The 112015-nt window shown below is 67.0% G+C and carries 104 protein-coding genes and 1 tRNA gene (2 of these 105 cut by a window edge); 43 read left to right on the forward strand and 62 right to left on the reverse strand.

Going from position 1 to position 112015, the window contains the following annotated elements; all coding sequences use genetic code 11:
- Window positions 1-411, reverse strand: the beginning of a protein-coding gene (locus tag ABT392_RS21990; RefSeq protein ID WP_395384516.1) for a gluconolaconase. Its footprint begins 1728 nt before the window's first position; the window shows 411 of its 2139 coding nt (coding positions 1-411); its start codon is at window positions 409-411; the stop codon falls past the left edge of the window.
- A gap of 106 nt (window positions 412-517) precedes the next feature.
- On the opposite strand from ABT392_RS21990, the gene ABT392_RS21995 reads away from it, so the two are divergent.
- Genes ABT392_RS21995 through ABT392_RS22015 form a run of 5 tightly spaced genes read left to right on the forward strand, consistent with a single transcriptional unit; the run spans window position 518 to window position 5721 of the window.
- Window positions 518-2113 (forward strand): ABC transporter substrate-binding protein, encoded by a 1596-nt coding sequence (locus ABT392_RS21995; RefSeq protein ID WP_395384515.1) that lies wholly within the window; start codon window positions 518-520, stop codon window positions 2111-2113.
- Complete coding sequence (locus ABT392_RS22000) at window positions 2110-3126, forward strand: ABC transporter permease (protein ID WP_334277490.1); 1017 nt, start codon at window positions 2110-2112, stop codon at window positions 3124-3126. The genes ABT392_RS21995 and ABT392_RS22000 overlap by 4 nt, the downstream gene beginning before the upstream one ends.
- The gene (locus tag ABT392_RS22005) at window positions 3123-4031 is read left to right on the forward strand and encodes an ABC transporter permease (protein ID WP_334277489.1); all 909 of its coding nucleotides are present in this window, start codon (window positions 3123-3125) and stop codon (window positions 4029-4031) included. The genes ABT392_RS22000 and ABT392_RS22005 overlap by 4 nt, the downstream gene beginning before the upstream one ends.
- Window positions 4028-4948, forward strand: coding sequence for an ABC transporter ATP-binding protein (locus tag ABT392_RS22010; protein ID WP_464970866.1), 921 nt, complete (start codon window positions 4028-4030; stop codon window positions 4946-4948). The genes ABT392_RS22005 and ABT392_RS22010 overlap by 4 nt, the downstream gene beginning before the upstream one ends.
- Complete coding sequence (locus ABT392_RS22015; RefSeq protein ID WP_395384512.1) at window positions 4945-5721, forward strand: ABC transporter ATP-binding protein; 777 nt, start codon at window positions 4945-4947, stop codon at window positions 5719-5721. Before ABT392_RS22010 ends, ABT392_RS22015 begins: the two co-directional genes overlap by 4 nt.
- 14 nt (window positions 5722-5735) lie before the next feature.
- Here ABT392_RS22015 and ABT392_RS22020 read toward each other — a convergent pair whose 3' ends face one another.
- From ABT392_RS22020 to ABT392_RS22035, 4 genes are read right to left on the reverse strand one after another with little or no spacing between them, the layout of a single operon-like run.
- Entirely contained in the window at window positions 5736-5996 is a 261-nt protein-coding gene (locus ABT392_RS22020) for a hypothetical protein (protein WP_334277486.1), read from the reverse strand.
- A complete protein-coding gene (locus ABT392_RS22025; protein WP_395384511.1) occupies window positions 5996-6499 on the reverse strand; it encodes a GNAT family N-acetyltransferase in 504 nt (167 codons plus the stop codon). Before ABT392_RS22025 ends, ABT392_RS22020 begins: the two co-directional genes overlap by 1 nt.
- The gene (locus ABT392_RS22030) at window positions 6490-6723 is read right to left on the reverse strand and encodes a DUF2789 family protein (protein ID WP_334277484.1); all 234 of its coding nucleotides are present in this window, start codon (window positions 6721-6723) and stop codon (window positions 6490-6492) included. The genes ABT392_RS22025 and ABT392_RS22030 overlap by 10 nt, the downstream gene beginning before the upstream one ends.
- A gap of 40 nt (window positions 6724-6763) precedes the next feature.
- Window positions 6764-7906, reverse strand: a complete 1143-nt coding sequence (locus ABT392_RS22035) for a DSD1 family PLP-dependent enzyme (RefSeq protein WP_395384510.1) — start codon at window positions 7904-7906, stop codon at window positions 6764-6766.
- Between the two features lie 62 nt (window positions 7907-7968).
- Between ABT392_RS22035 and ABT392_RS22040 the strand changes: the two genes are divergently transcribed.
- A complete protein-coding gene (locus ABT392_RS22040; RefSeq protein ID WP_334277482.1) occupies window positions 7969-8367 on the forward strand; it encodes a methylglyoxal synthase in 399 nt (132 codons plus the stop codon).
- A 21-nt stretch (window positions 8368-8388) separates the two neighbouring features.
- Here ABT392_RS22040 and ABT392_RS22045 read toward each other — a convergent pair whose 3' ends face one another.
- Complete coding sequence (locus ABT392_RS22045; protein WP_395384508.1) at window positions 8389-8982, reverse strand: DUF4124 domain-containing protein; 594 nt, start codon at window positions 8980-8982, stop codon at window positions 8389-8391.
- Between the two features lie 148 nt (window positions 8983-9130).
- On the opposite strand from ABT392_RS22045, the gene ABT392_RS22050 reads away from it, so the two are divergent.
- Window positions 9131-10120: a N(4)-(beta-N-acetylglucosaminyl)-L-asparaginase gene (locus ABT392_RS22050; protein ID WP_334277480.1), complete on the forward strand. Its 990-nt coding sequence runs from the start codon at window positions 9131-9133 to the stop codon at window positions 10118-10120.
- Window positions 10121-10157: 37 nt separating this feature from the next.
- Here ABT392_RS22050 and ABT392_RS22055 read toward each other — a convergent pair whose 3' ends face one another.
- The 4 genes from ABT392_RS22055 to ABT392_RS22070 form a co-directional block, all read right to left on the reverse strand.
- Window positions 10158-11432 carry a DUF1501 domain-containing protein gene (locus ABT392_RS22055; protein WP_395384506.1) on the reverse strand — a complete coding sequence of 425 codons (1275 nt, stop codon included), beginning with the start codon at window positions 11430-11432 and terminating at the stop codon, window positions 10158-10160.
- A 14-nt stretch (window positions 11433-11446) separates the two neighbouring features.
- A complete protein-coding gene (locus ABT392_RS22060) occupies window positions 11447-13027 on the reverse strand; it encodes a DUF1800 domain-containing protein (protein ID WP_395384505.1) in 1581 nt (526 codons plus the stop codon).
- 116 nt (window positions 13028-13143) lie between these two features.
- Window positions 13144-14286 carry an ABC transporter substrate-binding protein gene (locus ABT392_RS22065; RefSeq protein WP_395384504.1) on the reverse strand — a complete coding sequence of 381 codons (1143 nt, stop codon included), beginning with the start codon at window positions 14284-14286 and terminating at the stop codon, window positions 13144-13146.
- A 53-nt stretch (window positions 14287-14339) separates the two neighbouring features.
- Window positions 14340-14798: a MarR family winged helix-turn-helix transcriptional regulator gene (locus tag ABT392_RS22070; protein WP_334277476.1), complete on the reverse strand. Its 459-nt coding sequence runs from the start codon at window positions 14796-14798 to the stop codon at window positions 14340-14342.
- A gap of 134 nt (window positions 14799-14932) precedes the next feature.
- On the opposite strand from ABT392_RS22070, the gene ABT392_RS22075 reads away from it, so the two are divergent.
- A complete protein-coding gene (locus ABT392_RS22075) occupies window positions 14933-16171 on the forward strand; it encodes a flavin-dependent oxidoreductase (RefSeq protein ID WP_395384503.1) in 1239 nt (412 codons plus the stop codon).
- A 38-nt stretch (window positions 16172-16209) separates the two neighbouring features.
- Here ABT392_RS22075 and ABT392_RS22080 read toward each other — a convergent pair whose 3' ends face one another.
- From ABT392_RS22080 to ABT392_RS22100, 5 genes are all read right to left on the reverse strand, one after another.
- Complete coding sequence (locus ABT392_RS22080; RefSeq protein WP_395384502.1) at window positions 16210-18117, reverse strand: B12-binding domain-containing radical SAM protein; 1908 nt, start codon at window positions 18115-18117, stop codon at window positions 16210-16212.
- Between the two features lie 55 nt (window positions 18118-18172).
- On the reverse strand, window positions 18173-19288 hold the full coding sequence (locus ABT392_RS22085) for a lactonase family protein (RefSeq protein ID WP_395384501.1): 1116 nt from the start codon (window positions 19286-19288) through the stop codon (window positions 18173-18175).
- A complete protein-coding gene (locus ABT392_RS22090; protein ID WP_334277472.1) occupies window positions 19288-20433 on the reverse strand; it encodes a DUF5009 domain-containing protein in 1146 nt (381 codons plus the stop codon). Before ABT392_RS22090 ends, ABT392_RS22085 begins: the two co-directional genes overlap by 1 nt.
- Before the next feature lie 89 nt (window positions 20434-20522).
- Window positions 20523-23189: a TonB-dependent receptor gene (locus ABT392_RS22095; protein ID WP_395384500.1), complete on the reverse strand. Its 2667-nt coding sequence runs from the start codon at window positions 23187-23189 to the stop codon at window positions 20523-20525.
- A gap of 26 nt (window positions 23190-23215) precedes the next feature.
- The gene (locus ABT392_RS22100; RefSeq protein WP_395384499.1) at window positions 23216-23944 is read right to left on the reverse strand and encodes a chitinase; all 729 of its coding nucleotides are present in this window, start codon (window positions 23942-23944) and stop codon (window positions 23216-23218) included.
- A 95-nt stretch (window positions 23945-24039) separates the two neighbouring features.
- Between ABT392_RS22100 and ABT392_RS22105 the strand changes: the two genes are divergently transcribed.
- Window positions 24040-24702 (forward strand): response regulator transcription factor, encoded by a 663-nt coding sequence (locus ABT392_RS22105; protein WP_334277469.1) that lies wholly within the window; start codon window positions 24040-24042, stop codon window positions 24700-24702.
- The gene (locus ABT392_RS22110) at window positions 24699-26081 is read left to right on the forward strand and encodes a sensor histidine kinase (RefSeq protein ID WP_395384498.1); all 1383 of its coding nucleotides are present in this window, start codon (window positions 24699-24701) and stop codon (window positions 26079-26081) included. The genes ABT392_RS22105 and ABT392_RS22110 overlap by 4 nt, the downstream gene beginning before the upstream one ends.
- Before the next feature lie 30 nt (window positions 26082-26111).
- Here ABT392_RS22110 and ABT392_RS22115 read toward each other — a convergent pair whose 3' ends face one another.
- The 6 genes from ABT392_RS22115 to ABT392_RS22140 all read right to left on the reverse strand — a co-directional run bounded on the left by ABT392_RS22115 (window position 26112) and on the right by ABT392_RS22140 (window position 32359).
- The gene (locus tag ABT392_RS22115; protein WP_334277467.1) at window positions 26112-26447 is read right to left on the reverse strand and encodes a PspC domain-containing protein; all 336 of its coding nucleotides are present in this window, start codon (window positions 26445-26447) and stop codon (window positions 26112-26114) included.
- Window positions 26448-26578: 131 nt separating this feature from the next.
- Window positions 26579-27013: a VOC family protein gene (locus ABT392_RS22120; protein WP_395384497.1), complete on the reverse strand. Its 435-nt coding sequence runs from the start codon at window positions 27011-27013 to the stop codon at window positions 26579-26581.
- 8 nt (window positions 27014-27021) lie between these two features.
- Window positions 27022-28212 carry an acyltransferase family protein gene (locus ABT392_RS22125; RefSeq protein WP_334277465.1) on the reverse strand — a complete coding sequence of 397 codons (1191 nt, stop codon included), beginning with the start codon at window positions 28210-28212 and terminating at the stop codon, window positions 27022-27024.
- 91 nt (window positions 28213-28303) lie between these two features.
- The gene (locus ABT392_RS22130) at window positions 28304-29041 is read right to left on the reverse strand and encodes a LytR/AlgR family response regulator transcription factor (RefSeq protein WP_334277464.1); all 738 of its coding nucleotides are present in this window, start codon (window positions 29039-29041) and stop codon (window positions 28304-28306) included.
- The gene (locus tag ABT392_RS22135; RefSeq protein WP_395384495.1) at window positions 29038-30105 is read right to left on the reverse strand and encodes a sensor histidine kinase; all 1068 of its coding nucleotides are present in this window, start codon (window positions 30103-30105) and stop codon (window positions 29038-29040) included. Before ABT392_RS22135 ends, ABT392_RS22130 begins: the two co-directional genes overlap by 4 nt.
- Before the next feature lie 94 nt (window positions 30106-30199).
- On the reverse strand, window positions 30200-32359 hold the full coding sequence (locus ABT392_RS22140) for a C1 family peptidase (protein WP_334277462.1): 2160 nt from the start codon (window positions 32357-32359) through the stop codon (window positions 30200-30202).
- Window positions 32360-32464: 105 nt separating this feature from the next.
- Here ABT392_RS22140 and ABT392_RS22145 point away from each other — a divergent pair, with 105 nt between their 5' ends.
- From ABT392_RS22145 to ABT392_RS22160, 4 genes are all read left to right on the forward strand, one after another.
- Window positions 32465-33463, forward strand: coding sequence for a 2-dehydropantoate 2-reductase (locus ABT392_RS22145; RefSeq protein WP_395384494.1), 999 nt, complete (start codon window positions 32465-32467; stop codon window positions 33461-33463).
- 81 nt (window positions 33464-33544) lie between these two features.
- Window positions 33545-34693, forward strand: coding sequence for a DJ-1/PfpI family protein (locus tag ABT392_RS22150; protein WP_334277460.1), 1149 nt, complete (start codon window positions 33545-33547; stop codon window positions 34691-34693).
- Window positions 34694-34702: 9 nt separating this feature from the next.
- The gene (locus tag ABT392_RS22155; protein WP_334277459.1) at window positions 34703-35398 is read left to right on the forward strand and encodes a response regulator transcription factor; all 696 of its coding nucleotides are present in this window, start codon (window positions 34703-34705) and stop codon (window positions 35396-35398) included.
- Window positions 35395-36588 (forward strand): sensor histidine kinase, encoded by a 1194-nt coding sequence (locus ABT392_RS22160; protein WP_334277458.1) that lies wholly within the window; start codon window positions 35395-35397, stop codon window positions 36586-36588. The genes ABT392_RS22155 and ABT392_RS22160 overlap by 4 nt, the downstream gene beginning before the upstream one ends.
- A 4-nt stretch (window positions 36589-36592) precedes the next feature.
- Here the strand turns inward: ABT392_RS22160 and ABT392_RS22165 are convergent, their stop codons facing one another.
- The 5 genes from ABT392_RS22165 to ABT392_RS22185 form a co-directional block, all read right to left on the reverse strand.
- Window positions 36593-38371 carry an ABC transporter ATP-binding protein gene (locus ABT392_RS22165; protein WP_395384493.1) on the reverse strand — a complete coding sequence of 593 codons (1779 nt, stop codon included), beginning with the start codon at window positions 38369-38371 and terminating at the stop codon, window positions 36593-36595.
- A gap of 56 nt (window positions 38372-38427) precedes the next feature.
- A complete protein-coding gene (locus ABT392_RS22170) occupies window positions 38428-39195 on the reverse strand; it encodes a substrate-binding periplasmic protein (protein ID WP_395384492.1) in 768 nt (255 codons plus the stop codon).
- 69 nt (window positions 39196-39264) lie between these two features.
- Window positions 39265-39840, reverse strand: a complete 576-nt coding sequence (locus tag ABT392_RS22175; protein ID WP_395384491.1) for an NnrU family protein — start codon at window positions 39838-39840, stop codon at window positions 39265-39267.
- A gap of 58 nt (window positions 39841-39898) precedes the next feature.
- Entirely contained in the window at window positions 39899-40045 is a 147-nt protein-coding gene (locus ABT392_RS22180; protein WP_334277453.1) for a hypothetical protein, read from the reverse strand.
- A 98-nt stretch (window positions 40046-40143) separates the two neighbouring features.
- Window positions 40144-40578: an Lrp/AsnC family transcriptional regulator gene (locus ABT392_RS22185; protein ID WP_395384490.1), complete on the reverse strand. Its 435-nt coding sequence runs from the start codon at window positions 40576-40578 to the stop codon at window positions 40144-40146.
- Window positions 40579-40740: 162 nt separating this feature from the next.
- On the opposite strand from ABT392_RS22185, the gene ABT392_RS22190 reads away from it, so the two are divergent.
- The 6 genes from ABT392_RS22190 (at window position 40741) to ABT392_RS22215 (ending at window position 48259) form a co-directional block, all read left to right on the forward strand.
- A complete protein-coding gene (locus tag ABT392_RS22190) occupies window positions 40741-41832 on the forward strand; it encodes a saccharopine dehydrogenase family protein (protein ID WP_334277972.1) in 1092 nt (363 codons plus the stop codon).
- A gap of 96 nt (window positions 41833-41928) precedes the next feature.
- Window positions 41929-43440 carry an L-piperidine-6-carboxylate dehydrogenase gene (gene amaB / locus ABT392_RS22195; protein ID WP_395384489.1) on the forward strand — a complete coding sequence of 504 codons (1512 nt, stop codon included), beginning with the start codon at window positions 41929-41931 and terminating at the stop codon, window positions 43438-43440.
- Window positions 43441-43500: 60 nt separating this feature from the next.
- Window positions 43501-44514, forward strand: a complete 1014-nt coding sequence (locus ABT392_RS22200) for a DUF1338 domain-containing protein (protein WP_334277451.1) — start codon at window positions 43501-43503, stop codon at window positions 44512-44514.
- Window positions 44508-45929, forward strand: a complete 1422-nt coding sequence (locus ABT392_RS22205; protein ID WP_395384488.1) for an FAD-binding oxidoreductase — start codon at window positions 44508-44510, stop codon at window positions 45927-45929. The genes ABT392_RS22200 and ABT392_RS22205 overlap by 7 nt, the downstream gene beginning before the upstream one ends.
- A 48-nt stretch (window positions 45930-45977) precedes the next feature.
- Window positions 45978-46062 (forward strand) — tRNA-Leu (locus ABT392_RS22210).
- A 328-nt stretch (window positions 46063-46390) separates the two neighbouring features.
- Window positions 46391-48259: a diguanylate cyclase domain-containing protein gene (locus tag ABT392_RS22215; protein ID WP_395384487.1), complete on the forward strand. Its 1869-nt coding sequence runs from the start codon at window positions 46391-46393 to the stop codon at window positions 48257-48259.
- Between the two features lie 40 nt (window positions 48260-48299).
- Here the strand turns inward: ABT392_RS22215 and ABT392_RS22220 are convergent, their stop codons facing one another.
- The 11 genes from ABT392_RS22220 to ABT392_RS22270 form a co-directional block, all read right to left on the reverse strand.
- Complete coding sequence (locus ABT392_RS22220; protein WP_334277448.1) at window positions 48300-49697, reverse strand: sensor histidine kinase; 1398 nt, start codon at window positions 49695-49697, stop codon at window positions 48300-48302.
- A 19-nt stretch (window positions 49698-49716) separates the two neighbouring features.
- The gene (locus ABT392_RS22225; protein ID WP_334277447.1) at window positions 49717-51054 is read right to left on the reverse strand and encodes a sigma-54-dependent transcriptional regulator; all 1338 of its coding nucleotides are present in this window, start codon (window positions 51052-51054) and stop codon (window positions 49717-49719) included.
- Between the two features lie 19 nt (window positions 51055-51073).
- The gene (locus ABT392_RS22230) at window positions 51074-52291 is read right to left on the reverse strand and encodes an ABC transporter permease (RefSeq protein ID WP_334277446.1); all 1218 of its coding nucleotides are present in this window, start codon (window positions 52289-52291) and stop codon (window positions 51074-51076) included.
- Between the two features lie 13 nt (window positions 52292-52304).
- Complete coding sequence (locus tag ABT392_RS22235; protein WP_334277445.1) at window positions 52305-53606, reverse strand: ABC transporter permease; 1302 nt, start codon at window positions 53604-53606, stop codon at window positions 52305-52307.
- A gap of 12 nt (window positions 53607-53618) precedes the next feature.
- Window positions 53619-54851 carry an ABC transporter permease gene (locus ABT392_RS22240; protein WP_334277444.1) on the reverse strand — a complete coding sequence of 411 codons (1233 nt, stop codon included), beginning with the start codon at window positions 54849-54851 and terminating at the stop codon, window positions 53619-53621.
- Window positions 54852-54861: 10 nt separating this feature from the next.
- Window positions 54862-56163, reverse strand: a complete 1302-nt coding sequence (locus tag ABT392_RS22245; RefSeq protein ID WP_334277443.1) for an ABC transporter permease — start codon at window positions 56161-56163, stop codon at window positions 54862-54864.
- Window positions 56160-57473 (reverse strand): TolC family outer membrane protein, encoded by a 1314-nt coding sequence (locus tag ABT392_RS22250; protein ID WP_395384486.1) that lies wholly within the window; start codon window positions 57471-57473, stop codon window positions 56160-56162. The genes ABT392_RS22245 and ABT392_RS22250 overlap by 4 nt, the downstream gene beginning before the upstream one ends.
- Window positions 57474-57497: 24 nt before the next feature.
- Entirely contained in the window at window positions 57498-58220 is a 723-nt protein-coding gene (locus ABT392_RS22255) for an ABC transporter ATP-binding protein (RefSeq protein ID WP_334277441.1), read from the reverse strand.
- A gap of 31 nt (window positions 58221-58251) precedes the next feature.
- A complete protein-coding gene (locus ABT392_RS22260) occupies window positions 58252-59526 on the reverse strand; it encodes an efflux RND transporter periplasmic adaptor subunit (protein WP_395384485.1) in 1275 nt (424 codons plus the stop codon).
- 166 nt (window positions 59527-59692) lie between these two features.
- A complete protein-coding gene (locus ABT392_RS22265; protein ID WP_334277439.1) occupies window positions 59693-60235 on the reverse strand; it encodes a DUF7482 domain-containing protein in 543 nt (180 codons plus the stop codon).
- Between the two features lie 264 nt (window positions 60236-60499).
- A complete protein-coding gene (locus tag ABT392_RS22270; protein ID WP_334277438.1) occupies window positions 60500-60808 on the reverse strand; it encodes an antibiotic biosynthesis monooxygenase family protein in 309 nt (102 codons plus the stop codon).
- 146 nt (window positions 60809-60954) lie between these two features.
- On the opposite strand from ABT392_RS22270, the gene ABT392_RS22275 reads away from it, so the two are divergent.
- The gene (locus ABT392_RS22275; RefSeq protein WP_334277437.1) at window positions 60955-61521 is read left to right on the forward strand and encodes a hypothetical protein; all 567 of its coding nucleotides are present in this window, start codon (window positions 60955-60957) and stop codon (window positions 61519-61521) included.
- 137 nt (window positions 61522-61658) lie between these two features.
- A complete protein-coding gene (locus ABT392_RS22280; RefSeq protein WP_395384484.1) occupies window positions 61659-63659 on the forward strand; it encodes an OPT family oligopeptide transporter in 2001 nt (666 codons plus the stop codon).
- Here ABT392_RS22280 and ABT392_RS22285 read toward each other — a convergent pair.
- Window positions 63635-64462, reverse strand: a complete 828-nt coding sequence (locus ABT392_RS22285) for an alpha/beta fold hydrolase (protein ID WP_395384483.1) — start codon at window positions 64460-64462, stop codon at window positions 63635-63637. The two genes, ABT392_RS22280 and ABT392_RS22285, sit on opposite strands and share 25 nt — an antisense overlap.
- Before the next feature lie 103 nt (window positions 64463-64565).
- Between ABT392_RS22285 and ABT392_RS22290 the strand changes: the two genes are divergently transcribed.
- A complete protein-coding gene (locus ABT392_RS22290; RefSeq protein ID WP_395384482.1) occupies window positions 64566-65711 on the forward strand; it encodes an NAD-dependent epimerase/dehydratase family protein in 1146 nt (381 codons plus the stop codon).
- Window positions 65712-65714: 3 nt separating this feature from the next.
- Window positions 65715-66767, forward strand: coding sequence for a serine hydrolase domain-containing protein (locus ABT392_RS22295; protein WP_334277433.1), 1053 nt, complete (start codon window positions 65715-65717; stop codon window positions 66765-66767).
- A 23-nt stretch (window positions 66768-66790) separates the two neighbouring features.
- Here the strand turns inward: ABT392_RS22295 and ABT392_RS22300 are convergent, their stop codons facing one another.
- From ABT392_RS22300 to ABT392_RS22335, 8 genes are read right to left on the reverse strand one after another with little or no spacing between them, the layout of a single operon-like run.
- Window positions 66791-67015: a formate dehydrogenase subunit delta gene (locus ABT392_RS22300; RefSeq protein WP_334277432.1), complete on the reverse strand. Its 225-nt coding sequence runs from the start codon at window positions 67013-67015 to the stop codon at window positions 66791-66793.
- The gene (gene fdhD, locus ABT392_RS22305) at window positions 67005-67871 is read right to left on the reverse strand and encodes a formate dehydrogenase accessory sulfurtransferase FdhD (RefSeq protein ID WP_395384481.1); all 867 of its coding nucleotides are present in this window, start codon (window positions 67869-67871) and stop codon (window positions 67005-67007) included. The genes ABT392_RS22300 and fdhD overlap by 11 nt, the downstream gene beginning before the upstream one ends.
- Before the next feature lie 4 nt (window positions 67872-67875).
- On the reverse strand, window positions 67876-70764 hold the full coding sequence (gene fdhF, locus ABT392_RS22310; RefSeq protein ID WP_395384480.1) for a formate dehydrogenase subunit alpha: 2889 nt from the start codon (window positions 70762-70764) through the stop codon (window positions 67876-67878).
- A gap of 20 nt (window positions 70765-70784) precedes the next feature.
- Window positions 70785-72341, reverse strand: coding sequence for a formate dehydrogenase beta subunit (locus tag ABT392_RS22315; protein WP_395384479.1), 1557 nt, complete (start codon window positions 72339-72341; stop codon window positions 70785-70787).
- The gene (locus tag ABT392_RS22320) at window positions 72338-72808 is read right to left on the reverse strand and encodes a formate dehydrogenase subunit gamma (protein ID WP_395384478.1); all 471 of its coding nucleotides are present in this window, start codon (window positions 72806-72808) and stop codon (window positions 72338-72340) included. The genes ABT392_RS22315 and ABT392_RS22320 overlap by 4 nt, the downstream gene beginning before the upstream one ends.
- A 25-nt stretch (window positions 72809-72833) precedes the next feature.
- Complete coding sequence (locus ABT392_RS22325) at window positions 72834-73625, reverse strand: alpha/beta fold hydrolase (protein ID WP_395384477.1); 792 nt, start codon at window positions 73623-73625, stop codon at window positions 72834-72836.
- A 5-nt stretch (window positions 73626-73630) separates the two neighbouring features.
- A complete protein-coding gene (locus ABT392_RS22330; RefSeq protein WP_395384476.1) occupies window positions 73631-74023 on the reverse strand; it encodes a VOC family protein in 393 nt (130 codons plus the stop codon).
- Window positions 74024-74034: 11 nt separating this feature from the next.
- On the reverse strand, window positions 74035-74988 hold the full coding sequence (locus ABT392_RS22335) for a TerB family tellurite resistance protein (protein ID WP_395384475.1): 954 nt from the start codon (window positions 74986-74988) through the stop codon (window positions 74035-74037).
- A gap of 100 nt (window positions 74989-75088) precedes the next feature.
- Here ABT392_RS22335 and ABT392_RS22340 point away from each other — a divergent pair, with 100 nt between their 5' ends.
- Together ABT392_RS22340 and ABT392_RS22345 are read left to right on the forward strand one after the other, a co-directional pair.
- The gene (locus ABT392_RS22340; RefSeq protein WP_334277424.1) at window positions 75089-75883 is read left to right on the forward strand and encodes an enoyl-CoA hydratase-related protein; all 795 of its coding nucleotides are present in this window, start codon (window positions 75089-75091) and stop codon (window positions 75881-75883) included.
- Entirely contained in the window at window positions 75880-77382 is a 1503-nt protein-coding gene (locus ABT392_RS22345) for a 3-hydroxyacyl-CoA dehydrogenase (RefSeq protein ID WP_395384474.1), read from the forward strand. The genes ABT392_RS22340 and ABT392_RS22345 overlap by 4 nt, the downstream gene beginning before the upstream one ends.
- Here ABT392_RS22345 and ABT392_RS22350 read toward each other — a convergent pair.
- The 6 genes from ABT392_RS22350 to ABT392_RS22375 all read right to left on the reverse strand — a co-directional run bounded on the left by ABT392_RS22350 (window position 77348) and on the right by ABT392_RS22375 (window position 83065).
- Complete coding sequence (locus ABT392_RS22350) at window positions 77348-78061, reverse strand: hypothetical protein (RefSeq protein ID WP_395384473.1); 714 nt, start codon at window positions 78059-78061, stop codon at window positions 77348-77350. The genes ABT392_RS22345 and ABT392_RS22350 overlap by 35 nt on opposite strands.
- Window positions 78054-79238 carry a 4-hydroxybenzoate 3-monooxygenase gene (pobA, locus tag ABT392_RS22355; RefSeq protein ID WP_395384472.1) on the reverse strand — a complete coding sequence of 395 codons (1185 nt, stop codon included), beginning with the start codon at window positions 79236-79238 and terminating at the stop codon, window positions 78054-78056. Before pobA ends, ABT392_RS22350 begins: the two co-directional genes overlap by 8 nt.
- A gap of 52 nt (window positions 79239-79290) precedes the next feature.
- On the reverse strand, window positions 79291-80124 hold the full coding sequence (locus ABT392_RS22360) for an IclR family transcriptional regulator domain-containing protein (protein WP_334277420.1): 834 nt from the start codon (window positions 80122-80124) through the stop codon (window positions 79291-79293).
- A 405-nt stretch (window positions 80125-80529) separates the two neighbouring features.
- Window positions 80530-81732 (reverse strand): 3-oxoadipyl-CoA thiolase, encoded by a 1203-nt coding sequence (gene pcaF / locus ABT392_RS22365; RefSeq protein ID WP_395384471.1) that lies wholly within the window; start codon window positions 81730-81732, stop codon window positions 80530-80532.
- A gap of 29 nt (window positions 81733-81761) precedes the next feature.
- Window positions 81762-82394: a 3-oxoacid CoA-transferase subunit B gene (locus ABT392_RS22370; protein WP_395384470.1), complete on the reverse strand. Its 633-nt coding sequence runs from the start codon at window positions 82392-82394 to the stop codon at window positions 81762-81764.
- A complete protein-coding gene (locus tag ABT392_RS22375; protein WP_464970867.1) occupies window positions 82391-83065 on the reverse strand; it encodes a 3-oxoacid CoA-transferase subunit A in 675 nt (224 codons plus the stop codon). Before ABT392_RS22375 ends, ABT392_RS22370 begins: the two co-directional genes overlap by 4 nt.
- A 221-nt stretch (window positions 83066-83286) precedes the next feature.
- On the opposite strand from ABT392_RS22375, the gene ABT392_RS22380 reads away from it, so the two are divergent.
- Together ABT392_RS22380 and ABT392_RS22385 are read left to right on the forward strand one after the other, a co-directional pair.
- A complete protein-coding gene (locus ABT392_RS22380) occupies window positions 83287-84564 on the forward strand; it encodes an HD-GYP domain-containing protein (RefSeq protein WP_395384469.1) in 1278 nt (425 codons plus the stop codon).
- Window positions 84561-86651 carry a putative bifunctional diguanylate cyclase/phosphodiesterase gene (locus ABT392_RS22385; RefSeq protein WP_334277414.1) on the forward strand — a complete coding sequence of 697 codons (2091 nt, stop codon included), beginning with the start codon at window positions 84561-84563 and terminating at the stop codon, window positions 86649-86651. Before ABT392_RS22380 ends, ABT392_RS22385 begins: the two co-directional genes overlap by 4 nt.
- Before the next feature lie 4 nt (window positions 86652-86655).
- Here the strand turns inward: ABT392_RS22385 and ABT392_RS22390 are convergent, their stop codons facing one another.
- Window positions 86656-87501 carry a fumarylacetoacetate hydrolase family protein gene (locus tag ABT392_RS22390; RefSeq protein WP_395384468.1) on the reverse strand — a complete coding sequence of 282 codons (846 nt, stop codon included), beginning with the start codon at window positions 87499-87501 and terminating at the stop codon, window positions 86656-86658.
- Between the two features lie 45 nt (window positions 87502-87546).
- On the opposite strand from ABT392_RS22390, the gene ABT392_RS22395 reads away from it, so the two are divergent.
- The 3 genes from ABT392_RS22395 to ABT392_RS22405 all read left to right on the forward strand — a co-directional run bounded on the left by ABT392_RS22395 (window position 87547) and on the right by ABT392_RS22405 (window position 89668).
- Complete coding sequence (locus tag ABT392_RS22395; protein ID WP_334277412.1) at window positions 87547-87873, forward strand: DUF1840 domain-containing protein; 327 nt, start codon at window positions 87547-87549, stop codon at window positions 87871-87873.
- A gap of 81 nt (window positions 87874-87954) precedes the next feature.
- Window positions 87955-88599 (forward strand): histidine phosphatase family protein, encoded by a 645-nt coding sequence (locus tag ABT392_RS22400; RefSeq protein ID WP_395384467.1) that lies wholly within the window; start codon window positions 87955-87957, stop codon window positions 88597-88599.
- Between the two features lie 10 nt (window positions 88600-88609).
- Window positions 88610-89668 carry a sterol desaturase family protein gene (locus tag ABT392_RS22405; RefSeq protein WP_395384466.1) on the forward strand — a complete coding sequence of 353 codons (1059 nt, stop codon included), beginning with the start codon at window positions 88610-88612 and terminating at the stop codon, window positions 89666-89668.
- Here ABT392_RS22405 and ruvB read toward each other — a convergent pair.
- Genes ruvB through ABT392_RS22425 form a run of 4 tightly spaced genes read right to left on the reverse strand, consistent with a single transcriptional unit; the run spans window position 89647 to window position 93384 of the window.
- Window positions 89647-90708, reverse strand: a complete 1062-nt coding sequence (gene ruvB / locus ABT392_RS22410) for a Holliday junction branch migration DNA helicase RuvB (protein ID WP_334277409.1) — start codon at window positions 90706-90708, stop codon at window positions 89647-89649. The two genes, ABT392_RS22405 and ruvB, sit on opposite strands and share 22 nt — an antisense overlap.
- Window positions 90709-90718: 10 nt before the next feature.
- Window positions 90719-91288: a Holliday junction branch migration protein RuvA gene (gene ruvA, locus ABT392_RS22415; protein ID WP_334277408.1), complete on the reverse strand. Its 570-nt coding sequence runs from the start codon at window positions 91286-91288 to the stop codon at window positions 90719-90721.
- A gap of 26 nt (window positions 91289-91314) precedes the next feature.
- A complete protein-coding gene (locus ABT392_RS22420) occupies window positions 91315-91968 on the reverse strand; it encodes a response regulator transcription factor (RefSeq protein WP_334277407.1) in 654 nt (217 codons plus the stop codon).
- 54 nt (window positions 91969-92022) lie between these two features.
- Window positions 92023-93384: a sensor histidine kinase gene (locus ABT392_RS22425; protein WP_334277406.1), complete on the reverse strand. Its 1362-nt coding sequence runs from the start codon at window positions 93382-93384 to the stop codon at window positions 92023-92025.
- Between the two features lie 95 nt (window positions 93385-93479).
- On the opposite strand from ABT392_RS22425, the gene ABT392_RS22430 reads away from it, so the two are divergent.
- Together ABT392_RS22430 and ybeY are read left to right on the forward strand one after the other, a co-directional pair.
- Complete coding sequence (locus ABT392_RS22430) at window positions 93480-94490, forward strand: PhoH family protein (RefSeq protein ID WP_395384464.1); 1011 nt, start codon at window positions 93480-93482, stop codon at window positions 94488-94490.
- Window positions 94487-94933: an rRNA maturation RNase YbeY gene (ybeY, locus tag ABT392_RS22435; protein ID WP_395384463.1), complete on the forward strand. Its 447-nt coding sequence runs from the start codon at window positions 94487-94489 to the stop codon at window positions 94931-94933. Before ABT392_RS22430 ends, ybeY begins: the two co-directional genes overlap by 4 nt.
- 13 nt (window positions 94934-94946) lie before the next feature.
- Here the strand turns inward: ybeY and ABT392_RS22440 are convergent, their stop codons facing one another.
- Together ABT392_RS22440 and hemB are read right to left on the reverse strand one after the other, a co-directional pair.
- On the reverse strand, window positions 94947-96056 hold the full coding sequence (locus ABT392_RS22440) for a magnesium transporter CorA family protein (protein WP_334277403.1): 1110 nt from the start codon (window positions 96054-96056) through the stop codon (window positions 94947-94949).
- 2 nt (window positions 96057-96058) lie between these two features.
- Window positions 96059-97075: a porphobilinogen synthase gene (gene hemB, locus ABT392_RS22445; RefSeq protein ID WP_334277402.1), complete on the reverse strand. Its 1017-nt coding sequence runs from the start codon at window positions 97073-97075 to the stop codon at window positions 96059-96061.
- A gap of 307 nt (window positions 97076-97382) precedes the next feature.
- Between hemB and ABT392_RS22450 the strand changes: the two genes are divergently transcribed.
- From ABT392_RS22450 to ABT392_RS22495, 10 genes are all read left to right on the forward strand, one after another.
- The gene (locus ABT392_RS22450) at window positions 97383-97814 is read left to right on the forward strand and encodes a CopD family protein (protein ID WP_334277401.1); all 432 of its coding nucleotides are present in this window, start codon (window positions 97383-97385) and stop codon (window positions 97812-97814) included.
- Window positions 97815-97816: 2 nt separating this feature from the next.
- Complete coding sequence (locus ABT392_RS22455) at window positions 97817-98926, forward strand: VanZ family protein (RefSeq protein WP_395384462.1); 1110 nt, start codon at window positions 97817-97819, stop codon at window positions 98924-98926.
- Window positions 98927-99037: 111 nt separating this feature from the next.
- Window positions 99038-99376: a (2Fe-2S) ferredoxin domain-containing protein gene (locus ABT392_RS22460; RefSeq protein WP_395384461.1), complete on the forward strand. Its 339-nt coding sequence runs from the start codon at window positions 99038-99040 to the stop codon at window positions 99374-99376.
- Window positions 99377-99388: 12 nt separating this feature from the next.
- Complete coding sequence (locus ABT392_RS22465; RefSeq protein ID WP_334277398.1) at window positions 99389-100018, forward strand: alpha/beta hydrolase; 630 nt, start codon at window positions 99389-99391, stop codon at window positions 100016-100018.
- 11 nt (window positions 100019-100029) lie between these two features.
- A complete protein-coding gene (locus ABT392_RS22470; protein ID WP_395384460.1) occupies window positions 100030-101178 on the forward strand; it encodes a D-alanyl-D-alanine carboxypeptidase family protein in 1149 nt (382 codons plus the stop codon).
- 44 nt (window positions 101179-101222) lie between these two features.
- Window positions 101223-102098, forward strand: a complete 876-nt coding sequence (locus ABT392_RS22475; RefSeq protein ID WP_334277396.1) for a D-amino acid aminotransferase — start codon at window positions 101223-101225, stop codon at window positions 102096-102098.
- Between the two features lie 2 nt (window positions 102099-102100).
- Entirely contained in the window at window positions 102101-102379 is a 279-nt protein-coding gene (locus ABT392_RS22480) for a DUF493 family protein (RefSeq protein ID WP_334277395.1), read from the forward strand.
- Window positions 102380-102381: 2 nt separating this feature from the next.
- A complete protein-coding gene (lipB, locus tag ABT392_RS22485; protein WP_334277394.1) occupies window positions 102382-103050 on the forward strand; it encodes a lipoyl(octanoyl) transferase LipB in 669 nt (222 codons plus the stop codon).
- Window positions 103051-103068: 18 nt separating this feature from the next.
- Window positions 103069-104058: a lipoyl synthase gene (gene lipA / locus ABT392_RS22490; protein ID WP_395384459.1), complete on the forward strand. Its 990-nt coding sequence runs from the start codon at window positions 103069-103071 to the stop codon at window positions 104056-104058.
- A gap of 151 nt (window positions 104059-104209) precedes the next feature.
- Entirely contained in the window at window positions 104210-104617 is a 408-nt protein-coding gene (locus tag ABT392_RS22495; protein WP_395384458.1) for a VOC family protein, read from the forward strand.
- A gap of 21 nt (window positions 104618-104638) precedes the next feature.
- Here the strand turns inward: ABT392_RS22495 and ABT392_RS22500 are convergent, their stop codons facing one another.
- The 3 genes in view from ABT392_RS22500 to ABT392_RS22510 are tightly spaced (at most 12 nt apart) and all read right to left on the reverse strand, a layout consistent with a single transcriptional unit that may run on beyond the window.
- The gene (locus ABT392_RS22500) at window positions 104639-106033 is read right to left on the reverse strand and encodes an efflux transporter outer membrane subunit (RefSeq protein ID WP_395384457.1); all 1395 of its coding nucleotides are present in this window, start codon (window positions 106031-106033) and stop codon (window positions 104639-104641) included.
- Window positions 106034-106045: 12 nt separating this feature from the next.
- Window positions 106046-109156 (reverse strand): multidrug efflux RND transporter permease subunit, encoded by a 3111-nt coding sequence (locus ABT392_RS22505; RefSeq protein ID WP_395384456.1) that lies wholly within the window; start codon window positions 109154-109156, stop codon window positions 106046-106048.
- A protein-coding gene (locus ABT392_RS22510; protein WP_395384455.1) for an efflux RND transporter permease subunit crosses the window boundary here: on the reverse strand, window positions 109153-112015 show its 3' portion. 338 nt of this gene lie beyond the right edge of the window; 2863 of the gene's 3201 nt are visible here — the last part of the coding sequence; its start codon lies beyond the right edge, outside the window; it ends in the stop codon at window positions 109153-109155. The genes ABT392_RS22505 and ABT392_RS22510 overlap by 4 nt, the downstream gene beginning before the upstream one ends.

Consider the following 112015-nt stretch of genomic DNA (forward strand, 5'->3'; position numbering starts at 1 on the left):
GAAGCGGGCTTGCGCGCCCGTTTCGTCAGTAAAGCCTTCCACGCCGCCGGCGAGCGTGCGCAGCTGGCCGTTGCGCTCCAGCACGCGGATGCGGTTGTTGTCACCACCATCGGCGATGAAGAGGCGGCCGTCGGGCGCAGCCACCAGGCCGTAGGGGTCGGAGAAGCGCGCCTGCGCGGTCGGGCCTTCCTGCGAGCCCGCCACGCCGTCTCCCGCGAGTACCGCGATGTGCGCCGGGCCGCCGATCAGGGTGGGTGCGGGCGGGGCCGGCGTGGCTGGCGCCGGGGCGGCCGCGCTGGCCGCAATTGAGGCCGCGGGCGTTGGCGCTGAAGGATGGTCGGGTGGCACCAGCAGCCAGGCCAGGCCGCCCGCGCCAGCCACCAGGCTCAGGAGAGCCAGCTGGCGGCGCATGGGGTCAGGGGAGCTTGCGTCATGGGTCGGGCATCGTAACCGCGCCCCTCGCACAGAGCAGCCGTCGCTTGGGCAACAATCCGGGGGCCCAACGGAGGAACCGACCTTGCCAGCTCTCAAGTCCCGCCTTCTGCTCATCCCCTTGCTGCTGGCCGCTGCGCTGGCGCCGCTGCAGGCCGCCACGCCCAAGGATTCCCTGATCCTGGCGATGGCCTTCGACGACATCATCTCGATGGACCCGGCCGAGGCCTTCGAGATTGCCGCCGGCGAGATCATCGGCAACACCTACGAACGCCTGGTCGAGTTCGATGTGGCTGACCCCACGAAGCTCAGTGGCGAGCTGGCCAAGGGCTGGACCGTCTCGGCCGACGGCAAGACCTTCACTTTCGAGCTCTTGCCGGGCCTGCGCTTCTCCTCCGGCAATGCCCTGACGGCTGAAGAGGTGGTCTGGTCTCTGCAGCGCGCGGTGCTGCTGGACAAGACGCCGGCCTTCATCCTCACGCAGCTGGGCCTGTCGAAAACCAATGTGGCCGAGAAGGTGCGCCAGACCGGCCCGCTGACCTTGACCATCGAGACCGACAAGTCCTATGCGCCCAGCTTTGTGCTGAACTGCCTGACGGCCAATGTGGCCTCGGTGCTGGACAAGAAGCTGCTGCTCGCCAAGGCGCAAGGCACGGACTTGGGCAGTGCCTGGCTGAAGCTCAACCATGCCGGCTCCGGCCCCTACAAGCTGCGCGAGTGGCGGGCCAACGAGCTGGTGGTGCTGGAGCGCAACGATCAGTTCCACGGCAAGAAGCCGCCGCTGCAACGCGCGATCTATCGCCATGTGAAGGAAGCCGCCACTCAGCGCCTGCTGCTGGAGAAGGGCGATATCGACATTGCCCGCAACCTCGCGCCGCAGGACATCGACGCGATGAAGGGCCGGCCCGATGTGCAGCTCACCTCCACGACCAAGGGCACGGTCTATTACCTGAGCCTGAACCAGAAGAACCCGAATCTGGCCAAGCCCGAGGTGCGCGAAGCCTTGAAGTGGCTGGTGGACTACGACGCCCTCGGCGCCACCCTGATCAAGAACATCGGCGTCCCGCACCAGAATCTTCTGCCTTCCGGCATGTTCGGCGCGAGCAGCGACAAGCCCTACAAGTACGACCCGGCAAAGGCGCAGGCCCTGCTGGCCAAGGCCGGGCTGCCGCAAGGCTTCAAGGTGACGATGGACACGCGCACGGTGCAGCCGGTGCAAGGCATTGCCGAAGCGGTGCAGGCCTCGGCCAAGCGCGGCGGCGTGCAGATCGAGATCATTCCCGGCGACGGCAAGCAGACGCTGACCAAGTACCGCGCCCGCAAGCACGACATCTATATCGGCGAATGGGGTTCCGACTACTGGGACCCGCACAGCAATGCCGATGCCTTTACCCGCAACGTCGACAACAGCGATGAGGCCAAGCTGAAGCCGCTGACCTGGCGCAATGCCTGGATCTCGCCCGAGCTGACGAAGAAGACCGATGCCGCGCTGCTGGAGCGTGACCCGGCCAAGCGCGCAAAGATGTACCAGGAGATCCAGGCCGACTTCCGCAAGCACAGCCCCTTCGTCATGCTCTTCCAGCAGACGCAGGTGGCAGCGGTGCGCAAGGGCGTCGAGGGCTTCCGCCTCGGCCCCACGTCGGACACGACCTACCTCTTCACGGTGAGCAAGAAGCCTTGAAGACGAAGTTCCTGCGCGCCGCGGCGGGCCTCTTGTCGACGCTGGCGCTGACCTATCTGGGCTTGCTGGCCGTCACCTTCTTCATCGGCCGCGTCGTGCCGGTGGACCCGGCGCTGGCCATCGCGGGCGACCGGGCAAGTGAGGAGCAGCTGCAAAGAGTGCGCGTCGAGCTGGGCCTGGACCGTCCGCTCCTGGAGCAGTTCGGCCTCTACCTGAAAAAGGTGGCGCAGGGCGACCTGGGCCAATCCATCCTGAGCAACAACCCGGTGGCCGAGGACATCGCCCGCGTCTTCCCGGCCACGCTGGAGCTGGCCACGGTGGGCATCACCATCGGCGTGCTCTTCGGTGTGCCGCTGGGCGTGTGGGCGGCGGTGAAGCGTGGGCGCATGGCCGATCAACTGCTGCGGCTGATCGGGCTGTTCGGCTACTCGATGCCGATCTTCTGGCTGGGCCTGATGGGCCTGCTGCTGTTCTACGCCAAGCTTGGCTGGGTCAGCGGGCCAGGGCGCATCGACATCGCGTTTGAATACAACGTGCCTGTCGTGACGGGCCTGATTCTTGTCGATGCCGCCATGGCCGGCGAATGGGAGGCCTTTCGCAGTGCGCTCTCGCACCTGGCCTTGCCAGGCGCCTTGCTGGGCTACTACTCGCTGGCCTACATCAGCCGCATGACGCGCAGCTTCATGCTCAAGGAGCTGGGCCAGGAATACGTGGTGGCGGCGCGGGCCAAGGGGCTCTCCGAGATGCGCATCATCTGGCGCCATGCCTTGCGCAATGCCGCCGTTCCTTTGCTCACCGTGATTGCGCTGAGCTTTGCCGGCCTGCTCGAAGGCTCGGTGCTGACCGAGACCGTGTTTGCCTGGCCGGGCCTGGGCCAGTACATCACCAACTCCCTGCAGAACGCCGACATGAACGCGGTGCTCGGCGGCACGCTGGTGGTGGGCACGATCTTCATCGCCTTGAACCTCGTGTCCGATCTGCTTTACCGATTGCTGGATCCGCGTACTCGATGACTGCATCGTCACTTCACCAATGGCTGACGAGCGAGCGGCCAGAGTCTCGCCGCCAGGCCGCGCTCGGGCGGCTCTATTCAGGCTGGCGCAGCTTTGCGCGCAACCGCCTGGCACTTCTCGGACTGATCCTCGTGCTCGGGCTGATGGGGATGGCCGCACTGGCGCCCTGGATCGCGCCCGCGGCGCCGGATGTGGGCGACCTGATGAACAGCCGCCTTCTGCCGCCCTCCGGCGCGCACTGGATGGGCACGGACGAGCAGGGCCGCGACATCTTCTCGCGCATCGTCTGGGGCTCGCGCATCACGCTCTTTGTCGTCACCGTCGTGGCCATCCTGGCCGCGCCCATCGGCCTGCTGGTCGGCACGCTGGCGGGCTATTTCGGTGGCTGGGTCGATGCGGTGCTGATGCGCATCACCGACATCTTCCTGGCCTTTCCCAAGCTGATCCTCGCGCTGGCCTTTGTGGCCGCGTTGGGCCCCGGCATCGAGAACGCGGTGCTGGCAATCGCGATCACGGCCTGGCCGGCCTATGCACGCATTGCCCGCGCCGAGACCCTGAGCCTGCGCGGCGCCGACTTCATTGCCGCCGTGCAATTGCAGGGCGCCTCACGCTGGCGCATCGTCCTGCGCCACATCATGCCGCTGTGCCTGCCATCGCTGATCGTGCGGGTGACGCTGGACATGGCCGGCATCATCCTGACCGCTGCCGGCCTGGGCTTCCTCGGCCTCGGCGCGCAGCCGCCCAGCCCGGAATGGGGCGCCATGATTGCCGGCGGCCGCGCCTTCGTGCTGGACCAGTGGTGGGTGGCCGCCGGGCCGGGGATCGCCATCTTCATCGTCAGCCTGGCTTTCAATCTGCTGGGGGACGGGCTGCGGGATGCGCTCGACCCAAAGGAGGCCGAGTGACAAAGCCTCTTCTTGAAGTCGAAGACCTGCGCGTCAGCTATCCGGCCCGCGATGGCGGCCGTATCGAGGCGGTGCGTGGCGTGTCTTTCACGCTCGGCCGCGAGCGCCTGGGTATCGTCGGCGAATCGGGCTCGGGCAAGTCGCAGACCGGCCGGGCCATCCTCGGCCTGTCGGCACCGGGCGCGCGTGTCGAGGCCAAGGCCTTGCGCTTTGATGGCATCGACCTGCTCAGCAGTTCTGCAGCCGAGCGGCGCGCGCTGCGCGGCCAGCGCATGGCCCTGGTGATGCAGGACCCGAAGTACTCACTGAACCCGGTCATGAAGATCGGCGCGCAGATCGTCGAGGCCTTGCGGGCGCATCGCAAGCTGGGCAGCGGCGATGCGCGCGAGCGCATGTTGAAGGCCTTGAGCGAAGTCGGCATCGAAGCGCCCGAGCGCGTGGCCGGCCTCTATCCGCACGAGGTGTCGGGCGGCATGGGCCAGCGCGTGATGATCGCGATGATGACCATCGCCGAGCCCGAAGTGCTGATCGCGGATGAACCCACATCGGCGCTCGACGTCAGCGTGCAGCTGCAGGTGCTGGCGGTCCTGGATCGCCTGGTGCGCGAGCGCAACCCTGTGCCCCCAGGGCACCGCGATGCGGTGCCCGCCCCCCGAGGGAGTGGAGAGAGCTTGGGGCGGCCCGGCGCTTCCTCCATGGGCCTGGTCTTCATCTCCCACGACCTGCGCCTGGTTGCAAGCTTCTGTGACCGCGTGCTGGTGATGTACGCCGGCCGGGTGGTTGAAGAGATTGAGGCCACGCGGCTGCACGAGGCGAAGCATGCCTACACCCGCGGCCTGCTCGATTGCCTGCCTCGGCTTGATGCGCCGCGTCATCCCTTGCCGACCTTGCAGCGCGAGGAGGCGTGGAAGTCATGACGGCGAATCAGGTAAATCGGGCTCTCGGCCTCGAGGTCAAGCATCTGCAAGTGCGCTTCGGCGAGTTCACGGCCCTGCACGACATGAGCTTCACGGTCGCGCCGGGCGAAAGCCTGGGCCTGGTCGGCGAATCCGGTTCGGGCAAGTCCACGGTCCTGCGTGCCATCTGCGGCCTGGTTCAGCGCAGCGCGGGCGAGGTGCAGTTGCTGGGTGAGTGCGAGCTGCCCAAGCCCGGCAGCAAGGAATTTCGCCGTCGGGTGCAGATGGTGTTCCAGGACCCCTACGGTTCCCTGCATCCGCGCCAGACCGTGGACCGCATGCTGGCCGAGCCCTTGGCCATCCATGGCATCGGTGATGCGGAGTCGCGCATCGAAGCGGCGCTGGAGGCGGTGGGTCTGGGTAAGGGCTATCGTTTCCGTTACGCGCATCAGTTGTCGGGCGGTCAGCGCCAGCGTGTCGCCATTGCGCGAGCCTTGATTCTCGAGCCGCAATTGCTGCTGCTCGATGAGCCGACCTCGGCACTCGATGCCTCGGTGCAGGCCGAGGTGCTGAATCTGCTGGAAGCGCTGCGCCGCGAGCGCGGCCTGAGCTTCCTGATGGTCAGCCACGACCTGGGCGTGGTGACGCACTTGTGCGAGCGCGTGATGTTGATGCAGCGGGGGCGCGAGGTCGAGACGCTGGAGGCTGCGGCGCTGGCGCAAGGCCGTGTGAGCCAGGACTACACGCGGGAGCTCATGGTGGCGGCCCAGGGCTTTGTCAGGCGCGCGGCCTGAGACCGATGCGTCTTTTAGTCGCTGACAAAGACCATGCCCAGCACGCCCACCGTGCGGAGCTTGTCGTTCACCGTGGTGTAGGAGGCCAGGCCCAGCGAGTGGTACTTGGAAGCGAAGGCAGTGATCTGGCCGACGCCCAGGGCGCCTTCCAGCTGGCTGCGCTCTGCCACGGCCTTCTTGATCTTGTCGCGGTGCTGGTCGGCCGAGGGGTTGGTGGCAAAGCCGGCAACCACGAGGGCGGCCAGCACCAGCAGGGAGATCAGGGATTTGCTCATCAGGAATCCTTCGGGCTCAGGGTCTTGAACATCACATGGGCATCGACATAGCCCAGGCACTGGTGCTTGAAGGCGCCGGGCAGGGTGCCCACGATCTCGAAGCCGAGTTGCTGCCACAGGCGCACCGCGCCGGTATTGGTCGAGACCACCAGGTTGAACTGCATGGCCCGGTAGCCGCGGCGCAGGGCTTCGGCCTGCGAGTGCTCGCACATCAGGGTGGCGAGGCCCTGGCCGCGTGCGGCAGGTGCCACCAGATAGCCGCAGTTGGCCACATGGCTGCCCTGGCCCGGCTGATTGGGTCGAAGCGCATAGCTGCCCAGCAGCTCTCCGTCTTCACCACAGGTCACGAACGTGGCCTCGGGGCCCTCGATCCAGGTCTTGTGGAGTTCGGCGTCGGAGCTTTGCGGCGCATAGGCATAGGTATCGCCGGTGGCGAAGACCTCTTGCAGCAAGGGCCGCAGCTGCGGCCAGTCACTCGCCTCGAAGGCGCGTATCAGCGGCACAGCAGGTCGGCCAGCGATTCGGCGGCGATGGCCCAGTCGGCATCTTCCGCAATCGCTTCGCTCAGGAAGGCGGCCTGGCTGGCCGACCAGACTGGTGCGTCCTGCACCGCGCAACCCAGGCATTGCTGGCGGTTGCTTTCGATGAAGACGCGGATCTGCGCCGGCTCATGCGGCAGGCCCAGTTGCTTGAATAGATCGACAAGGCTGTGGAACGGTGATTCCATCTTCAACTCCCGGAGCTTTGATTCAGTCTAGCGACTACTTTCAACGGCTCAAGCCGCGCGCGGCAATTGGCCAGACCGCCTCGACCCGGCCGGCGCGCACGGCGATCACTTCGTCGTGCAGGTTGAAGGTCGGGTCGCAATGGCCGGGCACCAGCCAGAGCTGCGTCCCCAGGGCCGGGCGTTCCGCCTCGGGACTGAGCAGCTGGACGATGCCGTGCTCGTCGCTGGCGGCGCTGTAGCTGAGCTGCTGGCTGACCTGGCCATGGCCCCACACCAGCGGCAGGCCCGAGTCCAGGGTCAATGACTTGAGGCCGGCGTCCACCACCGTGCGCTCGCCATTGCCCACGCTCATCACGCTGCTGGCCAGGAACAGCGCATGCTCGAAGTGCAGCGTGCCGGTGAAATCATTGCGACCGTAGTCGGCGTCCATGCCGATGTAGGAGCCCGGCTGCACCTCGGTGTAGACGCCGCTGGCCAGGTCGAACTCGACCGTGCCGCTGCCGCCGCCCGTGATCACCTCGCAGGCATGGCCGGCCTGCCTCAGCGCAGCCACCACGGCCGCCGTGCGCTCGGCAGCACCTGCTGCGGCGGCGCGCCGCTCTTCATGGCCGCGCACATGCTGGATGCTGCCCAGATAGGCCTGCAAACCCTTGAAGCGCAGTTGCGGATGGCGCTGGATCTGCTCGATCAAGGCCAGCACGGCGGGCGCGTCGGCCACGCCGCAGCGGTTCTGGCCGATATTGATTTCGACGAGGACGGCCATCTGGCTGCCGACCGCCTGGCTGGCAGCGGCGAGGTCGGCAATCTGGCTTTCATGGTCGACGCACACGGTCAGCTGGCAATGCCTTGCCAGCTCGGCCGCCAGCGCGGCCTTGGCCGGGCCCACGGTTTCGTTGCTGATCAGGATGTCCTGCACGCCGGCATTGGCGAAGGGAAAGGCCTCGCTGACCTTCTGGCAGCAGATGCCTACCGCGCCGCGCTGGATCTGCGCCAGCGAGATGGCCGGGCATTTGTGTGCCTTGGCATGCGGGCGCAAGGCCACGCCGGCGGCTGTTGCTGCGGCCTGCATGCGGTCCAGGTTGCGCTCGAAGGCATCGAGTTCCAGCAGCAGGGCGGGGGTGTCGATGCTTGAGAGCGCATCGCCAGGGCGCGCGGCAGGCGGCAGTTGCAGAGGAGATGTCATGCGATCACAAGGCTGAGCAGATTGATGCAACGCCGTAACCGGCGGCGGGCTAGCATGGTGCCATGAACAAGCCCTCCGCTCCGCGCCTGGCCCTGATCGCCCATGACCACAAGAAGGACAGCATGCTGGCGCTGGCCTCCGAGTTCCTGCCGCTGCTGCAGGCCTGCCGCCTGATGGCCACCGGCACGACCGGGCGGCGGCTGCGCAATGAATTGGGGCTGGAGGTCGAATGCATGCTCAGCGGCCCCCTGGGTGGCGACCTGCAGATCGGTGCGCGCCTGGCCGTGGGTGAGGTGGACGCGGTGGTCTTCCTGCGAGATCCGATGACGCCGCAGCCGCACGAGCCCGACATCAATGCCCTGGTGCGTGCCTGCGATGTTCATGACGTGCCTTGCGCCACCAATCTTTCCGGAGCACGCCTGCTCTTGCGGGCCTTGGTTGCCCTGCCGACGCAGGTGTGAGCACCGCAGCGAGGCGCGCCTTCAGCGGCAGGCCCGGGCGTCGAGCAGGCGCTTGTTCAGCTCCAGTTGCAGCGGCTTGTTGTCGCGATTGGCCAGCTTGCTGATGTCGATCTCGATGTCGCGGATCTCGCGCGCCGAAGGGCAGGGCTTGCCGGCCTGGGCTGCGCGCGCAGGCGGCGGGTCGACATCGTCGAAGGCCACGACCACGCCATTGCGCAGCGAGACGTAGAAGCCGCGGCCGCCGCGCTGGTAGTAGAGCTGATCGGTCGAGTCGGGCCCGACCTGGCCGCTGCTGCTGCGCAGCGGCGAGCCCATGGCCGAGTCGAGCTCGGCGCGGGTCATGGAGACCATGGGCCGGCCCGCCATGATGGCCTCGCGGACCTTGCGCTGGCGTTCCAGCTCGCTCAACTGGCGGCTGTAGTCCGCAGACGCCGCCGCAGCAGCGGGCTGGTCCACGCGCATGTCCAGCTTCTGCTGGCCATGGCCATCGGGGCAGGGGTTCTGCTGGAAGCTGAGGGAGCCGTCGGGCGCACGGCAGCGGTACTGGGCGGCGGCCGGCAGCGACACGCTGGCAAGCAGCAGGAGGATCAAGAGGGGCAGGGAGGGTGCATGCATGGTCGCAGCCTAACGCCGGCTCGGCGCAGCGAGTTGACCGCTTGGCGCTTTTCCGGCCCCGCCTTGTGGCACGACCTGGCACCTGCAGGCGCGGCGTCCCTGCAACGCGATGTCATACTGACCAGCCATCGAACATGGGAGTGAGGCGATGCTGACTCGTCGCAAGACACTGATCGGCGCTGCGGCCCTGGCCGCACCGGTCTGGGCCCTGGCCCAGCAGCGCGGCGCCGCGCGCGTCGTTTCGACATGGGACTTCGGCGTGGGTGCCAACCAGGCCGCCTGGAAAGTGCTGGGCAGCCGGGGCGCAGCGCTGGATGCGGTGGAACAAGGCGCACGCTGGGCCGAGGGTGAGTTGTGCAATGCCACGGTGGGCCGCTGTGGCTATCCGGATCGAGAGGGCTACCTGACACTCGACGCCAGCATCATGGATGGTGATGGCCGCTGCGGCTCCGTGGCAGCACTGGAAGACATCCGGCATCCGATTTCGGTAGCTCGCCGGGTGATGGAGAAGACACCCCATGTGATGCTGGTTGGCGCGGGGGCTCAGCAGTTCGCGCTGGAGCAGGGCTTTGCCCGCGAGGCCTTGCTGACCGACGCTGCCCGCAAGGCCTGGCGCGAGTGGAAGCTCGAGTCCAGGTACCAGCCGAAGATGAACGTGGAGCGTCTCTCGACCTCACGTCCCGGCGACAGCGCCAATCACGACACGCTGGGCCTGCTGGCCATCGACAGCCAGGGCCGTCTGGCAGGCGCCTGCACCACGAGTGGCATGGCCTGGAAGCTGCGCGGCCGCGTCGGTGACAGCCCCATCATCGGCGCAGGCCTGTATGTGGACAACGAGGCCGGTGCCGCCACGGCCTCGGGCGTGGGCGAGGAAATGATCCGCAATGCTGCGAGCTTCCTGGTCGTCGAGATGATGCGCCAGGGCAAGTCGCCGCAGGAAGCCTGCGTCGCGGCGCTGGAGCGCATCGTGCACAAGCGTGAGGCCGCGAGCAAGCAGCTACAGGTCTGCCTGCTGGCCATGAACAAGCACGGCGAGGTGGGGGCCTGCGCGCTGCACCACGGCTTCACGTATGCACTGTGCGATCACGACCAGGACCGGCGCCTGCTGGAGGCACCGTCGGTCTATCCGAAATCCTGACCTCGGCCAGGCGCCGCGCCAGCCCATGAGGGGTTCCTCAGGCCCGCAAGACCTGACCCTTAAGCGCCCCTCCACTGTAGCCCGGGAAGACCTGAGCCAGCGCCGCATCACTCACGCCGAGGTGACGTTGCAGGATCGGGCTCAGCACCGAGCGGAAGTCAGTTGTCACCGCCAGGTCGCGGCCGTCGGCCAGCGCCGAGGTCTCGAGGCCCGGCCAGTCGCCCAGCACCTGGCCGCCTGCCACCGGGCCGCCGAGCAGCCACATCACATTGCCGCGGCCATGGTCGGTGCCGCCGGTGCCGTTCTGGCGCACCGTGCGGCCGAACTCGCTCATCACGACGATGACGGTGTCCTTGAGGCTGTCGCCCAGGCCCTGGGCCAGGGCTTCCAGGCCTTCGCCGAGGCTCGCCAGCTTGTTGGCCAACTGCCCCTTGGCACCGCCCTGGTTGACGTGGGTGTCCCAGCCGCCCACCGAGGTGAACGCGAGCTGCGTGTGGGCGTCGGCCTGGATCAGCTGGCCCAGGCGCCGCGCATCGGCGGCAAAGCTGCGGGCCGAAGGCGCGCCGTTGTCGGCACTGGGGTCCATGCTGCGGCCGCCGGCCATGCCGCCACCCTGGGCGCGGCGGGCTTGGCCCGCTTCCATGCTGCGCTTCATCTCGCCGCGGCCTTCGGTGGTGTCCTTGTAGGTGCGGGCCATGGTGGCGTCCTGGCCGTACATCTTGTCGAGCGCGGCCTGCACCTTGGGGTCGTCGATGGCCTTGGGGTCGAGCGCGCGCGGGCCCACGCCCAGCGAAGCGACGCTGGCGGTGCCGGCAAAGATGCGCGGCGGCGTGGCGCCCATGCTCACGGCGCGGGTCGGCGCGGCCTCGCCGGGCATGCGGGCCACGAGGCGGTTCATCCAGCCGTCGGGCGTGCTCTTGCGGCCGGGCGTGCCGCTTTCCATGTAGTCCTGCGCGTCGAAGTGCGAACGCGTCGGATCGGGCGAGCCGCTGGCATGCACAAACCCTAAAGCGCCCTGGTCCCAGAAGGGCTTGAGCCGCCCCAGCGCCGGATTCAGGCCGAAGCGGCTGTCCAGTTTCAGCACGCCGTCTTCGGCGCCTGGTGCGGCGAGCGCGGTGCTGGTTCGCGACTTGGCATAGTCAGCTTCACCGTAGGGCACGACGACCGAGAGGCCGTCCACCGCACCGCGCAGCATCACGACGACCAGCTTGCGCTTGGCGAGTTCGGTGCTGGCAGCGGCCCGGGCTGCGCGTGACCAGAGGGTCCAGCCGGCGAGGGCGCCGGTCTGCAGGAGGAAATTTCGGCGTTGCATGATGTGTGCTTCCTTCAGCGGCGCATGAAGTCGGGGCTGCCCAATGCGAGCGTGAGCTGCATGGCAGCAGGCTCGGCGGCGATGCTCTTGCGGGTGCTGTCGCTGAGCAGGGGGCCCAGGGTGTTGATCAGCGCCTGGCTGTCCAGGTTGGCGTTGGTGCCGCGGCGCATGCGCCTCTCGGACAAGGTGGAGGCGAACTGCACGCGCTGGGCCAGCGCTTCCGGATTCATCCACGCGGCGGCCGTGTTCTTGTAGCCGTCGGGCGTCTGCGAGCCGTAAAGCGGCATGCCGGCCTGGGCCAGCAACTGCATCAGCGGCGCCACGTCGGCCGGCGTGCTCACGTCCAGCGCGCGCAGGCTGCTCAGGACGTACTGGTAGGGCGTCTTGAACTTCACGCCATAGGCCTCGCGGCTCCAGAACTCGTCCGAAGTGATCAGCGTTTGCGTGACAGCCTTCAGGTCACCCTGGGTGGCGAGGAATCGGTCGGCCAGGCGCTGCACCAGGGCCGGCGGCGGCTGGTCAGAGACAAAGGCCTGCGCCAGCTTGAAGGCCAGATGCCTGGCGGTGGCCGGATGGCTGGCCAGCACGTCCAGCGCCATTTCGCCTTCGCCCTGCGCATTGCCGGTCACCGTGCGACCCAGCCATTGCTTGGTGCCGCCGTCGTGGCGGCGCGGGTCGAATTCGAACAGCGCGCCCTTCGTGCCCCTCTGCGCCGCGCGGTAGTCGACGGTCCATCCGGTCAGCATGCGCGCCAGTTCGGTCACGTCGCGCTGGCTGTAGCCACCGTCCACGCCCAGCGTGTGCAACTCCATCAGCTCGCGGGCGTAGTTCTCGTTGAGGCCGGTCAGTCTCTGGGCATTCGGGTTGGCGCGCGCCTGGCGGCCCGGCGGCTGGTAGCCGGTCTTCACGCTCTGGACATTGTCCAGATAGATCAACATGGCCGGGTGCTTGGCCGTGGCGGCCAGCATGTCGCGGAAGCGGCCGAACACGAAGGGCCGGATCGCCTCGCGCTCGTAGGAGCCGACCAGCACCGACACCGGCCCCTTGCCGGCGAAGACATTGAAGTGGTTGAACCAGAATTCGACCAGCACTTCCTCCAGCTGGGCCGGGCTGTCGATGGCGCGCAACAGCCGCGCCTGGCCGGCCTGCGCCAGCACTGGCCGCACCAGCTCGCGGCGGGCATTGGCCTGCGCCTCCTGCACCTTGGCGTTGTCGGCCTTGCCGTCCATGGCAGCAGCTTCGCGCCTGGCCACGCGGTTGGCCTGCGTGGCCTCGCGGTAACGGCCGATCAATTCGCCCTGGCTGAGCCTTTGCGTATTGAGCGCGGCGAGCCGGGCTTTCAGCGCCTCGGGCGGGGCCAGCTTGGCAGGCTCCAGTTGCGCGGCAAGAAAGGACTGCAGCCAGCGCTCCGCTCCTTGCTGCCTGATCGCCTCGATGTCGCTGGGCCGCGGGCCGTAGCCCAGGCGGTTCAGCGCATGCAGGGCCTTCTCATCGGCGCTCAGGCGCGGAGCCTGGGCCCAGCTGATGCTGCCTGCCAATGGCAGGGCCGATGCCAACGAGATGCCCTGGAGGGCTTGTCTTCTTGTGAGTTTCATTTTGCGACTCCGTACTGCCAGGTCCGCAGAGTCGCAAGTGTCGATCAAGCCGGCATTGCCTGTGTGCAAAGCTTTGTTGCCAGGGGGCGCCGGCTCGCTAGTGGCTTACCCGCGGCTCAGTTCGCCAGCTTCCAGTCGCCCTTTTCGATGGTCAGCAGCACGCGGGCGTTGTCTTCCAGGCCCCAGTGGTCCTTGGCCGAGTAGCGGATCACGCCCTGGGTGATCGTCACGCCCTTGCTGTTCTCCAGCGCCTCCTTGAGCGCGGCGCGGAATTCGGGCGTGCCGGGCTTGGCCTTCTTGAGCGCCACCGGCACTGCCGCCTGCAGGAGCAGCTGCGCGTCGTAGCCATGGGCCGAGAACTGATTGCGCGTGCCCGCGCCGAACTGCTGCTCATAGCGCTCGACGAATTCGGTCGCCAGCTTCTTGGACGGATGCGCCGCCGGCAGCGATTCCGGCATCACTGCCAGGCCCGCCACCACGATGGCACCATCCACCTCCTTGCCGCCCAGGCGTATCAGGTCGCGCGAGGCGGCGCCGTGGGTCTGGTAGATCTTGCCCTTGTAGCCCCGCTCCACGATGGCCTTGTGCGGCATCGCCGAGCCACTGCCGGAGGCGCCGATCAGGATGGCGTCCGGCTGCGCCATGGTGACCTTCAGCGCTTGCGCCGTCACGCTGGTGTCAGACCGTGCGAAGCGTTCCGTGGCCAACGTTGCCAGCCCAGCCTTCGCCGCCAGCGCATCGAAGGACTTCAGCCAGGTTTCACCATAGGCGTCCGAGTAGCCGAGGTAGGCGTAGCTCTTGATGCCGCTCTTCTTCATGTGCTCGATCAGCGCGGAGGCCATCAGCGGCGTGGACTGTGCGACGCGGAACGTCCAGGCGTCCTTGCCTTCGGGCAGATCCACCGGCGAGGTCGAGATCTGCACCGTCTGGCCCTCGGCCGCCACGACGGACAGCGCGATGGAGGCCGGCGTGGCGGTGGAGCCGACGATCACGTCCACCTTGTCTTCGGTGATGAAGCGGCGACCGTTCTTGACCGACTGCGTCGCATCCGAGGCATCGTCCAGGATGATCAGCCGGACCTTCTCTCCGCCAATGGTGTCGGGCCACAGGGAGATACCGTTCCTGGTCGGAATGCCCAGACCCGAGGCCGGGCCGGTCAGCGGCAGGCTCACGCCGATGGTGATCTCGGCCTGCGCGGCGCCGAAGGCGAGTGTGCTCAGGACTGCCGCAACGAGCGGTCGGATGGACTTCTTCTTCATGATGTCTCCTGGGTGGGTTGAATCGGCTGCGGCTGGCGCGGCCTGCCTTCGGATCAGGGAGGACACAGCTTGCGCAGCAGTGCGCACAGCTGCTTCTTCTCGGCCTGGTTCAGCGCGGCCGAGATGCGCTCGTCATGCTCTTTCACGGCCTGCTTGTAGCGCTTGAGCTGGCGCGCGCCGGCCTTGGTGAGCAGCAGGCTGTAGGAGCGGCGGTCGCCGGAGGCCTGGCGCTCTATCAGGCCTTTCTCCTCGAAGCCATCGATGATCGCGACCACGCCGGAGCGCGCGATGCCCATCACCTCGGCCAGGCGCGTTTGTGAGATGCCGGGGTTGTTTTCAACAATCACAAGCGACGAGAAGCGCTGCGGCGTGATCTCTTCCCCGTCCATCGTCGCGGCGAAGTCTTCATAGATCGACAGCTGCGCGCGACGCACCGCGTAGCCGACCAGCTCGTCGAGCACGTCGTACTCCACGCCTTCTATACGGGCATTGAAATGGATGCGCTGGGTCAATCCGTCTCCTGGGTCTTGTCCATCTTTTGCCTGCTCGACGCTTGTGTTCGTCGAAGTAATTGTTATAGGCTATAACAATTAAGCGCGCATGTCATCTTGCGACGCAGCATCAGAATCAGGAAACGGAGAGCGGCGTGAAAGTCACGATTGCAGGGGCCGGTATCGGTGGGCTCAGCCTGGCGCTGATGCTGCATGAGCGCGGCATCGAGGTGGAGTTGTTCGAGTCCGTCGGTGAAATCAAGCCGCTCGGCGTCGGCATCAACTTGCTGCCACACGCCAGCCAGCAGCTGTGCCGGCTCGGGCTGGAAGACGCTCTGGCCGCCCACGCGATAGAAACCTCCACGCTCGCCTACTTCAACAAGTTCGGTCAGGAGATCTGGCGCGAAGCGCGGGGCCGCGCGGCCGGCTACGACTTCCCGCAGTTCTCGATCCACCGCGGCGATTTGCAGATGACTTTGCTGGCGACAGTGCAGGAGCGCATTGGCCGCGACAAGGTGCACGCCGGCCACGCTTTTGCCTCTTTCGAGCAAGGCACCGACAAGGTCGTCGCCTGCTTCATGCGTCGCGCAGACGGCATGACGGTGCAGTCCGAATGCGATGTGCTGGTCGGCGCCGACGGCATCCATTCCTCGCTGCGCAAGTTCCTCTACCCGAGTGGCGATCAGCCGCGTTTCTCGGGGCGCATGCTGTGGCGTGCGGTGACTGAAGCGGAGCCCTACATGGATGGCCGCAGCATGTTCATGGCCGGCCACCAGGACCAGAAGTTCGTCTGCTACCCGATCTCCGAACCCTTGCGTCGCGAGGGGCGTTCACTGATCAACTGGATCGCCGAGCTGCGCGTGCCGGGCGGCGAACTGCCCAGCACCGACTGGAACCGAAAGGTCGACAAGTCGGTCTTCGCGGCACCGTTCCAAGATTGGAAATGGAACTGGATCGACATTCCCGCCATCATTGACGGCGCGAAGGAAATCTACGAATTCCCGCTGGTCGATCGTGACCCCTTGCCGCGCTGGACCTTCGGCCGCGTCACGCTCCTGGGCGATGCCGCGCATCCGATGTACCCGATAGGCTCCAACGGCAGTGCGCAGGCCATTCTCGATGCGCGCTACTTGGCCGACTGCCTGGCCGACGACGCCGACACGCCCTACGCGCTGCGCGAGTACGAGGCCGAGCGCCTGCCCAGGACCACCGGCATCGTGCTGCGCAACCGCATGAACGGGCCCGAGCAGGTGATGCAGCTCGCCGAATCACGCGCGCCACAGGGCTTCAGCAGCATCGATGAAGTGATTCCCCGAGAGACGCTGGAAGCCATGTCCCTGCGCTACAAGCGATTGGCGGGATTCGACAAGGACAGCTTGAAGGCCAAGGCCTGATCAAGCCCGCCCACCGCTGTGGGCCGGGTCCGTTGCCGCTAGCCCAGCGCCCTGGCGATCTTGTGTCGCGCCACCGTGGGACGCGGCACCTTGAATGGGAACCAGCGCCGCACATCGTCTTCCAGGCCGATGCCGTGCATGAAGTTGTAGATTGCCTTCTTCAAAGCCACGCCCAGCTGGTCGTGGTCCACGCCCGTGGGGTCGATGAAGCCGACGTCGTTCTTCGCGAACGGGCTCTCAGGCAGCGGCAGCAGCTTCACACCGAAGTCTTCGGGTTTCTGGCCGACGGGCGAATGCACGGTGCAGGCAAAGCGGTGGAAGAAGCCGCTCTGGATGCAGCCGTTCTCGAACAGCTGCCGCACATATTCCAGCGCATCGACCGTGTCCTGCACCGTCTGCGTCGGGAAGCCGTACATCAGGTAGGCATGCACGAGGATGCCGGCGTCGCTGAAGGCCTTGGTGACACGAGCCACCTGCTCGACCGACACGCCTTTCTGCATCAGGTTCAGCAAGCGGTCCGAGGCGACTTCGAGGCCGCCGGAGATCGCGATGCAGCCGCTGTCCGCCAACTGCTGGCAGAGCTCGGGCGTGAAGGTCTTCTCGAAGCGCACATTGCCCCACCAGCTCACCGCCGTGCCGCGCTTCTGCAGTTCGGCGGCCAGGGCCTTCAATGATTTCGGCGGGGCTGCTTCGTCCACGAAATGGAATCCCGTCTGGCCGGTCTCGGCCACGATGGCCTCGATGCGGTCCACCAGCAGTTCGGCGGAAGCCGCGTCGTAGCGCGAGATGTAGTCCAGCGTGACGTCGCAGAAGCTGCACTTCTTCCAGTAGCAGCCATGGGCCACGGTCAGCTTGTTCCAGCGGCCGTCGCTCCACAACCGGTTCATCGGATTGAGCATGTCCAGCAGCGACAGGTAGCGCTCGAGCGGCAGTCCATCCCAGGTGGGCGTACCGACGTCCGCGAAAGGCACGTCGGGCTCGACAAAGTTCACGTACTTCACGTCGCCTGCTTCATCCCGGATGAAGGTGCGCACCAGGCGTTGCTGCGAGCGCTTGCCAGCAAGGTGCTCGATCAGCGCCAGCAGCGGCCGCTCGCCGGCATCCAGGGTCACGTAGTCAACGAAGTCGAACACGCGCGCCTCGCTCAGCTCGCGCAGCTCGGTGTTGACGAAGCCGCCGCCTAGCACGATCTTGATGGTGGGGTTCTGCGCCTTGACCGTCTGCGCGATTCGCAGGGCTGCATAGACCGCACCTGGGAAGGGGACGGAGAGCAACAGCAGCTCCGGCTTGTGTCGCTCCAGCGCCTCGATGGTCAGCGCCTGCAAGGTTTCATCCACCCAGTTCGGCGCTGCCAGCAAGGCCTGGTGCAGCGGATCAAAGCTCGGCTGGCTGGTGGCCAGTTGCTCGGCATAGCGGACGAACTCGAAGCGCGGGTCCACCGCTTCGCGCAGCACGTCAGCCAGGTCGTTCAGGTAGAGCGTGGCGAGGTGGCGGGCGCGGTCCTGCAGTCCCAGTGCTCCAAAGGCCCAGGAGAGCGGATCGCCGCTGCCATCGTCGGCATAGGCTTCCAGCGTCTCGAAGCGTGGGCCTTCCGGTAGAAAACCGCGCGTGTTGATGCGATGAGCCAGCGTGGCGTCGCGGCCCTGCAGGAAGGCCAGCACCGCATCGATGGTGGCGATGTAGCGCGCGCCCTGGGCGATGAAGCTGCGCAACTTGGCCGAGGGTCGCGCCACCGCTTCGCTCAGCTCCAGCAGCTTCTCCAGACCTGGGCGCGAGAGCAGCCGCAGCACCAGAGCCAACGCCAGGTCCTCCTGCGCCGCATCGGCGAAACCGCGCGAGCGCAGAAAGCCGGTCAGGTAGGCGGTGGACGGGTAGGGCGTGTTCAATTGCGTCATCGGCGGGATGACGCTGAGGATGCGCAGGGAGGTGGGGGCAGGAGACGACATCGGGGGGCAAGGGCGCGACAGCCCTCGATTGTCCGGCACCTTGGCCCTCAGGCGCTCAGCTCGCGCAAATACCCGCCGGGCTGGGCACCGGGACCTGCATGCCGCTGAAGCGGGGCTGCTCGGGGCGGCTCACATCGAAATGGCTCAACTGATCGCTGCGCTGGTTGCTGACCCACAGCGAACTGCCGACAACGCAGGCATTGCGCGGGTAGCTGCCGCGGGTCCAGTGGTGGTCGATCAGGCGCGGCTGCTCGGGCGTGTCGATGGCCAGCACCGCAATGCTGTCGTAGAGCCGGTTCAAGGCATAGAGATGCCGGCCGCCGGGCGCCAGCACGAGGTCGGACGCATAGCTGGTGCCCGCGAAGCCGGCCGGCAGCACCGAGCGCTCGTCCAGCAGTTGCGGGCCTTCGGGCAGCAGCCGCACAGTGGACAGGGTGCAGGACTCTTCCTGCAGCACATAGACCAGACTGCCGTCTTGCGGATGAAAGACAAAGTGGCGAGGGCCGGAGCCCGGGCTCAGCATCAGCTCGCTGGCCGGCGGTGGCGGCAGGTCCTTCACGAGCGGCCAGACCAGCAGCCGGTCGCGGCCGAGGTCGGTGCCCAGCAGCCAGCGGCCATCGGGGCTGGCCTGGATCATGTGGCCATGCGGCGCGTCATGCCCGCTGCGCGCCTGGCTGCCGCGCGGCGCACGCAGCGCCTGCTCGGGGCCGGGGCGACGGTCGGGGCCGCGGCAGCCGTCCCATGAAATCGCAGGGGCCAGGCTGCCATCGGCAAGCACCGACAAGCCGGCAAAGCGCGCATCACCATAGTGCGCCACCCAAAGTCGACCAGCGCCGAGGCTCAGGTGCACCGGCCCTTGTCCGCCGCTGGGCAGGCGCTGCTCGAAGGCCAGCCGGCCTTGGCTGTCTTGCTGATAGACCGAGATCGCGTTCCCGCTTTCTTCGGCCGCATAGAGGCGTTGCGATGCCGCGTCTGCCAGCAGCCAGCTCGGGCTCTGGGTGTTCTCGGTGATGCCGATGTCGCGCAAGCTGCCGTCAGCCTCGATGGCAAAGCTGTAGAGCCCGCGTCCCGCCGGGGCATGGCTGCCCACATGCAGGAAGCGGGCGGCGGACGTCTGAGGCAGGAGGAGGGCAGCCATGCTCAGCAAGACCTCGCGTCGAGTCGGGTTCATCAGAGACGCAGCCGCAGGCCGCGGCGCAAGAACAGATGCAGGAGCAGAAGCACCCACAGCAGGAAGACCCCGCCGCGCAAGAGACCCGCCCAGCCTTCGCTGAGCGCAGCCGGCCAGTCCCAGCCGATCAGCGAAGTCAAGGCGCCCAGCACAAAGGGAATCAGATAGGCCAGCAGCGGATGCTGGCCCGCCTCGCGCAGTCCGCCGGTCACTTTGCCGCTCGCTGGCCAACGCAGGAGCGCTTGCTGCAAGAGCAGGTAGAGCAGGGCACTGGCGCCCGCGCACAGCAGGCCCCAGGCAGGCGTGGCGTAGATCTTGGAGATGCCGCCCCAGGGCCGCAGCGCGAAGCCTGCGGCCAGCAGCGCCAGCGCCAAGGCCAGCGTCCAGCGCGCCGCATGCGATGGCGCTTGCGGGCCATGCATCAGCAAGGCGGTGATCACGCCGGACAAGACCAGCAGCAGATGCGTGGCGTGCCCGCCGCCACCGACGCTGGGGTTCAGCAGGTAGAACCAGGCCAGGCACAGCGGCAGCACGGCCGCTGCAACAACAAGGCGAGCCTGCGCCGGGCTCAGTAGAAAGATCAGGGCTGCCAGACCGTAGGCCCAGCCGATCAGGCCGAGGATGCCCCACCAGTGCGGCTGCAGGCCTGTCCATTGACCCTCGGCATGTGGATAGACCGAAGCCAGGGCCAGCAGCACGATCACGCCGGCAAGCCGCCAGGGCCAGGCCAGCGCCGGCCCGCCGCTCACGCTGCCCCACAAGACAAAGCAAGCCGCCAGCGCCGCGAGCAACCAGGCCGCTGAAGCGAAGCCTGCCGGCGCCATCTCGGCATTGACCATGAAGACGCCCAGCACCAGCAGGCCTGCTACACGCATGGCCGCCTGCCGCAGCGCGCCGCTCAATCCGGCCTTGGCCAGTTGCGCCTGCAGTGCGAAAGGCATCGACATGCCGACAATGAACAGGAAGGCCGGGAACACCATGTCGACAAAGCTCAGCGCATCGGCATCGGCCGGCATGTGCTTCATCCACGCCGGCAGGCCGGCCACGCCCGCCCATTGGTTGACCAGCACCATCACTGCCACCGTCAGGCCGCGCATCAGGTCGATGGCCGGCCAGCGCACGGCCTTGGCTTGCACAGCATTCATCCGTCGCTCCGCAAGTTAAAAAAGGGGCGGCCGCGAGGGCCGCCCAAGACAGGGGCAGGAGACAGCTGCCTCCGCTTCGAGGATCAAGCTCAGTAGTTGACCGTGGCACGCAGCCCGACCATGCGTGGCGGGTTGTAGCTGTTGAAGGTGTAGCCGCCGGTGTTGCCCTGGCCCATCCAGTTCTTGATGATGTTGTTCGTGAGGTTGGTGCCCCACAGTTCCAGGCTCCACTTGTCGTTGCTCGGCGCGAAGCGCACGGAGGCATTCCAGTTGGTGTAGGCCTTCTGGAAGTCGCCGATGTGATCGTTGTCGAGGTTGCGCACCGTGAAATACATGCGGCTCTGGTAGCGCATGCCCACGCTCGGCGACACCACATAGTCGCCCACCGGGATGTAGTGCGAGTAGTTGACGGCGTAGGAGATCTTGGGCGCATAGGGCAGGCGGTTGCCGGTCACGTCCTTGATGCGGCGGCCGCGCTTGTCGGCGTCTGCGCCCAGATAGATCGGCGCGCATTCCTCGGCCTTGAACATCGAGCGGTAGCCGCAGATCCAGTTGTCGTCATAGGTCGGGTAGGACTTGACCTTGGCGTCCAGGAAGGAGAGGTAGCCCGACAGCGTGCCGTTCTCCCAAGGCAGGACCTTGTACTCCAGCTCGACGCCACGGATGCGGGCCTTGCCGATGTTCTCGGTCTTCCAGGCGTTGACGATGTCGCAGGCCGGGTTCCAGTCCGGGCAGGTCTGGCCCGCCGCGAGCTTCTTCTGGCCGACTGCATTCATGCCCGTGGTGTGCATGTCGTTGTAGTCGGTGCTGAACAGCGTGACGGACAGGTCCAGCTTGTTGTCGAACAGCCGGCCCTTGTAGCCGAGCTCGAAATTGCGCGTGGTCTCGGGCTTGTACTCGAGGAAGCTGAACTTGTTGCTGCCGCCGTCCACGCAGGTGCCGCCGCCGCAGGTGTCGAACTGGTCGCCGAAGCCGCCCGGCCTGTAGCCGGTGGCCAGCGAGGCGAACAGCATCTGCTTCTTGTCGATGTCGTACTGCAGGCCCAGGCGGTAGGTGGCCTTCTTCCAGTTGGCCTCATGCTCGTTGTTGCTCGGCGGCGTGTAGGCCGAGGGGCCGGCGAACGGGCCCATGCCCATGGTCAGGTCGGTGCCGTTGTGCGGCGTGCACAGGCCCAGCTCGCAGGGCACGGTGTGCTGGCCGTTGTAGTACCAGGGCGTGCCGGCGTCCCAGTTGCCGTAGGAGCGGCCGCCCTTGTCGCTGCGGCGGTCCTTGCTGAAGCGGATGCCGGCGGTGCCGGTCCAGCCTTCGGCCAGCGCCATGTCGCCCTGCGCGAACAGGCCGCGCGATTCGACGCGGCGGTCCGGCTGGTCGTAGTACTGGCCATAGGCCATGGCCCAGGGCGCTTCCACCAGCATGTCCTGCGCGAACAGGATGGCGTTCTTCTCGTCCATCGTGAAGATGCCGGCCACGTAGCGCCAGTCCTTGGTCTGCTGGCGCAGCTGCAACTCGTTGACCAGGGACTTGTAGTTCGAGGCCACGGTGTAGGTGGCGCGGTCGAAGGCATGCTGGTTGCCCCAGTTGCCCCAAGGCTGCATGATTCCCACGTCCTCGTTCAGCCAGGCCTGGCCGCCGTCGTCGTCGTGGTCTTGCGAGCGCTTCTGCACCGCGTAGGCGGCCTTGTAGCCCAGCTCCATGCCGTTGCCGAGCTTCCAGGTGATGTTGCTGCGCGCGGTGTCGATCGACATGTCGATGCGGCCCGGCACATTGATCTTGGCAAACCACTGGCCCTCGGGCCCGCAAGCCCACTTGGTGCCGGCCGCCATCTCGCAGTCCTTCAGGCCGACTTCACCGGCACTGTTGTTCTGGTAGTGCTCGTAGCCGAACTGCCATTCGAGGTCCTTGCTGATGGCCCAGCGTGCGGTCACGCGGGCGGCGTACTGGTCGGAGTTTGTGTAGTAGTCAGACGGGTCGACCTTGCGGTTCAGGCGCTGGTCGACGTCGGGCTTGCCGTCCGGCGAGAACGTGCCGTCGGGCTTCTTGATGCCGCGGTCGCTCAGGTCGCGCACCTGCTGGATGTAGCCGTCGCGCTTGTCCATCATGAAGGCGCCGCGGATCGCGAAGTTGTCGGCCAGCGACACGTTCTGCACGATGCGCAACTGGCGGCCCTGGTAGCTGCTCGTCTGCAGCTGGGTCCAGCCGTAGTTGTTCTTGAAGTCCGGCGCGGCGGGGATGATGTTGACCACGCCGGCCGTGCTGTTGCGGCCGAACAGCGTGCCCTGCGCGCCACGCAGCACTTCAACCCGGTCCAGGTCGAACATCAGGGCGAGCGAGCCTTGCGGCCGCGGCGAGTAGATGCCGTCGATGTGGATGCCCACGGCCGGGTCGCCGATCTCGGTGAAGTTGGTCGAGGTCACGCCGCGGATCGAGGCCAGCACGCCGGAGTCGCCGCTGGACAGGCCCAGTTGCAGATTGGGCACGTAGCCGCTCAGGTTGATCAGTTCCTTGACGTTCTCGCGCACCAGGTCGTCGGCCTGCAGGGCGCTGACCGAGACGGGCGTCTTCAGGAGGTCGGTGGCGCTGCGGGTGGCGGTGACTGTCACCGAGGGCAGGGTGTTGGGCGCTGCGGTCTTCTTCTTGCCGTCCTTTTCCTCCTCCTTGTTGGTGGCCTGCTGCGCCAGCGCCGGCAGGGCCAGCGTCAGCAGGGCGGCGGTGGCCACGGCCGACAGACGGGGGAAACGGGTGGTTTTGTCTCTCATTCTCAGGTCTCCAAGGCTCTTGTGAATCAACACCCCAGCGGGTGCAGGACGGGAACGCCAAACAGTGCGCTGGCGTGTTTGTAGTAATCGATGCGGCGCTGGTTCTTGCGCCTGGCGTCGGCGTCGTAGGGCTTGTCGCATTCCAGCGGCCCGTTGATGGCGCGGGTGGTGGCGCCGAAGCCCTCGCCCTGGCGCAGCGCCTGGTGGGCCGAGCGCGGTGCTTCGCCGGTCTGGCTCATCCAGTACCAGAGCGCGGTGCGCCAGGCGACGGTGGAGTCGCGGGCCACGCGGTCGGGGTCGGCCCAGAGGTCCAGCCCCAGGTAGTCGCCCGCGGCCTTGTACTGGTAGTTCCAGCTCAGCTGGATCGGGCCGCGGCCGTAGTACTGCTGGCCGGGCGCGCAGCCGAAGACATCGGTCTTGCGGCAGTAGTGGTCCCAGTTCTCCTTGCGGTACTCGCGCTGGGCGCGCAACTGGTCGCTCTCATGTGCGATCTGGCCGAGGAAGGCGGCCATCTCCTGCGCGCGCTGCTGGGCGCTGCCCCAGGCGGCGAATCCCGGCGTCTGGCGCACGGCTTCGGTGAAGCCCTCGTAGCTGTAGAAGGCGAGGCGCCTGGGAAAGAGCTGATCGAACTGCGCCAGGCTGGGCAGGAAGGCGTGTTCGGCCGCATGGGCATTGGCAGCCAGCGGCAACTGCAGGGCAAGGGACAATACGGAGGCCAGGCGGCGGGTTCGGATCATGCGGAAAGGCAGCAGCATCGATGCAGATGGCAGACTGTCCGCCGGACCGCCTATGCGGCACTTCAAGGACTTGTTAAGACTGCCTTAACGCCGTTCTCGCTAGAGTTCACGCCATGAGAATTTGCTTGCTTGAGGACGACCTGGAGCTCGGACGCTCCCTGCAGGCCTTGCTGCAGAACGCCGAGCACGAGGTGATGTGGCTGCGCCGCATCGCCGATGCCAAGCTGTGGTTGCAGGAAGGTGGCTTCGACGCGGTGGTGCTGGACCTGGGGCTGCCGGATGGCGACGGCATGGAACTCTTGCTGCGCATCCGCCGCAGCGACCGCAAGCTGCCGGTCTTGATCATCACGGCGCGCGACGCCATCGAGCACCGGCTCGACGGCCTGGACGGTGGCGCGGACGATTACCTCGTCAAGCCCTTCGCTGGCTCCGAGTTGCTGGCGCGCCTGCGCGCCGTCACCCGCCGCTCACTGCCTGCCGATGCCGATGAAGCCGCCGCCGAATGGCAGCTGCGCGACCTGGTGCTGGACGAACCCCGGATGGAGGTGCGCCGCGGCATCGAGCGGGTGTCGCTGTCGCGCACCGAGTTCAGCCTGCTGCTCACCCTGGTGAAGCTGCCGGACCGCGTCGTCACACGCCGCCAGCTGGAAAGCCGCGCGCCATGCCAGATGGATGGCCGCAGCCTGGACGTGCACATCTCCAACCTGCGCCGCAAGATCGGCGAAGGCTATATCCGCACGGTGCGCGGCGTGGGCTACCTGGTCGAACGGCATTGAGCGCCGCCACGCCTCCTCAGCGATCGCTGTTCCGCCGCAGCGTGGGCGCGGTCTTCGTCGTGCTCTTCCTGACCTGGCTGGCGCTGGTGGCGCGCGAGTTGATAGACATCGGCCTCCTGCAGGTGCGCAATGGCCAGGCCGAGAACGCGCTGTGGGCCGGCCTCTCGCTGGACCGTGCACGCGAGACGGCGGACGAGCCGGCAGAGCTGCTGCAGGCGCTCGAAACGCTGGACGGCCTGCGCGACAAGGAGTGGCAGCAGAAGGGCTACCGCGCGCCGTTCCGTTTGCTGCAGGTCCTGCACCGCGGCCAGGTGCTGGTGGAGATGAAGCCGGTCCTGGAAGGGCGCGGCCGTGTGCTGCCGCAGGAGAAGCGGCGCGGCGACGACCCGAGCTGGCTGTATGTCGAGTTGCGCGATGAAGCGCGTGAGCTGACCGTGCGCCGCTGGCAGGAGCGGCCAGGCGACTGGCATTTCAGCGTGGCCGGCCTGAGCTATTACGCCCGGCCCCTGCTTTACGGACTGCCACTGCTGGTGCTGCCCTTGTGGCTGCTGTTCCGGCTCGGATTTGCACCCTTGCAGCGCATGGGGGCGTTGATCTCGCAACGCTCGGCCCAAGACCTGACGCCGCTGCCGCCGACGCCCTACAAGGAACTGGCGCCGCTGGTCAATGCCGTCAACTCCTTGATGCTGCGGCTGCAGCAGCGCATGGACCGCGAGCATGAGTTCCTGATGGACGCGGCGCATGAGTTGAAGACGCCGCTGGCCGTGGTGCAGCTCGGCGCCGAAGCGCTGGACCAGGGTGATGCGCAAGCCCGCGAAGAGGCACGCGAGCGGCTGCGCCTGGGCGTGCAGCGCGCCACGCACACGGTGCATCAGCTGCTGGCCCTGGCTCGCTCCGGTGCCGACTCGCTGGAGCTGAGCAAGTGCCACCACGACCTCGTCGACCTGCTGCGCGAACGCATCGCCCTGTCCAGCGGCCTGGCGGTGCAGCGCCGGATCGAGCTGGAGCTGGTGTCGCCCGAGCATCTGGAGATGTGGCTGAATCGCGAGTCCATGGGCAGCCTGATCGACAACCTAGTCGACAACGCCATCAAGTATTCGCCCGACGGCGGCCAGGTGACCGTGAGCCTCGGTGAGGAAGCTGAGGTCGTGGTGCTGCGGGTCAGCGACCAGGGGCCTGGCATTCCGGCAGAACTGCGTGAGCGCGTGTTCGAGCGCTTTGTCCGCCTGGACGGCGCGCGCTGCCACGGCAGCGGCCTGGGCCTGACCATCGTCGAGCGCGCTGCCGGCCAGCACCAGGCCGAGGTGCTGCTGCTCGATGGGCCGGGTGGCGTGGGGCTGACGGTGGAGGTGCGCTTCCCGAAGGTGCTTGGAGGCTGATCGGCCCAGTGTCAGCCCCCTTTTCGCGCATCACTCCTCCGGCAGGAACAGCCACAGCAGCAGGTAGACAAGCACACCGCCGCCGGCACACAGCGTGCCCAGCGTGAAGGCCAGGCGCCAGACCCAAGAGGCCAGGCCGGTGCTGCGGGCGATGCCGCCGCAGACGCCGCCGATCCAGCGGTCATTGCGGCTGCGATGCAGCGTGTTGATCGCGGTTGCACCGTTGGCGTAGTTGGAAGCCCCGGCTGCTTGCGCGGCCGGTTCGCCATTCAGGACCCTGGCCTTGGCGCGGGCAAATTCCTCGTCGCTCAGGACGCCGCGCTGATGCAGTTCGGCGAGCTTTTCGAATTCGTTGCTGTAGTTCATCTGGCTTCTCCTCGAAAGTGTTTCGATGAGGCAAGACTACGCCTGTGCAGCAGGCAAACCAGCGCGACGCGACGGACTGCAGCAGGGCCTGCACAGGCCAGCAACAACGCGGCATCAGTGCAACGTGGGGCTCACCAGCTGCCGGTGTTGGGCATCGAGATCCAGGGCTCTGCGGGCGCCAGGGCCGGGCCCTGCTGCAGCAGCTCGACCGAGATCTCGTCGGGCGAGCGCACAAAGGCCATGCGGCCGTCGCGCGGCGGGCGCAGGATGCTCACGCCATGGTCCTGCAGCCGCTGGCAGGTCGCGTAGATGTCGTCTACCGCGAACGCCACATGGCCGAAGTTGCGGCCGCCGCTGTAGACCTCGCCCTTGCCGTCCGCGTCGGGCCAGTTGTAGGTCAGCTCGATCTGCGCATCATGGTCGCCAGGGGCGGCCAGGTAGAGCAGGGTGAAGCGGCCCTGCGCATGCTCGCTGCGGCGAACTTCTTCAAGACCGAGGGCGTCGCGATAGAACTTCAGCGAGGCTTCGAGGTCGGTGACCCGGACCATGGTGTGCAAGTACTTCATGCAGGACTCTAGGAGGAGGATGCCCGCATTGTCGGGGCTGCCGCGCCCCCGTGCGGGCGGCCTGCGGAAATCCCGAGCAGGTCCCGCAACAGGGGGACGCGGCGGACGAGCACATAGCCCAAGAGGCACAGCGCAAAGGTCAGCACGATCAGCAGCAGGCCTTCAGCCACCGCTGGTAGCGCCAGGGGCAGCAGCAAGCGGGTCAGCAGCACGATGACGGTCTGGTGCAGGATGTAGACGCAGAAGATCGCCGGCGTCAGCCAGCGGCGCCAGGCATGGTCGAAGTTCAGCCATTGCCTGGCAAAGCCGCAGGCGGCCGTGATGGCCCACCATTCCAGCCCACCCCAGACGCAGCGCATCAGCAGGCGCAAAGCCTGCGGCGGTTCGACCTGGTCATAGGCCTTGAAATAGCCGATCAGGACCGCCCAGGCCAGAAGGGCCAGGCCCAGCGCCCAGCGGCGCCATTGCTGCATCAGCGTCCATAGCGCGCTGTGAGCGCCCAGCAGGCCCAGCAGGAAGAGGTAGCCGTACTGCGCATGGTTGTACCAGTCCCAGGTCAGGTTGTGGGTGGAGGGGAACAGGCTCACCAGCTGGCGGGCGGCCATCAGCGGCAGGGCAAGGGCGAGCAGGGTGAACAGCGCGCCGCGCGGCTCGCCGATCCAGCGCTCGAAGCGGTCGGCGAGGCCCGGCCAGACCCGCCACAGCGCCCAGCCGATCAGGCTGTAGACCCACAGGTAGGCAACGAACCAGAGGTGGTTCCAGGTCGGCAGGTCCAGGCATTTGCCGTCCTTGCCGCAGAAGCCGTGATATCCGTGGACATAGAGGTCCATGAAGTCCAGATAGCTGCCGGCATAGCCGAGCTTGGTCTGCACCTCGAAGAAGGGCTGCGGCGGCACGATCACGAACATGCCGAAGATCAGTGGTATCAGCAGCCGCTTGGTGCGCGAGCCGACAAAGCCCTGCCCCTTGCCCAGGAGATGGCGAGCGGCCGCACCGCCGACCAGGAACAGCAGGCCCAGCCGCCAGGGCGAGGTCAGGATCATCAGCGGTTCGATGAAGTCGCTGGCCGACGCGCTCTTCACATGCCAGTCCCAGCTCACGTAGTACATGCCCACGTGATAAGGCACCAGGAGGCCGAAGGCCAGGATGCGCAGCCAGTCGAGGAAGTACTGGCGCGAAGAAGCTGTGGTGGTGTTCATGGCCGCAGCATCGCGGGCTTGTCTGCGTGCGACGAGCCTTCTGTGGCCAGTCGCACCGGCCTTGGGGCCAGCCGCATGGCGGGCAGCGAACTCAGCAGCGCAACTGATCGCGGTAGCTGCGCGAGACTCGCAGCTCTTGGCCGCTGCTGAGTGTGAGTTGCGCTTCACCATGCGGCAGCGCTGCGATCTGCTTGATGTGGCTGGCGTTCACCGCATGGCCCCTGTGCACGCGGACGAAGCCGGCGGTGGCCGGGTGCGCGAGAAAGTCGGCCAGCGTTCGCCGTTCGAGATAGGTCTCGGGCGGCGCATGCAGCTCGATGTAGTTGTCGGCCGTGGCCACCCATTCGATATCAGCCAGGGCCAACTTCCGCAAGGCGCCGCGCCGCTCCACCAGCCAGTGCCCCGCAGCCGGCTGCAGCTGCTGCAAGGCGCTGACAAGCCCGCCCTTCGCGGGCGCTGCACGCTGCTGCAAGCGGCCACGCAAGCGTTGCAGGGCGGTGCTCAGTCGCTCCGGCGTGAAGGGCTTGAGCAGATAGTCCACCGCATGGAGGTCGAAAGCCTGCAAGGCATGCTCGTCGTAGGCCGTGCAGAACAGGCAGGCCAGCTCGGGGCGCTCCTGCAGCAGCTGCATGGCGAGATCCAGGCCGGTCCGGCCCGGCATCTGGATGTCCAGGATCAGGGCGTCTATATCGGGCTGAGCCTGCAGCGCCAGCAAGGCCTCGTCGGCATCGGACGCTTCGCCGAGCCACTTCACGTCGGCCTCATCGCGAAGGAGCCGGCTCAGCTTGGCGCGGGCCGGCGCTTCATCGTCAACGATCAGGAGCTTCATGCGGCACCTCGCGCGGGCAGCAGCAGCTCCAGCGCCGTGCCGCCGTCAGCCGCGGGGCCGATCTGCATGGATGCGCCCGCACCATAGGCCGCCTGCAGGCGCTGGCGCAGATTGGCCAGGCCGAGGCCGCCTTCGCGTTCGAGCCGCTCGGCGACCACGCCGCTGTTGTGCACGCAGATGCGCAACTGCTTGCCATCGCCGATCAGGCCGGCCTCCAGCCGCAACGAGACCGTGCCGCGGCTCAAGGCCACGTCGTGCTTGATCGCGTTCTCCACCGGGTTGAGCAGCAAGAGCGAGGGAACCGACCAGGCCTGGGCTTGCGGCTCGATCCGCCAATGCACCTGCAGCCTGTCGCCAAAGCGGGCCTGCATCAACTCCAGGTAGGGTTCGATCAGCGTCAGCTCCTGCTGCAAGCTGTGCCAGCCCTGCTGCTGGGCGGCCAGCGCGGAGCGCAGAAGATCAGCCAGACGGCACAAGAGCCGGTCGGCCTTCTTCACGTCCTCGTACATCACCGAAGAAATCAGGTTCAAGGTGTTGAAGAGGAAATGCGGCTGGACTTGCTCGGTCAGCCGTGCGAGCCGCGCCTCGGCCAGCTCGGCGCGAAGCCGCTCACTCTGCTGCATGTGGAACAGGCCATGACAGATGGCCACGGTCAGCGTGTAGCCGATGAAGTCCTTGCCCGCCTCGTAGCCCAGCACGCTCCAGACCGTGCCGGCGTCGTAGTCGACCTGCATCAGTGCATAGACGGCAAAGCGGATGCCGAACATGCCGCCCACATGGGCCAGCATGTAGAGCAGGGCGCCGCCGGCATGGCGCCGCACCTGGCGCAGCAGCGGCGCACCGATGCCGGCCACATGCCAGTGATAGACAAGGACGGAGAGCGGCCCGGTCAGCGCCGCCGAGCTCAGCTCCCACAGAAAGGGCTCCCAGGCATGCTCGCCACCGCGGGCCAGGTAGTGCTGCAGCTCCGAGAGGCTGCGCAGCAAGGCCACGGCCAGCACAAATGCGGCATAGGCCCAGGGCCACAGGACCCGCTTATTCCCGTCTTGTCTTGGCTCCAGCATCCGCGCAGCATAAGGGCGCGCTCGCCTTGACGCGGGCGCTTCGCCCCAGCCGGCCGGGCTTTCGCCCCTTGGCCGCAGCGCTCCGGCCTTCAGTTCAGAAGTCCAGCCACTCCAGTTCGGCGGCCAGTCGGCCGCCCTTGATGTATTGCAGGGTCTGGCTCAGGAGGTCGAGGTTGCGGTCGAAGCTGGCGTGGCCGGCGCTGGTCTGGTCCAGCGCCTTGGTCGTGCGCACCTTGGTGCTGCCGATGACGTGGGTGTGGCTCGCGGCGCGGCGGCCGAAGGCCTTGGCCCAGCGCGCCACCTCGTCGGCCCCAGCGCCGTCCCAGTGCCTGGCATCGTGGGCGGCGGCCAGGCCCAGCAGCGCTTGCCTGCGCTCGTCTTCCAGGGCGCGCGACACCAGGTAGAGCAGGCTCTTGCCATAGACCGGCTCGGCGGCGCTGGGCAGGCCGTCGGCCTGTTCGTTGGCATCGCTGAGCAGGTGCAGGTGCAGTCGGTCCAGGCTGAGCACGCCGGCGGCGTCGGCCGCCAGCCAGTGCTTGTTGGCAAAGGCCATCGAACAGGCCGGCGCGAACAGGTTGCAGCTGCTCAGCCTCAGCGGCGCGCCGCTGTCACTGATGCGCGTCAGGCCATGGCCGAGCAAGATGCTGCCGGCCGAATGGGCGATCCAGTGCAGCTCCAGGCTGGCGCCCGCCTGGCCGAGCCGGGCCTGCAGCTCGGTGAGCCGGCTGACCAGCAGGTCCAGCACATGTCCTGGCGCTGACGCGGCCGCCGCGTTCTCGCGCATCTCGCTCCAGATGCCGCGGGCCAGCGTGCGCGCGGCGACCTCCAGCGCCCGGTCGCGGGCCTCGCCCTGGCTGGCCATCAGCGTGCCTTCGCGGCCTTCGCCCGCCGTGCGGCGGCGCCAGTCCTCAGCCACTTGCGAGAGCGCCTCGCCGATGCCGTTCTTCCAGGCGATGAAGACCGGGTAGATCCCGTTGGCCTCGAAGCAGGGCGCCAGCACGCGGATGCGGCGTATCGCCTCGGCTTCGCCGTACAGGCCGCCGAGCGCATAGACCGCAAGCTTCAGGGTCTTGGGCTTCCTGGCCGCCTTCCACCAGCGCAGCGGCGCCTCGCTCAGCAGCTCGGCGGCGTGGCCCTCGCGATCAGTCATGTCACGGGTGAGGTCGCTGACGACCAGCAGGCCTTCGCCACCCATCACCAGGCTGTGCCGGTAGGCGCGCTCGCTGGGCCAGGGCCGGTAGGCGTGGTGCTTGAAGGGATGGTCGACCGGCCAGGGGTCGTCTGCCGGGCTGCCGTGTTCGCTGTTCACCGGCTGCAAGGCGCCGAGTGCCCGGCCGACCGGGAAGGACGAGGCTGCGGCACGACCGGCCAGGCCCTGTGCTGCCGCCAGTGTCACGCCCAGGGCCACGGCCCAGGCATCGGTCGAGTTGGCGATCCAGTCGGCATAGGGCAGCACGGCAAAGCCGCTGGCGCCGAAGTTGGCGCCCCAGGAGTTCTGCACGATGAAGCCGTGTTCGTTGTAGCCCACCAGGGCGAAGGCATGGTTGCCCGCCTTGCTCTTGTCGACCTCGGGCGGAATGATGGGCAGCTCGGCATGCGAGTCCACGCTCTCGCGCTTGCCGCAGTTGTCCCAGCCGTCGTGGGCCGAGCCCGAGCAGTAGACGGCGCCGATTTCGCAGATGGCCGCCTGCATGTCGACGATGGAGAGCCGGTTGATGCGGTAGTAGACGCCCAGCGGCCGCGTGACGGCGTCTTCCGCCCAGCCTTCGCTCGGACGTTGGAAGATCGGCTTGTTGTTCGCATCCAGCGGATAGGGCCAGAGCCGGTCGGCGCAGGCGCCGTGCTTGTGCCAGCCCTTCAGCGCGCCGCGGCAGCTGGAGCCGTCGTAGTCGGTGCCCGGCCATTCGTCGTAGCGCTTCGCCAGCTCATAGAACATGCGCGCGCTGACCCCTTCGAACTTGCCTTTGCCGCCGCTCTCGACATGGCGGCGCCACATCAGGTAGTTGGCCACGCAGGCCAGGCCGAAGCCGGTGCAGGCGCCCTCCAGGCCTTGGTTGAGCAGGAGGCCGGCCTTCAGGTAGGCGGGGATGAAGCGCTTGATGTCGGCATCGTCCGGGAAGCGCGGCGGCAAGGAGCGCAGGGGGGCGCGATAGAGCAGGTCGCGGAAGTCCAGGCGGTCGGGGCGCGCGTCGAGCATGCGCAGCCGCAGCCCGCCCTGTTTCGCATCAGCCTTGCTCTTGCTCTTGCTGGCCATGGCGCGCTCCTGTTGCCGTGGCCGGCATCATCGGCCGGGTGCCAGGCCTTGCCTGCCCCTAGAACATGGGCTGTGGGAGACTTCCGGCCCCAGGAGGGATGAGAGATGGAAAAAAAGCGGGTTTGCATCGTCGGCGCAGGTGCCGTGGGTGGTTGGATAGGCGCCTTGCTGGGCCGTGCCGGCGAGGTGGATTTGAGCGCGCTGGCGCGGGGCGCCACGCTTGAAGCGCTGAGAGCACAGGGCTTGCGGCTGGACATCGGTGGCCAGCGCGTCACCGTGCCGGTGAATGCAAGCGGCGACGCGGCTGGACTGGGGCCGCAGGACCTGGTCATCGTGGCCGTCAAGGGCCCGGCGCTGGCTGCCGTTGCGCCGGCCGTGGCCCGGCTGCAGGGCCCCGAGACCCGCGTGCTGGTGGCGATGAATGGCGTGCCCTGGTGGTTCTTCCAGGGCCTGGCCGGCGAGGGCCAGGGCTGGCAGCTGGAGTCGGTCGATACCGGCGGCCGCATTGCGGCGCTGATACCGGCCGAGCGCGTGATCGGCTGCGTGGTTCACGCGAGTTGCAGCGTCAGCGAGCCGGGTCTGGTGCAGCACAAGATGGGCGCGGGGCTGATCGTGGGCTCGCCGTCGGGCGGGCGTCCGGCCGAGCTGGAGCAGTGGGTGGCACTCTTGCAGCGCGCCGGCTTCGAGGCGACGCTCTCCGAGAACATCCAGCGCGACATCTGGTTCAAGCTCTGGGGCAATATGACCTTCAATCCGATCTCGGCGCTGACCGGCGCGACTGGCGACAAGATCCTCGACGACGAGCTGGTGCGCGGCTTTGTCACCCGCGTGATGCTGGAGGCGCAGGCGATCGGCGCGCGCATCGGTTGCGCCATCGAGCAGACGCCCGAGCAGCGCCACGAGGTCACGCGCAAGCTGGGCGCCTTCAAGACCTCGATGCTGCAGGACGCTGAAGCCGGCCGGCCGCTGGAGCTCGATGCCCTGGTCGGCGCGGTGCGCGAGATCGGCCAGCGGCTGGGCATGGCCACGCCCAACACCGATGCCTTGCTGGGCCTGACACGGCTGATGGCGCGAAGCCGCGGCCTCTATCCGCACGCTGGGTAAAACCTCAGCCTCTTCACGCCCGCTTCACGCGGAGCTCCGTAGCCTGCAGACCTTCTTGTTCATTCCATCTGCGGAGCTCCCATGACGCTTTCCCTCCCTCGCCGCCTGCTGGCGCACGCCGGCCTCGCGGCGCTTTCGCTTGGTCTCATCGCGGCACCGTCGCTTGTTGCTGCCGCGGCACCGAAGGCAGAGCAGCGCGTGCTGCTGGTGCTCAGCAGCCAGGGGCAGCCCGAAGACAAGGGCAAGCTCGGTTACGACTTCCATGAGTTCGCGCTCGCCGCCGAAGTCCTGAAGGCCAACGGCCTGGCTTTCGATATCGCCAGCCCCAAGGGCGGCGCGGTGCTGGGTGAGCAGGCGGATGAAAGCGCGGCGGTTCGTGCGCAAGCAGACCCTGCCTTGATGGCCCGCCTGCAGGCCACCTTGCCCATCGCCAACTTGAAGTCCGGCGAGTATGCGGCTGCCGTTGTGATCGGTGGCAAGGGCCCGATGTTCGACCTGCATTCGAACCAGGCCTTGCAGGATCTGCTGGGCCGGATCCATGACCAGGGCGGCGTGCTGGGTGCGGTCTGCCATGGCCCGGCTGCGCTGCTCAACGTGAAGCTGGCCAATGGCAGCTCGCTCCTGCACGGCCGGCGGGTCACCGGCTTCAGCAATGCCGAGGACCGTCGCTTCTCCAAGGGCCTGCTGGAGCGCTTCCCCTTCATGCTGGAAGACGCCTTGCGTGAGCGGGGTGCGCGCTACGAGTCGCGTGGCCTGATGCTGCCGCTGGTGGTGCGCGACGAGCGCCTGATCACCGGCCAGAATCCCTTGGCCACGCCGACGATGGTGGAGGCCGTACTGGAAGCGTTGGGCCGCAAGCCCGCGCCGCGCGAGCCGGGCGTTGAAGAAGCGACGCTGGAGCTGATCGAGCTGCATCTGGCCGGCAATCCGGCGGGCGCGCGTGCCGCCCTGGCGGCCCGGCCGGCCCGCTACCAGCCCATCCTGATGGGTGGCTACGGCCACTTGCTCAGCGAGACCGAGACGTCGCCCGAGCGCCTCGCCATCGCCGTGAGCCTGCTGCGCCATGCGCAGGAAAGCGTGCCCACGCATGCGGGCGTCAACACGGCGCTGGCACGCACATTGGTCAAGGTCGGCCAGAAGGCTGAGGCGATTGCACTCTTGAAGGCTTTCCTGGACAAGCAGCCGAGCAGCCCGCGGGCGCGACAATTGCTGACCGAACTGGAGGCCTGAGCCCTTGCCATGTCCAGCACTGCGCGCCTCAATATCCTGCTGATAGAAGACCATGCGGCGCTTTGCGACACCATCGCCGAGTACCTGGGCCTGCAAGGGCACCGGGTCGATTGCGCGGGTGACGGCAAGCTGGGCCTGGACATGGCCTTGGCGCAGCACTACGACCTGGTGCTGCTCGACCTCAACCTGCCCCGGCTCGATGGCCTGCAGGTCTGCGAGCAGTTGCGCGCCACGGCGGACAGGCATCTGCCCGTGCTGATGCTCACGGCGCGCGACCAGTTGGGCGACAAGCTGGCCGGCTTTGCGGCTGGCGCGGACGACTATCTAGCCAAGCCGTTCGAGCTCGCCGAACTGGCCGCGCGTTGCCTGGCCATGGCGGCAAGGCCGCGCATGCAGCAGGTGCATGTGCTGGAGATCGGTGACTTGAGCCTGGACCGCCGCCGCCAGGTGGCGCGCCGCCAGGGCCAGGTCTTGACCTTGCAGCCGCTGGGCTGGCAGATTCTCCTGGCGCTGGCTGAAGTCCATCCCGCCTTGATGAGCCGCCATGAGCTGACGCGGCGGTTGTGGGGGGATGAGCCGCCTGATTCCGATGCGCTGCGCTCGCACATCTATCAGCTGCGCCAGGCGCTGGACAAGCCCTTTGATGCGCCACCGATGCTGTGCACGGTAGCGGGCCAGGGCTACAGGCTGGAGCCTGCGTCATGAGGACGCGAGCAAGTTCCTTGCAGCAACGCATCGTCCTGGCTTTCGCCGCCCTGAGCCTCTTCATCTGCGCGCTCTTCGTGCTGTTGTCGCTGGCGATGATGTACACGGTGGAAGACAGTTTCTTCGAGCGCATGCTGGCCGAGGAGGCTGAGCATCTGCAGGCTCAACCGGGCACCTCGCCCTTGCGCAGGTTCGTCAGCCTGCATGCCAGTACGGCCAGTTTTCCGAATGATCTGGCTGCGGCTTTCGCCGCCGAGCCCAGGCGGCGCGAGTTCGCCGGCAGCGAAGGTCGCCACTACCACCTGCTGCAAGTGCAGGAGCCGCAGGTCTGGCTGGTGGCCGAGGTCAGCAGCCAGCTGCAGGTGCGGCCGCAAAGGGCGCAGCTTCTGAGTCGATTGGGGCAGTTGTGTGCGGCGCTGCTGCTGGCTTCGACGGCCCTGGGTTGGTGGCTGGCGCGACAGGCAACGCAACCCCTGGCACGCCTGGATCGGGCGCTTCGCGATGCCGAGCCGGGCGCTGCGTCCCTCATCGATCCCGCCAGCTATCCGCCGAATGAGATCGGGCGGCTGGCCGAGAGCCTGCGTCAGGCCTGGCAGCGCAACAAGGAATTTGCCGAGCGCGAGAAGGCCTTTGGCCGCGACGCCAGCCATGAGTTGCGCACGCCGATGGCCGTGATCGCAAACGCGGCCGAGCTGATGCAGGCGCGCGGCGAACTGCCGGCGCATGCCCAGGCCCCCCTGGCGCGCATCCGCGAAGCCAGCCGTCACATGGCGCTGACGGTGCGCAGCCTGCTGAGCTTGTCTGGCGACGCGCCGCTGCCTGAGCCACGCGAGTTCGATCTGCGCGCGCTGGTCGAGCAGGCGCTGGCCCAGCATCCGGCGTTGACGCGGGTCGAGATCGACCTGCCTCCAAGCCTGATCTTGCAAGGCCAGGCCGAGGCTCTGTCAGTGATCGTCAGCAACCTGCTCGGCAACGCGGCCCAGCATGCGCCAGGCAGCCTGGTGCGCCTGGATTGGCGCGCGGGTGAATTGCGGGTGACTGACGAGGGGCCGGGCTTTGCCGATGGTCCAAGTGCGAGCGCCGGCTTCGGCTTCGGCCTGTCCATCGTCCAGCGGCTTTGCGAGCGCCATGGCATTGGCCTGAGCATCGCCAGCGGGCCCGCTGGAAGCACGGTGGCGTTGAAGCTCTGAGCGCTCAGGCTTCGCCCGTCTGCAGCCGCCACAGCGCCGCATAGGCGCCACGGCGAACGAGCAACTGCTCATGCGTGCCGCTCTCGACGATGCGGCCGTTCTCCAGCAGGTGGATGCAATGGGCTTGCCGCACCGTGGACAGGCGATGCGCAATGACCAGCGTCGTGCGGCCCTGGCTGACCACGGCCAGCGAGCGCTGGATGGCGGCCTCGGTTTCGTTGTCCACCGCGCTGGTGGCTTCGTCCAGGATCAGCACGGCCGGGTTCTTCAGGATCGCGCGGGCCAGGGCCAGGCGCTGGCGCTGGCCGCCGGAGAGCTTCTGGCCGCGCTCGCCCACACGCGTGGCAAAACCGAGCGGCAGCTTCTCGATGAACTCCAGGCATTCGGCCTGGCGCGCGGCCGCGTGGATCTGCGCATCGCTGGCGCCGGGCGTGCCGTAGGCGATGTTGTCGGCAATCGTGCCGTCGGTCAGGAAGCTGTCCTGCGCTACGTAGCCCAGCTGGCGGCGAAGGTCCTGCAGGTTCAGCCCGGCGATGGGTTCGTCGTCGAGCAGGATGCGGCCCTGCTGCGGCTCGTAGAAGCGCAGGAGCAGCTTGACCAGCGTTGACTTGCCTGAGCCGGTGCTGCCGACGAAAGCTGCCGTCTCGCCGGCTTTGATGGTGAGGGAAATGTCGTGCAGCGTGGGCTGCTCGCCATAGGAGAAGCCAAGTTGCTCGAAGCGCAGCTCGCCCCGGCTGCGGCCGCCGAGGTGCCGGCCCTCGTAGGCGATATTGATCGGCGTGGCCAGCAGGCCCAGCGCCCGCTGCGTGGCGGCCATCGAGCGCTGGTACATGTCGGCCACTTCGGCCAGGCCGGTCAAGGGCCACAGGAGGCGCTGGGTCAGGAAGACCAGCACCGAGTAGGCGCCCACGGCCAGCTCGCCCTGCAGCGTCAGCCAGCCGCCATAGATCAGCGTGGCGGTGAAGCCCGCGAGGATGGCCATGCGGATGACCGGCGTGATCGCCGAGGAGATGCGGATCGCGCGGGCATTGGCCTGGCGGTAGGCGTCGCTGGCCTGGCGGATGTGCTCGGCCTCGAAATCCTCGGTCGTGTAGGCCTTGATCGTGGGCAGGCCCAGCAGGTTCATGTTGAGCCGGGCGGACACATCGCCCGCGGCCTCACGCACCTCGCGGTAGCGCGGCGCAAGGCGCCCCTGGAACCAGAAGGCGCCGAACAGGATGAGCGGCACCGGCAGCAGCGCTATCAGCGCGAGGCCCGGCTGCAGCGCGAAGAACACGGCGCTGACCATGACCGAGGAGCAGACGACCTGGATGATCTGGTTGGCGCCGCTGTTGACGAAGCGCTCCAGCTGGTTGATGTCGTCATTCAGCACCGACATCAAGGCGCCGGTGCGCTGGTTCTCGAAGAAGGCCAGCTCCAGCTTCTGCACATGGGCGTAGGCGTCGAGGCGCAGGCGGTGCTGGATGTCCTGCGCCAGGCCGCGCCACTGCACCTCGTACAGGTACTGGAACAGGGATTCGCCGCCCCAGATCACGACGTTCAGGGCGCCCAGGAAGAGCAGCTGGTGCCAGGTGTCGCTGATGCCCACGCCGACGAGGATGTTCTTGGCGAGAAAACTCTGCTCGCCGCGCACCACCACGTCCACCGCCGTGCCTATCAGCACCTCGGGCAGGATGTCGAAGAACTTGTTGAGGGTCGAGTAGAGAACGGCCAGGCGGACCTGGCCGCGCTGTGCCCGCGCATAGGCCAGCAGCTGGCGCAGCGGATGGGAGGGAGAACTCACGGTGATCGGATTCCTGTCGCGGACGGCGCCCGCGCGCACGCCAGGAGTGCGTCGCTTCAGTAGGGCAGGCCGGCGGCATTGTCGCGCCACAGGCGCTGGAACTCGCCGCTCTTCTTCATGGCGTCGATCACGGCATCGACGCGCGCCAGCAGCTCGCGGTGCGGGCCATTGATAGCGGTGACCAGGTGCAGGCCGGGTGCAGGGGCGTCCGGCACGTTCGTGTGCTGGAGGTCGGGCTTGTCCAGGTAGTGATGGCGGCCGCCGTCGATCTGCTGAATCACCTCCAGCTCCTCGACGAAGTAGTCGCAATTGCCGAGCAGGGTCTTGGAGATCAGGGCGGTATAGCTGCGCGACCCCTGGTCCAGGTCCTTGTCGCTGAGTCCGTAATGAAGGTAGCTGGAACCGTTCATGCCGCAGCCGCGGTATTTCTTGAGGTCGGCCCGGATCTTGATCGTCAGCGGCTGGCTGCGACGAAAGAACACCTGGGGCGTGAGCACCTTGTACGGCGCAGAGAAGGCCAGCACTCGGGCCCGCTCCTCATCGCGATAGGCGCCGATGGCGAAGTCAACCTCCCCCATGGCCACGGCCCTGAGGCAGCGCTTCCAGGGCAAGCCGCCTTCGATTCGGGCCTGAAGGCCCAGCCGCTCAAACACGGCCGGCCACAGGTCGGCGCTGAAGCCGGCCAGCTTGCCGGTCGCCTTGTTCCTGTACAGCCAGGGCGGGCCGTCACCGGGTTCGGAGCAGAGTGTCAAAGTGCCGGCCTGCGCGGCCGACAGCGAGGTCAGCAGCAGGGCGGCAGTCAGCAGTCGCGTCGCCAGGCTCATGGATCGTATGCTGCCATCGAATCCGGCCGTGCGCGCTGAAACCAGTCGTGTCGGCGCGTCCTGTCCGTTTCAGAGGGGACGAACACCCATCAGCCACTGATGGGCCCAGAACGCGAACCCGGCCCAGGCGAGCGTGCCGATGGCGATGGTCAGCGAAGTCATGGCTGCACTGCCCCCCGGGCGCACCAGGCCGGCCGCCGCGTCGCGCTGCCGCGAACTGCGAAAGCACAGGATGGCCCAGACCAGGAAGCCGCCGAAGAGCAGCACATCGGCCAGCGTGTTGTTGGCGAGCAAATGGGCCAGGGCCCAGGTCTTGGTGCCCAGCAGCATCGGGTGGCCAAGCCTGGCCTTGATCTGGTTGCCCGGCACATATGCCGCCACCAGCAGGATGAAGGCGAGGAGGGTCAGGAGGGCGGCCAGGTGGCTCATGCCCGGGAGGGGCTGCCACAGGATGACTTGCGCCATGCGGGCCTGGCCATAACCGTAGATGATCAGCCCGAAGCCGAGCAGGGACAGGGCGCTGTAGCTCAGCTTCCAGGCCTTGTCGCCCAGGTTCGCGATCTGTCGGCTGCGCCAGTCGTCTGCAAACACCCGTACCGAGTGCAGGCCCAGGAAGATCAGCAGTCCGGCAATGAGTTCAAGCATGGGTCAGCTCCGCGCCAGTTCGTGGCGGGGCTGACTATAGCGGCGGGCGGCCGCAGCTTCAGGCGGAGGGCACCAGCAGCTGCATGCCCCAGAGCAGGGCCGGGTAGCCCAGGCCCCAGATTGCGGCCACGAGGACCAGCACCTTCACGGCGGTCAGGGCCTGGTGGGCACGCGGGGTATTCAGCACGGGTTTCAGTGTGGTCATCTCGCACTCCTTGATGCAGGTGTAGCTGATAACGAGCAAGAGATGTGCCTGGCCTACCTCCAGAACCCCCGCGTTCCGGGCATCTGTCACAAGCCGTGTCAGGCCGTGCGGTCCACCCGCAACGCCAGCACCACCGAGCTGGTGGTCTTGATCACGCCCTCGATCTCGCCGATCTCGTCGAGCAGCTGGTCCAGCCGGGCCGTCGTTTCTGCAGTGAGCAGGGCCATGTAATCGAACTCGCCGCTGACGGATGCGAGCTGGCGCAGCTCGGGGATCTTGGAGATGCGCAGCACCACCTCGCGCCCGGCCTTGGGCTGCACCGTGATGCCCACATAGGCCTGCACGGCGCGCTCCCCGGCCTCGGTGCCGAGACGGGCCGTGTAGCCCACGATGGCACCGCTGGCCTCCAGCCGGGCCAGCCGGGCCACCACCGTGGTGCGCGCAATGCCCAGTTTGCGTGCGAGATTGGCCGTGCTTTCGCGGGCATTGGCCTGCAGGAGGGTGATCAGCTGGCGGTCGGTGGCGTTGGTCACGGGTTTACCCTTGTTTGATGCGATTCGTCGAAATGTGCTGACGAAATGGCCTGGATGCCTAGTTTATCGACGATAGGTCGCTTTCTTTCGTCCGCACCCCTTCCTAGACTTCGGGCCATTCGCGGATTCGCGTTCCCACAGATTTCCAGGAGACCCACCATGATGAAGATTGCCCTGCTCGGCGCCGGCCACATCGGCGAAACCATTGCCCGCCTGCTGCATGGTTCCGGCCATTACGACGTGACCGTGTTCGACAAGAACGCCGCCGCCCTGGCCGTGCTGGCCGGCGAGGGCATCAAGACCCAGGTCGTGCAGGAAATCGGTCCTGGCGCTGCCGCCCAGGTGCGCGGCTTCTCGGCCATCGTCAACGCGCTGCCCTACCAGCTGGCCATCCCCGCGGCCCACATGGCGCTGGAAGCCGGCTGCCACTACTTCGACCTGACCGAAGACGTGGCCGCCACCAAGGAAATCCAGCGCATCGCCACCGGCGCCAAGACGGCCTTCATGCCGCAGTGCGGCCTGGCCCCGGGCTTCATCGGCATCGTCGCCGCCCACCTGGCCAAGAGCTTTGACAGCCTGCATGACGTGAAGATGCGCGTCGGCGCGCTGCCGGCCTTCCCAACCAATGCGCTGAAGTACAACCTGACCTGGTCGGTCGACGGCCTGATCAACGAGTACTGCCACCCCTGCGAGTGCATCCACGACGGCGAGAAGATCGACGCGCTGCCGCTGGAAGGTCTGGAGCATTTCTCGCTGGATGGCACCGAGTACGAGGCCTTCAACACCTCGGGCGGCCTGGGCACGCTGTGCGAGACCCTGTCCGGCAAGGTCAAGAACCTGGACTACAAGACGGTGCGCTATCCCGGCCACCGCGACCTGATGCAGTTCCTTCTGGGCGACCTGGCCCTGAAGAACGACCAGGAGCTGCTGAAGGACATCATGCGCAAGAGCATGCCGGCCACGATGCAGGATGTGGTCCTCGTGTTCGTGACCGTCTCGGGCATGAAGAACGGCCGCCTGGTGCAGGAAGTGTTCGCCCGCAAGATCTTCGCCGAGCGCGATGGCGCCCGCCCGCTGTCGGCCATCCAGATCACCACCGCCGCCGGCATGTGCGCGGCCGTCGACCTGTTCCGCCAGGGCAAGCTGCCGCAGTCCGGCTTCGTCTCGCAAGAAGAAGTCTCACTGCCGGAATTCCTGGCCAACGAGTTCGGCAAGGCTTACCAACAGTCGCGCCAAGTGGAATCGATTGGCTGAGTCAGGACCGAGGGAAGTCCCTGCGGACTTCCCGACGCCTGACAAAGAACCGCGCGCCTGCCAGCGCGCGGTCGGACGAAAAAGGACAATCCCCACATGAACACCTCTGAACTTCTGAACGCCCTGGGCGTTCCTTCCTCCGCCTTCACCGGCGGCTCGCTGACCGTCCGCTCGCCCATCGATGGCGCGCAATTGGGCGCTGTGCACGAAGCCACGGCTGCCGAGATGACGGCCGCTGTCGAGCGTGCCCACGCCGCCTTCCTGCAATGGCGCAATGTGCCCGCACCGAAGCGTGGCGAGCTGGTGCGCCTCTACGGCGAAGAGCTGCGCGCCAACAAGGCCAACCTGGCCCGCCTCGTGTCGCTGGAAGCCGGCAAGGTGACCAGCGAAGGCGAGGGCGAGGTGCAGGAGATGATCGACATCTGCGACTTCGCCGTCGGCCTGTCGCGCCAGCTGCATGGCCTGACCATCGCCAGCGAGCGCCCGGGCCACCGCATGATGGAGCAGTACCTGCCGCTGGGCGTGATCGGCATCATCTCGGCCTTCAACTTCCCCGTCGCCGTGTGGGCCTGGAACTCGGCCCTGGCCCTGGTAGCCGGCGACACCTGTGTCTGGAAGCCCAGCGAGAAGACCCCGCTGACGGCCCTGGCCACGCAGGCCCTGTTCGACAAGGCGCTGCAGCGCTACATCGCCGCCGGCCATGCCGCGCCGGCCCATCTGTCGCAGACGCTGAACGGCGGTGCCGCTGTCGGCGAGGCGATGGTGGATCACCCAAAGGTGGCCCTCGTCTCGGCCACCGGATCGACCCGCATGGGCCGTGCCGTTGGCCCTCGCGTGGCGGCCCGCTTCGGCCGTTGCCTGCTCGAACTCGGCGGCAACAACGCCATCATCGTGACGCCCAGCGCCGACCTGGACCTGGCCGTGCGCGGCATCCTGTTCGGCGCCTACGGCACGGCCGGCCAGCGCTGCACCACCACGCGCCGTGTGATCGCTCACGAGAGCATCCATGACGAGCTGGTCGCCCGCCTGGACCGCGCCCGCGCGCAACTGAAGATTGGGTCCCCCGTCGAGCCCGGCAACCTGATCGGCCCGCTGATCGACAAGGCCTCGTTCGACGGCATGCAAGCTGCGTTGAAGGCAGCCCGCGAGCAAGGCGGCGAAGTGAGTGGCGGCGACCGCGCGCTGGCCGACACCTACCCGAACGCCTGGTACGCCCAGCCGGCCCTGGTGCGCATGCCCTCGCAGACGGCCATCGTGAAGCACGAGACCTTCGCCCCCATCCTGTACACGCTGAAGTACAAGACGCTGGACGAGGCGATTGCGATCCAGAACGATGTGCCGCAAGGCCTGTCCTCGGCGATCTTCACCAACGACGTGCGCGAGGCCGAGGCCTTCATGGCCGCCAGCGGTTCGGACTGCGGCATCGCCAACGTCAACATCGGCACCTCGGGCGCCGAGATCGGTGGCGCGTTCGGTGGCGAGAAGGAAACCGGTGGTGGCCGCGAGAGCGGTTCCGATGCGTGGAAGGCCTACATGCGCCGCACGACGAACACCGTGAACTACTCGCGCGAGCTCCCCCTCGCCCAAGGCGTCAAGTTCGATATCTGATCGCGATTGACAGACTGACACGGCGGGCTCCGTGCGGGCCCGCCCCACGGAGTACCCCCCATGCTTGAAACAGGCCTTGGCCGCCTGCTCGTTGCCACCCTGGGCGACGCGGCGGCCAAAGAACTCTTTGCCCAGGTCCATGTCACGCCCGCGCTCCTGAAGCCGGCGGCGGAGACGATCAGCCGCGCCGAGTTGGCGCAGGCCTTGAACCTGGCCTTGTTCCGCGACGTGCTGCAGCGCGTGCCGGTCGGTGCCGCCTATGTGGCCGATTGCCAGCGCGCCGGCGAGCGCGTGGTGTTCGACCATGGCGCGCTGCGCACCGTGGCCTGGCCCAGCGGCGCGCTGCCGCCCGGCGAGGCGGCGATCACGCGCGTGTTGCGGCCGCTTGGCTTCTTGCGGGCCGAGAACTATCCGCTGCCCAAGCTGAAGATGACCGGCCGCAGCTGGCGCCATGCCGACTTCCCGGAGGACATCGCGCAGTTCTTCGTCTCCGAGCTGCACCCTGAAGAGTTCACGCTCGAGTTCCAGGAAGCCGTCAGCCGCGTGATCGGCGATTCGCGCGACCCCTTGTCCCCGGTCCACCTGGCCCTCTTGGAGCAACTGGCCCGAGATGGCTCGCTGGCCACCGAGCAGGCGCAGGCCTTGCTGCCTGCCTTGATTGGCTGCTTCGCCCGCCAGCATCCGCTCTTCACGTGGCGCGACTACGAAATCCTGCTCGGCGAATCGGCCGAGATGGCCTGGATCGCGACCGAGGGCAATGCCTTCAACCATGCGACCGACCGCGTTGTCGACATCGAGGCCGTGGCCGCGCTGCAGCGCTCGCTGGACCGCCCGATCAAGCCCAGCATCGAGACTTCGGCCTCCGGCCGCGTGCGCCAGACCGCCTTCCGCGCGGCGCAGGTGCAACGCCAGTTCCTGCATGGCAGCCAGATCGTCACGCGCACCGTGCCGGGCTCCTTTCATGAGCTCATTCAGCGAGCCAATGAGGACGAGGGCGGCCTGGACCTGCGCTTCGACGCCGGCAATGCAACAGGCATCTTCAAGATGACGGCTGCCGAATCCTCGGCATGCTGATGGACGAGTTCCTGCGCGCCGCGGACGAGGTCTGCGGCGCGGGCTTCGTCGTGGCCGGCCCGGCCATCGAGCCGCGCTACCTGCAACCGGCCCGCTATGCGGCGGGCCAGGCCGCGGCACTCGTGCGGCCGTCAACGACGGCGCAGGTCGCGGCACTGGTCAAGCTGTGCGCGCGCCATGAATTGATCCTGGTGCCGCAGGGCGCGCACACGGGTCTTGTGCAGGCAGGCACGCCGACCGATGCTTCCATGCACGTGCTGCTGACCACCGAGCGGCTGCGCGAGGTCTTCGAGTTCGACCCGCTGGATCGGACCTTGCGGGTGTCGGCCGGCTATCGTCTCTCGGAAGTGAATGAACGCCTGGCCGCACACGGCCTGTGGTTTCCCATCGACCTCAGTGCCGACCCGAGCATCGGCGGCATGCTGGCCCACAACACCGGCGGTACGCGCATGCTGCGCTATGGCGATGTGCGGGCCAACACGCTCGCGCTGACGGCGGTGCTGGGCGAGGGCCAGGTCTTGCACCTGGGCCGGGGCCTGCAGAAGGACAACGCCGGGCTGGCCTTGCAGCATTTGCTGGTCGGCAGCTCGGGCGCGCTGGGCTTGATCACCGAAGCCACGCTGAAGCTGCATCCCCTGCCGCGTCAGCAGGCCTCGGCGCTCATCGCGCCCGCCAGTCTGGAGGCGGTGATGCCGCTCTATCAGCGTGCGATGGCTGGCGAACTGGCTGGCATGGTCAGCGCCTTCGAGGGCATGTCGGCGGCCGCATTGCAGGCGGCACTTCATCTGCGCGGCGACCCCGGCCGGCTGTTCGGTGGCCAGTTGCCGGCGTATGCATTGCTGGTCGAGCTGTCGAGCGAGCTGCCGGCCGCGAGCCTGGACCTCCATGCCTTGCTGCAGCAATGGCTGGAGCGCGAGTTCGAAGCTGGCGCCGTCGTCGATGCGGTGCTCGGGGCGGACGACACCGTCTGGTCCTTGCGTCATGGCATCAGCGAAGGCCTGCGCGAGCAGGGGCGCGTGATCGGCTTTGATCTCAGCCTGCCACGCCGCCACTTCATGCGCATGCGCGAACTGGCGGGTGCTTGGGTGGGGGCCGAGTTCCCTCAGGCGGTGGTGGCCGACTTCGGTCATCTCGGCGACGGTGGCATGCACTGCAACCTGGTCTGGCCCAAGTCAGCGCCGCCGCTTGATAACGAACAAATGGCGCGCCTGCGCTCCGGCATCTATGCCATCTGTGCGGACTTGGGTGGCAGCTTCAGTGCTGAGCATGGCATTGGCCCCTCGCTGCAGGCCGACTATCGCGCGCTGACCGAGCCGGCCGTGCTGCGCCTCTCGGGCCAGGTCGAGTCCTTGTTCGATCCGCGCCAGACGCTCGGGCTGACAAGTTTCGGGCCGGTCTGGAAATCAGTGCTATAGTGCGGCCTCTTCGCTGAACGGGGTGACCCGGCAGGCGCAGAGAAACTAGCCCAGATGGCGGAATTGGTAGACGCACTAGTTTCAGGTACTAGCGGGTAACTCCGTGGAGGTTCGAGTCCTCTTCTGGGCACCAAATCAAGAAAGGCCGATGCGAATGCGTCGGCCTTTTGCGTTGTGCGCCCAGAAAGCAAGGTCCCTGCGGACCTTGCGGGAGGAATCGAATGGCGTCCGCATGCTTGCGGCGCCGGGGTCGCGGGACGTGACCGAGTCCTCTTCTGGGCACCAAATCAAGAAAGGCCGATGCGAAAGCGTCGGCCTTTTGCGTTCTGGATCACCCCGCAAACAAGCCATGCCTGGCCGGACTTCCCGTTCTAAACTCGTCCGCAAAGAGCTATCAGGATCAGGGTGGATCAGGGCGTGCAGGAGGCAGCATGCAGCGAGCGGCGGCGCGAAGCGATTCCATGGGTGCAGGCGTCACGCTGTTGCTGATCGCCTTGCTGGCCATGGCGGCTGTGACCGGCCTGCTCGCCCTGCGGGCACAGCAGGCCGTGGCGATGGTCGAGCGCCAGCATCAGGTGAGCGAGCAGCTGCGCGGCCTGAACCAGCTGATGATCGCGCTGCTGAATGCAGAGACGGGCCAGCGCGGCTTTCTGCTGACCCGCCGGGACGCCTACCTGCGGCCTCATGCAGAGGCGGTGCACGAGCTGGACCATCGCCTGGACGAGCTGAGCCGCATGCTGACAGTGCCCTCGCAGCAGGCGCGCCTGACCCGCGTGCTCGAGCTGGTCCGGGACAAGCGCGAAGAGCTGAAGCGCAGCATCGAGCTGAGTCGGGAAGGGGCGCATGAAAAGGCGCTCGCCATCATGCTGAGCGACCGGGGCAAGAGCGACATGGACAGCCTGCCCAGCGAACTCGGCGTCCTGATGGCGGCGCTGCGTGATGAGCGCAGCGGGCTCGCGGCCGACCTCGCTGCCGATGCCGGTACCACGCGCCTGATCCTGCTGCTTGGCCTGAGCCTGCTGGCAGTCTTCGCCACACTGGCCCTGTGGCAGGTCCTGCGCGGGAGCGCGAAGCTGCGCGAGGCCGAAGGGCGGCTGCGCCGCATCGCCAACCATGTGCCGATGCTGATCACCCAGTTTGATCGCCAGCGCCGGATCATCTTTGCCAACGAGCAGGTACGCCGGCTCTATGACATTGCGCCGCACGACGTGCTGGGCAAGACGGTAGGGGCGGTGCGCGGGCCGGACGCCGACGCCGCCCTGCAACCTTTCATGGACCGGGTGATGAGTGGCGAGGCGGTGCGCTTCGAGAGCCAGAGCGAAATCAAAGGCCGCCTGCACTACTTCGCGCAGCACTACGTGCCCGACCTGGGTCCCGATGGCAGGACTCGGGGCTTCTTTTCGGTGACGCTGGACATCACCGAGCGCAAGGAGAGCGAGGCCCGGGCAAGCGCCAGCGAACGCAGGCTTGCGGTCATTGCCGATGCCCTGCCCGGCCTGATTGCCTACCTCGATCAGGACCTGCGGCTGCGCTATGCCAATGCCACATTCCACGAGTGGCTCGGGGTGGCGCCCGCCGCCGTGATCGGGCGCCCGCTGGCCGAAGTCATCGGCCCCGACTTGTTTGCGCAGCGCGAGCCGCATCTGCGGACGGCGCTCGGCGGCCGACGGGTGCAGGTCGAGCTGAGCTCCGAAGCCTTGGGGCAGTTGCGCCATCTGCAGAACGACTACATCCCGGACCTGCAGGCCGATGGCCGCGTGGTGGGCATCTTCGCGCTCAGCACCGATGTCACGACGATCAAGCGTGCGCAGCTGCAACTGGCCGATATGGCCCGCACCGATGCACTCACCGGCTTGCCCAATCGTCGCGAGCTCGACCAAAGGCTGGCGCTGGCCCTGGTGCGGGCGCAACGCGAGGGCTGGAAGCTGGCGCTGCTGTTCCTGGACCTTGATCGCTTCAAGGCGATCAATGACGAGCGCGGGCATGCTGTTGGCGATGCGGTCCTGCAGGCGTTTGCAAGGCGGCTGCAGGCTTGTGTACGTGCCACCGATACCGTGGTCCGCCTGGCCGGCGATGAGTTCGTCATCCTCGTCGAAGGCCTCAACGAGGCCGGCGATGCCACCGCCGTGGCCGAGAAGATCCTGCAGGCGATGGAAGAGCCCATGGTGCTGGGCAGCCTGCGGCTCGACGCCGCCGCCAGCATCGGCGTGGCACTGCACGAGGGCCAGGCAGGCCAGACCGCCGAGCAGCTGCTGGCCCAGGCCGATGCGGCGCTCTACGAGGCCAAGCGCGCTGGAGGGCAGCGCTATGTGCTGCGCTCGGCTGTCTGAGCTTGCGCCGCAATCTCGGGGATTCGCGCGAAGCCGGGCTTTACGGGCCGGGAGCCGCTGACAGCTTGGGCAGCCACAAGCTCACCTGCAGGCCGCCGCCTTCCCGATTGGCCAGCGCGATGCCGCCACCATGGGCCTCGGCGATCTCGCGGGCGAGGGCCAGGCCGAGGCCGGTGCCGCTGCGTTTGGTGGAGTAGAAGGGCAGGAGCGCCTGCGCGAGCACGGCCTCGCTCATGCCGGGGCCGCGGTCGCTAACGCTCAGGCGCCACTGGTCGCCCTGGGCCTGGATGGAGAGCGTCACGTCCGCACGCTCGCCGCCGGCCTCGTGGGCGTTCTTGACCAGGTTGATCAGCGCCTGCTCGACCTGGGCCGGATCGATGGTCGCCGGCCCCTCGGGCAGCGGGCCGTCCAGCGTCAGGTCGCCTTGGGCCAGAAGGCCGGCGACAAACTCGGGCCAGGCAATCGTCTGCAGGTGCGGCGCTGGCAGCTTGGCCACGCTGGCATAGCCGGCCAGGAAGCTGTGCAGGTGGGCGGCGCGCGCGCCGATGCTGGCAAATACCTGGCCCGCGCGCTCAGCGTCCCCGCGCCGCACCAGCTCGGCGCCGCTGTGCGCCAGCGAGGAGATGGGCGCCAGCGAGTTGTTCAGCTCATGGCTGATCACGCGTATCACCCGCTTCCAGCTGGCCACCTCCTGGCGCGAAAGTTCGCGTGTCATGCGGCGCAGGAGGATCAAGCGATGCGGCCTGCTCTGCATCAGGAGGCGGCGCTGCGAAAGATGGAAGCGCTCCTCGGTGCCATGCACCGTATCGTCGATGCTGAACAGCCGGTCTTCTCGGCTTTGCAGCGCCTCGCGCAGGGCCGGCGGCGCATCGACCAGCAGCTCGGCGAGCCGGCGGCGCGTCAGGCTGCGGCCCTCGTCCATCAGCTGGCGCGCGGCCAGGTTGGCGTAGACGATCACGCCGTCCTGCTGATCCTGCTCCACAGCGCAGAGCAACAGCGCCACCGGTGTGTTTTGCACCAGGGTGTCGAGCAGCAGCTCGCGCTGGGCCAGCTGCGTGCGTTGCTCCCGCAGCGCCAGGCCCAGCTCGGCATGTGCGCGGGCCAGCGCCTCGAGCTCGCGGCCACCGCCGCTGATCGCCGCGATGGAGCTGCTGTAGTCGCCATCGCGGTAACTCAGCGTCGCGCCTTCGAGGGCCCGCAACAGGCGCTCCAGGGGTCCCAGTTGCCAGTTGGCGAGCCAGATCAACCAAGGCAGCATCAGGACTGTGCTCAAGGCCAGGCTGACCCAGCCCCAGGCCTGCGGCGCTGAACCCCAGTCCAGCCATTCCAGCACTTGCGGCAAGGGCCAATGCACAAGCGCCGCATGCACCAGCATGAAGGCAATGCCGCTGAGCAGCAGCAGGATCAGGAGGCGGCTGTGCAGGCTGCCGCGTAGCATCGCAAGACTCACTCGGCGCCTACTCGCTGCTGATGCCGTAGCGTTCCATGCGCCGGTACAGCGCCTGGCGCGACAGCCCCAGCTGCTGGGCCGCGCGGGCCACCACGCCGCCCGCATTGCGCAGCGCGGCAAGGATGGCATCGCGACCGGGATCGTCAAGATTGCGCGGCGCTGCCGCCGTGTTCAGCTCCAGGCCCAGGTCGGCCGGCATGATCAGGCCATCGCGGCACAGCAGCGCAGCGCGGGCCATCACGTTCTTCAGCTCGCGCACATTGCCGCTCCAGCTGTGAGCCAGCAGGAACTCCCGCGCGCTGTCTGACAGGCGCGCGGCACCGGCCAGGAAATGCTCGGCCAGCGGCAGGATGTCTTCGCGCCGCTCGGCCAGGGCCGGCAGGCGCAGCTCCACCACATTGAGGCGGTAGTAGAGGTCTTCGCGGAAAGCGCCCTGCGCCACCATGGCCTTCAGGTCGGCATTGGTGGCGCTGATCACGCGCACCCGGGTTTCGCGCGTCTTGCTGGACCCGAGGCGCTCGAAGCGGCCCGTCTCCAGCACGCGCAGCAGCTTGACCTGGCCCGCCAGCGGCAGGTTGCCGATCTCGTCCAGGAACAGCGTGCCACCATTGGCCGCCTCGAAGCGGCCTTCGCGCGCCCGGTTGGCACCGGTGAAGGCGCCACTCTCCGCGCCGAACAGCTCGGCCTCGATCAGCTCGGCCGGCAGCGCGCCGCAATTCAAGGCAATGAAGGGGCCGCCGACCGCAGCGGAATTCGCATGCACCACGGCGGCGATGCGCTCCTTGCCACTGCCGTTCGGGCCGGTGATCAAGACAGGCAGCGGCGCCCGTGCCACCTGGCAAGCCAGCTCCAGCGTTGCCAGCATCGCATCCGATGCGCACACCAGGTCGTCGAGCTTGAAGCGCTGGCGCAGGCTGTCGATGCGCGCGCGGCGAGCCTGGCGGCCACGCTGCGCCTCGGCATTCGACTCGGCCAGCTCCAGCAGGTTCTCGACCGTGGCCAGCAGCTTGGCGTCATCCCAGGGCTTGGCCAGGTAATCGGCCGCACCGGCTTTCACCAGCGCCACCGCCTGCTCGAGCTGGGTCCACGCGGTCAGCAGGATCACCGGCAGGTCGGGTGAACGTGCGCGGATCTGCTGGAACAGTGCCCGACCTTCCTCGCCCGAGGTGGTGTCGGCGCTGAAATTCATGTCCTGGATCACCAGGTCCACCGGCCGGCTGGCGAGCAGGGCCAGGCCCTGCTCGGGCGTGGCGGCGTAGTGCGCTGCAATATCGTGCAGCGACAGCAAGAGGCTCAGCGCTTCGCCAACGCCGGGGTTGTCGTCAATGATCAGTACGGTGCGCATGGGCTGCGCAGCATAGCGCTCAACTCCGGAGTGCGGCTACAGGGGGCAAGGCCGCTGCGCGCCGTGCGGGCGAAAGAACCGCCAGCTGCCCGAGCAGGAACAGCGTCACCGCGCCCACCGGCAGATAGAACAGCGGCAGGCGTGGCAGCTCGTAGTTCTTCATCAGCAGCACGCTGATGCCGTAGGCCGCAGCCATGCCAAGCAGCAGGCCGAGCGAGGTGAGCAGGAAGTTCTCGGCCTGGAAGTAGCGCAGGATCTGGCCGCGGGTGGCACCCAGGGCGCGGCGGGTGCCGATCATGCGCGTGCGCTGCTGCACCCAGAAGCTGGCCAGGCCGACGATGCCGAAGGCGGTCACCAGCAGCAGCGCGATGCACACGGCGCCCATCAACCAGGCCATGTTGCGGTCCTGGCGGTAGTAGGTCTCGCGCAGGTCGGTGAACAGGCTCTTCTCGCGCACCACACGGCGGGCCTGCATCTTCTCCAGCCCGGCAGCGGCCTTGCTCAGCACGGCCTCACGTTCACCAGGCGCCACCCGCACGAGGAACACGCCACCGCGGAAGCTCATGCGGATCGGCTGGATCAAGGTGTGCAGCTGGTTGCTGCTGTTGCCGCCCGGTTGCGGCGACACCAGGCGCTCGACCACGCCGACGATGCGCGCGGGCTCGTCACCACCGGTGTACAAGGCTTGACCAACGGCCGGCTTGCCGGGGAACAGCTTCTCGGCCAGGGCCTTGTTGATCAGCACGGCCGACACGCCGGCCTTGGCATCGTTCTCCATCTCGCTCTGGTTGCGATATTCCTCGTTGGCAAAGTCGCGGCCCTCCAACAGCTTGAGGCCCAGGGTCTGCAGCCAGCCCTCCGAGACCATGTAGTTGGCCACGCCAATCCCGTCTTCCTGGCCATCGGGTTTCAGGCGCACGCCAGTGGCCCAGAAGTTGTCCTTGAACGGGATCTGGTTCACGAGGCTGACCGATTTGACGCCGGGCAATGCACGCAGCATCTGCAGGTCCAGCCTGGTCACCGCATCGGGGTTCTCGACCCGTGTGAGCGTGGAGACCTGCAAGGTCAGCAGCTCGTCCTCGACGATGCCGCTGGGGGCTTCCATGCGCTCGACGCGCTGGAAGATCAGGAACAGCGCATTGCAGACGATGGCGCAGGTCAGGGCCACCTGCAGCACGATCAGGCCGGCGGCGGTCTTGTGGCGCTTGAGCGTGGCGAGAATGGGCATCAGGTCCATGGCTCGGCTCCCTTTATTGGGTCTTCAGTTGCAGGGCCGGCGTCACCTGCGTGGCGCGCCAGGCGGGCAGGAGGCCGGCGGCCAGGCTGGCCAGCAGGGCCAGGCCCAGGGTGGTGAGCAGCATCGCCGTGTCGAGTTCGATCATGCCGGCGTAGTCTGCCGAGCCATTGCGTACCGCCCAAAGGCCGAGGCCCGTGAGCACGAGGCCCAGCAAGCCCCCAGCCAGGCCCAGGCTGCCCGCCTCGACCAGGAACTGCAGGAAGATCTGCCGACGCGGCGCACCCAGGGCGCGGCGCACGCCGATCTCGCCCGAGCGGCGCAGGCACTTGGCCAGCAGGAGCCCGACGGTGTTGACCAGGCACACGGTCAGGAAGCCGAAGGCCAGCCACAGCTGCAGCTTGATGTCGCTGGGCACGACCTCCTGCTTGTTCAACCAGTCCATCACTTTGTAGAAGCCCACATTGGTCGGGCGCTCGAAGCGGCCCGCCTTGCGCTGCAGTTCCGAGTAGTCCTTCAGGTACTGGTGGTAGGCACTGGCCTTCTCGGGTGTGCCGAGCTCGGCCCAGTACTGGATCCAGGCGCAGGGCGCGCCGCTGTCGCGGCTGGTGCTGGGCGCATGCTCGGCCCAGCAGTTGAAATTGCCCATGGAACCGAACTTCAGGTCCATCGCTGTGGTGAAGGGCACGAAGACGTCTTCGGCATTGCGGTAGGCGCCGATGGTCATGTCGTAGAAGGTCGGCACCGGCCGCCACTTGCCCAGCACGCCGATGATGGTCAGGTCTTTCTCGCGGATGCGGATGACCTTGCCCAGCGGATCACCGCCGCCGAACAGCTGCTCATTGAGCTTGTCCGAGATCACCACCACGCGGGCGGCAGCCTTGTCGTCGGCGGCGTTCCAGGTCCGGCCCAGGCGGACCGGCACATTGAACATCGCGAAGAAGTCGGCCGTGCTGTAGCGCGCCGTGGTGAAGGTCGGCTTCTGGCCGTCCAGCTCCACTGCCACGCCGCCGGCGGTCATCATCACCTGGCGGTCGGCACGCGCTTCGCGGATCAGCGCTTCGGCGTCATAGCGGGTCAGCTGCAGCGGAGGCTCGTCGCCGGGCTTGTAGCCGCGCAGGGCAAAGGCGTCGAGCTGGATGTTGAAGAGCTGCCCGCTCTTGGCCGGAATCGGGTCGCCCGACAGCACATGGAACACCGTCAGCGTGGTCATGCAGGCGCCCACGCCGATGGCAATGGTCAGGAGCATCAGCGCGGTCAGCCCGGGGCTGCGCCGGAAGCTGCGCAGCGCGAGTTCAAAGTAATACTTGATCATCATCTCGTCTTCCTCTTAGTTGCCGCGCAGCGCGGCCACTGGGGGCAGTGCGGCGGCGCGGCGGGCCGGCGCGAGCACGGCGAGCTGGCCGAGCAGGTAGAGCGTCAGGGCGCCGACCGGCAGGTAGCTCCAGGGCAGGCCGGCGATCTCGGCGTTGCGCATCAGCACGGCACTCAAGCCCAGCGCACCGACCACGCCCAGCACGATGCCGGCGCTGCTGAGCAGAAAGTTCTCGGCCTGGAAGTAGCGCAGGATCTGGCCGCGCGTGGCGCCCAGCGCGCGCCGCGTGCCAATCATCCGTGTGCGCTGCTGCACCCAGAAGCTGGCCAGGCCGACGATGCCCAGGGCCGTGACCACCAGCAGCGCAAGGCACACGCCACCCAGCAGCCAGACCATCATGCGGTCCTGCTTGTAGTACTCCTCGCGCATGTCGCTGAGCAGGCGCTGGCGGATGACGACCCGGTTTGCATCCTGCTGTTCCAGCGTGGCGACCACCTTCTGCAGCATCGCTTCGCGCTGGCTCGATTCCACGCGGATCACATAGCTGCCGCCGGCATACGAGGGCCGCAGCGGCAGCAGCATCGAGACATTGCCGTCGTCGCCGGTGAAGCGGGCGGGGCTCGGCGGGCTCAGGCGTTCCAGCACGCCGACCACGGTCTGCGGCTTGTCGCCGAAGACAAAGACTTGCTTGCCCACCGCGGATTCGTTCGGGAACAGGCGCTTGGCCAGCGTGCGCGTGATGATGACGGCCGGCATGTTGACGCCTTCGCTGTTGCCCTGGAAGGCGCTGCCGTTGAGCATCTCCTGCGGCTCGAAGTCGCGACCCTCGACCAGCTTCAGGTCGAGGCCCTTGATCATGCCCTCGCTGCTTTCGTACTGCGAAGCTTCGATGCGCTGTGCTTGCTCGTCCTGGGAGAGGCTGACGCCGCTGCTGTTGTTGTTCCCGCCGTAGGGTACCTGGTTCACGATCATGGCCGTCCGGACGCCGGGCAGGGCGCGCAGGGCGGCCAGGTCGCGTTGCGTGCCGGCGTCGGTGTCGGTGCTGTCCACCTTGGTGAGGCCGCGCAGGTCCACCACCAGCAACTCCGACTCCGGGATGCCGAGATCATTGTTGAGCACGGCCACACGCTGCGAGATCAGGTGCAGGGCATTGCAGACGATGGTGCAGGTCAGGGCAATCTCGAGCACGATCAGCGCGGCCGCGGTCTTGTGGCGGCGCAGCGTCGAGAGAATGGGCATCAGGTCCATGGCGCCCTCCTTATTGGGTCTTGAGTTGCAGGGCGGGCGTCACGCTGGCAGCACGCCAGGCGGGCAGCAGGCCCGCCAGCAGGCTGGCGACGAAGGCCAGCAGCAGCGTCAGGCCGAGCATTTCCCAGTCCATGCGCGCCAGGCTGGCGTAGTCGCTCGGGCCCAGGCGCACCAGCCACAGGCCGCCCCAGGCCAGCAGCAGGCCCAGCACGCCACCGGCCGCGCCCAGCACGCCGGCTTCGACCAGGAACTGCGAGAAGATGGCGCGTCGCGAGGCGCCCAGGGCTCGGCGCACGCCGATCTCGCCTGAGCGGCGCAGGCACTTGGCCAGCAAGAGACCCACGGCATTGGTCAGGCACACAAGCAGGAAGCCGAAGGCCAGCCAGACCTGCAGGCGGATGTCGCCGGGCAGCACCTTGCGGTGGGCCAGCCATTCCATCACCGTGCGCAGGCGCACATTGGCGGGCCGCATGAAGCGCCCGGCCTTGCGCTGCGCCTCGGAGTACTGGACCAGGTAATCGCGATAGCCGGCGGCCTCCGCCGGGCTGGCCAGCTCGACCCAGTATTGAATCCAGTCGCAGGGCGCATTGAGCGCGAGCGGGTCGCCGCCCGGTGCCTCGGCCCAGCAAGACATATTGCCCGAGCGCGAGAAACGCAGCTGCGCCGCCGTGGCGAAGGGCAGGTAGATGTCCTCGGCCTTGGCGTAATTGCCCACGTGCAGGTCATAGAAGTGCGGGGCCGGGCGCCAGGGCTTGAGCACGCCCTGGATCTGCATGGCCACGCTGCCGACGGTGAGCGTCTTGCCCACGCTGTTGGCGCCACCGAAAAGCCGCTCGTTGAGCTCATGCGAGATCACCAGCACGCGGCCGGCGGCAGCGTCGGCGGCAGCGTCCCAGCCGCTGCCGAAGGCGAACGGCGTTTCGAACATCGTGAAGAAGTCGGCCGAGGTGTAGCGGGACGAGGGGAAGAAGGCCTTGCCGGTCTCCGGCCGCACCGAGACCCGGCCGCCGCTCATCATCACCTGGCGCAGACCGCGCTTGTCGCGCAGCAGGGCCTCGGCATCGAAGCGCGAAAGCTGCAGGTTGGGCTCGCCGCCCGGCTTGTAGCCGACCATGCCACGCGCATCGAGCTGCACATTGAAGAGCCTGTCACTCTTGCCCGGCATCGGGTCGCCGGAGAGCACGTGATAGACGGACAGCGTCGTCATGCAGGCGCCGATGCCCAGGCCCAGGCCCAGCACCATCAGGGCGCTCAAGGCCCGGCTGCGCTTGAAGGCGCGCAGGGCCAGGTCGAAGTAGTAGCCGAGCATCATGATTTGGCTCCTCCGCTCACGGCGGGTTGCAGCAAGGCGTTGACGGCGGCCAGCTCGGCTTCGCCCAGGGCGCCTGCGGCCTGGCGCAGCAGCAGCGTGGCCAGAACGTAGCGGTGGCGAGCCTGGGTTTGCGCCATCTGGGCCTGCGCCTGCACCTGGATGGCCAGCAGCAGGTCGGTCATCGTGCGGGTGCCCAGTTGCTGGCCGGCACGCGTGGCGGTGAGCGAGCGATCGGCAGCCGCAACAGCCGCCGAGCTGCTGCGCACCAGGGCCAGCCCGGCCAGCACGGCCTGGTACTGGGCTTGTGTTTCACGCACCAGCGCGCGGCGGGCAATCTCGACCTGCTCGCGCTGGTTGTCGCGCTGGTACATGGCCTGGCGCTTTTGCGATTCGGTGGCGCCGCCGGCGAACAGCGGAATGGTGAGGCGCACCGCGATCTGGTGCTGGGTTCGGCCGATGTCCAGCGGCGGCACGCCGCTGCCGCTGGTGCGACGGTCACTCTCCACACCGGCGCTGAGCGTGGGCAGGTGGGCCGAGCGGGCCGCATCGACGCGGTACTCGCTGCCCTGCAGCTGCGCCTTGCCAGCGATCAGCTCGGGGTTGCCGGCCAGCGCTCGCTCGACCCAGGCGGCGGGGTCGGCCGGCTCGGGCGGCATCACATCCAGCTGAAGCATCAGGGGGCGCAGTTCACCCGGCATGCGACCGGTGATCTCGGCCAGCGCTTCGCGGGCGTCCATCAGGTTCTGACGGGCCTGGACCGTGGTGCCACGGGCCAGCTCATGGAAGGTGCGCGACTGCTCGACGTCGATCTGCGCCGCCAGGCCGGTCTCGAAGCGCGTCTGTGCCTGCGAAACCTGGGCTGCGAACGCGCCTTCGTTCGCTTCGGCCGTGGCCAAGGCGGCCTGGGCCGACAGCACGCCGAAGTAGGCCAGCGCCACGCGGGCGCAGAGCTGCTGTTCGGCGGCGCGCCAGCGGGCGTCTTCTGCTGACAGTTCAGCCTGGGCGGCATCGAGCCGCTTCCACTGGCTCAGGTCGATCAGCGTCTGGCTGATGCTGCTCGAGATGCCGCGGCTCGCTGCACCGCCCGGCTGCGTGCGCGTGTCGCCGATGCTGGCTGTCCAGCTGGGCAGCAGTTCGGCGCGGGCCTGCACAGCGAGCTCTTGCTGGATGCTGCGGCGGGCACCGGCTTGCGCCAGACGCGGGTCGGCCGCGCGGGCCTGCGCATAGACCTCCAGCAGATCCTCAGCCTGGGCAGGGAGCGCCAGCAGGCAGGCAAGGGCGAGGGCGGAGTGACGAAGCAGAGACGGCATGGTGAGAGAGAGAGAAGGCGGGCTTCAGGCTGCAGCGTGGTGTGCGGTGTCTCGCATCGCGCGCTCGAGCTGCAGGTCGGCGGTCATGTCGACCACCTGGCCGTCCATCACATGAACATTGCGCTGGGCGCGGGCGGCGAGCTGCATGTCATGGGTCACCATCACGATGGTGGCGCCGTCGCGGTGCAGCTCTTCCAGCAGGTCCATCACGCTGCGGGCCATCTGGCTGTCGAGGTTGCCGGTCGGCTCGTCGGCGAGCAGCAGGCGCGGCTCACCTGCCAGTGCGCGGGCAATCGCCACGCGCTGCTGCTGGCCGCCGGACAGCTCTGCCGGATAGTGCTTCTCGCGGGCAGAGAGGCCCACGCGCGCCAGCGCTTCGCGGGCGCGGCGGCGGCGCTCGTCGCTCTTCATGCCGCGGTAGCGCAGGGGCACCTCGATGTTGTCCAGCACGTTCAGGTCGGGAATCAGATTGAAGGCCTGGAAGATGAAGCCGATCTTCTGGTTGCGCAGGCGGCTGCGCTGGTCGTCGTTCATGCGGCTGACGTCCACGCCATCGAGCAGGTAGCTGCCGCCGGTGAAGGCTTCCAGCAGACCGGCGATGGTCAAGAAGGTGGTCTTGCCCGAGCCCGAGGGGCCGGTCACGGCGACAAACTCGCCTTGCTTCACTTCGAGGTTGAAATCGCGCAGCGCGTGGGTCTCGACCATCTCGGTGCGGTAGACCTTGGAGAGGGATTGCATCTTCAGCATGGTGTTTCCTTGGACGTGATGGTTCTATCGATCAGTTGCTGAGGGTGACGCGCTCGGCGCCCTTGAAGAATTCGGTGCCCGAGATGACGACGGTCTCGCCGGGCTTCAGGCCTTCCAGCACCTCGACCTGCGACAGGCTTTGCGCGCCCAGGCGGATGGGGCGGCGCACGGCCTGGCCGTCCTGGATCACATAGGCGATGCGGCCACCGCCTTCATCGACGAAGGCGCCACGAGCCACTTGCAGCACGTTCTCGCGGTGGTCCAGCAGCACGCGCACCGAGAGGCGCTGGTTCTGGCGCAGCTGGGCCGGCTGCTCGCCTTCGAAGCGCAGGCGCGCCGAGACTTCGTTGTTGACCACTTCCGGCGAGATCGAGCTGACGCGGCCCTTCCAGGTCTTGCCATTGCCGGAGATCTCGCCCGGCATGCCAGCCTGCAGTTCGCGGGCGAAGCTCTCCGCCACCTGCATCTGCACTTCGAGGGCGCTGAGGTCGATGACGGTCAGGAGCTTGGCGTCCTTGGCCACGCTCATGCGGTCGGTGATGAACAACTGGCCGACCTGGCCGTCAACGGGCGAGCGCACCGACAGCTCTTCCTGCTGGCGCTGCAGGTCGGAGACCACCAGCTGCTGGCGCTCGTAGGCCTGGCGCTTGGCGGCGAGTTCGAACTTCAGCGCATCGTCCTTCAGCGTCAGCAGCTCACGGGCCTGCTTCAGCGCCACGTCGGCGCGGGCCACGGCGTCGCGCGCCAGGTCCACCTGCATGCCGGCCGTGGCACCGGCGGCATAGGCCTGGGTCTGACGCTGCAGGTCGTTCTGCGCGGTCTTCTGTGCGATGGTGGCTGTCTCGAGGCCGCTGGCCGCCTGGGCGCGTTGCTGTCGGGCGTCCGCCTCGGCGCGCAGCCATTCACTCTTCAGCGCATCGGCGTTGGATTTTTCCTGGTTCAGCTTGGCCAGCAGGTCGGGGCTTTGCAGGCTGAGCAAGACCTGACCCTTGGTGACGGCGTCGCCGGCCTGGATCTTCAGCGTCACCGTGCCCGCGTTGCCGGCGTAGAGCGTGGGGCTGTTGGCGGCAACGACCTTGCCCTCGCCGGCCACATCGCGGGTCAGCGGGCCTACCAGCACTTGCGCCAGGGCCAGGCGTGAGGACTGGACCGAGGTGTCGGAGGCCAGCATCCGCTTGGCGGCGGGTGCCAGGAAGAACAGGGCGGCGAGGGTGGCGACCCCGGCGCCTATCCAGACGGCGCGGCGTTGGGTGAAGCTCTTCTCGGGGAGCAACTGGTCGGTGGCGGAGGTGTCTCGAATCGTCATGGCTGTCCGTGGGGAAGTCGGGACAGCTTTTGCAAGCGCCGTGCCATCTGGCGATGCTGGAGAACATGAGCAAAATCAAACACTTGGGCGCGTCGACCCGGCGGGCAATGTGTCCGCGGACAGTCGTGGACGGCCGGCCGGACGCCGGCGGACGGTCACCGCGGCCTCAGCGCAGGTCGCGCAGGCCGCTCAGGGCCCCGCCACCAGGCGTGCGCACCACCGGGCAATTGACCACGATGCCGGTGTGGCGCAGCTCGACCTGGCCGGCCTGCTCGGCGGCCAGCAGCGCCTCCTCGGAGCTCAAGAGCCTGGGTGTGGCACCGGCCTTCCAGCGCACCTCGACCAGGGCCCACAGTGGGCTGTAGCTGGCGTCGGCGTTGGCGCCACCCACGGGCCTGGGCACCGAGGGGAAGATGCTCAGCTGCTCGCCATTGGCGAACTTGTAGACCCGCTCGACCGGCGTGCGCGGCCGGCCTGGCGCGACCGGCGCCAGTGCCTGGGCCAGGGCCGGGACATGGTTGACACCCATTGCACTAGCCATGGCGGCGTCGGAAATGTCGGTGGTGACGTAATCGACCTTGAGGCCCTCGAACCAGGCTTGCTGCAAGGGCAGGCCGACGTGCGTCGCCGGCGCCGCGCAAGCGGCAAGAACGAGGAGGGGCAGGCAGTGCAGCAGCCTGAGAGCGATGGCAGGAATGTATGGGCGCATGGCGCTAGGTCGCAGCAGCCGGCGCCGACCTTACAGCTCAGGCCAGCAGCGTCAGCAGCAAGGCGGCGCCGACGGCCAGCACGGCCACCGCCAGCGTGCTCAGCAGCGGGGCAGCGCGGCGCAGCGAGGGAGTGAGAGCGAGGTGCATGGCGGGCGACATCACGGGATGAATGAGCTGATTCTGCTCAGACCTCGCGCCGCCTGCCATTGCTGGCCTGTAAAGAATCTTTCCTAGGGGGGGTATTGACCAGACCGGGCCCCGGTTCAGGGCGTCGATTGCGGGGCTGAGGCCTCGAAATGTTCCACCTTGGGCGGCTCGGCGAAGAAGGGCCCCACGATGGCGCGCCACTGGGCGAACAAGGGGCCGCCGCGGAAGTCCACCGTGTGGTTTTCCAGCGTCGCCCATTCGATCAGGAGCAGGAAACGCTCGGGCGACTCGATGCCGCGCTGCAGCTGGTAACGCAGAAAGCCGGGGCTTTGCGAAATCACCGTGGCCACGCCCTGGCGAATGGCGGCTTCGAACGGGGCCTGCTGGCCGGGCAGGATGCGGATGTCGGCGACTTCAAGAATCATGGCGGACTCGGGCAAGAGGGAAATGAAGGCAGATGCTAGCGCGCTGCCGATGGCGTGTTGCGAGGCGCGCTGCGCCGAATGTCGGAATTGACGTCGCGCCAGTAGCGGCGCATCCTGACTGCTCGGATGGTTGCCAGGAGCACATCATGGGCATTGCACGCAATGGGGCTGACGGCGTCGCTTTCGTTCTGCTCGTTCTTGCGTCCACGCCGGGCCTGGCGGCCGGCACCGGCGTCTTCGTCAACGGCAGCGAACTCAAACCCGAAACCCTGCGCGCCCTGCAGCAGGCTTATCCGGTGGCAATAGCCGCCGGGCGCTACTGGTACGACGCTCAGTCCGGAGCCTGGGGCCTGGAAGGCCAGCCGATCGCCGGCCAGATGCTGCCCGGCCTGGCCCTGGGTGGTGCGCTGAAGACCGATGCCTCCAAGGGCAGCTCGGGTGTCTTCCTGAATGGCCGCCAGCTCACCGTGGGCGAGAAGACCTATCTGGAAATGCTCTGCCAGACCCCGGTGCTGCCGGCCCGCTATTGGGTGACGGCGCAAGGCATGGGCGGCTACGAGGGCGGCCCGCCCAGCTTCAACCTGGCGCAATGCCCGGGGCTGGCCAGGGGCAACGGCAATGGTGGCGCCCGTTCCAGCTCGCGCACCTATTGCGACGCCAATGGCAACTGCACCAGCACCGGCGTGCTGGGAACCATCACCACCGGCCGCTGAAGCCGCGCGCGGCCCCGGGCATCTACCAAGTCACAATGCGCGCCGAGTCCCGATGATGCGGGACGCGCGCGCATCGACCATGCGCGCCTCACAAGACCAACCTCCAGCAAGGCCTGCCCGTGACCACAAGCCACACCATGCCCGATCGTCCCAGCGAGCTGACCGTACGCGGCCTGCTTCTGGGCATCGTCATCACCTTCATCTTCACCGCTGCCAACGTCTATTTCGGCCTCAAGGCCGGCCTGACCTTCGCCACCTCGATCCCGGCTGCCGTGATCTCGATGGCCTTGCTGAGCCGCTTCAGGAACACCACGATCGAAGAGAACAACATCGTGCAGACGGTCGCATCCAGCGCCGGCGCGATCTCCTCGGTGATCTTCGTGCTGCCGGGCCTGATCATGGTCGGCTGGTGGAACGGCTTCCCGTACTGGACCACGATGACGATCTGCGCACTCGGTGGCGTGCTGGGCGTGATGTACTCGATCCCGCTGCGCCGCGCACTGGTGACCGATTCCGACCTGCCCTATCCGGAAGGCGTGGCCTGCGCCGAGGTGCTCAAGGTCGGCTTCCAGGAAGCCGATGCCGGCCAGGCCGCTGAAGAGAACCGCAAGGGGCTGATGGCCATCCTGACCGGCGCTGTGGTCTCCGCCGGCTTCAGCCTGGTGATCGCCTCGCAGTTGTTCGCGGCTGAAGTGCAGCGCTTCTTCCGCCTCGGCGAGGGCGGCCGTGGCGGCGCCACCGGCTACACCTTTGCGCTGTCGTTCGCGCTGTTGGCCGTGGGCCACCTGGTGGGCCTGTGGGTAGGTATCGCCTCGCTTTTGGGTGCCGCGATTGCCTGGGTCGTCGCTGTTCCCTACTTCTCGGGCCTCCAGGACGCCGCCAGCAATGGCGCCATCCCTGAGGCCGCCAAGCTGGCGGTCACGGTGTGGAAGGAAAAGGTTCGCTATATCGGCGCCGGCGCCATCGGCGTGGCCGCGATCTGGACCCTGATCAAGCTGGCCCAGCCGGTCACCGCCGGCCTGCGTGCGGCCATGGCCGCTTCCCGCAAGCGCAAGGCTGGCCAGGGCGCCAGTCTGCCGCGCACCGAACAGGACATTCCCATCGGCTGGGTGGCTGCCATCACCGCGGTCTGCATGCTGCCGATCGGCTTCATCCTGGCCCAGTTCGCCCAAGGTGCCGGCCTGGGTGAGCAGGTCGGCCTGCTGGTGATCGGTGGCGTCGCCTATGTGGCGCTGATGAGCTTCTTCGTCTCGGCCGTCTGCGGCTACATGGCCGGCCTGGTCGGCTCGTCGAACAGCCCGCTGTCGGGCGTCGGCATCCTGGTCGTCATCGGCATCTCGCTCCTGCTGGTGTCGGTGATCAAGCCGCTGGTGCCTGCCTCGCTGCATCCGGCGCTGGTGGCCTTTGCGCTGTTCGTCACTGCCGTGGTGATTGCCGTGGCCGTGATCGCCAACGACAACATGCAGGACCTGAAGACCGGCCAACTGGTGGACGCCACGCCCTGGCGCCAGCAGGTGGCGCTGGTCATCGGCGTTGTGGCCGGCGCGCTGGTGATCCCGCCGGTGCTGGACCTCCTGAACCAGGCTTATGGATTCACCGGCGCTCCCGGTGCCGACCCCGCCAAGGCGCTGGCCGCACCGCAGGCCGCCTTGATCTCGGCACTGGCCAAGGGCGTGATCCAGGGCGACCTGAACTGGAACCTGATCGGCATCGGCGCCCTGATCGGCGTGGTGATGATCGTGGTCGACGCCTTGCTGCGCAAGAACGTCAAGGGCGCCAGCATGCCGCCGTTGGCCGTGGGCCTGGGCATCTACCTGCCGACCTCGACCACGCTGATGATCAGCATCGGCGCCATCGTCGGCCACATCTACGAACGCCGCGCCGAGCGCAGCGCCAAGCCTGAGTTCAGCAAGCAGCTGGGTGTGCTGCTGGCCTCCGGCATGATCGTCGGCGAAGGCCTGCTGGGCGTGATCATCGCGGCCCTGGTGGTGTTCTCCGGCCAGGACTTCCCCTTGGGGCTGGTCGGCGGCGAGTTCACCGAACACTATGGTGTCTGGCTGGGCGGCGTCGGCTTCGCTGCCGTGGTGTTCGTGGTCTACCGCTGGATCCTGCGTCAGGGCGAAGTGGCCAAAGGCTGAACGGCCAGGAAGTCGGCTATCGCCTCCACCACCTGCTGCGGGGCGCTGACATGCGGCAGGTGCCCGGCGGCCTCGATCAGGGCCAGCCGGGCGTGCGGGATCTTGTCCAGCATGTACTCGGCCACGGACAGGGGCACGGCTGCATCCTCGTGGGCCTGAATCAGCAGCGTCGGCTGGCGCAGCTGCGCCAGGTCGGCGCGATGGTCTGACTGGAAGATCGCGCACAGCGTCGTCAGCGCGTCCTCGGGGGGAATGCTCTTGATCGAATCGGCCAGGCGCAGCGCCAGTGCCGGACGGTCCGGGTTGCCCATCATCACTGGCGCGAAGGCCTCGGCCCATTGCTCGTAGTTCAGGGTCACGGCACGGTAGAGCGCGTTCAGGTCGGCGTCGCTGAACCCGCCCACATAACCAGGGGCGTCGAGGTAGCGTGGCGAAGCGCCGATGAGCACCAGCCGCCGGACCAAGGCTGGCTGCCGCAGGGCGGCCAGAGCGCAGATCATCGCGCCGGCCGAATGCCCGATCAGGGTGGCGCCCTGCAGGTCGAGGGCAGCGCCGATCGCTACCAGGTCTTCGGCATAGGCCCGCAGGTTCAGGTAGCGATGGCGCTGCGCGCCGAGCCCTGCCCCGGCGCCACAGCCGGCATTGTTGAGCAGCACCAGCCGGTGGCTGGACTCGAAGGCCTGAGCCACCGCTTGCCAGGCCTGCTGGCTGGTGCCGAAGCCATGGACGAATACCAGCGTGTCCGGCGCGTCGAGGCGCCCGATGATGCGAACCTGGTGGCGTTCGAGCAAGGGCGGCGGCATGGATGAACCTTCGCTGGCGGGCCTGACCTTCAGCCGGCCTTGTGGTCGCGGCTATGCTTTGTCGGTCCTGATTTTGTTCCCGCGATGACCTGGAGTATTCGACATGCGTCAAGTTTTTCTGCATCGAGAACAGGGCGCCGGCTTGCCGCGTCGCGACCTGCTGGCCGCTGGCCTGGCTGCCATGGCCAGTGCTGGCCTGAGCACTGAGGCCGGCGCGGCACCACGCCCACTCAACATCCTGATCCTCGGTGGCACCGGCTTCACCGGCCCGCACCAGGTGCGCTATGCGCTGTCGCGCGGCCACAAGGTCACCTTGTTCAACCGCGGCCGCCGTCCGAAGGAATGGCCGGCCGCGGTGGAAGAGCTGACCGGCGATCGCGACGTCAACAACTACGAATCCCTGAAGGGCCGGCAATGGGATGTCTGCATCGACAACCCGACCAGCGTGCCCTTCTGGGTGCGTGATGCCGCCGCGGTGCTCAAGGGCAACGTCAAGCACTACATCTTCATCTCCACGGTCTCGGTCTACGAGAGCAATGGCAAGCCCGGCGAAGACGAGACCGGCGCCCGCGCCGTCTACAAGGGCGCCGACGCGATGAAGGAAACCACGGCCGACCTGCGCAAGAACATGGCGCTCTACGGCCCCTTGAAGGCGCTGAGCGAAGACGAGGCGCACAAGCATTTTGCGGGCATGACCACGGTGATCCGCCCCGGCCTGATCGTCGGCCCGGGTGACGAGACCGACCGCTTCAGCTACTGGCCCCACCGCCTGCAGCGCGGCGGCAAGACCCTGGTCCCGCCGCTGCAGGACCCGGTCAAGTTCATCGATGGCCGTGACCTCGCCGAATGGGCGATTCGCATGGCCGAGCAACGCACGTTCGGTGACTTCAACGCCTTTGGTCCGGCCGGCGAGATGAGCATGGGCGCCATGCTCAAGGGCATCAACGAGGCGGTGGGCAACAAGGCCCAGTTCGTCGAGGCCTCCGAGAAGTTTCTCGAGGAGAACAAGGTCGGCGCCTGGATGGACCTGCCGGTCTGGGTGCCCGGCGGCGGCGAGACCGCCGGCTTTCACCGCCGCAGCAATGCGCGTGCGGTGAAGGCGGGCCTCACTTTCCGCAGAGTGGGCCAGACGACGACCGACTACCTTGCCTGGTGGGCCACGCTGGACGAGAAGCGGCGCAACGGCCCGCTGCGTGCCGGCCTGAAGCCGGAGCGCGAGGCCGAGCTGTTGGCCAAGCTCGGGGCCTGAGCGATGAAGAGGCGGCATGCAGCGCTGCTGACGCTTGCACTGTTGCTGCCCTCGTCATTCGCCCGCGCCGATGCGTTCCAGCGCATCACGCCCGACGCTGCCGGCTACTCCAAGGAGAAGCTGGCGGCGCTGCCCGAGTTCCTGGGGAAGTCCGGCTCCGAATCGCTCCTGCTCCTGCACGATGGCAAGGTCTTCTTCGAATGGGGCGACATCAGAAGGAAGCGGCTTGTGCATTCAATGCGCAAGGCCTTGCTGAGCAGCCTGATCGGCATCGCCGAATCGCGCGGGCAAATCGAGCTGGATGCCACGCTCGAGCAGCTTGGCATCGATGACGACACGCCACTGAGTGCCGCCGAGAAGAAGGCCCGTGTCGTCGACCTCCTGGCCTCGCGTTCCGGCGTCTATCTGCCGGCAGCCGCCGAGTCTGCCGGCATGGCGGCCGGGAGGCCCGCCCGCCACAGTGCTGCGCCTGGTGAGCGTTATTACTACAACAACTGGGATTTCAACGTCGCTGGCTTCCTGTTCGAGAAAGCCAGTGGCCGGCGCATCTACGACGCATTCCGGAGCGATATCGCTGAACCCCTGGGCATGCTGGACTACCAGGGCAAGGTCGGTGAACGAGAGCAGCCCGAGGTCGATGGCTTCTACCAGCTGGAACCCGATCGCTCACGCTACCGGGCCTATCACCTGCGCCTCTCGGCACACGACCTTGCGCTCTATGGCCAGCTGTGGCTGCAGCGCGGGCAGTGGCAGGGCCGCCAACTGATTCCCGCGAGCTGGGTGGACCGCAGCACGCAGCCGATCTCCATCATCGAGCCGCGCTGGGGTTTGGCCTACGGGCTCTTGTGGGACGTGCTGGTGCCTGAGCCGGGGAACGAGCGCCCCTCGTTCTTCCACACCGGCGCCGGCGTGCACATGCTCGGCGTCTATCCCAGGCATGGCCTGGTGATGGTGCATCGCGTCGATACCGAACGCGAGGACTATCGCTTCAATGACGGCGACCTGGTTCAGCTGATCCGGCTCGTGCACGGGGCGCGGCTGCCGCGCCGGCCCTGAGCACGCAAGGGTCGGCGCTCGGCTCAGCCCAGCATCGCGCGGTGCCGCCCCAGGGCCTCCAGCACCAGGGGCATGAGGCCGCTGTCGGCTGTTGCGTCGACATGGGCGAGCAGCTCGCGCCGCATCCGCGGGTCCCAGAATTTCTTGAGGTGGTTGGCAATGCCGTCCAGCGCCTCCTGGTGGTCGGGCATGGCGGCAAAGAAGCTGCCGATCTGGTTGGCCATCGAGACCAGTTTGTCAATTTGCATGGCTTGGATTCTGCTCGTCCTGCAGGGCCAGGCGCTCGGCGTGGCAATAGACCACCAGGTCTTGCTCGCGGGCGAAGCCGACCAGGGTCATGCCGGCCCGCTCGGCCGTGGCCACGGCGAATGAGGTGGGGGCTGAAACGGCCGCCAGCAGCGGCACGCCGGCAAAGGCGGCCTTCTGCACCATCTCGAAACTCGCGCGGCTGGTGATGGCGATGAAGCCTTGGCGCACATCGACCCGATCCCGGACGAGCGCGCCGATCAGCTTGTCCAGTGCGTTGTGGCGGCCCACGTCTTCGCGCAGCCATTGCACCTCACCGCGGGTTGTGCACCAGGCGGCCGCGTGCACGGCGCCGGTGACCTGCTGCAAGGCCTGCTGCTCGTTGAGCTGGGCCATGGCGCGGGCAATGGCGCCCCGGCTCAGGGGATGACCGGCCTGAAGTGGCGGCAGCTCGCGCGCCACTTGCGCCAGGCTCTCGGTGCCGCAAAGGCCGCAGCCGGTGCGGCCGGCCATGCTGCGGCGGCGCTCCTTCAATCGGGCGAAGGCTTCGCTGGCAATTTCGCAGTGCAGCGTGATGCCGAGTTCGGACGCTTCTTCTTCGACCGAGTAGAGCTGCTCCGCGCCTTGCAGAAGACCTTCGGTGAGAGAGAAGCCCAGGGCGAAGTCTTCCAGGTCCAGCGGCGTGGCCAGCATCACCGCATGCGAGACGCCATTGAACTCCAGCGCCACCGGCACTTCCTCGGCCACCCAGTCCTGCTGCTCGAAGCTCAGGCCCGCGCGCACGCCGCGCACCGGCAAGGAGCGTGCGCCTTGACAGGCTTCGACCGCGACCGCGGGCCGCTTTGCTCTCAAGGGCATGGCTTCAATCCCCGGCCGCCGAAGCTTCTGCACGTGCGTCCAGAAGATCCTGCTGCTCCCTCACGAAGCGCTGGTTCTCAATTTGCCAGGCCGACAGATGCCCCGGCTGCTGCACCGGCATCACCTGCACCGCCGTCACCTTGTACTCGGGGCAGTTGGTTGCCCAGTCGGAGTTTTCGGTCGTGACCACATTGGCGCCCGACTCCGGGAAATGAAAGGTGGTGTAGACCACGCCCGGCTGCATGCGCTCGGTGATGGTGGCGCGCAGCACCGTCTCGCCGGCGCGGCTCCTGATGCTGACCCAGTCGTCGTTCTTGATGCCGCGCTCTTCGGCGTCGTGCGGATGCAGTTCCAGCCGGTCTTCGCTGTGCCAGCGATTGTTCTCGGTGCGGCGGGTCTGCGCGCCGACGTTGTACTGGCTCAGGATGCGGCCGGTGGTCAGCAGCAGCGGGAACTTGCGCGTGACCTTTTCATCGGTGGGCAGGTACTGCGTGATGAAGAAGCGGCCCTTGCCCCGCACGAAACGGTCCACATGCATGATGGCCGTGCCGGCTTCAGCGGTGCTGTCGTTGCAAGGCCATTGCACGCTGCCAAAGCGTTCGATCTTCTCGTAGCTGACACCGCTGAAGCTGGGCGTCAGCGCGGCGATCTCGGCCATGATTTCCTGCGGGTTCTGGTAGGCCATCGGGTAGCCCAGCGCATTCGCAAGGCGCACCGTCACTTCCCAATCGGCCAGGCCGGCCAGCGGCGGCATGACCTTGCGAACGCGCGAGATGCGGCGTTCGGCATTGGTGAAGGTGCCGTCCTTCTCCAGGAACGAGGAACCCGGCAGGAAGACATGCGCGTACTTGGCGGTCTCGTTCAGGAAGATGTCCTGCACGACCACGCATTCCATCGCCCGCATCGCGGCCGACACATGCTGGGTGTTGGGGTCGGACTGCACGATGTCCTCGCCCTGGCAGTACAGGCCCTTGAAGCTGCCGGCGATGGCCGCGTCGAACATGTTCGGAATCCGCAGGCCCGGCTCCGGGTTGATCTCCACGCCCCAGGCCGCCTCGAAGCTGGCGCGCACGGTGCTGTCCGACACATGGCGGTAGCCCGGCAGCTCATGCGGGAAGCTGCCCATGTCGCAGCTGCCCTGCACATTGTTCTGGCCGCGCAGCGGGTTCACGCCCACGCCTTCGCGGCCGATATTGCCGGTGGCCATGGCGAGGTTGGCGATGCCCATCACCATGGTCGAACCCTGGCTGTGCTCGGTGACGCCCAGGCCGTAATAGATGGCTGCATTGCCACCCGTTGCATAGAGCCGTGCGGCAGCGCGCAGCTCTGCCGCTGGTACGCCGGAAGCGTCTTGCAGCGCCTCGGGGGAGTTTTCCGGCTTGGCCACGAACGCGCGCCAGTCGGCGAAGGACTTGGCATCGCAACGCTCGGCGACAAACGCCTCAGCCACCAGCCCTTCGGTGACGATGACATGCGCCATCGCCGTGATCACCGCCACGTTGGTGCCGGGGCGCAATTGCAGATGGTGCTCGGCCTGGATGTGGGGCGAGCGGACGATGTCGATGCGGCGCGGATCGACCACGATCAGCCGGGCGCCGGCGCGCAGTCGCCTCTTCATGCGCGAGGCGAACACCGGATGGCCGTCGGTCGGGTTTGCGCCGATCACCATGATCACGTCGGCCTTGTCGACCGACTCGAAGGTCTGCGTGCCGGCCGAGGTGCCGAGCGTCTGGCCCAGGCCATAGCCGGTCGGTGAATGGCAGACGCGGGCGCAGGTGTCGACATTGTTGTTGCCGAAGGCCGCGCGTATCAGCTTCTGCACCAGATAGGTTTCTTCGTTGGTGCAGCGCGAGGAGGTGATGCCGCCGATGGCATCCTTGCCGTACTTGGCCTGGAGGCGGCGGAACTCGCTGGCCGCATGCGTGAGCGCCGCTCTCCAGCTCACCTCCTGCCACGGGTCGTCGATCGACGCGCGGATCATCGGCCTGGTGATGCGGTCTGCATGGGTGGCATAGCCCCAGGCGAAGCGACCCTTCACGCAGCTGTGGCCCTCGTTGGCCTTGCCGTCCTTCCAGGGCACCATGCGCACGACTTGCGTGCCCTTCATCTCGGCCTTGAAGCTGCAGCCCACGCCGCAATAGGCGCAGGTGGTGATGACGCTGTGCTCGGGTTGGCCGAGCTCGATGACCGTCTTCTCCTGCAGCGTGGCGGTCGGGCAGGCCTGCACGCAGGCGCCGCAGCTGACGCATTCGGATTCCATGAAGGGCTGGTCCTGGCCTGGTGACACGCGCGCCTCGAAGCCGCGGCCCGAGATCGTCAAGGCGAAGGTGCCTTGGGTCTCTTCACAGGCGCGCACACAGCGGTTGCAGACGATGCACTTGCTGGGGTCGTAGGTGAAATAGGGGTTGGATTCGTCTTTCGCAGCATCGCAGTGATGCGCACCCGCAGCCTCGCCCACGCCGTAGCGAACATTGCGCAGGCCCACGACGCCGGCCTGCGTCTGCAATTCGCAGTCGCCATTGGCCGAGCAGGTCAGGCAGTCCAGCGGATGGTCGGAGATGTAGAGCTCCATCACGCCCTTGCGCAGCGCTTGCAGCTTCGGGCTTTGCGTGCGCACCTTCATGCCCGCTTCGGCCGGCGTCGTGCAGGAGGCGGGGTAGCCCTTGCGGCCTTCGATTTCGACCAGGCAGAGCCGGCAGGAACCGAAGGGTTCCAGACTGTCGGTCGCGCAGAGCTTGGGTACCTGGATGCCCGCATCGATGGCCGCGCGCATCAGCGAGGTGCCCTTGGGCACGGCCACTTCGAAGCCGTCGATCTCCAGCTTCACGGTGTCGGTGGATTCACGGCGGGGTGTGCCGTGGTCGATGTCGGCTTGTTTCACGGAATCGAGCATGTTCTTTTTCCTGGCCGCCTTCAAGTGCGCGCCGGCGCCGCCAGGCCGAAGTCCTGCGGATAGTGATCGAGGGCCGACAGCACGGGGAAGGGCGTCATGCCGCCCATGGCGCACAGCGAGCCGTGGGTCATGGTGTCGCAAAGGTCGCGCAGGAGCGCGACCTGCTGCTCGCGGTTCTGGTTGTTGCGGATCCGGTCGATCACCTCGACGCCGCGCGTGGACCCGATCCGGCAGGGCGTGCACTTGCCGCACGACTCGATGGCGCAGAACTCCATCGCATAGCGGGCCAGCTTGGCCATGTCTGCGGTGTCGTCGTGCACCACGACGCCGCCATGGCCCAGCACGGCGCCGACCGCGGCATAGGCTTCATAGTCCAGCGGCAGGTCCCATTGCGATTCAGGCACATAGCTGCCCAGCGGGCCGCCCACCTGCACCGCCTTGATGGGGCGGCCACTGGCCGAGCCACCGCCGAAGTCGAACAGCAGCTCGCGCAGGCTCAGGCCAAAGGCCTTCTCGACCAGGCCGCCACGCAAGATGTTGCCGGCCAGCTGGAAGGGCAGGGTGCCGCGCGAACGGCCGACGCCGAAGTCCCGGTAGAAGGCGGCGCCGCGCGACAGCACCAGCGGCACGGCGGCAAAGCTCAGCACGTTGTTGATGACCGTGGGCAGGCCGAACAGGCCTTCGATGGCGGGCAGCGGTGGCTTGGCCCGCACCACGCCGCGCTTGCCTTCGATGCTTTCCAGCATCGCCGTTTCCTCGCCACACACATAGGAACCCGCGCCCTTGCGAACCTGCAACGTGAAGGCGCGGCCACTGCCGCAGACGCTCTCGCCGAGGAAGCCGGCCTTCGTGGCCCGAGCAATCGCCTCGTTCATCACGGCAATCGCATGCGGGTATTCGGAGCGGATGTAGACATAGCCCCGGGTGGCGCCGACGGCCAGGCCCGCGATGGCCATGCCTTCGATCAGCATGAAGGGGTCGCCTTCCATCGCCATGCGGTCGGCGTAGCTGCCGGAGTCGCCTTCGTCGGCATTGCAGACCACGTACTTCTGCGGGCCTTCAGCGGCCAGCACCGTCTTCCACTTGATGCCGGTCGGGAAGGCGGCGCCGCCGCGGCCGCGCAGGCCGGAATCGAGCACCTGCTGGACGATGGCTGCGCCATCCAGCGCCAGGGCCGCGCGCAGGCCGGCCCAGCCTTCCATCGCTTCGTAGTCGGCCAGCGAGAGCGGATCTGTCACGCCCATGCGGCGGAAGTTCAGCCGCTCCTGCTTGGCGAGAAAGGGGATCTGTTCGGTGAGTCCCTGGCAGAGCGGATGGGCGCGGCCATGCAGCAGCCCGGCGTCCAGCAGCGAAGGCACATCCTCTGCGATGACTGGGCCATAGGCCACGCGGCCGGCGGGCGTTTCCACCTCCACCATCGTCTCCAGCCAGAACAGGCCGCGCGAACCATTGCGAACGATCTCGACGGCAAGGCCGTTGCGCGCGCATTCGGCTTGCAGCGCAGCGGCCACCTCGTCGGCCCCCACGGCCAGCGCTGCGGAATCCTGCGGCACGTAGACACGGACGGGCGCGCTCATCGCAGGCCCTCCAGCTTCGCGATCAACTGGTCGAACCGCTGGGGCGTCACCCGGGCATGCATCTGATCGTCGATCTGCAAGGCCGGTGACGAAGCACACAGCCCCAGGCAGTACACCGGCTCCAGCGTCACCGCGCCGTCAGCCCGCGTTTGGTGGGCCGCGCAGCCCAGCACCTGCTCGGCATGCGCCAGCAAGGCATCCGCGCCGCTCGACTGGCAGGCCTCGGCCCGGCAGACCTGCACCACATGCCGGCCTGGCGGCGTGCTGCGGAAGAAATGGTAGTAGCTGATCACGCCATGCACCTCGGCGCGCGACAGATTCAGATGCTCGGCCAGCAGCGGCACGGCGGCCGGCGGCACATGGCCCAGGCGCTCCTGGATCGCATGCAAGAGCGGCAGCAGGGCGCCTTCCTGCAGCGGCTGCTCGGCGAGCACTTCACGCACCTGGCTTTCTATCGAGGAACTCATGGGGCAGGACTTTGTTCAGCGCCAATCAGCGCAATTCGGAAAAGAAGGCGGCCGTGCTGGCGATCACCCGTTCGGGCTGATCGCGCTGCGGTGAATGCCTGCATTGTTCCAGGGCCAGCAGCCGGGTGGTGGAATGCATGCGCTGGATTGCATGGATTTGTTCCAGCGTCGCGTACTCATCGTCCACGCCCTGGATGGCCAGCACCGGGCAGGCGAGATGGTCGCGAAGGTCCGACTCGATATTCCACTGCCCCTCGAAGCCGGGCCGCAGCCAGGCATCGTTCCAGCCGTAGAAGGCCGAATCGGTATCCCGGTGATGTCGCGCCAGCGCCGCGCGCAAGGGGCTGCGTTCCTGCTCGTAGGCCTGCTTGGCGGCGCGCAGGCCGATGATGGTGATGGGTTCGACAAAGAGATGCGGCGCCATCGCCACCAGCGCGCGAATCCGCTGCGGGAAGTAGGCGGCGAACAGCAGCGCCAGGCTGGCGCCATCGCTGTGGCCGAACAGCAGCAGGGGCTCGTCTTGCAAGCCGAGCGAGTCGAAGAACGCGGGCAGCAGATGCCGCGCCTGCTCCTGCAGATAGTCCTGCGGCCAGGGCTCAGTGCGTGGGCTGCTCTTGCCATAGCCGGGCCGCGAGAACACGAGGCCCCGGCAGTTCGCCGCATCGCAAAGCCGCTGCGGAAAATCCTTCCACTGCGACAGCGAACCCAGGCCCTCGTGCAGGAAGACGATCAGCGGGCGCTGCCGTTCCTCATTGATCCATTGCGCCTCGATCTGGATTGCAGTGCCGGGCAGCGTTTGCAGAAAGGGATCGGACATGGCCATCAAGCTGGCGGTTGCCGCGCGTAACTGACAGTCAGCATTTCCCACTGATGGCCGTCCGGCACATTCCAATAGACCATGCTGCCGCCGTAGTCGTGGTTGATCTGCATGTCCATGGGGCCGCGCACATTGCTGCGGTAAGGGATGCCGGCCGCCTGCAAGCGCGCCAGGATGGCGTCGAACTTTGCCTGATCGACGCGGAAGCAGAAGTGATAGATCTCGAAGGCTTCATCGGTGTCGATGAAGTCCAGCGTCAGGCCGTCGTTGACGAACACTGGCGCGAACGGGCCTATGCCTGTGGGCGACCAAGGCACGTCCAGCAGTTCAGCCAGCTGCTTCGCAGCGGCCACCTTGTCTCGTGATGGGACGATGGCGTGGTCGAGTTGGATGCTCATGGCCTGATTCCTCAAGGCTTGCGCAGCTTCTTGAGCTTGTCCAGTGCGATGCCGGCCGCGTCCAGGGATCGATCAGCCAGCTGGCCCAGCGCCGAGCCGGAAGCCTGCAGCCCCCGCTCGGCCTGCTTCTTCAAGCTGGTGGCGAGCTCCTTGACGGCAGGCTTCTCGGCCAGGTCCTGAACGGCTTGCTTGCTGGTTTGCGCGGCATTGCCGGCGGTCTCCAAGGCGGTGTCCAGGGCCTTGTCGAACTTGCTCTTGCCGATGTCGGTGAACACCGCCGTCACGGCTTGCAGCGCAGCTTCCTCGCGCGCATCGATCTGGCCGTCGGCCTCGGTCACCGTCTTCAGGAAAGCGAGCAGGTCGCGGGTCATGGCCGCGTAGTTGCAGTCCGGGCTGCCCTTGATGAAGGTGGCCAGTTGGGCGGCGACCTCCTCGATCTGGAACGCGGCCAGACGAGGCTCGATCAGGGCCAGCGCTTCGCCGACGAAGGCCGGGTTGTAGCCCCAGTCCTGGGTCAGATGCCTGTGGATGGCATCGCGCTCGGAGGCCGAAACTTCGCCATCTGCATCCGCCAGCTTCAAGGCCAGCGGTGCCATCAGGTCGAAAAGGCTCAGGGCCAGCAGGTCGATCGGTGTGTTGATGAACTTCGGAATCACGATGACGCGATCTTCGGTCGCGCCATTGAGCACCCGCATCACGCCCCACCAGGCGCCGCCGGACAGCGCCGCGCCCGCCAGCACCCAGCCAAGCGGCGTGCTCGCCGCGCCCAGAGCCAGCAGGCCCGTCTTGGTGAGCGCTGCGCCAGCACCGGCTGCGCCAACCAGGTCCCAGTACTTGCGCGCTGCATTGACGTTGCGCAACGAGGCGTAGGCGTTCTCGCCGATGGCCAGCCGCGCCTTGAAGCGCAGCGGCTCCAGCACCAGCGCATCTATGCCTTCGAATCTGGGCCTTTGCTCTGTGTTCATCGTCCCCTTGCCCGGCTGTGCGCCGACCTCTCCATGTTTGCCGGCGAGTTTGCCACGGTGCCCGGCTGCGATACTTCGCGCACTGACCAGGAGCCCCACTGTGGACACATTGCACATCGCCGTCGACGCGCGCGGCGTGGCCCATCTGACGATGACGCGCCCGGAGGTGTTCAACGCCTTCAACGAAACCATGATCGGCGAGATGGCGCAGGCCATGGGTCACCTCGTGGCCGACCCCAAGGTGCGCGTGATCGTGCTGGCCGGCGCCGGCAAGGCCTTCAGCGCCGGCGCCGACATCGCCTGGATGAAGCGCGCCGCGGCTGCTTCGCATGAAGACAACCTGGCCGACGCGCGCCGCTTTGCCGGGATGCTGTCAGCGATTGCCGAGTCCCCGAAGCCGGTGCTGGCGCGCGTGCAGGGCCTGGCGCTGGGCGGCGGCGTGGGCCTGGTCGCGGCCTGCGATATTGCAGTTGCCGCAGACGACGCCAAGTTCGCGGTCAGCGAGGCGCGTTTCGGCATCCTGCCCGCCGTGATCGGCCCCTATGTGATCAACGCCGTCGGGCCACGCCAGGCGCGTCGGCTCGCGCTGACGGCCAGCCGCATCGGTGCCGAGCCTGCCTTGCAGATGGGCCTGGTGCATGAGGTCGTGCCAGGTGACGAGCTCGATGTGGCGCTGGAGCGCTGGATCCACGAGCTCTTGCAGAACGGCCCGCAGGCGCAGGGCGAGATCAAGAAGCTGTTCGCGCAATTGGAAGTCGGCCCGGTGACGGCCGAGGTGCGCGAGCTGACGGCGCAGACGATTGCCCGCGTGCGCATGGGCGATGAAGCCCGCGAGGGCTTTGCGGCCTTCACCGGCAAGCGCTCGGCGGCATGGATTCCAGGAGACAAGACGTGAGTGAAAACAGGATTCAGGAAGGCGCCCTGATCGGTGTCGTCGGCGCCGGTGTAATGGGCGCAGGCATTGCTCAGGTGGCCGCCCAGGCCGGGCATCCGGTGCGCCTGCTCGACGTGCGCGAAGGCGCTGCAGCTGCGGCGATTGCGCAGACGGCCAAGGGCCTGGACGGCCTCGTGGCCAAGGGCCGCATGACGGCCGAGGAACGCGACGCGGTGATCGCTCGCATCCAGCCCGCCATCGCCACGGCCGAGCTGGCTGATGCAGCGCTGGTGATCGAGGTCATTGTCGAGAAGCTCGAGCCCAAGCAGGCACTCCTGCGCGAGCTCGACGGCTTGCTGGCGCCGGCGGCCATCATTGCCTCCAACACGTCTTCCATCAGCGTCACGGCGCTGGCCAATGGCATGGCGAATCCGCAGCGCCTGGTGGGCATGCACTTCTTCAACCCGGTGCCGCTGATGAAGCTGGTGGAAGTGGTGTCGGGTGCCGAGACCGAGCCGGCCTTTGCCGATGCGATCTTTGATCTGTCCAGGCGTTGGGGCAAGACGCCGGTGCATGCCAGGTCCACGCCGGGCTTCATCGTCAACCGGATTGCGCGGCCGTATTACGCCGAGACGCTGGCCTTGCTGCTGGAGCAGGCCGCCGAGCCCGCGCATCTGGATCGCGCCCTGCGCGGCGCGGGGTTCCGCATGGGACCTTGCGAGCTGATGGACCTGATCGGGCACGACACCAACTTCCTGGTCACGCAGTCGGTGTTCGAGGCGAACTTTGGCGACAAGCGCTATCAGCCCTCGCTGGTGCAGCGCGCGCTGGTGGACGGCGGTCGGCTGGGCCGCAAGGTCGGCAAGGGCTTCTATGTCGGCACGCCGGCGGCTGCCGCAAGCGTGCCGGCGCCCGCCGGTGATGTGCCGCACGCGCTGACCTTGTGCGGCCGCGGGGGCTTGGTCGATACGCTGGCCGGCTGGCTCACTCACAAGGGACTGGTGTTTTCGCGCGGCGAGTCTGCGGACTGGTGTGGCCTGCAAATCGGCGAGCTGCAGCTGCACCTGAGCAGCGGCGTCAGCGCAGCGCAGTTGGCCCATGATCGTCAGCATCCGGCGCTGGCGGTGATCGACTGGCCGGTCGCGCCGGATCGCTGCGATGCGCTGGCCTTGTCGCTTGCGCCCAAGCTGTCGGCTGCGCATCAAGCCCAGGCGGAAGATCTGCTCCTGCACCTGGGCTGGCAGCCGCTCGTGGTGCGCGATGCACCGGGCCTGGTGGTGGCGCGCACGGTGGCGATGCTGGTCAACGAAGGGGCCGATGCCGTCTGGCAGGGCGTTTGCGACGAGGCCGGTGCAGACACGGCGATGAAGCTCGGCGTCAATTACCCGGCCGGGCCGTTTGAATGGCTGGCTCTGCTGGGCGCCAGCACGGTGGCCGAAACGCTGGATGGCTTGTTCGCCGCCTATCGCAGCGAGCGCTACCGGATCAGCCCGTTGCTGCAGCAGCGGCGTTGGGCTTGACCAAGGCGATCTCGAACTCCACGACGATCTCATCTGACACGGCCAACAAACCACCCAAGAGGCTGAAGGGCTGCAAGCCGAAATCGGTTTGACGCAGGACCAGCGAGCCGCTGACTGTCAGTCGGCGCTCTTGCTCGTTCACCCGCAAGACCAGCCATTGCTGTCGACGCTGGCCGTGGAGCTCGATCTCGACCAGGGCCGCCAGGCGCGGCGCTTCGCCGACCAGCTTCACGGAGCGCAGGCGCAGGAGCGGGTAGACCGTGGCCTGCAGCCCTCGCTCGCCCAGCATGTTGGCTCGCGTGCCCTGGATCGCGTCAGCGTCCAGCGGCTTGGCGAAAGCACCGCCCAGTTCGGCGCGCAGGGTCGGGTCGTCGACCAGCAGCTTGTCGAGCTGCAAGTCCATCTGCAGCCGCGCTGAACTCAAGCCGGTTTCGCCTAGAAAGGCGCGCGCATCAAAGTCGGTCGCGCTCAGCACATGGTTGTGACCGAGGCGGGCCGCTGCACCGGCGCTAAAGATGTAGGCGCGCAGCTTGGAGGCTTGCTTGTCGATGCCCAGTGGCTGCTCACCGGCTTGGACTTGCAGCGCTTCCCAGCTGGCGAGCGGGACAGTGGATACCGGCGGTGTTGCACAACCGGCCAGGGCCAGCGCCAGAGCGATGAAGGAGCGACGCTTAAGCATCGAGCGCCAGGCCCACATAGTTTTCCGCCAGTGATGTCTGGGCTGCTGTGGAGCTGAACAGATAGTCGAGCTCGGCCTGCTGCAGCCTGTGGTCGAAGCTGCCCTGGTCCGGGAAGCTGTGCAGCAGCCGCGTCATTGCCCAGGAAAAGCGCTCGGCCCGCCAGACCCGCTGCAGCGCGCGCGCCGAATAGTGGTTGAGCGCGATGCTGCTGTGTTCGCGGTAGTGCTCGATCAGGCCCTGAGCAAGATAGCGCACGTCAGAAGCCGCGAGGTTCAGGCCCTTGGCGCCGGTGGGCGGCACGATGTGCGCCGCGTCGCCGGCCAGGAAGAGCCGGCCGAAGCGCATCGGCTCAGCCACGAAGCTGCGCAGCGGCGCAATGCTCTTCTCCAGCGCTACGGCCGGTTGCAGCGCGGCGGCGGAGACCGGATCGAGCCGCATGCGCAGCTCGGCCCAGAACAGCTCGTCGCTCCATTGATTCAGCGAGTCGGTCAGGCAGCATTGGATGTAGCAGCGGCTGCGTGTCCTGCTGCGCATGCTGCACAAGGCAAAGCCTCGCGGATGCTGGGCATAGACCAGCTCGGGTGCCACGGGTGGCGTGTCTGCCAGCACGCCCAGCCAGCCGAAGGGATAGGTGCGCTCGAAGGTCTTGAAGGCGTCGGGCGCAATGCTGTGGCGCGACACGCCATGGAAGCCGTCGCAGCCGGCGATGTAGTCGCAATGCAGCACCTCGGGCTTGCCGTTGCGCAGATAGCTGACCCAGGGCTTGCCGCCGCTCTCGAAGTCGTGCAGCGCCACGCCGGCGGCTTCGTAGTGCGTGCTCAAGCCGGCCGCGGCGCGCGCGGCCATCAGGTCGCGGGTGATCTCGGTCTGGCCATAGACGGTGACCGAACGGCCGCCGGTCAGGCTCGACAGGGCGATGTGCTGGCGTTCGCCGTTGAAGGCGATATAGATGCCGTCATGCACCAGGCCTTCCTGGTGCAGCCGGTCAGCCACGCCGGCTTCTTCCAGCAGATCGACCGTGCCTTGCTCCAGGATGCCGGCGCGCACCCGGGCCAGCACATGCTCGTCGCTGCGCTGTTCAAGAATGACGTTGTGGATGCCGGCTCGGCTCAGCAACTGGCCCAGCAACAGGCCCGAAGGCCCGGCGCCGATGATGGCGACCTGGGTGGATTGCATGAGGCGGGTCTCCTGAGGTGAAGGCCCGCCTGACTGTCATTGCGCTGCGGACTTACAGCAGCATGCGCAAATGCGCCTGGGCCTGCAAGAGGGGAGGCAGGCAAAGTTCAACCATCTGTTCCATGCTCATGCGCGAGGCATGGACGCACAGCGTCATGGCGGCCACCACATCGCCGCGGTAGTTCTTCAGCGGCACGGCCAGCGTGCGCAGGCCCAGCTCCAGCTCCTGATCGATCACGGCGTAGCCGAGCGAACGGGCACGGGCGATCTCGATGCGCAGGCGCTCGGGATGGACGATGGTGTGGGCGGTGAGCGGCTTGAAGTCCTGCTTGGCGATCCAGGCGTCGACTTCGGCTTGCGGCAGGGCGGCGAGCAGCACGCGGCCGATGCCGGAGCAATGCGCCGGCACGCGGGCGCCGGGTTGCAGCGTCGGCGAGACCACACGGCCGGCACTGGCGGCCGAGATGCAGATCACGTCGTTGCCGTCCAGGACACCGGCCGAGCTGGCTTCCTTCAGGGCGTAGGCCAGCTTGTGCAGCTCAGGCTCGACGATGCGCGGCAGCCGGGCCGAATGCATGTAGCTCTGACCCAGGCGCAGCACGCGCGGGGTCAGGGCAAACATCTTGCGGTCCTGCGACACGAAACCCAGATGGGTCAGCGTCAGCAGGTAGCGGCGCGCGGCCGCACGGGTCAGGCCGGTACGAGCGGCAACCTCACTGATGGTGAGTCGGGGGCGTTCCTGATCGAAGGCTTCGATCACGGCCAGGCCTTTTTCAAGGCCGGCCACCAGGTCACGCTTGAGCGGCGTGGTGCCTTGCGTGGCCTCGGCTTCGGTCGCCGGCAAAGGCGTGGAACTCAGGTCGTCAAAGGCGCGAGCTGCAGACATCGAAAACTGAATGTGCGATTAACGCCCAAAACTGCGGGGCGCAAGCAGGTCAGCCGGCGACTATAGGGATGGACAACCGCTTTGTCCGCTCATTGACACCATCCCTGAATCGCCAATCGCACGAAACCGCACCATCCTGGGGAATTGGAGCAAATACTGGCGAAAGAACTTGGAAAAAGTGCTTTCGATGTGCTCATTGCGGCGAATGCGAACGGCAGCGCGTCGGTTTGAACCGCTTCATGTGCGCTGCACAGGCCAATCTGGATCCAGTATCCCACCGGCAACATCAATTGGTCTGACGACAACCTGAACAGGGGTATGCCAAACGTGTTGGTATTGCGCATGTTTTCTTATGGAATCCGTCCCGAAATCAAGGGACGGCCGGGCGCATTTCGCCCTGCGTGCTCATACGCGCTCGAGCACCAGTGCTATGCCCTGGCCGACGCCGATGCACATGGTGCACAAGGCATAGCGGCCGCCGCTGCGGTGCAACTGATTGACGGCCGTCGTGACCAAGCGTGCGCCACTTGCGCCGAGCGGATGTCCCAGCGCTATGGCGCCGCCGTTCGGATTGACCCGAGCGTCGTCGTCTGCAAGGCCCAGGTCGCGCAGCACGGCCAGGCCTTGCGCGGCGAACGCTTCGTTCAGCTCGATCAGGTCGATCTGGTTCAGGGAGAGGCCGGCAAGCGCCAGCACCTTGCGCGTGGCAGGCGCCGGCCCCATGCCCATGATGCGCGGCGCCACGCCGGCCGTGGCCATGGCCAGCACGCGGGCGCGCGGCGTCAGGCCGTGGCGGGCGGCGCTGGCCTCGTTGGCCAGCAAGAGGGCGCAGGCGCCGTCATTGACGCCGGAGGCATTGCCGGCGGTGATCGTGCCGTCTGGGCGCACGATGGGCTTGAGCTTGGCCAAGGCCTCCAGGCTGGTGGCACGCGGGTGCTCGTCGCGGTCCACGACCAGGGCTTCGCCCTTCTTCTGGACAATGCTGACCGGCGTGATCTCGGCGCTGAAGAAACCTGCCTCCTGTGCCGCCACGGCCTTTTGCTGGCTGGCCAGGGCCATGCGGTCCTGCGCCTCGCGGGAGATGCCGAAGTCGCCAGCCACGTTCTCGGCCGTCTCAGGCATCGAGTCGACGCCGTACTGCTCCTTCATCAATTTGTTGATGAAGCGCCAGCCAATCGTCGTGTCGTAGATCGCGTTGCTGCGCGAGAAGGCGCTGTCGGCTTTGGGCATGACGAAGGGGGCACGGCTCATGCTCTCTACGCCGCCGGCAATCATCAGCCCGGCTTCGCCGGCACGGATGGCGCGCGCCGCCGAGCCCACGGCGTCCAGGCCGGAGCCGCAGAGGCGGTTGATCGTCATGCCCGGTGCACTGACGGGCAGGCCAGCCAGCAGTGCGGACATGCGGGCGACATTGCGGTTGTCCTCGCCGGCCTGGTTGGCGCAGCCGAACAGCACATCGTCCAGCGCTTCCCAATCGACGCCGGGGTTGCGGACCATCAAGGCGCGCAGCGGGATGGCGCCCAGGTCGTCGGCGCGCACCGAAGACAGTGCGCCGCCGTAGCGGCCGAAAGGTGTGCGCTGCGCGTCGCAGATGAAGGCGTGGTTCATGGTGAGGCTCCTGGTTTGTTTCTGTGCAATCAATGGAGAGGCAGGCCGAGCAGGCCTTGCAGCGTGGATACGTCCAGGCCTTCGCAGCAGTCCAGCAGGCGCAGGCCGGCGGGTGTGATTTCGAGGACGGCCAGGTCCGAGTAGATTCGCGCAACGCAGCGGGCGGCCGTCAGCGGATAGCTGCATTCGCTCACCAGCTTCGGCTTTCCCTCGCGGTCCAGCAAGTCCATCATCACGAAGACCTGCTTGGCGCCCAAGGCCAGGTCCATCGCGCCACCGACAGCGGGAATTGCGTCCGCTGCACCCGTGTGCCAGTTGGCCAGGTCGCCACGGACCGAAACCTGGAAAGCGCCCAGCACGCACAGGTCCAGATGACCGCCGCGCATCATGGCAAAGCTGTCGGCTTGATGGAAAAACGAGCCACCAGGTTTCAAGGTCACCGGCTGCTTGCCGGCATTGATCAGCTCGGCGTCCTCGAAGCCAGCGGCGGGCGGCGGGCCCATGCCGAGGAGGCCGTTCTCGCTGTGGAGGATGATCTCGCGCCCGGCGGGCAGATGCGCGGCGACCAGCGTCGGCAGCCCGATGCCCAGGTTGACCACGGCGCCCTCGGGAATGTCGCGGGCCAGGCGGCTGGCCATCTCATCGCGGCTCCAACGCTTCATGCGGCGGCCTCCGGCATGTGAACGAGCCGCTGGACATGAATGCCTGGCGTGATCACCGTCTCGGGGTCGATCTCGCCCAGCTCGACGAACTCGCGCACCGCGGCAACCGTGATGCGCGCCGCCGCCGCCATCACCGGCCCGAAGTTGCGGGCCGTCTTGCGATAGCAGAGATTGCCCCAGCGATCGCCGCGCTGCGCCTGCACCAGCGCGTAGTCGGCATGGATCGGGTACTCCAGCACCTGCATGCGGCCGGCGATCTCGCGCTGCTCCTTGCCGCGCGCCAGCTCGGTGCCGGCGCCGGTTGGCGTGAAGAAGGCGCCGATCCCGGCCCCGGCCGCGCGGATTCGCTCGGCCAGATTGCCTTGCGGCACCAGCTCCAGCTCGATCTGGCCGGCGCGGTAAAGGCGGTCGAAATGGTGCGAATCGGCCTGGCGCGGGAAGGAGCAGATGATCTTGCGCACGCGCCCTGCAGCCAGCAGCGCTGCAAGCCCGACATCGCCATTGCCGGCGTTGTTGCTGATCACGGTCAGTTCGCGCGCCCCCTGTGCCAGCAAGGCATCGATCAGCGCCACCGGCTGACCGGCCGACCCAAAGCCGCCGACCATCACGGCGGCGCCGTCCGGCACGTCGGCCAGGGCGGCATCAGCGGACTCGCGCAACTTGTTGATCATCAAGGGCTTGGGGTTGAAAGTTCACTAATAGAACTGAGGTTCATTAATGGAACCTGGTCTCGAGTATCCGTCCATGCGGCTTGCGATGCACGTGACAATATGCACGGCAATTTGTCCGCATGTCCCAGACTCTGTGTCAAGCTGTCAGCCTGTCTCAAGGTAGGCTCGGCCAAGAGAAAGAGATTGACGAGGGCGTCCCGGTCAAACGGGCGTAGAACAAGATGAAGGACAGAGCTTCAGATCCATCGATCGATGTGGGCCAGCTCAAGGTGGGCATGTTCATCCACCTGGATCTGGGCTGGATGTCGCATCCGTTCCCGCTCAGCAGCTTCAAGCTCAGCACCGAAGAGCAGCTGCAGGTGCTGCGTCGCCTGGGTCTCAAGCAAGTGCGCTGGAGCCCCGGCAAGAGTGACCTGCAGACCGACGCGGTGCCGATGCCCGCGCCGGTGGCCGCACCGCAGAGCAACGAGCCCACGCCGGAACAGCTGGCGCTAGAAGCGCATCGCCGCGCGCTGGCTGCGCAGCGCGAAGCGCTGGTCCTTTGCGAGAAGCAATACAACGAGGCCGCCACCGCGTTCCGCCAGGTGATGGAGCTGGTGCCGCGCGACCCGCGAGATGCCAAGGACCAGTCCTTGGCACTGGCCAATGCACTGCTGGACAAGATGCTGGTCGAGGGCGACCTCAACATCCGTCTGCTCAATGAAGGCGCCGGCGACCGCAATACCGCTCATGCACTGAACGTTTCGATCATTTCCCTGCTGCTTGGCCGCGCGTTCGGCTTGGGCCGCGAGGAAATGGTCGATCTCGGCGTCGGCGCGCTGCTGCACGACATCGGCAAGATCGAGCTGCCGGCACGTCTACGCAACCGCGATGACAGCTTCAGCGTGGCCGAGCTGCAAACCTACCAGCAGCATGTGATCAAGGGCGTGGCCCTGGCGCAGACCATGAGCCTGCCGCCCGGCCCGATGCTGGTGATCGCCCAGCATCACGAAAACGCCGATGGCTCGGGCTTCCCGCAGCGCATCAACGTGGACAAGATGAGCGCCGCCGCCCGCATCGTGGCGCTGGTCAACCGCTTTGACGGCCTGTGCAACCCGCTCCTGCCCTCCAAGGCCATGACGCCGCACGAGGCCCTGTCGCTGATGTTCGCGCAGGGCCGCAACCGCTTCGATGCCACCATGCTGAATGCCTTCATCCGCATGATGGGCGTCTATCCGCCGGGCTCGACGGTGCAGTTGACCGACGACCGCTATGCCCTGGTGGTGGCGGTCAATTCCAGCCGCCCCTTGAAACCCCGCGTGATGGTGCATGACGTCAAGGTGGCCAAGGAAGAGGCACTGATCGTCAATCTGGAAGAGCATCCGGACCTCGGCATCCGCCGCAGTCTGAAGCCGACTCAATTGCCGCGCGCCTCGCTCGACTACCTCAGCCCGCGCACCCGCGTGGCCTACTTCTTCGAATCAAGTGGGCCGGCGCCGCTAGGGGAGATAGCTGCGTGACAGTCGTCAGGCTGCGAGCGTCGGACCAAACCCTTCTGGCCCAGCGCAACGCAGCGCTGCTGGAGGCACTGCAGGAAGCTGTCTGGTTGGTCGATGCACGCACCCGTTGCATCGTTGCTGTCAACAGCGCTTCGACCGAGCTGCTGGGAATGCCGGCCGAGTCCATCATCGGCAGCCCGGTCGAGACGCTGGCCAGCACGCCCGAAGACGCAATGTTCTGGCTTGAGGCAGCCGCCGGCAGCCGCACCGGCCTGCGGTCTGACACCCTGGTACGCCACGCCCAAGGCCACATGCTCTGGGTCACCCGCTGCATCAACCCGGTCAACCTGCCCGAGGGCGGCGAGTTCTGGCTGGTGTCGATGCGCGACCAGAGCAAGCAGCGCCAGCAGGAAGAAGAACGCGAAACCCTGGTGGCCGAGTTGCGCGCCACGCTGGAGTCCACCGCCGACGGCATCCTGGTGACCGACCTGGCCGGCCGCATGCGCTCTTTCAACCAGCGCTTTGCCTCGCTGTGGGGCATTCCGGACGACCTCCTGAAAGAGCGCAACGACGAAGCCGTGCAGGCCTGGATGCGCCGCAGCGTGGCGGATGGCGCGCTCTACCAGCAGCGACTGTCCGCCGTGCAGGAGGCGCCGCTTCTGCAGAGCAGCGACATCATCCAGCTCAACGATGGACGTGTGCTGGAGCGAGTTTCGCTGCCGCAGTGGCATCGCGAACGGGCTGTCGGCCGCGTCTATTCCTTCCGGGACCTGAGCGAGAAGATCGCGGCCCGCCAGCGCATCGAGGAGCTGGCGCACACCGACATGCTGACCGACCTGCCCAACCGGCGCGCGCTCACCGAGCGGCTGGATCATGCATCGGCTGTTTCGCGGCGCGAGAATTCTTCGTTCGCCCTGCTCAATGTCGACCTGGACCGCTTCAAGCAGATCAACGACACGCTGGGCCATTCCTATGGCGACCGGGTGCTGAAGGAAGTGTCCGAGCGGCTGCAGGATTGCCTGCGCGAAGTCGATACCGTGGCGCGCTTGTCAGGCGACGAGTTCGCCTTGCTGGTGCACAACGCCGACATGCGCGGTGCCGAGCATGCGGCGCGTCGCGTACAGGAGGCGATGTCGCGCCCCTTCAGCTTCGACACCCTGAATTTCACGGTCACCGCCAGCACCGGCATTGCGCTGTTCCCGAGCGACGGCGGCAATGCCGAAGAGCTGCTGGCCAGCGCCGAGCGCGCCATGCACTGGGTGAAGGAAAGCGGCCGCGCGGCCTACCACTTCCACCAGCCGCGCAAGGATGTGGACCTGCTCTCGCGCATGCGCCTGGACCATGCGATGCGCAAGGCTCTGGCCGAGCGTGAGTTTCAGCTGCACTACCAGCCGCAGGTCGAGCTGGGCACCGGCCGGGTGATCGGTGCCGAGGCCCTGATCCGCTGGCGCGATCCGTTGCGGGGCGATGTGTCGCCTGCCGAATTCATCCCGGTGGCGGAGGAGAGCGGCTTCGTCGTCGCCATCGGCGAATGGGTCTTGCAGCAGGCGGTGCAGCAGGCTGCCTCCTGGCTGCGCCAGGGCTGGCGCATGCCGGTGGCCGTGAACGTTTCAGCCTTGCAATTCCAGCAGGCGCAGTTCGTCGAGACGGTGGCTCGCGTGCTCGAAGAAGCCAAGCTGCCGCCCGAGCTGCTGGAGCTGGAGCTCACCGAATCCATTCTCCTGAAAGATGCCCAAGACGCCTTGCGCCGCCTGGAGCGGCTGGCCGCCCTGGGCATCTGCATGTCGATCGACGACTTCGGCACCGGCTATTCGAGCCTGGGCTACCTGAAGCGCTTCCCGATCCAGCGCCTGAAGATCGACCGCAGCTTCGTGCAAGGCCTGCCGGACGACGCCAGCGACGCCGGCATCGTGAACGCCATCGTGCAGATGGGCCGCGCCCTGCGCCTGCAGGTGATCGCCGAGGGCGTGGAAACCGAAGCGCAACTGGACTTCCTGCGCCGTGCCGGTTGCCATGAGATGCAGGGCTATCTCTACGCCCCGGCGCTCGAGGCCCGCAGCTTCGAAGACCGCGTCTGGCGCGCTGCGCAGGGCCAGCCGCGGCTTTGAAGTTTCAGGTCGGCTGAACCTTCAGCCGCTGCTCGCCGAGACCGGCGATGCCCAGCGTCATCACATCACCGTCCTGCAGGAACTTCGGCTCCGGCTTCATGCCCGCGCCCACGCCCGGCGGCGTGCCGGTGCAGATCACGTCACCCGGCAAGAGCGTCATGAAGCGGCTCAGGTAGCTGACGATTTCCGCCACGCCGAAGATCATCGTCGCGGTGTTGCCGCGCTGGCGCTGCTCGCCGTTCACGTCGAGCCAGAGCGCGAGCGATTGCGGGTCGGGTACCTCGTCACGGGTCACCAGCCAGGGGCCGATGGGGCCGAAGCTGTCGCAGCCCTTGCCCTTGTCCCAGGTGCCGCCGCGCTCCAGCTGGAAGGAGCGCTCAGATACATCGTTGACCACGCAATAGCCCGCCACATGGTCCAGCGCCTTCTCAAGGCTCACCGAGCGAGCGGTCTTGCCGATCACGACGCCCAGCTCGACCTCCCAGTCCAACTTGGCCGAACCGGCCGGGCGCAGCACCGGGTCCTGCGGGCCGCTGATGCAGCTGGTCGCCTTCATGAAGACGATGGGCTCGGCCGGTATGGCCATGCCGGCCTCGATGGCGTGGTCGCGGTAGTTGAGGCCGATGCCGACCAGCTTGCTGATGCCGGTGAACGGCACGCCCAGCCGCGGCCTGCCCTTCACTTTCGGAAAGTCTTCCGGCTTGAGTCTGGCCAGCTTGCGCAGGCCTGACTGGCCAAGCGTGGGCAGGTTCAGATCCGCCACGGCGCTGCTCAGGTCGCGCAGCTCACCACGGGCGTCAATGCAGCCCACCTTCTCGCGGCCCGCCGGACCGAATCGAACGAACTTCATGGCTTCACTCCTGGCCCACAATGCGGGGCAGCAAGGAGCGTAGCCGTGATTTACCGTTTCAAGAGCAAGGCCGGTGCCGATGTGATCATGATGGGGGCGAATGGTGAGCAGGTCTTGCGCCTGCTGGGCCGCGAGCCCGCCGCCGAAGGCCTGCTGCCGGTTGACCAATTGGTCGCGGCCGTCAGCGCGCTGGAGCATGCCGTGGCGGAGGATGAAGCCCGTTTTGCCCAGCTGCAAGCCGATGCACAAGCCGCCGGCGAGCCGGCGCCCAAACGTGAGGGCGTGACCCTGCGCCAGCGCGTCTGGCCCTTGATCGAGCTGATGCGGCACAGCATCTCCGCCAAGGTCGATTGCTTCTGGACTGCCAAGTGAGCCCCGCAGCGCAGGGCCGCCCCAAGCAAGGGGCATCCCCCCGGGGGATCGGCCGCTGTATTCATTGGACGAGGGGCAGACATGTCTCTTGATGCAGTGACTACCGTGCTCGCCATCCGGCACGGCGAAACCGCCTGGAATGCTGACACTCGCATCCAGGGCCACATCGACATTCCCTTGAACGAGCGCGGCCTCGCACAGGCGCGGCTGCTGGCTGAAGCGCTGGCTGGCGAGCAGATCGACGCCGTGTATTCGAGCGACCTGCAACGTGCGCAGCAGACGGCAGCGGCGCTCGCATCAAGCCGCGAGCTGCCCTTGAACCTGGACGCTCGCCTGCGCGAGCGCCACTTCGGCATCTTCGAAGGCCTGACCTGGGCCGAGATCGAAGCCCGGCATGCCGAGGACAGCGCCCGCTGGCGCCGCCGCGAACCCGACTTTGCCGCCCCCGGCGGTGAAAGCCTGCAGGACTTCTTCGCCCGTGCCGTGGCCGCGGTCGAGCGCATCGCGCTGGCACATCCAGGCCAGACCATCGCCATCGTTGCGCACGGCGGCGTGATGGACTGTCTCTACCGCGCCGCCTCGCGCCAGCCCTTGCAGGCCGTGCGCACCTGGAAGCTGGGCAATGCCGCTGTGAACCGGCTCCTGTGGTCCAGCGAAGGCCCGACCCTGGTCGGCTGGAACGACGACATGCACCTGGACGGTCTGGACAACGAAGCGGAAGGCTGAGGAAGCAGAGATGGAAGGCGCCCAGATCATCGTTCTCGTCACACCGATCTTCTTCGCGCTGATCGGCCTGGAGTTCTGGATCGGTCGCCGCCGCGGCCGCAACACCTATCGCCTGAACGATGCGCTCTCCAGCATCAGCCTGGGGATCCTGAGCCAGGTCGTGGGCGCGCTGACCAAGCTGTTCACGCTGGGGATCTATGTCTGGGTCTACGAGCATGCGGCCCTGCTCCATCTGAGCGCTACGTCGCTGTGGGTCTGGGGCATCGGCCTGCTGCTCTACGACTTCCTCTACTACTGGCACCACCGTCTGGGCCACACCACGGCGCTGTTCTGGGCCGCGCATTCGGTGCATCACCAGAGCGAGGACTACAACCTCTCCACCGCCTTGCGCCAGACCAGCAGCGGCTGGATCGCCGGCTGGATCTTCTACCTGCCCATGGCTCTGCTCGGCTTCCCGCCGCTGGTGTTTGCCGTGGTCGCGCTGATCGACCTGCTCTACCAGTACTGGGTACACACGCAGCAGATCGGGCGCCTGGGCTGGTTCGACCGCTGGTTCTGCGCGCCCTCGAACCACCGGGTCCATCATGCCGTCAACGAGATCTACCTGGACCGCAACTACGGCGGCATCCTGATCATCTGGGACCGGATGTTCGGCAGCTTCCAGCCCGAGCTCGACGAGGAGCCCTGCGTCTATGGTGTGCGCGATGCGCTGCAGAGCTGGAACCCCTGGACGGCCAACACCATCGTCTACCGCGTGCTGTGGCGCAAGATGAAGACCGTGCCCGGCATTTTGAACAAGCTGCGCGTCTGGTGGGAGCCGGCGCACTGGCTGCCGGGCCAGGTGGCGAATCTGAAGGACTACGACCCGCGTGCCCAGCGCAAGTACGACCCGCCTGCGCATCCGAAGCGGCTGATGATGGCCGCCGGGCTGTTCCTGCTGGCGCTGAACGCCACGACGGCCTACCTGTGGTGGGCCCAACTGCTGAGCTGGCCGCTGCTGCTCATCAGCGGCGCGGCCATCCTCCTGATGCTGATCGCGGTGTCGAACTACTCGTCGAACAGCAACTGACCTGCCGCCTTGGGCGGCGTCACGCCGAGGTGGCGGAAGGCCGCCAGCGTGGCGATGCGGCCGCGGGGCGTGCGCTGCAGAAAGCCCTGCTGGATCAGGAAGGGCTCGATCACGTCCTCGATCGTGCCGGGCTCCTCGCCGATGGCGGCTGCCACGTTGTCCAGGCCCACGGGCCCGCCGTCGAAGCGGTGCACCACGGCTTCCAGGAGCTTGCGGTCCATCAGGTCGAAGCCTTGCGGGTCCACGTCCAGCATCTTCAAGGCCAGGTCGGCGATCCTCTTGCTGATGCGGCCGTCGCCCTTCACGTCCGCATAGTCGCGCACGCGGCGCAGGAGGCGGTTGGCAATGCGCGGCGTGCCGCGCGAGCGGCGGGCCACTTCGAGCGCACCTTCGGCATCGATCGGCGCGCCCAGCAATCCGGCCGAGCGCGTGACGATGCGCTGCAATTCCTCGGCCGTATAGAACTCCAGCCGGGCCACGATGCCGAAGCGGTCGCGCAGCGGGTTGGTCAGCATGCCGGCGCGCGTGGTGGCGCCCACCAGGGTGAAGGGCTGCAGGTCCAGCTTGATCGAGCGGGCTGCCGGGCCTTCGCCGATCATGATGTCGATCTGGTAGTCCTCCAGCGCCGGGTAGAGGATTTCCTCGACTACCGGGCTGAGGCGATGGATCTCGTCGATGAAGAGCACATCGTTCTTCTCGAGGTTCGTGAGGATGGCGGCCAGGTCCTTGGGCTTCTCCAGCACCGGACCCGAGGTCTGGCGCAGGTTCACGCCCAGCTCGGCCGCGATGATGTGCGAGAGCGTGGTCTTGCCCAAGCCCGGCGGGCCGAACAGCAGCACATGGTCCAGCGCCTCCTCGCGCTTGCGCGCCGCGCCGATGAAGATCTCCAGCTGCTCGCGCGCCTTGGCCTGGCCGACGTATTCATCGAGCAGCTTGGGCCGCAAGGCGCGCTCGATGGCTTCCTCGTTGGGCGAGGTGGCCACGGCGCTGATGACGCGCTGCTGCGGCTGCGGTGCGAAGTCGTCCGTCTGGATGCTCATGGGCTCGTCTTCAGGTCAGCTTCTTCATGGCGAGCTTGATGCCTTCGCTCACGCCCACGTCGGGCGGCAAGGCCTTCAGGGCCGCTGCTGCTTCCTTGTCGCTGTAGCCCAAGGCGATCAGCGCCTGCAGGATGTCGGCCTGGTTGTCATTGGCCACACTGGCGGGCAGCGCGAGGTCGGGGCCCAGCTTGCCCTTGAGCTCGAGCAGCAAGCGTTCTGCAGTCTTCTTGCCGATGCCGGGCACCTTCACCAGGCGGCCGCTGTCCTGCTTGGACACGGCTTGCGAAAGCTCTGCGACAGACAGGCCGGAGAGCAGCGACAAGGCCATCTTGGGGCCCACGCCGCTGATCTTGATCAGCTGGCGAAAGGTGGTGCGTTCCTCGGCCGTGAGAAAGCCGAACAGGATCTGCGCATCCTCGCGCACGACGAAGTGGGTCAGCAGGCTGACCTTGTCGCCGAGATTGCCAAGGTTGTAGAAGGTGCTCATCGGAACGTCGACCTCATAGCCGACGCCTTGCACATCGATGAGCACGAGCGGAGGCGATTTCTCCGCGATGACGCCTGTGAGCTTTCCAATCATCAGGCCATTATCCGGCCCGATTCAGATCAGTTCCGACCGAACAAACCCAGGCGCTGTGCTTCAAGCGCCGCCTCGGCGCGCGAAGACACATTCAGCTTGCGGTAGATCTGCTTCACGTAGTCCGCGATCGTGTGACGGCTCAGACCCAACTGCACGCCGATTTCCGGCAGCGTGAAGCCCTTGGCCACGCGCAACAGCACTTCGGTTTCGCGATCCGTCAGCGACACCTCATGCAGGAGTGCAGCCGCTTGCGGGCGACGCTGCGCAGCGAAATACGCGATCACCTTGCGGGCAATGGAGGGCGAGAGCGGCGGCTCGCCACCGCTCATGCGCTGCAACTGCTCGACCAGCAGTTCTCGTGATTGTTCTTTGAGCAGGTAGCCGAAGGCACCGGCCTGCAGAGCGGGGAACAGGTGCTCGTCGTCATCGTGGATGGTGACGATCACCGACTGCACTTCCGGCTGCTTCTCGCGCAGTGCCGCAATCACGTCGACGCCCGAACCGTCGGGCAGGCCGAGGTCCAGCAGCGCCAGCGTGAACTTCTGCAGCTGCACCTGCTGCAGCGCGTCTTGCACGCGCGAGCATTCGGTGATCTGAGCGTTGGCAAACACCTGTTTGATCAGCGCCTTGAGCCAGGCGCGGATTTCAGGAATGTCTTCGAGCAGCAGGATATGGTTCATGGCGGCCTAGTATGTTGGATACGCCGACGGACTCAACACGAGCAACAACACTTTTCAGAGGGGGATCGTGAGGCGTATCACGGTTCCCCAGCCGGGGCCTGACTCGACCAGGCATTGGCCATGCATCTGCTTGGCACGCGACTTCATGCTGGCCATGCCATGGCCCTTGTCGAGGCGGCCGTCCGGTTCGGTCGAGATGCCCTGGCCGTTGTCCTGGATGATGAACTGGAAATCCCCGTCCTGCACATTGCAGGTGACGGTGCAATGGGTGGCGCCACTGTGCTTGATGATGTTGCTGACCGATTCGCGCAGGATGCGCGTGGTCTGCACGTAGGCGCGCGCGGGCAGAGTGTGGACGATGTCCTCGGCCGGCGACTTCCATTCCGCAAGGATATTGGCCTGACCCAGGCGCGAGACCACTTCTGCGCGCCAGTCGCCCAGCGCATCGAGCAATTGCACCGGCTTGCCGGTCAGGCCGCGCACCGAGAGGCGCATTTCTTCCAGCGCTTCGCGCGCCAGGGTGGAGATGCGGTCCGATTCGCTGGTGTGGACGATGGTCAGCAGCTTGGCGCCCAGGTCGTCATGCAGGTCAGCGGCAATGCGCTTGCGCTCGCGCTCGGTCACCTGCTCGAGCTTCTGTTCGGCCATCTGCGCAAAGCTGCGCTCGACATTGGCGATCTTTTCCTGCACCTCGGCTTGCAGCGCCAGGTATTGCTGCTCAGCCGTCAGCCGGGCCTTGGCCATCTGGGCACCGGCGTACAGGGCCAGAACCATCAAGAGCGGCGGCAACAGCAGCGGGCTGATCAGGAGCTGTTCGCTCTGGCGCAGATGCTGGAACACCAGCTCGGCCATCAGCAGGATGCCGCCCAGGGCAACCAGCCAGCGTGGCAGCGGGCCGGCCGGCGGGTCGACCGCGACGTCGACCTGGCTGTTACGGCGGCTCAGCCGCAGAAACCAGACCATGGCCGCCAGCACCTGCAGGCCCAGCAGCATCGCCCAGAAGCGACAGACATTGCCATGCTGGGCACTGCCGACCAGCACGGCGCTGAGCGGCACCAGGCCGCACTGCACGCGCAGGCCCCAGTCGATGCGGCTGTCGCGAACGCCCACCTGGCGCAGCAGCAGCTGAACGGCACACAGGGCCAGCACCGGCAGCAGCCCGATGCGCAGCAGTGCATCCAGGCTTGACGACAGGGCCAGCGGCGCGGGCCACAGTCCGGTATTGAGCGAGACCCAGGCCAGCATCAGGCCGGCCAGGTATGCGAGGCGACGCTCGCCGCGCTGCAGCCAGGCCAGCATCACCAGCCAGGCCGCCATACCGAGCAGCATGGCGTTGAACAGGGCCGGCAGGCTGTGCAGCCAGAACAGGCTGGTCTCGGGCGCCAGCGCGCTGGACCAGGGGACGGAGGTTCGCATGGGCGCCGATTGTGCAGTAGCCAGCTGTTGCAAGTGCGTCCGGGCGACAATCGCGGCCTGCTCGTTTGCAGCTTCCTCCCCAAGCAATTCACACAATGATTCTTCGCCACGAATTCAGCCCCGCCGACAACCAGCGCCTGGCCCAGCTCTGCGGCAGCCTGGACGCCAACCTGCGCGAGGTGGAGGCAACGTTGGGCGTGACCATCACCCGCCGCAACGAGGCCATCCGCATTGAAGGGGCCAAGAAGCCCGCCGAGCGGGCCTTGCAGCTGCTGCAGACGCTTTACGAAAAGGGCCGCCGCACGATCACGGCTGAGGCGCTGCAGCTCGCGCTGGTCGAGGCTGCCAGTGAGCTGGGCCTGAAGCCGGTCTCGGCCCAGCCGGTCTCCGCGGCAGCTGCCGGTGGTGAACTGGTCTTGCGCACCCGCCGGGCCGACCTGGCCGGCCGCACGCCGAACCAGCATGAGTACCTGGCCAACATCCTGTCGCACGACATCACCATGGGCATCGGCCCGGCCGGCACCGGCAAGACCTTCCTGGCCGTGGCCTGTGCCGTGGATGCGCTGGAGCGCAACAGCGTGCAGCGCATCATCCTGACCCGCCCGGCGGTCGAGGCTGGCGAGCGCCTGGGCTTCCTGCCTGGCGACCTGACGCAGAAGGTCGACCCCTATCTTCGCCCGCTGTATGACGCGCTCTACGACCTGATGGGCTTCGACCGCGTGACCAAGGCGTTCGAGAAGGGCCAGCTGGAGATCGCGCCGCTGGCCTTCATGCGGGGCCGCACGCTCAACCATGCCTTCGTCATCCTCGACGAAGCGCAGAACACCACGCCCGAGCAGATGAAGATGTTCCTGACCCGCATCGGCTTCGGCAGCCGCTGCGTGGTGACCGGCGACACCAGCCAGATCGACCTGCCCAAGGGCACCCACAGCGGCCTGGTGGACGCCGAGAAGGTGCTGTCCAAGGTCAAGGGCATCGCGATGACGCACTTCACCTCGTCGGACGTGGTGCGCCATCCGCTGGTGGCCCGCATCGTCGAGGCCTATGAGGCGCAGACCAAGGCCAAGCTCAAGGCCGAAGCCAAGCTGCAAGGAGCTGCCAAATGAGCCAGCCGGAACTGAACCTGTCCCTGCAGTTCGCGGACCCGCGCCATCGCGCGCTGCTGCCGCGCCACAAGGTGATCCGCTACATCCGCGCTGCGCTGGAGCTGCCCGGCGAGATCGCGGTGCGCATCGTTGGCGCCGAGGAAGGCCGAGCCCTGAACAAGGAATATCGCGGCAAGGACTACGCGACCAATGTGCTCACCTTCGACTACAGCCATGAGCCGGTGGTCGGCGCCGACCTGGTGATCTGCGCCGAGGTGGTGGAGCAGGAAGCCAAAGGGATGGGCATCGACATCCTGGCCCACTACGCCCACATGCTGGTGCACGGCACCCTGCATGCGCAGGGATACGACCATGAGGAGGACGACGAGGCTGCCTGCATGGAAGCCCGCGAGACCGAGCTCATGGTCGGGCTGGGCTTTGCTGATCCCTATCAGCGCGGCTGAGCCTGCTGGCGTCTCATCGCGCCTGGGTGCCCAGGTAGCGCTTGCGCCAGAAGAAGGCGCCCAGGGTGAGGCCCACGGCGGCCATCATGCCGAAGGCGATCCAGATGCCCGTGCTGCTGTGGATCAGGGGCAGGCCATCGAAGTTCATGCCGAAGATGCCGGTGATCAGGTTCAAGGGCAGGAAGATGGCGGTCAGCACCGTCAGCGTGCGCATGATGCTGTTGGTGCGGTGGCCCAGCGCCGAGAAGTGCATCTGCACCGCGCTCTCGGCCGACGACTCGAGCCGGCGTACATGGCTGAGCACGCGCTCGACATGCTCCAGCACGTCGCGTGAGCGCACGCGCAGGAGCTCGCGCTCGCGCTGGGCATGTGGGTCGTTGTCGGCGGGCCATTCGTCCAGCGCGTCTATCCATTCCTGGAGTGCGCTGCGCTGGTCTTCGCAGGTGTCTTCGAGGCGGTGCAAGGCGTCGCGCGAGGCGAGCAGCATGGCCCAGTCGTCGAACTGGCTGTGCGGGTCCAGCAGCATCTTCTGCAGCGTTGCCAACTGCTTGCTGAGCAGTCGTCGCAGGTCCAGATAGCTGTCCACCATGTGGTTGAGCATGCGCAGCATCAGGTCGGCCGTGCTGGCCGGCATGCGGCCGCTGCCGCGCAAGTCGCGCCCGCCGTTGCCGGGGCTCATCTTGCCGAGCTTGTCGGCGAAGAAGTCGCGCACCAGGCAGTCGGTGGGGTGCACGGTCAGCAGCACGCGATCGAATAGCGCGAAGCCGACCGGGCTGGTGTCGATGGCCTTCAAGGCCTTCTCGGCCGAGGCCAGCGTGCCGTGCTCATCGTCGAAGAACAGGGCCTCGCTGCCTGGTGCCGCGGCCAGGCGGCGGAACACCATCAGGTCGTACCAGCTGGTGTAGTCGAAATGCGAGGGCAGCTGGTTGTTCAGGAGGTCCGACACATGCAGGTCGACCAGTTGCCCGCCGGCCCAGGCTTGCAGATGGGCCTGGACCTGGTTCAGTTCCACCTCGAACTCGCGCCGGCCCAGACCCAGCCACAGGAAGCCCTGCTCAGGCAGGTCTGCAGGCAGCTCTCTCAGCTCGCTGAACTGGTCGCCGTGGATGTGGAAGAGACGCACGCTCAGGCGGCCTTCAGCAGGCGCGCTGCGTCGAGTGCGAAGTAGCTCAGGATGCCGTCGGCGCCGGCGCGCTTGAAGGCCAGCAGCGCTTCCATCATCACGGCGTCGTGGTCCAGCCAGCCGTTGGCGGCAGCGGCCTTGAGCATCGCGTACTCGCCGCTCACCTGGTAGGCGAAGGTGGGCACGCCGAACTCGTCCTTCACGCGGCGCACCACGTCCAGGTAAGGCATGCCGGGCTTGACCATCACCATGTCGGCGCCCTCGGCCAGGTCGGCCGCAACTTCGCGCAGAGCCTCGTTGGTGTTGCCGGGGTCGACGTAATAGGTCTTCTTGTTCGACTTGCCCAGGGCGCTCTTGGAACCCACCGCGTCGCGGAAGGGGCCGTAGAAGGCGCTGGCGTACTTGACGCTGTAGGCCATGATCCGGGTGTGGATGAGGCCGCGGCTCTCCAAGGCCTGGCGGATGGCGCCGATGCGGCCGTCCATCATGTCGCTCGGGCCCACCATGTCGGCGCCAGCCTCGGCTTGCGTGAGCGCCTGGCGGACCAGCAGCTCGACCGTCGCATCGTTGATCAGGTAGCCGGTCTCGTCGGGCAGGCCGTCCTGGCCGTGGCTGGTGTAGGGGTCCAGTGCCACGTCGGTCAGCAGGCCCAGCTCGGGGAAGCGGGATTTCAGGGCGCGCACGGCGCGCGGGATGATGCCTTCGGGGTTGAAGGCCTCAGAGCCGTCCACCGTCTTCAGGCTCGGATCGATGGCCGGAAACAGGGCCAGCACTGGAATGCCCAGCGTCGCAGCCTCCTCGGCGGTGCGCAGCAGGTGGTCCAGGCTCTGGCGGTTGACGCCCGGCATCGAGTCGATCGGGTGCAGGTGGTTTTCGCCCTCATGAACGAAGACCGGCAGTATCAGATCCTTGACGCTCAGGCTGTGCTCGCGCACCAGATCGCGGCTGAAGGCGTCGCGGCGCAGGCGGCGCGGCCGGCTGGCCGGAAAGGGGGCGGGAAGGTGGGAAGAACGGGCCAAGATCTGCTGCTCCAGGAGTCGCCCCCGGGTTCGCGGGGGCGGGAGCCGCCGGGCGTGATTTCAGTCAAAACTTCTACGCATCTTCCCGTAGAAGCCACCCGAGGGGCTCTGTTAATATTGGTCCCGGATGATAGCCGCAAGGTAGTCGTCCCCTGCTTTTCCTCCCTGAGCAGGAGCCTTGACGTGATGACAGCGAAAAGGCTTTGCCGCCCCGGCCTAGAGCCGGGGCTTTTTTTGCCCGCCGCATGCGTGGGCTGGCTCAAGGGCGGCCGAATCTCCAGCACATGCCGCCATTGATAATGGTTCGATGTACCTCTGGATCAAAGCCTTCCACATCGTGTTCGTGGCGTCCTGGTTCGCCGGGCTGTTCTACCTGCCACGCATCTTCGTGAACCTGGCCATGGTGCCGGCCGACAGCCACGCCGAGCGCGAACGGCTGCTCTTGATGGCACGCAAGCTGCAACGCTTTGCCCACATGCTCTCCGGCGTCGCCATCCTGCTTGGCCTGTGGCTGTGGCTGGGCTTCGGCACGGGTCGCTTTGCCGGCAGCCACTGGCTGCATGCCAAGATCGCCCTGGTGGTGGTGGCGATTGGCTACCAGCACTACTGCGGCAGGCTGCTGCGCGACTTCGAGGTGATGGCGAACCGGCGCGGCCACCGCTGGTACCGGGTCTTCAACGAGGTGTCGGTGCTCGTGTTTGCGGCGGTCGTGGTGCTGGCCGTGGTCAAACCGTTCTGAAAATGCTTCCCCCGCGCCGGCGCAGCTCCGCCACCTGGCTGACCCTGATCTATGCGCTGCTGGTGGTGCATGCCAGCCTCTATCCGTTCTGGCCCTGGCGCGAGCCGACCGGCCTGACGCCGGGCTGGCTGGTCGGCCTGCCCTGGCCGCGCTACTGGGGCCCGTTCGATATCTGGGTGAATGTGCTGGGCTATCTGCCCATGGGCCTGCTGGCCTTTGCGGCGGTGGTTCGCAGCGGCGGCCGGCTGCGTTACGGCTTCCTGCTCGCCACCCTGGGCCTGTCCGCCTTCGCGTATGCGCTGGAGAGCTTGCAGTACTTCCTGCCCAGCCGGGTGCCTTCACTCGCAGACTGGCTGCTGAACAGCGCGGGCGGCCTGTGCGGCGGCGTGCTGGGTTGGGGCCTGAATCACTTTGGCGGCCTGCAGCGCTGGCATGGCTGGCGCGAGCGCTGGTTCCAGCCTCACAGTGCCGGTGCGGTGGCCTTGCTGGCGCTGTGGCCCATCGGCCTGCTGTTTCCGGCGCCGCTGCCGCTGGGCCTGGGCCAGCTGCTGCCTCGCTTGAGAGAGCTGAGCGAGAGCGCGCTGGCCGGCACGCCCTGGGCGCTCGCCGCGGCGACCGAATTGCCGGGGCGCCCCTTGCCGCCGGGACTGGAGGCGATTGCGATTGCCCTGGGCCTCCTGGGTCCGGTCCTGCTGGCCTTGTCGGTGGCGCGGCCCGGAAAGCGGCGTGTCTTCCTGGTGCTGGGTGCGCTGATTCTGGGCGTGGTGGGCACGACCTGGTCGACTGCGCTGGCCTTCAGTCCCCAGCATGCCTGGGCCTGGCTCACGCCGGCCACCTGGCCCGGCCTGGGCGTCGGTGCCGTCTTGGCGCTGCTGGCCTGTCTGTTCTCCCGCCGCATCGCGGCGGCCTGGGGGCTGGTGGTGCTGACGGCCCTGATCGCCCTGGTCAGCGAGGCGCCGTCCGACCCGTACCTGGCGCAGAGCCTGCAGACCTGGGAGCAGGGCCGCTTCATCAACCTCTATGGCCTGGCGCAATGGATTGGCTGGTGCTGGCCGTTCGCGGCGCTGGCCTGGCTGCTCTGGCGCATCGCGCAGCGCGACGAGTCTCGGTAATTAGACTCTTTGCGCGCTGGTTGCTGCTGTGGGGTTGGTGGCAGCTCATGGCCTCCCGGGCGAACACGGCTTGAAGCGCAATGAGTCAGTGAAAACCCGGGCCTGCCTACAATGGGGGACATGAGCGAACCGTACTATCAGCATCATGTGTTTTTCTGCCTGAACCAGCGCGAGGGCGAGAACGCCTGTGCCCAGCACGGCGCCCAGGAAGCCTTCGACCACTGCAAGCAGAAGGTCAAGACCCTGGGCCTGGCCGGCAAGGGCGGCGTGCGCATCAACAAGGCGGGTTGCCTGGACCGCTGCGCTGGCGGGCCGGTGGCGGTGGTGTATCCGGCAGGCGTCTGGTACAGCTACGTGGACAACGCCGACATCGACGAGATCGTCGAGCAGCACCTGAAGCAGGGCAAGGTGGTCGAGCGCCTGGTGCTGCCAGACAACGTCGGACGCTGAACAGTCTCCGGCATGAACTCCCAAACGGAGAAGCTCGTCATCGCCGGCCCGGCCGGTGCCCTCGAGATCGCCATCGACCGGCCGAGTGCAGCGCTGCGCGGCGTGGCCGTGATCTGTCACCCCAACCCCACGCAGGGGGGCACGCTGGACAACAAGGTCGTGCAGACCCTGGCTCGTGCCTTCGTCCAGATGGGCTACCGCGCGGTGCGCTTCAACTTCCGTGGCATCGGCAAGTCCGAGGGCCAGTGGGACGAGGGTCGCGGCGAGGTGGATGACGCGCTGGCGGTGATTGCCCACGCCCGTGAAGCCGGCTTGCCCTTGGCGCTGGGCGGCTTTTCCTTCGGCGGCTATGTGGCCTCTCATGCGGCCCAGCGGCTTGACGACAAGGCCGAGCGGCTGTGCCTGGTCGGCCCCGCCGCCAGCCGCTTCGACATGACGACCGTGCCCGCCGACACCCTGGTGGTGCATGGCGAAACCGACGACGTGGTGCCGCTTGCCAGTGTCCTGGACTGGGCGCGCCCGCAATCGCTTCCGGTCACCGTGGTGCCCGGCGTCGGCCATTTCTTCCACGGGCAGCTGCCGCTGCTCAAGAACATCATTCTGCGGGGCTGGCATGAGGCCGGTGCCGCCAGTTCTTCCTGAGAATTCCCTCGATGAAACGACTGATTGCCTTCGTGCTGGCGGCAGCCAGCGGGCTGTCCGCCCTGGCCCAGGCGCCGCAGCCGCCCGAGATCGCGGCCAAGGGCTATTTCCTGATCGACCTGACCGCCAACCAGGTGCTGGCCGAGCGCGAAGCCGATGTGGCCAACGACCCTGCCTCGCTCACCAAACTGATGACCGCCTACCTGGTCTTCAATGCCTTGAAGGAAAAGCGCCTGACGCTGGAGCAGACGCTCACCGTCTCCAGGCGTGCCTGGGATGAGCGCAAGGAAGGCGCCTCGCTGATGTTCGTCGACACCACGATGACGCCCAAGGTCGATGAACTGCTGCGCGGCATGATCGTGCAAAGCGGCAACGATGCGTCGGTCGCCCTGGCTGAAGGCGTGAGCGGCACCGTGGAGCAATTCGTGGCGGCGATGAACCGCCAGGCCCAGGCCTGGGGCCTGAAGAACACCCAGTTCACCAATGTGACCGGCATGACCGAGCCTGGCCACAAGAGCAGCGCCCGCGACATGGCGATCATTGCGGCCAACCTGATCCGCGACTTCCCCGAGTTCTATCGCTACTACTCGATCCGCGAGTACACCTACAACAAGATCAAGCAGGGCAACCGCAACCTGCTGCTGGGCCGCGACCCGAGCGTGGACGGCATGAAGACCGGCTTCACCAAGGACGCCGGCTACTGCCTGATCGCCAGCGCCCAGCGCGAGTTCCCGAACGGCAAGCGCCGCCTCGTGAGCGTGGTGATGGGCACGGCGTCCAAGGAAGCGCGCGCTTCGGAAAGCCAGAAGCTCCTGAACTGGGGCTACTCGGCCTTTGACGCGCTGCGCCTGTTCGAGCAGGACGCGGCGATTGCCAAGGCACAGGTCTGGAAGGGCACCGCCCCCGAGGCCAGGCTGGGTGCGGCCACGGCCGTCTATGTGGCCGTGCCGCGGGGCGAAGGTGCCAATCTGAAGACCCATATCGAACGCACCGATCCGCTGATCGCACCGCTGGCCAAGGGCCAGAAGGTCGGCACCCTGAAGGTGAGCACGGCCGGTGGCGTGCTGGTGGCCGAAGTGCCGCTGGTGGTGCAGGAAGCGGTGCCGCTGGCCGGCATCTTCGGCCGCGCCTGGGACGCCATCCGCCTCTGGATCAAGTAAGCGCCAGCACGTAAGCTGGGTACCTGTCGTCAAGGAGTCTGCCAATGACCGCGTTGCCTGATGTGCCCTGCTACCTGAATGGCGAATACCAGCCACTGGCCGCGGCGCGCATTTCGCCGATGGACCGGGGCTTCATCTTTGGCGACGGCGTCTACGAGATGGTGCCGGTCTATGGCGGCCGCATGTTCCGATTCGACGAGCACATGGAGCGGCTGGACCGCAGCCTGGCCAAGCTTCGCATCGACAACCCCCTGACCCGCGCCGAATGGATGCAGGTGGGCCGCGAGCTGGTGGCCCGTGTGGGTGCCGCCGATCAGTGGTGGTATCTGCAGGTGACTCGTGGCGTGGCGCCTCGCGACCATGTGATGCCGGTCGGCATTGCGCCCACGGTGTTTTCTTACAGCACGCCCGCGCGACCGGTCTCGGCCGAGGTGCGCCACCACGGTGTGGCCTGCATCAGCGCACGCGATTTCCGCTGGGAGCGTGGCGACATCAAGAGCACCTCGCTCCTGGGCAATGTGCTGGCCCGCCAGATCTCGGCCGACGAGGGGGCTGTCGAAACCATCATGTTCCGCGATGGCCATCTCACCGAGGCTTCGGCGTCGAATGTGTGGATCGTCAAGGAAGGCGCTCTGCTGGGCGTACCCAAGAGCGAGCAGGTGCTGGAAGGCATCCGGGTCGAGCTGATCAAGGAACTCTGCGCGGAGCTGAGCATCGGCTACAACCTGCGGCCCATCTCAGAGGCCGAGGTGTTTGCCGCCGATGAAATCATCCTCAGCTCGGCCACCAAGGAAGTGCTGGCGGTGACCACGCTGGATCATGAGCCTGTCGGCCATGGTGCCCTGCATGGCAAACCCGGGCCGGTTTACGCGCGGCTCTACGAGGCCTACCAAAACGCCAAGCTGGCCCAATCTGTCTGACCATGAACCAATACATTCCGCCCGAGCAGTCGCTGATCGAGTACCCCTCGCGCTTCCCGATCAAGGTGATGGGCGCGCAGGTCGAGGGCTTTGTCGAGGCGATTGCCCATGTGGCCCGCCAGTTCGATCCCGAGTTCGATGCCACGACCATCGAGCAGCGCCCCAGCAAGGGCGGCAACTACCTGGGCCTGACGATCACGATCACTGCCACCAGCCGCGAGCAACTGGATGAGCTGTACCGTACCCTGACCACGCATCCGATGGTCAAGGTCGTGCTCTGAGCATGTTGGTCAAGGTCCTGGGGCGCGTCGATTACGCGTCCACCGAGGCCGCCATGCGCGCCTTCACCGAGGCCCGCGGCGCTGACACGCCCGACGAAATCTGGCTCTGTGAGCATCCGCCCACTTACACGCAAGGCCTGGCTGGCAAGGCCGACCATGTCTTGAACCCCAGCGGCATTCCGGTCGTGCAGACGAACCGGGGCGGGCAGGTGACCTATCACGGGCCTGGCCAGGTGGTGGCCTATCCGCTCGTGGACCTGAAGCGCCTGGGCATCTACGTCAAGGAATACGTGTTCCGGCTGGAAGCCGCCGTGATCCAGACACTGGACCAGTTCGGCATCACCGGCCACCGCGTGGCCGGTGCGCCGGGCATCTATGTGCGGCTGGACGACCCAGGCGCGCATGCGGCGCTGACCGGGCCGAGCGATCCGAACGATGCTTTCAAGGGCCTGGGCAAGGTGGCGGCGCTGGGCATCAAGGTCAGCCGGCACTGCACGTATCACGGTGTCGCGATCAACGTAGACATGGATCTGCAGCCCTATCTCGGCATCAATCCTTGCGGCTATGCAGGGCTTCAAACGGTGGACCTCGCTACACTGCGGGTTTCCACGGACTGGGCCACGGTGGCCCGGCGGTTCGGCGAGCGCCTGGAGGCGCTGCTGAGCCGCTGAACCCTGAGAAGCACAGCAATGGCGACCGAGAACATCACGCACGAAGCATTGACCGGCGAGGCCTACGACGCCAGCGCCAAGCAGAAGGCGCAGGCCAAGACGGCACGCATCCCGATCAAGATCGTGCCGGCGGGCGAGATGCTCAAGAAGCCGGACTGGATCCGCGTGAAGGCTGGTTCGCCCAGCACCCGTTTCTACGAGATCAAGCAGATCCTGCGCGAGCACAAGCTGCACACGGTCTGCGAGGAAGCCTCCTGCCCCAATATCGGCGAGTGCTTCGGCAAGGGCACGGCCACCTTCATGATCATGGGTGACAAGTGCACCCGCCGCTGCCCGTTCTGCGACGTGGGCCATGGTCGCCCCGATCCCCTGGACGCGGACGAGCCGGTCAACCTGGCCAAGACAATTGCCGCGCTGAAGCTCAAGTACGTGGTGATCACCAGCGTGGACCGCGACGACCTGCGCGACGGCGGCGCCGGCCACTTTGCCGAATGCATCCGCCAGGTCCGCGAGCTGAGCCCTGCGACGCAGATCGAGGTGCTGGTGCCCGACTTCCGCGGCCGCATGGACCGCGCCCTGGACATCCTAAAGGCCGCGCCTCCGGACGTGATGAATCACAACCTGGAAACCGCGCCGCGCCTGTATAAGGAAGCTCGCCCGGGCTCCGATTACGAATTCAGCCTGAAGCTCCTGAAGCGCTTCAAGGAAGAGGTGCCCGGCGTGCCGACCAAGAGCGGCATCATGGTGGGCCTGGGTGAAACCGACGAGGAGATCCTGCAGGTGATGCGCGACATGCGCGCGCACAACATCGACATGCTGACCATCGGCCAGTACCTGGCACCCTCGGGCCATCACCTGCCGGTGCGCCGCTATGTGCACCCCGACACCTTCAAGATGTTCGAAGAAGAGGCCTACAAGATGGGCTTCTCGCATGCGGCCGTGGGCGCCATGGTGCGTTCGAGCTACCACGCAGACCAGCAGGCGCACGACGTGTTGGCTGCCGGCTGAAGCCAGGCATCAGGCTGACGGTCCGATGACAGGGCTGCCGCTGAAAAGCGGCGGCCCTTGTCGATTCTGGCGGGGCTGGCCCGTCGTGGTGTTGAAAGCTCTACGGCCGTAGAGTCTTCCCAAGCAGACAGACCCGAATCAGGAGCGCCACATGACCAAGACGATCTTCATCAGCCTGCCCGTCGCCGACCTCGCGCTTTCGACCGCCTTCTACCAGGCCCTCGGGTTCGAGCGGAATCCGCAGATGAGCGACGACAGCGGCTCCTGCATGGTGTGGAGCGAGGCGATCAAGGTGATGCTGATCAGCCACGCCAAATGGCGCACCTTCACCGACCGGCCGTTCCCGGCCAAGGGCTCGGCGGGCCACATGCTCTCGTTGTCGCTGGAAAGCCGTGCGGCCGTCGATGCGATGAACGCGGCGGCCGCCGCCCATGGCGGCACGGCCGACGTGAACCCACCCGAAGACCATGGATTCATGCTCACCCGCGACATCGCCGACCCCGACGGCCACCTGTGGGCGGCCCTCTGGATGGATACGACGCCGCCGCAGCAGGCTTGATCCAGTCCCGGCTTCAGCCGCTCACGCCGGCGTCCAGCGGCCGGCGATGTTCTTCAAGAGCAGGTTGACGGCCGCCAGCTGGCGGTTGCGCGCGTTCAGCAAGCTGATCTCGCTCGTCAGCGCCGCGTTCTGCGCCGTCACCACGTTCAGATAGCTGACGGTGCCGGCGCGGTACTGGTCCATCACGATCTCGAGATTGCGCTGCGCCGCGGCCAGCGCCTCTTCTTGCAACTTGGTCTGCTGCTGCAACTGGTCGGCCAGCAGGAGGTTGTCTTCCACCTCCTGCAAGGCCGTCAGCACCAGCTGGCGGTAGTTGGCCGACACCACTTCGGCGCTGGCGCGGGCCTGGGCGCTGGCTTGTCTGCGCTGGCCGCCGTCGAAGATGGCTTGTGCCGCCGAGCTGCCCAGCGACCAGAAGAGATTCGGCGCGCTGACCAGGTCGGACAGCGAGCTGTTGCGATAGCCCGCATTGGCCGAGAGGCTCAGCGAGGGGAAGAAGGCTGCGTCGGCAATGCCGATCTGCGCATAGGCCGAGGCCACGCGGCGCTGCGAGGCAGCGATGTCGGGCCGGCGCTGCAGCAGTGTGGAGGGCAGCAGCTCGGGCACGGCCGGCGGCACCGGCAGCGCGGCGCTGCGGGCGATCGAGAAGGCCGACGGCGGCTGGCCCAGGAGCACGGCGATGGCATGTTCCAACTGGCCGCGCTGTGTGCCGGCATCGATCAGTTGGGACTGCGCATTGCGAAGCTGCGTCTGCGCCTGCAGCATGTCGCTGCGCGAGGCCACGCCGCCCTTGTAGCGGGCTTCGGTCAGCTCCAGCGAACGCTGGTAGGCCGCCACGCTGCGCTCCAGCAGCGCCTGCTGCATCTCGGCGGCGCGCATCGAGAAATAGCTCTGCGTCAGGAGCGCTTGCGCCGAGAGGCGCGCTGCCGCCAGGTCGTTGTTGCTCGCCTGGTAATTGGATTGAGCCGCGCTCGATGCCTGCGACAGGCGGCCCCACAGATCGACCTCCCAACCCGCGGTGGCCGACAGCGAGAGGCTGTTGGCCGGGCCGCTGCCGTTGCCTGCTGCATCGCTGCGCGTGCCGGAGAGGCCGGCCGACAGCGTGGGCAGCATCGCCGTGCGGCTCGCGTCCACCACGGCGCGTGCGCTGGCCACCTGGGCGGCCGAGGCCTTCAGGTTTTCGTTGCCGACCACCAGTCGTTGCTGCAGGTCTTCCAGCACCGGATCCTTGAAGAGCAGCCACCAGGCGTCTGGCACGGTCTCTTGCACGGCCTCCTGCCTGGCAGCGCCGCGTTGCCAGAGGCCTGTTTCCTTGAACTGGGCCGGCGCTGCAGCAGCTGCAGGCGGTTCGACCTTTGTGATGGCGCAGCCGCACAGCACGAGGGCGCTGGCGAGCAGAGTCAGTCGGAGCAACATGTTCTTGAAACCTCAGGCAGGTGAGACTTGGGTCGTGGCAGCGCGTGCCTTGCGGCGCTGGCGCCAGCGCAGCTTGTCCATCAGCACGTAGACGACCGGTGTGGTGTAGAGCGTCAACAGCTGGCTGAGGATCAGGCCACCGACGATGGCGATGCCCAGCGGCTGGCGCAGCTCGGCGCCGTCACCGGTGCCCAGTGCCAGCGGCACGGCGCCGAAGATGGCGGCAAACGTGGTCATCAGGATCGGGCGCACGCGCAGCTTGGCGGCCCGGAAGATGGCCGCTGCGGCGCCCACGCTGCTGCCACCTTTGTCGCCCTTCTGCCGCTCGATTGCGAAGTCGATCATCATGATCGCGTTCTTCTTGACGATGCCGATCAAGAGAATCACGCCGATGAAGGCAATGATCGAGAACTCGGTGTTGAAGAGCTGCAGCGCCAGCAGCGCGCCCACGCCGGCCGAGGGCAAGGTGGACAGGATCGTCACCGGATGCACCAGGCTCTCGTACAGCATGCCCAGCACCAGATAGATCGTGATTACGGCGGCGAGGATCAGGATGGGCTGGCTGGCGAGCGCCGCCTGGAACGCATTGGCCGTGCCGGCAAACGTGCCGCGCACCGACACCGGCACGCCCAGCTCGGCCATGGCGTTGTTGATGGCGGCGGTGGCTTCGGAGAGCGACACGCCCGGTGGCAGGTTGAAGCTGATCGTCGAGGCCGGCGCACCGCCCTGGTGATTGACCGACAGCGGCGTGTTGGTCGTCTCCACCTTGGTGAAGGCGGCCAGCGGTACCTGCGCGCCCGTGCGGCTCAGGACATAGAGCTGCTTGAGCGTCTCGGGCCCCTGCAGGTATTCGGGCGCCAGCTCCATCACCACGCGGTACTGATTCAGCGGGTTGTAGATCACGCCGACCTGGCGCTGGCCGAAGGCGTTGTTGAGCGTGATGTCGAGATTGCTCACGGTCACGCCCAATCGCGCTGCTGCTTCGCGGTCGATGATGATCGAGGTCTGCAGGCCCTTGTCCTGCTGGTCTGTGTTGACGTCGGTGAGCTCGTTCAGGCGCGACAGCGCGTTGCGCACGCGTGGCTCCCAGGTGCGCAGGTCTTCCAGCGCGTCGGCCTGCAGCGTGTACTGGTAGGCTGCATTGGCCTGGCGGCCGCCGATGCGGATGTCCTGCACCGGCACCAGGAAGAGGTTGGCGCCCGGCTCATGCGAGAGCTTCTCGCGCAGCCGGTTCACCACCGTGTCGGCAGACACGCCGCGCTCGGCCAGCGGCTTCAGGGCGACATAGAAATTGGCGCCGTTGCGCTGGCCGCCGCCGGTGAAACCGTTGACGTTTTCCACCGCCGGGTCTTCCTTGATGATGGCCATGAAGGTGTCCACCCGTTGCCGCATCATCTGGAAGGAGCTGCCCTGGTCGGCCTGCACGCCACCAACGATGACGCCGGTGTCCTGCTGCGGGAAGAAGGCCTTCGGTATCACGCCATAGAGATGGATGTTCAGGCCGATCACGGCCGCCAGCGACAGCAGCGCCACCGGCTGATGGCGCAGCGTCCAGACCAGCGAGCGGTGATAGCCGCGCAGCACTGCGCGGTTGAAGCGGTTGGCGATCCGAGCGATGCGGCCGGGCTTCTTCGGCGCGTGGTCGCGCGCCTTCAGCAGCACCGCCGCCATCATCGGTGTGGTGGTGAGCGACACCAGCATCGACACCAGGATGGCCGAGGACAGCACCACGGCGAACTCGCGGAACAGCCGGCCCACCACGCCGCCCATCATCAGGATGGGGATGAAGACGGCGATCAGCGAGAGGCTGATCGAGACCACGGTGAAGCCGATCTCCTTGGCGCCGCGCAGCGCCGCCTCGCGCGGCTTCATGCCGCGTTCGATATAGCGGCTGATGTTCTCCAGCACCACGATGGCGTCGTCCACGACAAAGCCCGTGGCCACGGTGAGCGCCATGGCCGAAAGGTTGTCCAGGCTGTAGCCGCAGAGGTACATCACGCCGAAGGTGCCGCACAGCGACACCGGCACGGCCACCGCCGGCAGGAGCGTGGCACGCCAGTTGCGCAGGAACAGGAGCACGACCAGTATCACCAGGCCCACCGAGATGGCCATGGCCCGCTCCACTTCCTGCAGCGAGGCGCGGATCGTCGGCGTGCGGTCGCTGACCACTTTCAGGTCGATGGCCGGCGGTATAGAGGACTTCAGGCGCGGCAGCACCTCGTACACCCGTTCAACCGTCTCGATGATGTTGGCGCCCGGCTCCTTCTGCACGAACAGCAGCACCGAGGGCTTGCCATTGGCGGCGCCGTAGTTGCGGATGTCCTGTACCGAATCGCTGACATCGGCCACATCGCGCAGCCGGATCGAGGCGCCATTGCGATAGCTCAGCACCACCGGCGCGTAGTCGGCTGCGGTGCGGGCCTGGTCGTTCGCGCCGACCTGCCAGTAGCGGTCGCCTTCTTCCACCGATCCCTTGGGCCGGTTGGCATTGGTGTTGGTGATGGCCTGTCGGACTGCGTCAAGCGAGATGCCGGCGGAGGCCAGCTTGTCCGGATTCAATTCCACGCGCACCGCCGGCAGCGCGCCGCCGCCCACATTCACCTGGCCCACACCCTTGACCTGCGACAGCCGCTGCGCGAGCACGGTGGAGGCTGCGTCGTACATCTGGCCGCGCGTCAGCGTGGCCGACGTCAAGGACAGGATCATGATCGGCGCGTCCGACGGGTTCACCTTGCGGTAGGTCGGATTGCCGGGCATGCCGGTGGGCAGGAGCGTGCGGGCCGCGTTGATGGCGGCCTGCACATCGCGGGCCGCGCCATTGATGTCGCGGCTGAGGTCGAACTGCAAGGTGACATTGGCCGAGCCCAGCGACGAGCGCGAGGTGATCTCGGTGACGCCGGCAATGCTGCCCAGCGCCCGCTCCAGCGGCGTGGCGACCGTGGCCGCCATGGTGTCCGGGCTCGCGCCCGGCAGGCCGGCGCTGACCGAGATGGTCGGGAAGTCCACCTGCGGCAACGGCGCAATGGGCAGCAGCTGGAACGCCAGGATGCCGGCCAGGGCCACGCCCGCCGTGATCAGCGTCGTGGCCACCGGCCTCGCGATGAACGGGGCAGAAATATTCATGTGGCCACCGGCACCGCACGGCGCGCACGCCAGGCCTTCAGCCGGTTGAGCTGGTTGGCAAAGCCCAGATAGATCACCGGCGTGGTGAACAGCGTGAGCAGCTGGCTGACGATCAGGCCGCCGACCATGGTCACGCCCAGCGGATGGCGCAGCTCATGGCCGACACCCGTGCCCAGCATCAGCGGCAGCGCGCCCAGCAGGGCCGCCATCGTCGTCATCAGGATGGGGCGGAAGCGCAGCAGGCAGGCCTTGTGGATCGCGTCGCGCGGCGCCATGCCCATCTCGCGTTCGGCCTCGAGGGCGAAGTCGATCATCATGATCGCGTTCTTCTTGACGATGCCGATCAGGAGCACGATGCCGATGATGGCCACGATGCCCAGGTCCAGCCGCGCTGCCAGCAGCGCCAGCAGCGCGCCAACGCCAGCCGAGGGCAGGGTGGACAAGATCGTGATCGGATGCACATAGCTCTCGTAGAGCACGCCCAGCACGATGTACATGGTCACCACGGCCGCCAGGATCAGCAGCAGCGTGCTGGTCAGCGAGGAACGGAAGGCCTCGGCCGCGCCCTGGAAGCTGGTTTCCACGCTGGGCGGGAAGTCCAGCGCCGCCTGCTCCTTGTGGATTGCATCGACCGCATCGCCCAGCGAGGCGCCGGGCGCCAGATTGAACGAGATCGTGGCTGCCGGGAACTGGGCCACGTGATTGATCGCCAGCGCCGCCGGGCGCTCCACGATCCGGGCCACCGAGCTCAAGGGGACCTGCACCGTCGAACTGCCGCCGTTCGCGTTTTGCTTGCTGCCCGGCACGTACAGGCCTTCGATGGAGCGCGGGCCCTGGCGGAACTCAGGCGCCGCTTCCAGCACCACGCGGTACTGGCTGCTCTGCGTGTAGATGGTCGAGATCAGGCGCTGGCCGAAGGCGTTGTAGAGCGCCGTGTCGATGGCTGCCACCGAGACGCCCATGCGGCCGGCCGCCTCACGGTCGATCTGCAAATAGGCCTGCAAGCCCTGGTCCTGCAGATCGCTGGCCACGTCGGCCAGCTGCGGCAGCGTTTTCAGGCGCGCAATCAGGGCTTCCGTTGAATCGCTCAGGTCCTTGGCGTCCGGCGAGCTGAGCAGGAACTGGTACTGCGTCTTGGACACGCGGTCTTCAATCGTCAGGTCCTGCACCGGCTGCATATAGGCGGTGATGCCCGGCAGCCTGGAGGTCGCTTCGTTCAGACGCTGGATGATCTCGCTGGCCGAGGCCGTGCGGTGCTCGAAGGGCTTCAGCGTGATCTGCATGCGGCCGGTGCTGAGCGTTGCGTTCGCACCGTCCACGCCGATGAAGGAGGCCACATGGTCGACGTCTTCGTCCTTCAGGATGATCTCGGCCAGCTTCTGCTGGCGTTCCGACATCGCTGCAAAGGAGCTGCTCTGCGTGGCCTCGGTGATCACCTGGATCAGCCCGGTGTCCTGCAAGGGGAAGAAGCCCTTGGGCACGGCCATGTAGAGCAGCCCGGTCAGGCCGATCGTGGCGGCGAACACCAGCAGCGTGCTGCGCGGCCGGTCGAGCACCCAGTCCAGGCCGCGGCCATAAGACGCGACCAGGTTATCGAACCAGCGGCCGAACCAGTCGCCCAGCTTGCTGTGCTTGTGCTGGCTCTCCGGGCGCAGCAGGCGCGCGCTCATCATCGGCGTCAACGTCAGCGAGACGAAGGCCGAGATCAGGATGGCCACCGCCATCGTGATCGCGAACTCGTGGAACAGCCGGCCCACCACGTCGCCCATGAAGAGCAGCGGTATCAGCACGGCGATCAGCGACACCGTCAGCGAGATGATGGTGAAGCCGATCTGCTTGGAGCCCTTCAGCGCGGCCTCCATGACGATGTTTTGGCGCCGGCCGGGCGCATCCGCGCCCTTGACTTGGCCCTCGGCCAAGTTGGCCTGTGCCGAAACATCGCGCTCCATCTCTTCGAGATTCCGCGCGATGTTTTCAATCATCACGATGGCGTCGTCCACCACGAAGCCGGTCGAGATGGTCAGCGCCATCAGCGTCAGGTTGTTGATCGAGAAGCCGGCCATGTACATCACGCCGAAGGTGCCGACCAGGGACAGAGGCACGGCCACGCTCGGGATCAGTGTCGCGGCGCCGCTGCGCAGGAAGATGAAGATCACCATCACGACGAGCGCGATGGCCAGCAGCAGCTCGAACTGCGTGTCTTGCACCGAGGCGCGGATCGTCGTCGTGCGGTCAGAGATCACCTGCACATCGATGGAGGCCGGCAGCGTGGCCTGCAACTTGGGCAGCAGGGCTTTCACGCGGTCCACGGTCTGGATCACGTTGGCGCCGGGCTGGCGCTGCACGTTCAGGATCACGCCCGGAACGTTGTCGGCCCAGGCGGCGAGGCGCAGGTTCTCGGCGTCGTCCACGATCTGCGCCACGTCCTTCAGGCGCAGCGGGTTGCCGTTCTTCCAGGCGATCACCAGGTCCTGATATTCGGCGGCGGACTTCAGCTGATCGTTGGCATCGATGGTTGACGCGCGTTGCGAGCCGTCGAAGCTGCCCTTGGCCTGGTTCACGTTGGCGGCGGCAATCGCCGAGCGCACGTCATCCATTGACAGGCCCAGCGTGGCCAGCGCCTGCGGGTTCGCTTGAATGCGCACGGCCGGGCGGCGGCCACCGGCAATGCTCACCAGGCCCACGCCATCGACCTGGGAGAGCTTGGGCGCGAGGCGGTTCTCGGCCAGGTCATGCACCTTGACGACCGGAAGCGAAGGCGAGGTGACGGCAATCGTCAGCACCGGCGCGTCGGCCGGGTTGACCTTGCTGTAGACCGGCGGCATGGGCAGGTCGTTGGGCAGCAGATTGCTGCCGGCA

This window comes from Paucibacter sp. JuS9 (assembly GCF_044043925.2).
GTDB lineage: Bacteria > Pseudomonadota > Gammaproteobacteria > Burkholderiales > Burkholderiaceae_C > JAUASW01.

Coding starts and splice junctions, on each gene's coding strand:
- ABT392_RS22005 (WP_334277489.1), top strand. CDS start 3,123: ATGACTGCATCGTCACTTCACCAATGGCTGACGAGCGAGCGGCCAGAG.
- ABT392_RS22015 (WP_395384512.1), top strand. CDS start 4,945: ATGACGGCGAATCAGGTAAATCGGGCTCTCGGCCTCGAGGTCAAGCAT.
- ABT392_RS22020 (WP_334277486.1), bottom strand. CDS start 5,996: ATGAGCAAATCCCTGATCTCCCTGCTGGTGCTGGCCGCCCTCGTGGTT.
- ABT392_RS22030 (WP_334277484.1), bottom strand. CDS start 6,723: ATGGAATCACCGTTCCACAGCCTTGTCGATCTATTCAAGCAACTGGGC.
- ABT392_RS22035 (WP_395384510.1), bottom strand. CDS start 7,906: ATGACATCTCCTCTGCAACTGCCGCCTGCCGCGCGCCCTGGCGATGCG.
- ABT392_RS22040 (WP_334277482.1), top strand. CDS start 7,969: ATGAACAAGCCCTCCGCTCCGCGCCTGGCCCTGATCGCCCATGACCAC.
- ABT392_RS22045 (WP_395384508.1), bottom strand. CDS start 8,982: ATGCATGCACCCTCCCTGCCCCTCTTGATCCTCCTGCTGCTTGCCAGC.
- ABT392_RS22050 (WP_334277480.1), top strand. CDS start 9,131: ATGCTGACTCGTCGCAAGACACTGATCGGCGCTGCGGCCCTGGCCGCA.
- ABT392_RS22055 (WP_395384506.1), bottom strand. CDS start 11,432: ATGCAACGCCGAAATTTCCTCCTGCAGACCGGCGCCCTCGCCGGCTGG.
- ABT392_RS22060 (WP_395384505.1), bottom strand. CDS start 13,027: ATGAAACTCACAAGAAGACAAGCCCTCCAGGGCATCTCGTTGGCATCG.
- ABT392_RS22065 (WP_395384504.1), bottom strand. CDS start 14,286: ATGAAGAAGAAGTCCATCCGACCGCTCGTTGCGGCAGTCCTGAGCACA.
- ABT392_RS22080 (WP_395384502.1), bottom strand. CDS start 18,117: ATGTCGTCTCCTGCCCCCACCTCCCTGCGCATCCTCAGCGTCATCCCG.
- ABT392_RS22085 (WP_395384501.1), bottom strand. CDS start 19,288: ATGAACCCGACTCGACGCGAGGTCTTGCTGAGCATGGCTGCCCTCCTC.
- ABT392_RS22090 (WP_334277472.1), bottom strand. CDS start 20,433: ATGAATGCTGTGCAAGCCAAGGCCGTGCGCTGGCCGGCCATCGACCTG.
- ABT392_RS22095 (WP_395384500.1), bottom strand. CDS start 23,189: ATGAGAGACAAAACCACCCGTTTCCCCCGTCTGTCGGCCGTGGCCACC.
- ABT392_RS22100 (WP_395384499.1), bottom strand. CDS start 23,944: ATGCTGCTGCCTTTCCGCATGATCCGAACCCGCCGCCTGGCCTCCGTA.
- ABT392_RS22105 (WP_334277469.1), top strand. CDS start 24,040: ATGAGAATTTGCTTGCTTGAGGACGACCTGGAGCTCGGACGCTCCCTG.
- ABT392_RS22115 (WP_334277467.1), bottom strand. CDS start 26,447: ATGAACTACAGCAACGAATTCGAAAAGCTCGCCGAACTGCATCAGCGC.
- ABT392_RS22120 (WP_395384497.1), bottom strand. CDS start 27,013: ATGAAGTACTTGCACACCATGGTCCGGGTCACCGACCTCGAAGCCTCG.
- ABT392_RS22125 (WP_334277465.1), bottom strand. CDS start 28,212: ATGAACACCACCACAGCTTCTTCGCGCCAGTACTTCCTCGACTGGCTG.
- ABT392_RS22130 (WP_334277464.1), bottom strand. CDS start 29,041: ATGAAGCTCCTGATCGTTGACGATGAAGCGCCGGCCCGCGCCAAGCTG.
- ABT392_RS22135 (WP_395384495.1), bottom strand. CDS start 30,105: ATGCTGGAGCCAAGACAAGACGGGAATAAGCGGGTCCTGTGGCCCTGG.
- ABT392_RS22140 (WP_334277462.1), bottom strand. CDS start 32,359: ATGGCCAGCAAGAGCAAGAGCAAGGCTGATGCGAAACAGGGCGGGCTG.
- ABT392_RS22145 (WP_395384494.1), top strand. CDS start 32,465: ATGGAAAAAAAGCGGGTTTGCATCGTCGGCGCAGGTGCCGTGGGTGGT.
- ABT392_RS22150 (WP_334277460.1), top strand. CDS start 33,545: ATGACGCTTTCCCTCCCTCGCCGCCTGCTGGCGCACGCCGGCCTCGCG.
- ABT392_RS22155 (WP_334277459.1), top strand. CDS start 34,703: ATGTCCAGCACTGCGCGCCTCAATATCCTGCTGATAGAAGACCATGCG.
- ABT392_RS22160 (WP_334277458.1), top strand. CDS start 35,395: ATGAGGACGCGAGCAAGTTCCTTGCAGCAACGCATCGTCCTGGCTTTC.
- ABT392_RS22170 (WP_395384492.1), bottom strand. CDS start 39,195: ATGAGCCTGGCGACGCGACTGCTGACTGCCGCCCTGCTGCTGACCTCG.
- ABT392_RS22175 (WP_395384491.1), bottom strand. CDS start 39,840: ATGCTTGAACTCATTGCCGGACTGCTGATCTTCCTGGGCCTGCACTCG.
- ABT392_RS22180 (WP_334277453.1), bottom strand. CDS start 40,045: ATGACCACACTGAAACCCGTGCTGAATACCCCGCGTGCCCACCAGGCC.
- ABT392_RS22190 (WP_334277972.1), top strand. CDS start 40,741: ATGAAGATTGCCCTGCTCGGCGCCGGCCACATCGGCGAAACCATTGCC.
- amaB (WP_395384489.1), top strand. CDS start 41,929: ATGAACACCTCTGAACTTCTGAACGCCCTGGGCGTTCCTTCCTCCGCC.
- ABT392_RS22200 (WP_334277451.1), top strand. CDS start 43,501: ATGCTTGAAACAGGCCTTGGCCGCCTGCTCGTTGCCACCCTGGGCGAC.
- ABT392_RS22205 (WP_395384488.1), top strand. CDS start 44,508: ATGCTGATGGACGAGTTCCTGCGCGCCGCGGACGAGGTCTGCGGCGCG.
- ABT392_RS22215 (WP_395384487.1), top strand. CDS start 46,391: ATGGGTGCAGGCGTCACGCTGTTGCTGATCGCCTTGCTGGCCATGGCG.
- ABT392_RS22220 (WP_334277448.1), bottom strand. CDS start 49,697: ATGCTACGCGGCAGCCTGCACAGCCGCCTCCTGATCCTGCTGCTGCTC.
- ABT392_RS22225 (WP_334277447.1), bottom strand. CDS start 51,054: ATGCGCACCGTACTGATCATTGACGACAACCCCGGCGTTGGCGAAGCG.
- ABT392_RS22230 (WP_334277446.1), bottom strand. CDS start 52,291: ATGGACCTGATGCCCATTCTCGCCACGCTCAAGCGCCACAAGACCGCC.
- ABT392_RS22235 (WP_334277445.1), bottom strand. CDS start 53,606: ATGATGATCAAGTATTACTTTGAACTCGCGCTGCGCAGCTTCCGGCGC.
- ABT392_RS22240 (WP_334277444.1), bottom strand. CDS start 54,851: ATGGACCTGATGCCCATTCTCTCGACGCTGCGCCGCCACAAGACCGCG.
- ABT392_RS22245 (WP_334277443.1), bottom strand. CDS start 56,163: ATGATGCTCGGCTACTACTTCGACCTGGCCCTGCGCGCCTTCAAGCGC.
- ABT392_RS22250 (WP_395384486.1), bottom strand. CDS start 57,473: ATGCCGTCTCTGCTTCGTCACTCCGCCCTCGCCCTTGCCTGCCTGCTG.
- ABT392_RS22255 (WP_334277441.1), bottom strand. CDS start 58,220: ATGCTGAAGATGCAATCCCTCTCCAAGGTCTACCGCACCGAGATGGTC.
- ABT392_RS22260 (WP_395384485.1), bottom strand. CDS start 59,526: ATGACGATTCGAGACACCTCCGCCACCGACCAGTTGCTCCCCGAGAAG.
- ABT392_RS22265 (WP_334277439.1), bottom strand. CDS start 60,235: ATGCGCCCATACATTCCTGCCATCGCTCTCAGGCTGCTGCACTGCCTG.
- ABT392_RS22270 (WP_334277438.1), bottom strand. CDS start 60,808: ATGATTCTTGAAGTCGCCGACATCCGCATCCTGCCCGGCCAGCAGGCC.
- ABT392_RS22275 (WP_334277437.1), top strand. CDS start 60,955: ATGGGCATTGCACGCAATGGGGCTGACGGCGTCGCTTTCGTTCTGCTC.
- ABT392_RS22280 (WP_395384484.1), top strand. CDS start 61,659: ATGCCCGATCGTCCCAGCGAGCTGACCGTACGCGGCCTGCTTCTGGGC.
- ABT392_RS22285 (WP_395384483.1), bottom strand. CDS start 64,462: ATGCCGCCGCCCTTGCTCGAACGCCACCAGGTTCGCATCATCGGGCGC.
- ABT392_RS22290 (WP_395384482.1), top strand. CDS start 64,566: ATGCGTCAAGTTTTTCTGCATCGAGAACAGGGCGCCGGCTTGCCGCGT.
- ABT392_RS22295 (WP_334277433.1), top strand. CDS start 65,715: ATGAAGAGGCGGCATGCAGCGCTGCTGACGCTTGCACTGTTGCTGCCC.
- ABT392_RS22300 (WP_334277432.1), bottom strand. CDS start 67,015: ATGCAAATTGACAAACTGGTCTCGATGGCCAACCAGATCGGCAGCTTC.
- fdhD (WP_395384481.1), bottom strand. CDS start 67,871: ATGCCCTTGAGAGCAAAGCGGCCCGCGGTCGCGGTCGAAGCCTGTCAA.
- fdhF (WP_395384480.1), bottom strand. CDS start 70,764: ATGCTCGATTCCGTGAAACAAGCCGACATCGACCACGGCACACCCCGC.
- ABT392_RS22315 (WP_395384479.1), bottom strand. CDS start 72,341: ATGAGCGCGCCCGTCCGTGTCTACGTGCCGCAGGATTCCGCAGCGCTG.
- ABT392_RS22320 (WP_395384478.1), bottom strand. CDS start 72,808: ATGAGTTCCTCGATAGAAAGCCAGGTGCGTGAAGTGCTCGCCGAGCAG.
- ABT392_RS22325 (WP_395384477.1), bottom strand. CDS start 73,625: ATGTCCGATCCCTTTCTGCAAACGCTGCCCGGCACTGCAATCCAGATC.
- ABT392_RS22330 (WP_395384476.1), bottom strand. CDS start 74,023: ATGAGCATCCAACTCGACCACGCCATCGTCCCATCACGAGACAAGGTG.
- ABT392_RS22335 (WP_395384475.1), bottom strand. CDS start 74,988: ATGAACACAGAGCAAAGGCCCAGATTCGAAGGCATAGATGCGCTGGTG.
- ABT392_RS22350 (WP_395384473.1), bottom strand. CDS start 78,061: ATGCTTAAGCGTCGCTCCTTCATCGCTCTGGCGCTGGCCCTGGCCGGT.
- pobA (WP_395384472.1), bottom strand. CDS start 79,238: ATGCAATCCACCCAGGTCGCCATCATCGGCGCCGGGCCTTCGGGCCTG.
- ABT392_RS22360 (WP_334277420.1), bottom strand. CDS start 80,124: ATGTCTGCAGCTCGCGCCTTTGACGACCTGAGTTCCACGCCTTTGCCG.
- pcaF (WP_395384471.1), bottom strand. CDS start 81,732: ATGAACCACGCCTTCATCTGCGACGCGCAGCGCACACCTTTCGGCCGC.
- ABT392_RS22370 (WP_395384470.1), bottom strand. CDS start 82,394: ATGAAGCGTTGGAGCCGCGATGAGATGGCCAGCCGCCTGGCCCGCGAC.
- ABT392_RS22375 (WP_464970867.1), bottom strand. CDS start 83,065: ATGATCAACAAGTTGCGCGAGTCCGCTGATGCCGCCCTGGCCGACGTG.
- ABT392_RS22380 (WP_395384469.1), top strand. CDS start 83,287: ATGAAGGACAGAGCTTCAGATCCATCGATCGATGTGGGCCAGCTCAAG.
- ABT392_RS22390 (WP_395384468.1), bottom strand. CDS start 87,501: ATGAAGTTCGTTCGATTCGGTCCGGCGGGCCGCGAGAAGGTGGGCTGC.
- ABT392_RS22400 (WP_395384467.1), top strand. CDS start 87,955: ATGTCTCTTGATGCAGTGACTACCGTGCTCGCCATCCGGCACGGCGAA.
- ABT392_RS22405 (WP_395384466.1), top strand. CDS start 88,610: ATGGAAGGCGCCCAGATCATCGTTCTCGTCACACCGATCTTCTTCGCG.
- ruvB (WP_334277409.1), bottom strand. CDS start 90,708: ATGAGCATCCAGACGGACGACTTCGCACCGCAGCCGCAGCAGCGCGTC.
- ruvA (WP_334277408.1), bottom strand. CDS start 91,288: ATGATTGGAAAGCTCACAGGCGTCATCGCGGAGAAATCGCCTCCGCTC.
- ABT392_RS22420 (WP_334277407.1), bottom strand. CDS start 91,968: ATGAACCATATCCTGCTGCTCGAAGACATTCCTGAAATCCGCGCCTGG.
- ABT392_RS22425 (WP_334277406.1), bottom strand. CDS start 93,384: ATGCGAACCTCCGTCCCCTGGTCCAGCGCGCTGGCGCCCGAGACCAGC.
- ABT392_RS22430 (WP_395384464.1), top strand. CDS start 93,480: ATGATTCTTCGCCACGAATTCAGCCCCGCCGACAACCAGCGCCTGGCC.
- ybeY (WP_395384463.1), top strand. CDS start 94,487: ATGAGCCAGCCGGAACTGAACCTGTCCCTGCAGTTCGCGGACCCGCGC.
- ABT392_RS22450 (WP_334277401.1), top strand. CDS start 97,383: ATGTACCTCTGGATCAAAGCCTTCCACATCGTGTTCGTGGCGTCCTGG.
- ABT392_RS22455 (WP_395384462.1), top strand. CDS start 97,817: ATGCTTCCCCCGCGCCGGCGCAGCTCCGCCACCTGGCTGACCCTGATC.
- ABT392_RS22460 (WP_395384461.1), top strand. CDS start 99,038: ATGGGGGACATGAGCGAACCGTACTATCAGCATCATGTGTTTTTCTGC.
- ABT392_RS22465 (WP_334277398.1), top strand. CDS start 99,389: ATGAACTCCCAAACGGAGAAGCTCGTCATCGCCGGCCCGGCCGGTGCC.
- ABT392_RS22470 (WP_395384460.1), top strand. CDS start 100,030: ATGAAACGACTGATTGCCTTCGTGCTGGCGGCAGCCAGCGGGCTGTCC.
- ABT392_RS22475 (WP_334277396.1), top strand. CDS start 101,223: ATGACCGCGTTGCCTGATGTGCCCTGCTACCTGAATGGCGAATACCAG.
- ABT392_RS22480 (WP_334277395.1), top strand. CDS start 102,101: ATGAACCAATACATTCCGCCCGAGCAGTCGCTGATCGAGTACCCCTCG.
- lipB (WP_334277394.1), top strand. CDS start 102,382: ATGTTGGTCAAGGTCCTGGGGCGCGTCGATTACGCGTCCACCGAGGCC.
- lipA (WP_395384459.1), top strand. CDS start 103,069: ATGGCGACCGAGAACATCACGCACGAAGCATTGACCGGCGAGGCCTAC.
- ABT392_RS22495 (WP_395384458.1), top strand. CDS start 104,210: ATGACCAAGACGATCTTCATCAGCCTGCCCGTCGCCGACCTCGCGCTT.
- ABT392_RS22500 (WP_395384457.1), bottom strand. CDS start 106,033: ATGTTGCTCCGACTGACTCTGCTCGCCAGCGCCCTCGTGCTGTGCGGC.
- ABT392_RS22505 (WP_395384456.1), bottom strand. CDS start 109,156: ATGAATATTTCTGCCCCGTTCATCGCGAGGCCGGTGGCCACGACGCTG.